Here is a 111285-nt window from a genome sequence, read left to right on the forward strand (position 1 = left end):
GCCCTTGTCGTTGGTGACGGAGACCTTGCCTTCGCCAAGAACCTTGCCGGTGCCCTGGAACGCATCGATCTTGTTCTTCTTGAACAGGAAGGCGACGCCGTCGACGTTCGACTTTACCGTCGCATCCTTGTGGGCGAGCATCTTCTCAAGGTTCAGCTTCGGAGCCGGCACCTCGACGCCGAGCGCATCGATGCCATGAGCGGTCTGGTGGAAGACTTCCGAGGCATGCAGCAGGGCCTTCGAGGGAATGCAGCCGACGTTCAAGCAGGTGCCGCCATAGGTGGCGCGCTTTTCGATGACGCCGACCTTCAGGCCGAGCTGGGCTGCCTTGATGGCGCAGACATAGCCGCCGGGTCCGGTGCCGATAACAATGAGATCATAAGCCATGAATGGTCCTTCCTGAGAGCGGCTATCGTCCGCCGCTGACGTTGAGAATGGCGCCCGTTACATAGGACGACGAAGGGGAAAGCAGGTAGAGAACGGCGTCGGCGACCTCCTGCGCGGTGCCCGGCCGTTTCAAGGGAATGGTTGGCGAAAGCTCGCGGGCGCGGTCCGGAAGACCGCCGGAGGCGTGAAGCTCCGTATCGATGATGCCGGGACGGACCGCGTTGACGCGGATGCCGTCCGAGGCGACCTCGCGCGACAGTCCGATGGTGAAGCTGTCGATCGCACCCTTGGAAGCGGCATAATCGACATACTGTCCGGCCGAGCCGAGCACCGCGGCCATCGAGGAAATATTGACGATGACGCCGCCCTTGCCGCCATGACGGACCGACATGCGTCGCACGGCAGCCGCCGCACAAAGGATCGAGCCGGAAACGTTGACACGCAGCATGCGTTCGAGCCGCTCGGGCGTGATCTCGTCGATCCGGGCCGGCATCCCGACGATGCCGGCATTGTTGACCAGCCCGTCGAGGCGGCCGAAGGCCTTGTCCACCGCGTCGAAAATCGCGGCGATCCCGGCGTCGCTGCCGACATCGCCTTCAATCGCAACTGCTTTGCCACCGGCCGCCTCGATCGCCTTGACGACCGCATCTGCGGCCGGGCGGTTCGAGGCGTAGTTGACGGCAACAGCCCAGCCCTGTTCGGCTGCCGAGAAGCAGATGGCTGCACCGATGCCGCGGCTGCCGCCGGTCACCAGCAGGACGGGTTGATCGCTGATCTTCATTGGGCACATCCCTTCAAAGTCAGAACATCCCAGGGAGCGACAGTCGCCTTGCCCCAGATGGACGAGTTGCGCACGGCGGGGCCGAAATCGGGCAGAAGCAATTGCGCCGCCGCTTGCCTGCCCTCCTCAGGCAGGGAACCAACCTTGCCGTCGGCACCAACGGAATAGATCACGCCTTCCCAGACGGTGCAGGCGGCGATCTCGTCGCCGGTGACGTCGCCCTCCGGGCAATTGTTCATGATCATGCCGTTCGGCCGGACGGGTTCGCCCGACTGCATGACGATGCCATCCAGCACCAGGTCCGTCTTCGCCACCTTGACCTTGAAATGGTTGCTGGTTGCGGCGCTGGCCGAGCCGACGGGCTCGAACCGCAATTCATAGGCGCCGTCCGCATCGCCATAGATCGCCTGCTCCTGCAGGCAATCCGCCGCAGCCACTGGCGTCACAGCCAGCAGGATACAGAGGATCGATGCGGGAGCGGCGAGGCGCATGCTCAGGCTGCCTTTTCCGTAGCGAGCTTCAGGCCAAGCGCGATGAAGACGAGGCCGCTGACGCGATCGATCCACTGGCTGGCGCGCGAGAAGGCGGCGCGCATCTTCGGCGTCGTCATGAACAGGCTGACGCCGACGAACCAGAGGATCAGGCTGCTTGCCATGACCAGGCCATAGCCGAACTTCACCGCGATCGGCGTATGGGCGCCAACCACCGTCGAGAAGATCGACAGGAAGAAGAAGACCGGCTTCGGGTTCAGCGCATTGGCCGCAAAACCAAGACCGAAGGCTTTCAATGCCGACTGCCGTTTTTCGCTCGCATCCGCGCTATCGGCCTGGACCGTGATATCCGTCCTGCCGGCACGAAGAGACTTGATGCCGATGTACAGCAGGTAAGCGACACCGCACCATTTGACGATGTTGAACAGGTAGATCGACTGCGAGATGATCAGCCCGAGCCCGAGGATCGTGTAGGTCACATGGAACATCAGCGCGGTGCCGATGCCGAAGGAGGTGACGATCGCCGAGCGGCGGCCGTGAACCAGCGACTGGCGCATGACCATGGCAAGATCGGCGCCGGGAGAGACGATGGCAAAGGAGAAGATCGCCATCAGCGATGCGAGTTCGAAGAGATAGGGATGCACGGCACGTCTCCGGTTATCGCTGTCAGGCGTCCGCTTTCCTGTCAGAAAACGAGCGCCGATACCATGATGAGGAGCCCGGCAAGCGAGCCAAGCCAGATGAGCGAGCGGACATAGGAAACGCCCGCCAGATAAAGCGGAATATAGGCAATCCTGAAAACGAACCAAGCCCAGGCGCCGATGAGGCCCCAGCCTGTCGGATCACCGGTAATGGCAAGGGCGAGCGCCAGCCCGACGAAGGCTGGATAGGTTTCCTGAAAATTGACGGAGGCCCGTGCGGACCGCCCGGCGAGTTTGCCGGACGGCTTCTTCTCCTCATCCCGCGGACCGGCATTCCAGGCCGATCCGAGTTCCAATGTCCCCATCATGCCCTGCAGGCTGACATGGAAGACGAGCAGCACAACGCTCCAGGCGAGGAGCGAAAGGAAGGGCGATTCCGCCAGCGCTGCCGCGTCCATTTTTCAGTGCCTCTCAGAGATCGAGAACCAGGCGTTCCGGATCTTCCAGGCTTTCCTTGACGCGGACCAGGAAGGTCACGGCTTCCTTGCCATCGACCATCCGGTGATCGTAGGAGAGCGCCAGGTACATCATCGGACGGATGACGATCTGGCCGCCGACGACGACTGGACGTTCCTGGATCTTGTGCATGCCGAGAATGCCCGACTGCGGCGCGTTCAGGATCGGCGAGGACATCAGCGAGCCGTAGACGCCGCCATTGGTGATCGTGAAGGTGCCGCCTTGCATGTCAGCCATGGAGAGCGAGCCGTCACGGGCAGCCTTGGCAAGACGGCCGAGATCCTTTTCGATTTCGGCGATCGACATCTGGTCGGCATCGCGGATGACGGGAACGACCAGACCCTTGTCGGTGCCGACGGCCATGCCGATGTGGCAGAAGTTCTTGTAGATGATGTCGGTGCCGTCGATCTCGGCGTTGACGGCCGGGATTTCCTTCAGCGCATGCGTCACGGCCTTGGTGAAGAAGCCCATGAAACCGAGCTTGACGCCGTGCTTCTTCTCGAAGAGGTCCTTGTAGCGGTTGCGCAGGTCCATGACCGCCGACATGTCCACCTCGTTATAGGTGGTGAGCATGGCCGCCGTGTTCTGGGCGTCCTTCAGGCGCTTGGCGATGGTCTGGCGCAGGCGGGTCATCTTGACGCGCTCTTCGCGCGGCGCGTCCTCCGTCGACGACGGACCACGGGTCACGATCTTGACCGGCTCGGAAGCCGCCGGCGTCGAAAGGCCCTTGGCGACAGCAGCGATGACATCGCCCTTTAGCACCTGGCCGCGCTTGCCGGAGCCATCGACCTGATCGGCGGTGAGGTTGTTTTCGGCGAGCATCTTGGCGGCGGCCGGAGCAGCCGGCATGGCAGAGGCGACCTGCGGAGCAGCAGCGGCGACAGCCGGTTGAGCGGCGGCCGGAGCAGCGACCTTCTTTTCAGCTGCAGGCGCGGCAGAAACGGCGCCGGCCGCACCGTTGGCGATCTGGCCAAGCAGCGCGCCGAGACCGACCGTTTCACCGGCGGCGGCGACGATTTCGGAAAGCGTGCCTGCGGCTGGTGCCGGAACTTCGATGGTCACCTTGTCTGTTTCGAGTTCGAGCAGCGGCTCATCGGCCTTGACGGTGTCGCCCACCTTCTTGAACCATGTCCCGACGGTCGCTTCGCTGACGGATTCTCCCAGGGTAGGAACGCGGATTTCTGTGGTCATTTTCAGATCCTGACTTTGATCGTTATCGGTTATGCGGCAGGTGCGGCGACATGCCGGAGAATGAGTGAGGGTATGGCGGCAATTTCGAACTGGAAGCCCAGGCGGGCGGCAATGACCGGATCGCCGTCGGCAAGCGCCTGGGCGGCATTCCCGTCGGGAACCTCCACAAGCGCCATGCCCCAGGCACCGTCCTTGGCGAAGACGGGACCGACCGCAATGGCGCGTCCCGCATCGGCTTGCGCTCGCCAATAGGCAGAATGTCGCTCCATCGCCGCCATTTCCTCAGGCGTTGCGTCATGAGGAAATGTGCTGCGGGGTGGCACTAGTTTCAGATGAAAATAGGCCATGGAGCGCTGCCTCTCAACCGCCCAGCGCGTCTTCGAGGAAGGCGGCGAGCTGGGCGAGGTGCTTGGACATCAGGCCCGTCGCCGGAGAGGCGGCGGCCGGACGGCCGGTGTAGCGGACGCGCTGGTACTTCGCATCGATATGGGCAAGCACCCATTCCAGATACGGGTCGATGAACGACCAGGCGCCCATGTTCTTCGGCTCTTCCTGGCACCAGACCATTTCCGCATTGCGGAAGCGCGAGAGCTCATTGATAAGCGCCTTGGCCGGGAACGGATAGAGCTGCTCGACGCGCAGCAGATAGACATCGTCGATGCCGCGCTTTTCACGCTCTTCCAGGAGATCGTAGTAGACCTTGCCGGTGCACAGAACGACGCGACGGATCTTGGCGTCCTTCTGCAGCTTGATCGGGCCGTCCTTGATGACCTCGGCGTCGTCCCAAAGCAGGCGGTGGAAGGAGCTTTCACCGGCCATTTCCGACAGCGAAGAGACGGCACGCTTGTGGCGCAGCAGCGACTTCGGCGTCATCATGATCAGCGGCTTGCGGAAGTCGCGCTTCACCTGACGGCGCAGGATGTGGAAGTAGTTCGCCGGCGTGGTGACGTTGGCGACCTGCATGTTGTCTTCCGCACACATCTGCAGCCAGCGCTCGAGGCGGGCGGAGGAATGTTCCGGACCCTGGCCTTCGTAGCCATGCGGCAAGAGGCAAACGAGGCCGGACATGCGCAGCCACTTGCGTTCGCCGGACGAGATGAACTGATCGAAGACGACCTGCGCACCGTTGGCGAAGTCACCGAACTGGGCTTCCCAGAGCGTCAGCGCATTCGGACGGGCCAGCGAGTAGCCGTATTCGAAACCGAGCACCGCCTCTTCCGAGAGCATCGAGTTGATGACCTCGTAGCGAGCCTGGGTCGGCGACAGGTTGGCAAGCGCGATATAGCGTTCTTCGGTCTCCTGATCGTAGAGGACCGAGTGGCGCTGCGAGAAGGTGCCACGTTCGCAATCCTGGCCGGACAGGCGAATCTTCGTGCCTTCGATCGCGAGCGTGCCGAAAGCAAGCGCCTCCGCCATCGCCCAGTCGATACCCTCGCCGGTCTGGATCATGTTGGCGCGACCGTCCATGAAGCGCTGGATGGTCTTGTGGACGTTGAAGCCCGCCGGGACTTCCGACAGCTTGCGGCCGACGTCCTTCAGCGTCTTCATCGGCACCGAGGTCTTGCCACGACGCTGTTCGTCCTGATTGTCGGCAGCGCGCAGGCCCGACCACACACCGTCCAGCCAGTCGGCCTTGTTCGGCTTGTAGGCCTGTCCCGCCTCGAATTCCTGTTCCAGATGGGCACGCCAATCGGCGCGCATCTTCTCCAGTTCGCCTTCGGAAATCAGGCCCTCGGCGATCAGGCGTTCGCCATAGAGCTGGACGACCGTCTTGTGGGCGCGAATGACCTTGTACATCTTCGGCTGCGTGAACGACGGCTCGTCGCCTTCGTTATGGCCGAAGCGGCGATAGCAGAACATGTCGATGACGACGGGCTTGTGGAATTTCATCCGGAATTCGGTAGCGATCTTGGCCGCGTAAGTCACCGCTTCCGGATCGTCGCCGTTGACGTGGAAAATCGGCGCTTCGATCATCTTGGCCACATCCGATGGATACGGCGACGAGCGCGAGAAGGCCGGATTGGTGGTGAAGCCGATCTGGTTGTTGATGATGAAATGCACGGTGCCGGCAACGCGGTGACCGCGCAGGCCCGACAGCCCGAGGATTTCAGCGGTCACGCCCTGGCCGGCGAAGGCGGCATCGCCGTGCAGCAAGAGCGGCATGACCTGGGCCCGCTCGGACAAGGGAATGATGTCGCCCTCGAAGATCTTCGCCATCTGGTCCTGCTTGGCGCGCGCCTTGCCCATGACGACCGGGTTGACGATTTCAAGATGCGACGGGTTCGCCGTCAGCGACAGGTGGACCTTGTTGCCGTCGAACTCGCGGTCCGAGGAGGCACCCAGATGGTACTTGACGTCGCCCGAACCTTCGACATCGTCAGGTGCGGCGGAACCGCCCTTGAACTCGTGGAACACGGCGCGGTGCGGCTTGCCCATGACGTTGGTCAAGACGTTCAGGCGGCCGCGATGGGCCATGCCGAGGATGATTTCCTTGAGGCCGACCTGGCCGCCGCGCTTGATGATCTGCTCCAGCGCCGGGATCAGCGATTCGCCGCCGTCGAGGCCGAAACGCTTGGTGCCCTTGTACCGGACGTCGATGAACTGCTCGAAGCCTTCCGCCTCGATCAGCTTCTGCAGGATCGCCTTCTTGCCTTCCGCGGTGAACTCGACGCCCTTGTCGGGGCCTTCGATGCGCTCCTGGACCCAGCCCTTGATTTCCGGATCGGAGATATGCATGAACTCGACGCCGAGCGTCGAACAATAGGTGCGCTCGAGGATTTCGAGCATTTCGCGAATGGTTGCGGATTCGAGGCCGAGCACGTTGTCGAGGAAGATCGGGCGATCGTAGTCGCCTTCCTCGAAGCCGTAGGACTTCGGCGACAGCTCGTTATAGTCTTCGACAGGGGCTGCAATGCCGAGCGGGTCGAGCTTGGCGTGCAGGTGACCGCGCATGCGGTAGGCGCGGATCATCATGATGGCGCGAACCGAATCGCGGGTCTGCTGGTGGACATCGGCCGCACTCGGCGCGACGCCCGTGACGGCTGCCTGCTCCTCGGCCTTGGCCTTCACCTTCTTTTCGATGACCTTCTCGACCGTGCCCCAGTCGCCATCGAGCGCGGAGACGAGTTCGCCATTGGCGACGATCGGCCAGTTCGGCTTCTTCCAGGAGGCGCCCTTGGCCGCCTTGATCACGTCGTCCGGCTGGTCCTGCAGCGCCTTGAAGAACGACTGCCATTCGCCGGAGACCGACGAGGGATCGCTTTCGTAGCGCGCATAAAGCTGCTCGATATAGCTGGCATTCGCTCCGTCGAGGAACGAGGTCAGCAGAAATTGCTCGTTGGCTTCTTGCCTTGCCATGGTGCTTCGCGGACCTGTCCGTCCGCCTCCTGACTTGTTAACTCTTGCCGGCTTTCAGTCCCGGTCGACCTGGCTGGCATCGGCGCCGGAGCGCCGTTGCCTTCTTCCGTTGAGAGTAACCGGGCCGGCACCAACCGCCTGCCCGATCACATCGCGCTGTCTCAGCCCTTGAGGACCTCGACCAGCGTCTTGCCGAGGCGCGCCGGCGACGGCGACACGCGGATGCCTGCCTGCTCCATCGCTGCGATCTTGGATTCCGCATCGCCCTTGCCGCCGGAAACCACGGCACCGGCGTGACCCATCGTGCGGCCCTTGGGCGCCGTACGGCCGGCAATGAAGCCAGCCATCGGCTTCTTGCGGCCCTTCCTGGCCTCGTCGATCAGGAACTGCGCTGCGTCTTCCTCGGCCGAGCCGCCGATTTCGCCGATCATGATGATCGACTTGGTCTCGTCGTCGGCGAGGAACATCTCGAGCACGTCGATGAACTCGGTGCCCTTGACCGGATCGCCGCCGATGCCGACGGCCGTGGTCTGGCCGAGGCCTTCGTTGGAGGTCTGGAACACGGCTTCATAGGTGAGCGTGCCCGAACGGGAAACGATACCGACCGACCCCTTGCGGAAGATCGAGCCCGGCATGATGCCGATCTTGCATTCTTCCGGCGTCAGGATACCTGGGCAGTTCGGGCCGAGCAGACGGGACTTGGAGCGGTCGAGGCGGGCCTTCACGCGCACCATGTCCATCACCGGGATACCTTCGGTGATGCAGGTGATGAAGGGAATCTCGGCCTCGATCGCCTCGATGATCGCGTCCGCAGCACCTGCCGGCGGAACGTAGATCACGGTCGCGTCGGCACCGGTCCGCTCCTTGGCTTCCGCGACGGTCGCGAAGATCGGCAGGCTTTCGCCCTTCGATCCGGTCCAGGTTTCGCCACCCTTCTTCGGATGGATACCGCCGACCATCTGCGTACCATAGTAAGCAAGCGCCTGTTCGGTGTGGAACGTGCCGGTCTTGCCGGTCAAGCCCTGTACAAGGACCTTGGTGTCTTTATTGACGAGAATGGACATTATTTCCGGTCCTTCAAATTAGCCGTTGATCGCCGCGACGATCTTCTTCGCCGCGTCGTCCAAGTCGTCAGCCGCGGTAATCGCCAGACCGGACTCGTTCAGGATCTTCTTGCCGAGTTCGACGTTGGTACCTTCGAGACGCACGACAAGCGGAACCTTCAGGCCGACTTCCTGAACCGCTGCGACAACGCCCTCGGCGATGACATCGCACTTCATGATGCCACCGAAGATATTGACGAGGATGCCCTCGACCTTGGGGTCTGCCGTGATGATCTTGAAGGCCGCGGCCACCTTGTCCTTGCCAGCGCCACCGCCGACGTCGCAGAAATTGGCCGGTTCCTTGCCGTAGAGCTTGATGATGTCCATCGTCGCCATGGCAAGGCCTGCGCCATTGACCATGCAGCCGATGTTGCCGTCGAGAGCCACATAGGCGAGGTCCCACTTGGATGCCTCGATTTCCTTGGCATCTTCCTCGGTCTCGTCGCGCAGCGCCTTGACGTCGTCGTGACGGAAGATCGCATTGCCGTCGAAGGACATCTTGGCGTCGAGAACGCGCAGGTGATCGTTTTTCATGACAATCAGCGGGTTGACCTCGAGCAGAGCCATGTCCTTCTCGTTGAAGGCCTTGTAGAGCACCGGGAAGAGCGCCTTGGCGTCTTCGGCAGCAGTGCCCGAAAGCTCGAGAGCCTTGGAGATCGCGGCAACGTCGGCAGCCGTCACACCGGCTTCCGGATCGATGGCGATGGTGTGGATCTTCTCAGGCGTGTCGTGGGCAACGGCCTCGATGTCCATGCCGCCCTCGGTCGAAACGACGAAGGCAACGCGACCGACCGACCGGTCGACCAAGAGCGAGCAATAGAGTTCGCGAGCAATGTCCGCGCCGTCCTCGATATAGAGGCGGTTGACCTGCTTGCCGGCTTCGCCGGTTTGCGCGGTCACCAGCGTGTTGCCGAACATCTCCTTGGCGTGGGCCTTGGCTTCGTCAATGGAGAATGCCAGGCGAACGCCGCCCTTGGCATCCGGGGCGAGTTCCTTGAACTTGCCCTTGCCGCGGCCGCCCGCGTGGATCTGGCTCTTGACGACATAGAGCGGACCGGGAAGCGACTTTGCAGCGGCTTCGGCTTCATCGGCGGAGAAGATGGCGACACCTTCCGCGACCGGTGCGCCAAAGGTCTTCAACAGAGCCTTGGCCTGATATTCATGAATGTTCATGGGAAATTTCCTGTTTAAGGCCGAACGGCAATTACTTCAGGCTGGGAGCAATCGTGATGCAGGCTTCGCAGAGACCGGCAACCGATGCGACCGACTTGTCGAAGGCTTCCTGCTCGGCCTTGTTGAACTCGACTTCGATGATGCGCTCGACGCCGCCGGCACCGATGATCGTCGGAACGCCGACATACATGTCCTTGACGCCGTACTGGCCGGTGAGATGGGCAGCGCAGGGCAGAACGCGCTTCTTGTCCTTCAGGAAGGATTCGGCCATTTCGATCGCGGATGCAGCCGGGGCGTAATAGGCAGAGCCGGTCTTCAAGAGACCGACGATTTCGGCGCCGCCGTCGCGGGTGCGCTGGATGATTTCTTCGAGGCGCTCCTTGGTCACCCAGCCCATCTTGACCAGATCGGTCAGCGGAATGCCGCCGACGGTCGAGTAACGGGCGAGCGGCACCATCGTGTCGCCATGGCCGCCGAGAACGAAGGCGGTGACGTCCTGGACGGAAACGTTGAATTCCTGGGAGAGGAAGAGGCGGAAACGCGAGCTATCGAGCACGCCAGCCATGCCGACGACCATGTTCTTCGGCAGGCCGGAGAACTTCTGCAGCGCCCAGACCATCGCATCGAGCGGGTTGGTGATGCAGATGACGAAGGCGTTCGGGGCATATTTCTTGATGCCGGCGCCGACCTGTTCCATGACCTTGAGGTTGATGCCGAGCAGGTCATCGCGGCTCATGCCGGGCTTGCGGGCAACACCGGCGGTGACGATGCAGACATCGGCGCCTTCGATGGCCGAATAGTCGCTGGCGCCGGTCAGATTGGCGTTGAAGCCTTCGACGGGGGAGGACTGGGCGATGTCAAGGCCCTTGCCCTGCGGGATGCCGTCAGCGATGTCGAACAGGACGATATCGCCGAGTTCCTTCAGGCCGGCGAGATGCGCCAGCGTGCCACCAATCATTCCAGAACCAATAAGTGCGATCTTGTTGCGCGCCATGAAAGTGCTTCCTTTGCGATCCAAATCTGACAAGGCCTGACGTGGCGCCTGAGACGCGAGCAGGGCAAACCTTTCGGCGCAAGGAATTAACCTTCAAAATCTAAAATATCAACCGATACTTTTGAGTGGAACAATTTCAATCGGTTAGATCAATAAATTCTTACGTAAACGTAAGAATTTTCGTCTCGAAATTGTCACGAAGCCACTGTTTCCGCACGATGATTTCGCGCGTATTCCTCGCTCTGCATCTCGATCAGGCGCGAGACTGTGCGGTCGAATTCGAAGCCTTCCGTGCCCTTTTTTGCCGTCAGAAGATCGATCGGCACGGAGGCTGCCGTGGCGAAAAGACGGGCGCCGTGATCGTAAATCGTATCGACCAGCATGATGAAGCGCTTGGTCTCGTTGCGGCGCTCCGGACCAAGATGCGGGATATGATCGATGAAAATCGTCCGGTAATGCGAGAGGATGGCGAGATAGTCGGCTGCACCCAGCGGCCGCTCGCAGAGGTCCGAAAAGGAAAACCGGGCGCAACCGTTGGCCGCGGCCGGAACCTTGATTTTCCTGCCTTTATGCGCGACCTCGCCGGCCGCGACCGAAAGCCCGGCGGTGGCATGGATCCAGGCCCGATCGAGCGCGGCGTCGGCCTGCGGCCCCATCGGCGACAGCCAGACCGGCAGGCCCTCCATCTTTGCCAGACGATAATCCATTCCGGCATCCAGCGGCACGATCTCGGTATAGGTCTTCAACAGATCGATGAACGGCAGGAACAACCCGCGGTTCAGGCCGTCCATGTAGAGATTGACCGGCTCGACGTTGGACGTGGCGACGAGCACGCAGCCCTTGGCGAACAGCTCGCCGAACAGCCGCGACAGGATCATCGCGTCGGCAATATCGGTGACGGAGAATTCGTCGAAGCAGAGCAGCCGCGCCTCGGCGAAAATCTCCGACGCGACCGGCGGCATCGGGTCGGCCTGGCGCGTCTCGCCGTTCTTCAGTTTCTGCCGGTGCTTGAAGATGCGCTCGTGCACGTCGGCCATGAACTCATGGAAATGCGCCCGGCGCTTGCGTTGGATCGGCACCGTTTCGAAGAAAAGGTCCATCAGCATGGTCTTGCCGCGGCCGACGCCGCCGTAGAGATAAAGCCCCTTGAGCGGCGGATGCTCGTGTTTGCGCGAGGCAAACAGCCAGCCGAGCGCATTCGACTTGCGCTGCGCCCGGTTCCCTGCAAGCTCCATCAAAAGATGATCGAAGCGCCTGGCGATGCCAAGCTGCGCCGGATCATGACGGACGGTTCCAGCGGCGATCATCGCCTCGAGTTTTCGCGAAATGCTGTCTTCGGGATTTGGCACGCGCTGGACCGATTTGAGCATTTCCAGGAAAAGTGTGAAACGGTTTTCCGTCCGGAAATGCGTAAAACAAAGAGATAGAGCGTTTTCGTGACTCGGAGAAAAGCGGAAACGCTCTGGAGGCTGGCGACACGAAAAAGCCCGGCGGCTGCCGGGCTCTATTGATTAACGGCTGAGGCTGACCGGCTGGCCGCTATTGGTCGAGCCGTCGAAACGCGCATCCGCGGTCTTGAACAGACGGGCCAGCGGATTGCCGTTGCGATCCTTCAGCACGACCTGCTTGCCGGCCACTTCCCAGGATCCCATGGCGGTCAGTTCGCCGGCGCAACCGCGCGTGCCGCCGCGCGAGCCGCTGCCGAGATTGGTCAGCGTCAGGAACATGTCGCAGGAACTGCCGGCATTCGAGACGCGCCAGTTGCCGACCATCGATTCCTTGGTGACATCGAGCGCATTGGTGGCCGCCGCCACATCGGTTCCCCCTGGTTGCTGAACACCGCCGACTGTTGCCGTGCCGCTGACCGGCGCTGCCGGGAACTGCGAGGTATCGGTCGTCGCCGGAGCGTCGAGCTGGCCGGAAGACACGGTCGGCACAGGCTGCGCCTGCAACGGGGCTGGCGACATGCTGTTGCCGCCGAAATCGCTCATGGACGTTCTCTGACATCCAGCCAGCGCCAGCACCACGGCCAGTCCTGCCACCGCATGTATTGTCCGCATATTCCTGCTCCCGATCATCTCTGCCACCGCGTTATCGACTGACATATAGGCCGAATTAACTTAAAACCATCTTTCAATTCAAGAGAACGGCAATTCTTTGACGCCTGTGGCATGATTGAAACGGTTGCGCCCGCTGCGTCGAGAGGTTGTCCAGACGACTCGTCAGCACGTCTGACGCCGCTCATTCCGGCGAAACCCATGCTGCAGCGCAAGAATTTCAATTCGAACTCTCGAACTTCCGGCACGTGGCGGACAAGAAAAACGCGGCGTGACGACCCGGCGTCAGACTGATGATAAACCGCCCAATCTTCCCTCATGCCCGCCCTTGTGGCGGGTATCCAGTGCGCCCAAGTCCTTGGGCGCAAAAGACTCTTTCGCGCGATAGACATCGCGCGGCTGAATTACCGCCACAAGGGCGGTAATGAGGGAGATGCCAAACTTTGTCAGCAGCCTGACGCCGGTCGCCTGCGCGATCAGACGCGCCGCTCGACCATCATCTTCTTGATCTCGCCGATCGCCTTGGCCGGGTTCAAGCCCTTGGGACAGGTCTGGGCGCAGTTCATGATTGTGTGGCAGCGATAGAGACGGAACGGGTCTTCCAGATTGTCCAGACGTTCGCCCTTGGCCTCGTCACGGCTGTCGATCAACCAGCGATAGGCCTGCAGCAGCACGGCAGGACCGAGATAGCGGTCGCCGTTCCACCAATAGCTCGGGCAGGAGGCGGAACAGCAGGCGCAGAGGATGCATTCGTAGAGGCCGTCGAGTTTTTGGCGGTCCTCGTGGCTCTGTTTCCATTCCTTGGCCGGCGTCGGCGAAACCGTTTTCAGCCAGGGCTCGATCGAACGGTGCTGGGCGTAGAAATTGGTGAGGTCCGGCACCAAGTCCTTGACGACCGGCATATGCGGCAGCGGATAGACTTTTACCGTCCCCTTCACCTCGTCCATGCCCTTGGTGCAGGCCAGCGTATTGGTGCCGTCGATGTTCATGGCACAGGAACCGCAGATGCCCTCGCGGCAGGAGCGGCGCAGCGTCAGCGTCGGGTCGATCTTGTTCTTGATGTAGAGCAGCGCGTCGAGAACCATCGGGCCGCAATCGTCGACATCGATGTAGAAGGTGTCGATCGACGGGTTCTTGCCGTCATCCGGGCTCCAGCGATAGACGCGCAATTCGCGGGTGTTCCTGGCCCCGGCCGGCTTCGGCCAGACCTTGCCTTCGGTCATCTGCGAATTCTTGGGGAGAGCGAGTTCAACCATGCGACCTGTCCGTTCTTTCCTTGCGCCGATCCTTGCGAATGACCAGCTTCAGCCCCGACCATATAGTGTCGACTGCGGCTACCTTGACATCCACCAGATCGAGATCGAGGGCCGCTGCGCGCACGACATCCTCGGTCACGTCCGTCTTAACCTTCGAAGCTTTCTTCGGCCATGAGACCCAGATCATGCCGTCCGGCGTGATCCGGTCCTGCAGGCCGGAAAGTTCGTTTTCGATCTCCGCCCTCATGATCGTGAAGGCATGGATCGCATCATAAGCCTTGCCCGCTCCCCGCATCGCCTCCCATGAGGGAAATCGGTCGCAGGCAGCAAAATCAACCGAGGCGACAAGCTCGACCAGACTGTCTGGCAGCGCGATGAACGCCACCGTCATTCCGGACTTGAAGCCCAGCTTCTTCGGAAGCGGCGTGCCGGAATATCCCGCCTCCGCCGCTGCCATAGTCAGTAAACGCGCGCTTTCGGCTCGATCTTGTGCGGATCGATGCCCTCGGCCAGAAGTTCGGTATGAACCGGGCGGTAGTCGAGCTTCACTTCGCCGGCCTCGTTCACCCAGGACAGCGTGTGCTTGCGCCAGTTGACATCGTCGCGGCCGCCGAAAGGCCCGCCGGTATAGTCTTCGCGGGCGTGGCTGCCACGGCTTTCCTTGCGGGCTTCGGCGCCGACGACCGTGGTGATGGCGTTGGCCATCAGGTTTTCCAATTCCAGCGTCTCCACCAGATCGGAGTTCCAGATCATCGAGCGGTCGGTGACCTTGATATCCGGCAGTTCCTTCCAGATCGCGCTCATGCGCTTGCAACCGGATTCCAGCGATTCCTGGGTGCGGAACACGGCAGCGTCTTCCTGCATGGTGCGCTGCATCTTTTCACGCAGCACCGCAGTCGGCGTTCCGCCGTTGGCATGGCGCAGCCGGTCGAAGCGCGTCATGATCTTTTCGGAAGCCTTCTCGTTGATCGCCGGGATCGAAGAGGCGCGGTCGATGACTTCGCCGGCGCGGATGGCCGCGGCACGCCCGAAGACCACAAGGTCGATCAGCGAGTTGGAACCCAGGCGGTTGGCGCCATGCACCGAGGCGCAGCCGGCTTCGCCGACGGCCATCAGGCCGGGGATGATCCGCTCCGGATTGGCGCTGTCAGCGTTCAGCACTTCGCCCCAGTAGTTGGTCGGGATGCCGCCCATATTGTAGTGGACGGTCGGCAGGACCGGGATCGGCTCGCGGGTCACGTCGACGCCGGCAAAGATCTTGGCGCTCTCGGAAATACCCGGCAGCCGCTCGTGCAGCACGGCCGGATCGAGATGGTCGAGATGCAGGTAGATATGATCCTTGTTCTTGCCGACGCCGCGTCCCTCGCGGATTTCGAGCGTCATGCAGCGCGAGACGACGTCGCGCGAGGCAAGGTCCTTGGCCGACGGGGCATAACGCTCCATGAAGCGCTCGCCTTCGGAATTGACGAGATAACCGCCCTCACCGCGCGCACCTTCGGTGATCAGACAGCCGGCGCCGTAGATGCCGGTCGGGTGGAACTGCACGAATTCCATGTCCTGCAGCGGCAGGCCGGCGCGGGCGATCATGCCGCCGCCGTCGCCCGTGCAGGTATGGGCGGAGGTCGCCGAGAAATAGGCCCGGCCGTAACCGCCGGTCGCCAACACCACCATCTTGGCGGCGAAGCGATGGATCGTGCCGTCGTCGAGGTTCCAGGCAACGACGCCGGTGCAGCGGCTGCCGTCGTCGGACATGATCAGGTCGAGGGCGAAATATTCGATGAAGAATTCGGCGTTGTGCTTCAGCGACTGGCCATAGAGCGTGTGCAGGATGGCGTGGCCGGTGCGGTCGGCGGCGGCGCAGGTGCGCTGCACCGGCGGGCCTTCGCCGTAGTTCTGCATATGGCCGCCGAACGGACGCTGGTAGATCTTGCCTTCGGCATTGCGCGAGAAGGGCACACCGTAATGCTCGAGCTCATAGACCGCCTTCGGCGCTTCCATGGCGAGATACTGCATGGCATCGACGTCGCCCAGCCAGTCGGAGCCCTTGACGGTGTCGTAGAGGTGCCACTGCCAGCTATCCGGCGTCATGTTCTGCAACGAGGCTGCGATGCCGCCCTGCGCTGCAACCGTGTGGGAGCGCGTCGGGAAGACCTTGGTGATGCAGGCGGTCTTGAAGCCCTGCTCGGCCATGCCGAGCGTGGCGCGCAGCCCGGCGCCGCCGGCGCCGACGACGATCACGTCATAGGCATGGTCGACATAGTCATAGGCGCGGCCATTGATCAGCGGCGATGTATTGGGTGCCATTTTGAATTACCCTGCAAAAGCGATCTTCAGGATGGCGAAAAGACAGAGCCCGCCAACTGCGATCGCAAAAAACGTATTGAGCATGACGAAGACGATCTTGGCGCCCTCTCCGTGCACATAATCCTCGATGATGACCTGCATGCCGAGCTTCATATGAATGAGGCCGGAGATGACCACCAGCCCCATGACCACGGCCACGAAGGGGTTCGACAATGCGGCGACAACCTCGGCGTGGGGCGCGCCGCCATACTTGATCAGGAAGATGATGAAGAAGACGATCAGCGGCACGTTGGCGACCGCCGTCAGCCGCTGGCGCCAGAAATGATCGGTGCCTTCCTTGGCCGAACCGAGGCCGCGTACCTTACCGAGGGGCGTGCGCATGTCCATGGAAATTCTCCTCTCAGCGAACCGCGTAACCGACGATCCAGATCAGCAGCGTGACTGCAACCGAACCAATCAGGTTGGCGATGGCAAGCTTGGTCGCAAAATGCTTCTCGTAACCGTAGCCGAGGTCCCAGATGAAATGGCGCAAGCCGCCGAACAGGTGATGCACCAGCGCCCAGGTATAGCCGAACAGGACAAGCTGGCCGATGATCGTGCCGAAGGCCCACATGACCCAGTCGTAATAGGCGGGGCTGGTCGCGGCGGCAATCAGCCACCAGGCGACGAGAATGGTTCCGAAATAGAGCGCACCGCCGGTGATGCGGTGCACAATCGACATGACCATGGTCGGAATTGGCTTGTAGATTTGCAAGTGCGGCGAAAGCGGCCGGCTTTTGGTGACATTCGTCATCTGAACCCCACGGAAGAACCGGACGGACGTCCAAAAACTGGACTATTTCCATCCGGTATTGCACATGATTGTGCACAATTCAGTCAGCCGACGTTTAATCACCATATTGATTAACGACAAGTGTGTTTGCAGTGCAAAATCATTTTAATCGATTAGACGAAAATGAGGCACCGAGGTCGAATCGAAAGGACGCCCGCGTTAACGATAGAACGTGAAAATTCAACGCATTCCGTGACTTTTGCCGGTAACTGCCGCACATTGGCCGTTAAGGATTTATTAAGCGTTGCGCGGAGGGCTCACCGAAATGCGTCCAATCACCCTATCGAATGCGACGAAAGTCTTGGTCGCCGTCCTTGCCCTGATCCTGTCCTTCGCCGATTTCGCCGAAGCGCGCGACCGCTTTGACGGCGAGCGGCATTTCATCCGCCGCCATCATCACGAGCGCCGCGACCGGGAGGTGCTGTCCGGTATCAATGTCGATAGCCGTCTCCACCACTTCAACCGTCGCGACCGCAATGTGCGTCTTTCCGGCATCAACGCCGACCGCCGCTATTTCGAGCGCCGATACGGCTACTATCGCCGTCCCGACCGCCGGATCGTCGTGCGCGAATATGGTGGGTCTGATCGGAACTATTGGGAATCGGCTTATGGCGGCGACGCTTTTCCATCCGCTACAAGCGGCGGCACCTATTTCGGCGGACTGTCGGCCTGGACCGAACCGGGCAACGGCATGTATTTCTACTCCCAACGCGGCGGTTACGGCTATTACAGCGGCGCTGCCGACGGAGATTATCGCGCTCCCCGCGCCAAGATCATCCACGTGACCCCATCGACTGCCGGCGGTGCCTGCTCCTGGGAGGCCGGTGTCTGCGTCATCCGCCGCTGACGCCCGGTCCACTACAGCGCCGAGCGTCAAAAATGACGCGCAAAGGACGCTGTAGAACCTTGAAACTGCTGCATAATCCCATAATTCGATTCCGATTTAAGGAATTATGCAGTGAAACGCCAGACCGTGGTCTTCTTGACCTCGCTGTCCTCCAGCGCCCGGGTCACCGGAACCTGATAGGTCGACAGCATCTGCATGCGGTCGCGCGGGCAATAGGCACGGCCGGGATCGCCGACGAGCACCGCGGCGCCCTTCTCTGCAAGCGCGGTGAACCACGGAACCAGCCGGTCGGCAAAGGCCTTGTCGTAGAAGACATCGCCGGCAAGATAGACGTCTGCGCTGCGCTCATTGCCGATGATATCGGATGAGGCGAAGGAGATCGCGACGCCGTTCAGCGCCGCATTCAGCCGAATGGCGGTTTGCGTCCAGGGGTCGATATCGACGGCCAGAACCGAAGCCGCGCCGGCTTTCATCGCCGCAATCGCCACAAGTCCTGACCCGGAGGCGAAATCGATTACCTGCTTGCCTTCGACCAGCGCCTGATGATCGAGAATATGCCGCGCAAGCCCCTGCCCGCCCGCCCAGGCAAAAGCCCAGAACGGCGGCGGCAGGCCGATTTCTTCCAGCTCCTCCTCCGTCTTCAGCCAGAGGTCATGCGCCTCGCTGGCCAGATAGAGCCGGATTTCCGGCACATGCGGCGGCGTCATGATATCCGTATTGGCGCGGATGAAGGTTTCGGGATCGGTTTTCACGAAGGATATGGTTTCCGGTTGGTCGCCTCGATTGACGTAGCGTGTTTGCAAGGCTCGCCCTCTCCTCCCGTCATCCTCGCCCTCGTCGCGTGGCTGGATCCCTGTGACAAGTACAGGGATGACGGAGATCGTGGATGCCGCACTCCGATCGTTCCGAGTTGAAAAAAAATCACCTCGGCGGATTATCGAGACCGCCGAGACGGCAGATTTCCAGATATTCCTCCTCCGTCACCGGCTGCACGGAAAGCCGCATCGAGGTGACGAGCGCCATTTTCTCGAATTTCGGGTTCGCCTTGATGTCCTTCAGCGACACCGGCTTCGGCAGATCGCAGACCGCGCGGATATCGACGCAGTCCCAGCGGGCATCGCCCTCGGCGGTCGAATCCGGGTGCGACAGCGCACAGACTTCGGTGATGCCGACGATCTCGAGCCCGTCATTGGAGTGGTAGAAGAAGCCCTTGTCGCCGATCTGCATTGCCCGCATGTTGTTGCGCGCCAGATAGTTGCGCACGCCGGTCCATTCGGTGCCCTTGCCGCCGGCATCCTTCTGCATCTGCCAGGACCACTTGAACGGCTCGGATTTGTAAAGCCAGTATGCCACGCTCAAGCCTCCGGCTTGTTGAAGACCCAGTTCCAGGGCCTGATGTCGACCTGGGCAAAGAGGCCCGCCTTGGCATAGGGGTCGGCGGCGGCGATCGCGCGCGCGTCCTCGATCGTCTCCGCCTTGATCACCACCAGGCTGCCATTCGGCTTGCCGGCCTCGTCGAGGAACGGCCCGGCGAAGGCAAGCCCGCCCTTGGCATTGAGATCGTCGAGAAAGACGATGTGTTCCGGACGGGTATCCATCCGCACTTGCAGGGCGTTCGGCTTGTCCGTGCACAAAACGGCAAACAGCATGGTGTTCTCCTTGATTGACTATTCCTGCGTGATCGGGCGGGACATCAGTTGCTCCAGCGCCGTCTTCACATCCGTCTTTCCGTCGATGATGGCAGCGACCGCCTCGGTGAGCGGCATATCGACGCCCAATTGCCGGGCGACATCGGCCGCAACGGAGGCCGCGAACGCGCCCTCCACAAGCTCTCCCGTCTGCGTCTGCCCCCTGGCGCTGCCGCTCGCGCCGAGCGCAATGCCGTAGCGAAGATTGCGCGATTGGTGGCTGGTCGCCGTCAGCACGAGGTCGCCGAGACCCGAGAGCCCGCGCACCGTATCGGCCTCGCCGCCACGCGCCGCCACGAAGCGCGACATCTCCGCGAGGCCGCGGGAAATCAGTGCCGCACGGGCGGAATCGCCAAGCCCCGCGCCTTCGACGATGCCGCAGGCGATCGCCAGCACGTTTTTCAATGCCCCGCCAAGCTGCACGCCGATCCTGTCGGCGGAGGGATAGAGGCGGAATGTTGCGCCGGACAGCGCTTCGGCGAGAAAAGACGCGCGCTCGACGCTATTAGCCGCGATCACCATCGCCGTCGGCAGGCCCTTGGCGATGTCGGTGGCGAAGCCCGGCCCCGAGAGCACCGCCACATTTTGCAGATGCAGCTCTTCCTCAACGATATCCGTTAGCAAGCGTCCGCTGGAACGCTCCATGCCCTTGGCGCAGATGACCACATCCGCACCCTTGCCGATGAACCCGTGCAGCGAACGCGCCGCCTCGCGCTGCGCCTGCGACGGCATGGCAAAGAGCACGATACCCGCCCCCTCCAGAACCGTCGGATCGTCGGAAACGGTGAGTGTTTCGGGCAGATCGATACCCGGCAGTGCGGAATCGTTGCGGCCAGTTTCCTTGAAATCCTCGACAATGCTCTCGCGGCGGGTGAGCAGCGTCACCGGCCCCTTGCCCGATGCGGCGGCAACGGCGGCGAGCGCCGTGCCGAAGGCGCCGGAACCGACGACGACGATGCGATCTGTCTGCACAACGGCCTCAGTCATTACGCCTTTGCTCCTCGTTTGCCGAAACCGATCAGGGTTTTCGCGTCGGCATCGAGTGGCCAGCGCGAGCGCGGTGAGACATCGAGATCGTCGGCTGGCAACCCCGCGCCCATCCGCTCGGCCCCCGCCCAGGCGATCATTGCCGCGTTATCGGTGCACAGCTGCATCGGCGGCGCCACGAAGCGGAAGCCGTTCTTGTCGCACAGCTCCTGCAGCGTCGCCCGCAGCGTCTGGTTGGCAGCGACACCGCCCGCCACGACCAGTGCCGGATGATCGACGGTCGCGGCAAACTCGCCCTTGAACCGCGCCAGGCCCCGGCCGATACGATCCTTCAGTGTCCGCGAAATCGCCGTCTGGAAGGAGGCGCAGATATCGGCAATGTCCTGCCCGGTCACCGGCTCGATCGACTGCGCCGCCTGGCGCACGGCCGTTTTCAGGCCGGAGAAGGAGAAATCGAGGCGCGCCTCGCCGACCAGCGGGCGCGGGAAGGAGAAACGTTCCGGATTGCCGCTCTTTGCCGCACGCTCGACGGCCGGCCCGCCCGGATAGGGGAGCCCCAGCAGTTTCGCCGTCTTGTCGAAGGCTTCGCCCAGCGCATCGTCGATCGTCGTGCCCCAGCGCTCGTAGACGCCGACGTTCTTGACCAGAATGAGCTGCGTGTGGCCGCCGGACACCAGCAGCATCAGATAGGGAAAGGACAGCCCGTCCGTCAGCCGCGCCGTCAGCGCATGGCCTTCCAGATGATTGACCGCATAGAGCGGCTTGCCCGACGCCCGCGCGATCGCCTTGCCCGTCATCAGGCCGACGAGCAGGCCACCGATCAGGCCCGGCCCGCTGGTGGCAGCAATCGCGTCGATATCGGCAAGCGTCACGCCGGCGCGCAACAGCGCCTCCTCGACCAGCGTATCCAGCGCCTCGACATGGGCGCGCGCGGCGATTTCCGGCACGACGCCGCCATAGACGCTGTGTTCTTCCAGCTGGCTCAGCACCACGTCACTGACGATCTTGCCATGGCCGTTCTCATCGCGCAGCACCACGGAAGCTGCAGTTTCATCGCAGCTTGTTTCGATACCGAGGATGCGCAGGGGCGGAGACATGGGCCATTTTACTCGAATATTGCGGTCGCAGGGAAAGGCGGATACACGGAACTCCGGTAACAACGGATCGCAGCGGATGCAAACAAAACCTTTCCGGATCGGCACGCGGGGCAGCCCGCTGGCGCTGGCACAGGCCCATGAAACGCGGGATCGCCTGATGGCCGCGCACGGCCTGCCGTCCGAAATGTTCGAGATCGTCGTTCTGTCGACCATGGGCGACCGCATCACCGACCGCTCGCTTGCAGCAATCGGCGGCAAGGGGCTTTTCACCCAGGAACTGGAGGACATGCTTCTCTCCGGCGGGCTCGATTTCGCCGTGCATTCCTCCAAGGACATGCCGACGAAACTGCCCGACGGGCTGTTCCTCTCCGCCTATCTGCCGCGCGAAGATGCCCGCGACGCTTTCATCGGACGGACGGCGGCGAAACTGCTGGACCTGCCGCAGGGCGCCACCATCGGCTCGTCGTCGCTCCGCCGCCAGGCGCTGATCAAACGGCTGCGGCCTGATATCAATGTCATCACCTATCGCGGCCTCGTCGATACCCGCTTGAGGAAACTGGCGGAAGGCCAGGTCGATGCGACGCTGCTCGCTTTCGCCGGCCTGAAGCGGCTAGGCAAGGATGATGTACCGACGGAAATCCTCGACCCCGAGATCTTCCCGCCGGCACCCGCGCAGGGCGCGATCTGCATCGAAAGCCGCGTTAGTGACGACCGTGTCAACGGCCTTCTCGAAGCGATCAACGACGTGAGGACACATCAAGCGGTCACTTGCGAGCGGGCATTCCTCTCGACGCTGGACGGCTCCTGCCGCACGCCGATCGCCGGTTATGCCGTGTCGGACGGTGAAACCATCCGCTTTTCCGGCATGATCCTGACGCCGGACGGCAGCCAGCATTTCCGGGTAACGACCGAAGGCAAGGCCGCAGAAGCCGAGCAGTTGGGTGCGAGGGCCGGCGAGGATATCCGGCTTGAGGCCGGACCGGACTTCTTCTCGAGCTGGACCTGAGCCATGCGTGTCCTTGTCACCCGACCGCAACCTTCAGCGGCGGCAACGGCGGCAAGGCTCGAAGCGCTGGGCCATGAAGCGATCGTTCTGCCGATGATGGAAGCGGGGTATCAGCCGCAGGCGGCGCTGGATGTCCTCCCCCTTCCCCACAGCGCCATTGCCGTCACAAGCGCGGAGGCGTTCCGTGCTCTGTCTGCCATCAGCGATCGATTGGCGCCACATCTGCAAACGCCGGTTTTCTGCGTCGGGGCAGCGACGGCGGACGCGGCACGGCAGTTGGGATTCCAATCAATTATCGCCGGCCCAGGCACAGGCGCCGGACTTGCGCAACTTATCGCCGACACGGCGAGAAGCCTTGAGGACGGCCTTGTCTATCTGGCGGGCCTGCCGCGATCGCCCGGCTTCGAAACGGCTCTGCGGGAGGCTGGAATCCGTTGCCACGTCGCGGACGTCTATCGCATGTCTCCCATCGCCCACGCGCCGGAAACCGTCGAAAACCTGCTTGCATCGCGCAAACCGGAGGCCGTTCTGTTTTACTCCCACGAGACCGCCCGGCATTTCTTCGCTCTGAATGCCCTGGCGCCGAAAACCGCATTTCACGACATGCGCCTGCTCTGCCTGAGCGAACATGTCGCCGACGCCGTACCGCGGGGTATCGGGCATATCGCCATCGCGGCTGAGCCCAACGAAAAAAGCCTTTTCGCCCTGCTCTGATCGGCCCGTTTGCACCCCGAGTGCCCGTCATCGGCACCCGGTCAAGGAATTGTCGCATGGGGGCTTTCCCTATCCGTGCTCCGTGTCTAGGTTTAAGACAGTGCCTTAAGTTCATGCGATAACGGGAAGAGATCATCATGGGACCGGAAAACCCTCCGCGCCGCTCGAAGTCCGATCAGGAGCCGGTGACGATCGACCTGGAAGCCAATGCGGCGCCGGAAAAAGATGCGGAAACCGCCGATGCAACCGCCGAACGCGAAGCGGTCGACGACGACGCGGCGGAAATCCGGGCGGGTGAAGCGGACGAAACCGTCCGCGCCGACATTCCCGAGCCGACAGACATTCCCGAATCGAACACCGCCGGCAGTTCCGAATCGGATGAAGAAGATGCGCGCGCGGAAGCGGCTGCAGCCGTCTTTGCCGAGGAGCCGACCTCGGCCGCCACGGCGGCGGAACAGCCAGCCGGGCCAATCCATGCCGAACCGCGCCGCACCTCCAACTCGGGCGCCCTTGCGGCCGGCATTCTCGGCGGCCTGATCACGCTTCTCGGCGCCGGCGGCCTGCAATATGCAGGCTTCCTGCCGGCGCTCGGTCCCGGCGGGGGCGAGACGGCGGTCGAACAGAGCCTTGCCAGCGATGTCGAAGCGATCAAGGCGCAGCTCGCTGCAGCCCCCTCATCCTCGGCAACCGTCGATCTCGGCCCGCTGGAAGCCCGCATCTCCGAACTGGAGAAGAAGGCCGGCGAGGCCGGCAACGGCGAGGCTGTCGATGTCTCCGGCCTCAATGCCCAGCTCACCAACCTGACCAGCGAGATTGCGACGCTGAAATCGGCCCTTGCCGATGCCCAACAATCGACGGAAGCGGCGAAATCCGAGCTTTCGACCCGCATCGAGGCGGCCGAGAAGAAGATCGACGAGCCGGCAAGCGACGTGCAGCTCGCCCGCGCCGTGGCCGTCACCGCTTTGAAGACGGCAATCGATCGTGGCGGGCCGTTCCTCGCCGAACTCGACGCCCTGAAGAGCATCGCCGCCACCGACCCGGCCGTTACCGGGCTTGCCGGCGACGCAGCACTCGGCGTCGCCCCGCGCGCCGATCTCGTGCGCGAATTCCCGAGCGTGGCCGATGCCATGCTGGAAGCCACCCAGCACAGCGACCCGAACCAGGGCATTTTCGCCCGGCTGATGGATAGCGCGTCTTCCGCCATCCGCATTCGCCCCGTCGGCAGCGTCGAGGGAGACGGCCCCGAAGCGGTCATCGCCCGCATCGAGGACAAGCTGACCAACGGCGACCTGAAGGGCGCGAGCCTCGAATGGCAGGCTCTGCCCGACCCAGCGAAAACCGCCGGTGCCGCGTTCAAGACCAGGCTCGACCAGCGCATCCGCGTCGAAGGTTTGATCGACGCGGCCGTTGCAGGCGCCATGACGGCCAACCAGGGCTAAGGAAGAGTTCATGATCCGTATTCTGTTCTACGTTCTCATCGTCCTTGCCCTCGGCGCCGGCTTTGCCTGGCTGGCCGACCGCCCCGGCGAATTGTCGCTGATCTGGCAGGGGAGCCGCGTCGAAATGAGCCTGATGGTGGCGGCAACACTGCTGGCCTCGCTGATATCAGCCGTCCTCATCGCCATCTGGCTGATCCGCGTCGTCTGGCTTTCCCCCCATTCGATCTCCCGCTATTTTCGCGCCCGCAAGCGCGACCGCGGTTATCAGGCACTGTCCACCGGGCTGATTGCCGCCGGCGCCGGCGATTCCGCCCTTGCCCGCAAGATGACGGTGCGCACGCGCGGCCTGTTGAGTTCCGACCAGGAACCGCTGATCCACCTCTTGGAAGCGCAGACGGCGCTGATCGAAGGCAAATACGACGACGCCCGCAAGAAATTCGAGCTGATGGCCGACGACCCGGAGACGCGCGAACTCGGCCTGCGCGGCCTCTATCTCGAAGCCAAGCGGCTGGGCGCCAACGAGGCGGCGCGGCAATATGCCGAGCGGGCCGCCGACAAGGCGCCGCATCTTCCCTGGGCGACGCTGGCAGCGCTCGACTATCGCAGCCAGACCGGCCAGTGGGACGAAGCCATCCGGCTTCTCGACCAGAGCCGCGCCAGCCACGTCATCGACCGCAAGGAAGCCGACCGCAAGAAGGCCGTGCTTCTGACCGCCCGCGCCACTGAGAAGCTCGAAGCCGATCCGAAGGGCGCGCGCGACGATGCGCTGGCCGCCCTGAAGCTCGCCGAGGATCTGGTGCCGGCCGGCCTCATCGCCGCCAAGGCGCTGTTTCGCGAGGACAACCTGCGCAAGGCGGCCTCGATCCTCGAAAAGCTCTGGAAACAGGAGCCGCACCCGGAAGTCGCCAAACTCTATGTCCGCGCCCGCAGTGGCGATTCGGCCATCGACAGGCTGAAGCGGGCAAACAAGCTCGAGGCGCTCAGGCCGAACAATGCGGTGGCCTTGGCCACGGTTGCCGAAAGCGCGCTGGAAGCGCGCGAACTGTCCCTGGCACGGTCCAAGGCGGAGGCCGCCGCCCGCATCCAGCCGAATGAGGGCGTCTTCCTGCTGCTTGCCGATATCGAGGAAGCCGACACAGGCGACGACGGCCGCATCCGCCACTGGATGAACCAGGCGCTGAAAAGCCCGCGCGATCCGGCCTGGACGGCGGATGGCGTGACATCGCCCGAGTGGCTGCCGGTCTCGCCGGTCAGCGGCCGTCTCGACGCCTTCGAATGGAAGCAGCCGGTCGGGCAGATTGCCGGACCGGTCGAAGAGGGCACGCTGGAAGTGGCCGATGCGGCGATCCGCAGCCTACCGCCGGTCGCCATCGCCCATCAGCGCACCGAGCCGGAGCCTGAGCAGGCCGAGACGCCAGCAAAGCCGAAGCACGTGATCGAACCCCCGGAGAAAACCGAGGAGATCGTCGTCAAGACCATCGCCGTGCCGGCACCGAGCGAATCGGTGATCGTGCCGCAGCCCGTGAAGGTCGAAAAGAAACCTGCGCCGGCCAAGACCGAAGAGACCGTCGTCGAACCCTTCTTCGGACGCCCGCCGGATGACCCGGGCGTGCGCGACGACAGCAACAAGCCGATGGCAAAGACCAGTTTTCGCCTGTTTTGAGAAGAAACCCGATTTTGACGGAAAAGCATGTTTGACCGATTTCGCACTTTCCTCGACAGCCTGACCGGGAGCGGGCCGTCCGCCATCCAGCCCGGCGATCCGCGCATCGCCATCGTGGCGCTCTGCTTTCAGGTGATGGAGGCCGATGGCCACATCCACGAGAAGGAGCGCAAGAAGGCGCGCGCCATGATCAAGGATCACTACAAGCTGGACGATGCGGCTCTGAATGCGTTGATCTCCGCCGGCGAGACGGCCGAAAGCGAGGCCATCGACTATTTCCGCTTCACATCCGATATCAAACGGCATTTTTCCGAGGAACAGCGGATCGACCTGATCGGCATGTTATGGGAGATTGTCTATGCCGATGGCAAACGCAGTGAAATGGAGGATCATGTCATCTGGCGCGTCGCCGATCTCCTCGGCGTTTCGGGCAGGGACAGGATCATCAAGCGGCAGGAGGTGGCCGCTAAATTCAAAGTCGCGGAGGAGACAACCGCGCAACAGGAAAAGTGAGATGCTTTTCGACGACCGCACGTTCTACACGCGCACCACCGGAAAACCGGTCCTGATCATCCTGCATCAGGAACACTCCAGCCCCGGACGGGTTGGTCATTTGCTGTTGGAAAAAGGTTTCAGCCTCGACATCCGCCGCCCGGCACTCGGCGATACGCTGCCCGCAACGCTCGACGACCATGCCGGCGCCGTCGTCTTCGGCGGACCGATGAGCGCCAATGGCGACGAGGATTTCATCCGTCGCGAGATCGACTGGCTCTCCGTGCCTCTGTCGGAAAGCAAGCCGTTCCTCGGCATTTGCCTCGGCGCCCAGATGCTGGTCCGCCATCTCGGCGGCGCGGTTGGCCCCCATCACGAAGGCATGGCGGAAATCGGCTGGTATCCGCTCGAAGCGACCGAAAGGGGCCGCGCGCTGATGGAATGGCCATCCATGGTCTACCAGTTCCACCGGGAAGGCTTCGATCTGCCGGCCGGTGCCGAACTGCTCGCTTCGGGCAGCACCTATCCCAACCAGGCCTTCCGATATGGCGAGAATGCCTGGGGCATCCAGTTCCATGGCGAACTGACGCGGGCGATGATGCACCGCTGGGTCGTGCACGGCGCGCACCGGTTCGAGCTGCCCGGCGCGCAAGTAGGCCGCGCGCATCTTGAAGGCCGGATGGACTATGACGGCCCGCTGCGGGACTGGATGGACCGGTTCCTCTCCCATATCTTCCAGCGGCAGGGCGAGAGAGTTACCGCCTGATCAGATTTCACCCTGAATCCGGTTGATTGGCTCGCAGTTCTCTCTATTCCCTCATTACCGGCCTTGTGCCGGTAATCAGCGACGCGACGTCCGTCGCGTGAAAAGTGCCCCCTTGCACCGCGCACGCGGTGCCGCTGGATACCCGCCACAAGGGCGGGCATGAGGGAGGAAAGCGATCCTCTCAGATTAAAACTGAATCGCTATCAACCGGGAACGTTTCAGGCTTTCAGCTTCGGAGCATTCAGGGAATCGATCTTGCGCAATTGCGGAAAGCCGAGCGCCCAGATGATGGCGACGGCAAGCGTGCCGATACCGCCGACCACGACTGCCGGAACCGCGCCGATGATATGCGCCATGGTACCTGCCCGGAACTCGCCAAGCTCGTTCGAGGCGCCGACGAACACCATGTTGACTGCGTTCACGCGGCCACGCACGGCGTCCGGCGTCCAGAGCGCAATCAGCGTCTCGCGCACATAGACCGAGATCATGTCCGCCCCGCCCATCAGCATCAGGGATGCGATCGACAGCCAGGCGACTTCGGACAGACCGAAGATCACCGTGCCGATGCCGAACAGCGCGACGCCGGCAAACATCAGCACACCGGCATTGTGGCGAATGGGATAGGCGGCGAGCGTCACCGCGACGAGAATGGCGCCGATGCCCGGCGCTGCCCGGAGCAGCCCGAGACCGAGCGGACCGAGCACCAGGATTTCGCTGGCAAAAACCGGCATCAGCGCGACGGCGCCGCCCAGAAGCACGGCAAAGAGATCGAGCGAAATCGCACCCAGCACGACCTTTTCCGTGCGGATGAATTTGAAACCGGCAAGAACGGACGTCCAGTCGCGCGGCTCGCTGAGGCTGTGCTGCGCCGGTTTTTCGATCATGAAGACAAGAATGGCCGCGAGCACGAGGAAAGCAAGCGCGACGGAATAGGCAACGATGGCGCCGACGCCGTATAGCAGACCGCCGGCGACCGGGCCGAGAATGGCAGCGGTCTGCCAGGAGGACGAGTTCCAGGCGATCGCGTTCGACAGGTCTTCAGCCGGCACGAGGTTTGGCGCAAGCGATTGCACCGCCGGCGCCATGAAGGCGCGCTCGATGCCGAAAACGACGAGGATGGCGAAGACCGGCCAGGGCGAGAACGCATCGGCGATCGTCAGCCCCAGCAGCGCTGCCGCGCAAAGGGCGCTGATGATCATGCAGATCGAGACGATCGCCCGCCGGCTGTGGCGATCCGCCACCGATCCGGTCACCAGGATAAGGAGCAGGGACGGCAGGAACTGGAAGAGGCCGATCAGGCCGAGATAGAGCGTGTTCTGCGTCTGCGCGTACATCTGCCAGCCGACCGAGACACTGACGATCTGGATGGCGAAGGATGCGAGGAAGCGGGCGAAGAAGAAGCGGGCGTAGGAGACATGCCGGAACGCGGCGAACCGGTCTGCACCGTTTATGGCGGACATGCGGCGATCTTTCCGATGACGGCCGGATAAATAGCCCCGCCGTATTAAACATGTTTAGTCCCGCACGAAGCACGGACTTGCCGGTTTAGTCGTCAATGTCTACATGTCTGTCAACAACGAATTGGAGACCGGCATGCTTGCTGTCATTGCTACCCTGAATTTCATCATCAATATTGCGTGGTTCCTGGTCATCGCCTCGGCCATCTTTTCCTGGCTCTACGCGTTCAACGTGATCAATGTGAACAACAACGCCATCAACATGATCGGCCGCTCGCTCTACCAGCTGACCGAGCCGCTCTATCGCCCGATCCGCCGTGTCCTGCCGGATATGGGCGGTGTCGATCTGTCGCCCCTGGTGGTTTTGGTGATCCTCTATTTCATCTGGTATTTCCTGAACACGACCGTCGCTGCCGCCCTGCTCAGCTGAACCGGCCTTCTCGCAGGCAACAAAAAACCTCCGGATCGGCGCGATCCGGAGGTTTTTATTTGCAATACGTGCGCTGTTCAGCTGTCGCTTACTTCGCCGCCTTGGCGCGCTCGATGGCTTCGACGATCAACTGCTTGGCGACGGACGCGTCCTTCCAGCCGTAGATCTTCACCCACTTGCCGGGCTCCAGGTCCTTGTAGTGCTCGAAGAAATGCTCGATCTGCTGCAGGGTGATTTCCGGCAGGTCGGTATAGTCCTTCACCTTGTCGTAGCGCTTGGTGAGGTGATAGTTCGGCACGGCAATGACCTTTTCGTCCTTGCCGGAATTGTCTTCCATCATCATCACGCCGATCGGGCGGACATTAATCACACAGCCCGGAACCAGCGGACGGGTGCTGGCGATCAGAACGTCGATCGGGTCGCCGTCATCCGACAGCGTATGCGGAACGAAGCCGTAATTGCCCGGATAGGTCATCGGCGTATAGAGGAAACGGTCGACCACCAGCGTGCCGGCTTCCTTGTCCATCTCGTACTTGATCGGATGGCCGCCAACCGGAACCTCGACGATCACGTTGATATCTTCAGGCGGATTCTTGCCGATGGAAATTGCATCAATACGCATGTTTTCTCCCAGGGGTCTGAGTTTGGCTGGCGAGTCCGATAACGGTAAACATGCCGCGGCGCAACATTACTTTCGTCATGAGCGGAAAAATGCGAGGTTTGGACGAACAATCGCGGGTGCCGGGACGTCCCCGGTATGAGGAGCGCTCATGATATCGCACGCAGGCACAATTCCGCTGATCCTTCTGCTCGCAGCAGCCCCGTCCGCCGCCCGGGCCAATGACAGCACCTATACCGATTTGGACACCGATCACTGCAAGACGCTGTCGCCGGAAGACGCCGAAGGCGGCGGCATTTCGCTGCAGTGCAAGGGACTAAAGGACTACGCGGTCTACTTCAAGGAAGGCGACCTGCGGCAGAGCATCCTCTACGGCCCCGCCGGCGAAGCCTATATCGACGGCGTCTTCGAAAGCTTTGAGCCGTTCAATCACACCGCGCGAAAGATCGAATGGCGGCTCGGCCCGGACGGCAAGCCGACGGCGACCATTATCCGGTGGTTCGTCGAGAATATCGATCCAGCCACCGGCGAACCGTCGCCGAAGGTCGAAGGCCAGGTGCTCGTCGTCTCGAAAGTGGCAGGAGAAGACGGGATGGGCTGCGTCGTCGGTTATGTCGATGCGCTTGCCAATCCGGAGCCCAACGTGCTGGCCCGGCAGATCGCCGACACGAAGGCCGACGGTTTCCTCTGTGGCACGGACAAGGCCGATTTTACCGGGGTCCGCGGGCCGAAGGCGGCCGATCACACGCACTCGTTCCCGCAATAGCGCGGTTCAGTCCCAGATATAGCCGATCTTCTTGAGGCTCTTGCCGCCGAAATCTTCCATGCCCTCGCAGATATCGTGGCCGCCGGCCATGCGGAAGAAACGGTCGGCGTGATGGCTGTCTTCCAGGCACCAGACGACGAGGCCCTGGCAGCCGAGGGATTTCAACAGGCTCTTCGCCTCGCCGAACAGGATCCGGCCAAGCCCGATGCCCTGATATTCGGGGCGCAGGTAGATCTCGTAGACCTCGCCCTCCTGCGGCAGGGCGCGGGCGCGATTGAGACCGAGCGTCGCATAACCGGCAATCACGCCGGCCACCTCGATGACGAGGAGGGTGGACGGACCCCGCGTCGCCTTGCGCCACCACGTATGATCGCGCCGGTCGACCATCTGGTTCAGCGGCTTGTGCGGAATGAGCCCGCCATAGGCCTGAAGCCAGGAGACGCGGTGCACGTCCGAGATGGACATTGCGTCCCTCGGCTCACCCGGCCGCACCTCGATGGATAGTGTTTTCATAACGCAACTCTAGACCGGTGCCATGCAAACAGGAATCCCGCCAAAGCCCTGTCTTTAACTAACTCACAGGCAACTTATGGGGACGACCATCAAAAGTTAACGCTTTTTTAACTTTTCCGGCAAGCGGCAAAAATTGCGGCGCACAATAAATCACGCCTCCCCGCGCGGCGGCGCCATTGCCGGGGGATGCACGAGACAACCTGGACCGGCGCGGCATCCTGTTCGAATTTATGGGAGGTTCACGCGCAGAAAAACGCCCGCGGCCGCAAAATACGGCAGTGCAGCATGGAACTTATTCGTTCCCCGCGCGTTGAGGCACGTTCAGTCCGGGCCTGCGCATGGTGTTGCGGGTCGGGACTGCCACCGCGGCCCTCTCTTCCGGCCTCGGCTTCTAGGCAGGGAAGTAGGGCGGTTCGAATGCTGGTCAAGCTCAGGCAGCGGAAATCCCGAAACACGATCGACTTATCGTTCAGCGGCACACCCCGTGTGCCCGTCATGGAGTAGCCGATGAAAAACCTCTCAGCAGACAGGCGCATGATTAAGATCGCCATGGCGGCTCCCTATCTCGAGAGAGATGAGGAACAGGCGCTGGCGCTGGCGTGGAAGGACCACCATGACCAGGAGGCCCGCAACAAGATCGCCATGGCCCATATGCGGCTGGTCATCTCGATGGCATCGAAATTCCGCAATTTCGGCCTGCCGATGAGCGATCTGGTGCAGGAGGGACATATCGGCCTCTTGGAAGCCGCTGCCCGCTTCGAGCCGAGCCGCGAGGTCCGGTTCTCGACCTATGCCAGCTGGTGGATCCGCGCCTCGATGCAGGACTACGTTCTGCGCAACTGGTCGATCGTGCGCGGCGGCACGTCTTCGGCGCAAAAGGCTTTGTTCTTCAATCTGCGCCGCCTGCGCGCCAAGCTCGCCCAGGGCGACCGGCAACTGACGGCCCGCGCCGTGCACGAGGAAATCGCCTCGGCACTCGGCGTCAGCCTTGCCGACGTGCAGACGATGGATGCCCGCCTGTCCAGCAATGATGCCTCGCTGCAGGCGCCGATCTCGCAAGGCGATGCCGACAGCGGCGAACGCCTCGATCTTCTCGCCTGCGACGCGCCACTGCCGGACGAGCAGGTCTCCGAGATAATCGATCAGGAGCGGCGGCGCGTCTGGCTCAGCCACGCGCTTTGCAAGCTGAACGAGCGGGAAATGAAGATCATCCGCGCCCGCCGCCTTTCGGAAGACAGCGCCACGCTCGAAGAGCTTGGCGCCGATCTCGGCATCTCGAAGGAACGCGTCCGCCAGATCGAAACCCGGGCACTGGAAAAGCTGCGGATCGCGCTTGTCGCGGAAGCCCCGGTGCTGGCGGCGCTGCCGCATTGAGCGGTTTCCCAGCGCGTCCAGCGCCAGCCACCGACCGAAGTGCGGCATAGTCGTGTCGAAGGCGCGGGAAAGCCTGCGACGTCTATTATAACCGTGGGCGCGCGGTGCTGCCCCGGATGACCAGCGTCACGCCGAGCGTTTCCGGCGCGTTAGGCAATGCGTCATCAAGGATGGCGCTTGCCGCCCTGCGCGCAATCTCTTCAAGCGGTTGTGCAATGGTCGTCAGCCCCGGCTGGGCCGTTGCGGCTTCAGGGACGCCGTCGAACCCGACGACGGAGACGTCGCCCGGCACCGCGAAGCCATGTTCGGCAAGCCATTGCATGGCAAAGAGAGCAATGCGGTCGGACATCGCCAGGATCGCCGTTGGTGGCTCCGGCGTTGCAAACAGGGTATCGAGCGCCGCATCGACGCTCGATTTGTCGTTGCGCGTTCCGTGCACCGGCACGCTTTCGCGCTCGATGCCGAATTCCGCCAATGCCTGCCAGTAGCCGCGTGCACGATCGCGCGAAGTCGATTTCAAGGACCGAATTGCCTGCTCGGGCGTTACCGCCCCGACATGATCATTGGAATGCCCTATGGCCAGTATGGCAAACCGCCGGTGCCCGAGCTCCGCCAGGTGGCGCGCTGCCGCGGCGGCGCCCGCGGTATTGTCAATTCCGATCGTTGGGATCGAAGCGTCTCCGTCATCGAAGGCCAGGGCGATGAACGGCAGCTGCCGCCGTCTTGTCAGCTCGACGAGCTTTTCGCCGCCTTCCACGCATAGCAGGATAAAACCATCGACAAGCGCGCTATTGATGTTCCAGGCCAGTTTTTGCTGATTCTGCGCCGACACCAACGCGATGCCGGTGCCGGTCGCGTCGCACACCGCCGCAATGTTCGTCATCACCGCCCGCGCCCACGGATCTTCAAAGAAATACGCCAGCGGCTCGATTGCGGCGACGCCGATGGCGTTGACCCGCCCGGCCCGCAGCAAGCGCCCTTTCATGTCCGGTCCGTTGTAGCCGAGCTCTCTTGCCACCTCGAGGACACGCTCGCGCACCTCTTCGCGCACCACCTCTGGCCGGCTGAAGACATTCGACGCCGTCCCCTGCGATACACCGGCCGCCTTGGCGACATCAGCCAGTCTTACATGCCCTTTTGTCAAAATAGCTCCTGCGTCACACGAACCAGCCTCAATCTATCAGAAGCTTGTATCGATTCAAATCCCTTGACATTTTCCTGTGAAGAGGTAGATTTTGAATCGGTTCAAAACTTCGCTGCGTAGATATTGAATCGATTCAATATGGAGAACACCCATGATCCCGATAGCTTGCCTGTTCAAGGACATCTACAATGACCGCTGGGGCGACCCGCGTTATCCGACCCCTGGGGATCCGCCTGCCTGCCCGGGGCCCTTGCTTCGCGTTCGCCGGCCGAGCGCCTGGTCCCTCACCATCCCGATTGATCGGCGCCTTCGGTAAATGGATCAGACGTCCAGCGCAGCTCGTTCTGGTCTTATTCCGAGATGATCTTGACCCTGTCGCCCGGTTTCACGGTCGATGTCACCTGCATCGCGTTGATGAGGCGGAAGAGGTCGAGCTTGCGGTCCGTGCCCATCATCCGGGCCGAGAGCGTCGCCAGCGTATCGCCGGGCTTGGCCGTCACGACGCGAATGCGCAGCGGCTTCAGCGCGGCCGCTTCCTGCGGTGTCATGCGGCGGAAGGAGGCCCGCAGGATTTCGGCCGTCGGCTCGAGGCTCGGCGCGCCCTTCGGCACCGCCGTCAGGAAGCGGTAGATCTGGCTGTCGATGCGGATGACCGTCACGTCGAAGTCCCAGCGTTCGGCGGAGGCGCGCGCCGTGGCCGCCTCGAGGCCGTTGATCGTGATCTGCCGAATGGTGTCGGGCTGCAGGCCCGTGACCCAGCCGCTGGCGATATAGTCGGTCAGGCTGCGGCGCTGCGTATCGGCGACGCCATCGAAGCGGATGGCAGTCTCGCCTGGCCCGGTCGCCAGCACCGCTTCCGCCTTGTTGTCGATCTGGAAGCCGGCTGGCACGTCGAAACGAATGCCAAGCTTGCCATGCAGGAACGTCTGGCCGCGGACGTAGCCTTCCTGTGGGCTGTCACCGTAGAGCAGCCCGTCGATGCCGGCCAGATAATAGTCGCGGCCGCGATCGCCGACGGTTCCTTCAGCACCAAAGGCGCGGGCATGGCGGCGGGCAAGATCGACGCGCTGCGGCGCGCTCGGGTGGCTCGACAGGAAGTCGAGGCTCTGGTCGGAATCGGGATCAACCGAGGAAAAGCGGCTATAGGCTGCCATCGCATCGAGGAAACGGGCGGCGGCATAGGGATCGTATCCCGCTTCGCCGAGCATGCGCACGCCGATGACGTCGGCCTGCAGTTCCTGGTTTCGCGAGAACGCCGCCAGCCGCAACTTGCCACGCGCGAGCGCCTGCTTGCCGGCGAGATCGCTGGAGAGCACTTCGGAGACAACGCGGCTGGCGATAACCTCCGCCTCCTCGCGCTGCTGCCGCTCGATACCGTGGTTGGCCGTCACGTGCGCCATCTCGTGGGACAGCACCGCTGCCACTTCCGACGCATCATCGGCCAGGGCCAAAAGGCCGCGCGTGACGTAGAGATAGCCGCCGGGCAGCGCAAACGCGTTGATCGCAGGCGAATTCAGGATGGTAATGCGGTAGGACTGGTTCGGATTTTCCGACACCGCCGTCAACGCGCCGGTGATCCGGGCAACGAGACGCTCGGTCCTTTCGTCCTTGTATTCCCCACCATAGCTTGCGACGATGCGCGGATGCTCGCGGGCACCGACCTGGGCGCGCGGATCGTTCTTCTGCACCTCCTCGACGATCTGCGGTGTCGAGGACGGGGCGACCTTCGGCTCATAGGTCTGTTCGATCACCGACTGACAGCTGGAGAGAAGCAGGATACCGGCAAGCGCGCTTGCGGCACGCAAGGACACGCCGAAGCTTTTCTCCGGAGACTGCGGATCCGTGCCTGTCGTTCTGTTCATGCCTCAGCTCGTTTCCAGTCTTTCGGGCCAGACCCGCAAATATTTCCGTGGTCCGCCCCCACGGAAATTCGGTATTCTTTACAGCCGTATACATAGGTCGGGCGGCTGTTGCAGCAATGGGACTGCTGTAACCCATTCACGCCACGCGTGCCTAGCATATGCACATAGAAATAGTTGCCCCGTGATATCCCTGCAACGGACACGCGAAGATGGCGTCGCTGAGATTTTGAGCTTGGCCGTCGCATAGGCCAACGTTCAAATTGTGGCAAGCATCGCAGGCGATGCTCATTTTCCGAGAAAACGCGCAACGGCCGGAATATCGGTATGGTCGAGGAATTGCGCCTTGGATTCGTGCAGCAGAATGCGGCCCTCGTCGAGGAAGATCACGCTGTCGGCCAGTGCCCGCACGTCGTCCGGATGGTGCGTGACAATCAACATCGTATTGCCCTCCTGCCTGTGCAGATCGAGCAGCAGGCTCGTCATGCCGGAGCGTAAGCCCGGATCGAGCGCCGCGAAGGGCTCATCGAGAAGAAGAATGGGCCTGCGGCGGACCAAGGCGCGCGCCAGCGCCACCCGCTGACGCTCGCCGCCCGACAGCGTCGGCGGCAGCCGCTTGCCGAAGCCGTCGAGCCCGACGCGCATGAGCGCTGCGGCAAGCTTTCCACGGTCCTTCACGCCGAGTCTCAGGGCCGGATCGATGCCGAGCCCGATATTGGTGGCGACATCGAGGTGCGAAAACAAATTGTATTCCTGGAAGATCACCGAGACCGGCCGCTCTGCCGGATCTCGGCGGGCAACATTTTCTCCAAGAATTTCGACAGTACCCACGTCCGGCATCTCGAAACCGGCGACAATATTGAGGAGGGTCGATTTGCCGGAGCCGGAGGCGCCGGTGATCGCAACGATCTCACCCTCGTTAATGGCGCAATCGAAGCGCAGTTCCGTCTTGCCGAACCGCACGCGCACGTCACCGAGACGAATGGCAGTCTCCGTTTCACGCGGCGGCATCTTTGCTCCCCTGGTCATTCTTCACTGTGGATGGCGTGCCGGCGATGGTCAGCACGAGGCAGACGAGGCCGAGAAACAGCGCAAGCCCCGCCGCGTCGGTGGAGCGGTAGCTGCCCATGCGGCTATAGAGCAGCCAGGGCAGCGTGACCATATTCTGCGAGCCGAACAGGGCAACCGCGCCGAGATCGCCAAGCGACAGCGCAGAGGCAAAGGACAGAGCCATCATGAGCGGCTTGCGCAGGACCGGCCAGTCGACGAATCGCAGCCGATGCCATCCGCCGAGCCCGAGGCTCGCCGCAAGCCTGCCGGTGCGGGCCGAATGCGTGACCATGGCCGGCTCCAGCACGCGATAGACAAAGGGCAGCGCCATCAGCATGTTGATCAGGATGACCAGCAGCGGCGCAAAGGCGGCGACATCGCCGAGCGGCCGCAGCAGCAGGAACCATCCTGCGCCCAGGACCACCGGCGGCACAAGCAGCACCAGGGACGCGCTCATGGAAATAAAGCCGGAAAATCCGCGATGGAGCCTCAGTGGGTGCCGCGGCGCAAGGGCGATCTGCCGCGAACGGATCATAAGCGCCGTCGCCGCAACGCAGAGCGTGCCTGAAACAAGCGCAATGACAAGGCTGGTGAAAAGGGCCTGCTGCGCCATCGGATCGCCCACGAGCTTCCGGAGATCGGACCGCAGACCGGAGGCGATGACGGAGCCGAGCGGCAGTGCAAGAAACAGCACGGCGAGCGCGATGGCTAGGCCGTCGCCCACCCTGCCCGAGTGATTTCGCCCATCGAAGCGCCTGACGTCGCGCCCGCCGCCCTGACCTTCCTCGGCCCTCGGCGTTAAAAGGCGCATCGCGACCAGCAAGGCCGCCGTCAGGGTGATCTGCAGCAACGACAGGGCGATCGCACGCGGCGGATCGAAATCGAAGCGCAGCGCCTGATAGATCGCCACCTCGATGGTACTCGCCGCCGGCCCGCCGCCGAGCGTCAGCACCAGGGTGAAACTGGTGACGCAGAGCATGAAGATGAGGCCGGCGATGCCCGGAAGCAGACCACGAATGGCCGGCCACTCGATGAAGCGGAAGATCGAAAGCGGCCGCATGCCGAGATTGGCGCCGACCAGCCAATATTCGCCGGGGATGCGATCCAGTCCGCCGAGCATCAGCCGCGCGGCCAGCGGCAGGTTGAAAAAGACATGCGCGAGCAGGATGCCGGAAAGTCCGTAGATGCTGATCGGCTGATCCAGGCCCAGCCAGGCGAAGCCAGTGTTGAGCATCCCCTGCCGCCCCCAGATGCCGATCAGACCCAGCGCCGCGACCAGCGCCGGCAGGCCGAGCGGCAACGCCAGCAACCGGATGACCCAGACACGCCCGGGAAAGGACGGTTGCCGGGCCAGAGCGCGGGCAACGGGAATGGCGAGTACAATCGAAAGGAAAGTGGAGAGCGAGGCCTGCAGCAGCGTGAACCGCATCACGCGCCAGACATAGGCGTCGAAAAGCCCCGATTGCCGCGCTGCACCCGGCTCATCGAAGGCAAGCAAGGCGAAGGCGGCGAGGCAAACGAACAGAACGATGCCGCCGAGGCAGAGCGCCCCGGCGGCCAAGGTCAGACGCTTTTCAAGACCGCCGGGCAAGCGATGCTCAGTTCTTGCTCATGGCGGCGAGCCATTCGTCGATCCAGGCCTTGCGGTTGGCGGCAACCTCGTCGGAAGACATCAGAAAAGTCTTTTCCGGATTGACCAGCTTGCCGAAGGCATCCGGCAGCGGCTCCTTGGTGGCGGCCACCGGCATCATCCAGTTGGTCGTCGGGATGATCGACTGGAACTCCGGTCCGGTGACGAAGGAAAGGAAGTCCTTGGCGAGCGCCGGGTCCTTGGCATTCTTTGTCATGCCGGCCACTTCGATCTGGATGTAGTGACCTTCCGAAAAGGCCGCCGCCTGATAGCGGTCGGTGCTCTCCGCGACCATGTGATAGGCGGGCGAGGTCGTGTAGGACAGCACCATCGGCGCCTCCCCCTTGGTGAACAGGCCATAGGCTTCCGACCAGCCGGGCGTTACCGTCAGGACGCGATCCTTGAGCTTCGCCCAGGCGGCACCGGCCCGGTCGCCATAGACCGACTTGACCCACAGCAAGAGGCCGAGGCCTGGCGTCGAGGTCCGCGGGTCCTCGATGACGATCTTCTGGCTCGGATCGCCCTCCACCAGTTCCTTCAGGCTTTTCGGCGGTTCCTTCAGCGTCTCGGTGTCGTAGATCACGGCGAAATGGCCGTAGTCGTAGGGAACGAAGGTATCGTCGGTGAAGCCGCCGGGAACCTTGACGGCGGAGAGATCGAGGCCATGTGGCGCAAAGAAGCCGGTCGCCTTGGCTTCGGAGACGAGATTGGTGTCGAGGCCGAGCACGACATCGGCTTTGGAGGCAGCCCCTTCGAGCTTCAGCCGGGTCAAAAGCTCGACGCCGTCGGCGACGCTCACATAGTCGACCTTGCAATGGCAGGTCTTTTCGAAGGCTTCGGCGACCTTGGCAGCCGGTCCCCATTCGCTGGTGAAGCTTTCATAGGTGTAGACCGTCAGCGTCTTGTCATGCGCGAAGGCCGCAACCGGCGGCGTCAAGACAGCAAGGGCTGAAACCAGGGAAATCAATAGCTTGCGCATCGGCGCCTCCTTTAAATCCAAGTGTTGGGAATAGGGCGCTGACATGTGCCGTCTAATCCCTCCGCCGGTGCAAACCGGATCAGGTTCCGCGGGTTGGCGTGTGACAGCCTCTCAGCCGAACGTCCATATAGACAACCGGCACCCCGTTAGAGCAGAAGGAGATTTAGACTTGAGCGAAATGCTTGGCAAGGGGCCGCGAGCGACCTCCGGACAATCGCTCCGACACGCCAGGAGGCTTCACCCTCTGCACCTCGTGACATCTTCCCTCGATGATGGGCCGGAGGCGACCACTTGCGCGGTCAAGCCCCTCCCCCTTGTGGGGAGGGGTTGGGGAGGGACTTTCTTTTCAGCGCAAAAGAACCCCTCCCCTCCCCACAAGGGGGAGGGTAGACCAGTCAAACCACCGGCTTCTGCGGCAACCGTACCGCCTTCAGGCTGATGGCCGAGACAAGCGTGACCAGCGTGATGCCGACGGCCGTCAGAAACAACGGCTGGAAGGCGGCCGTATAGCTTTCGGCGACCAGCCGGCGGGTTGCCTCCGGCAGTGCCGACAGCATCAGCGGCGTCAGCTTTTCGATGTCCTCGACGCCCGGGATCGAGACTGCGCCGCGTGCCAGTCCGGCGGCGATCGTCGCGCCGTAGATCGAGATTGCGATCGAGGCGCCGGCCATGCGCGACAGGGTCACGGCACCCGTGGCAGCGCCGACATCGCCGCGCGACGCCACGTTCTGCACGCCAACGACAGGCACCTGCTGGCCGAAACCGATGCCGATGCCGTGCAGCGCCATGATGGCGCCGATGACGAAGAGCGGTGTCCCGGGATGGACCTGCGTGAACATCAGCAAGGCCAGGGCCGTCAGGCTGGCGCTGGTGATCGCAAACGGCTTGTAGCGGCCGGAGAGCGATATCAGCCGCCCGGCCGTCAACGCGCCTGCGACGATGCCACCCGTCAGCAGGACGAAGAGCACCCCGGCCGCCGACGGCGTCAGGCCCGTCGTCGTCTGCAGGAACAGCGCGAAATAGTTGACCATGCCGATGCCGACGGCGCCGCTCATCAGCGAAATTACCAGCATCAGGCTGAAGGTCGGATTGCGGAATAGCGTCAGCGGCACGATCGGCTCCGGCGCGCGCCGTTCGACCAGCACCCAGGCGACCGCACAAAGCACGCCTATGGCTGTGACCGCAAGGCTTCCGAGCGAAAACAGCGAGCCGAACAGTTCCGCGCCGTCGCCCAAAAGCACCACACTGGTCACTGCGCCGGCGAGCAGAAGCGCGCCGGCATAGTCGATCGTCGGCAGGCGCGTCGGCCGCCGATAGGGCAGGAAAAAGAACAGGCCGGAGAGCACGATCACCCCGATCGGGATATTGACGAGGAAGATCGATCGCCAGCCGAACAGGTCGCTCATCGTGCCGCCGAGCACCGGGCCGATGGCGCCCGACGCCATCAGCACGAGGCTCGAATAGCTCTGGTAGCGGGCGCGCTCGCGCGGCTCGAACAGGTCGGCGGTGATGGAGAAGATCGACACCATGATGCCGCCGCCGCCGAGCCCCTGCAGCACGCGCGCCGCGATCAGCGTGTTCATCGACACGGCGAGACCGCAGGCGACGGAGCCCAGCGTGAAGATCGCCACCGCCGCAAGCATCACATATTTGCGACCGAACAGGTCGCCGAGCTTGCCGTAGAGCGGCATGACCGCGCAGGTGGCGAGCAGATAAGCCGAGCCGATCCAGCCGAACCGCTCCATCTCGCCGAACTCGGCGACGATGGTCGGCAGCGCCGTCGCGACGATCTGGTTGTCCAGCGTCGCCATGAACAGCGCGGTCATCAGGAAGAGGAAAAGCGTCAGGCGAAGCGCGTGGCTCGAAACGAGCGGTGGCGGTGCGGCGTGCATGTCCATGGGAGGGTTCCAGTTGCGGTCGGCAATTTATGTGCTGTTAGCATATAATTGTCAACGGCATATTTATGCGAACCGCATATTCCGGCTTTATGACGGTGCTGTGCTTTGCTATGGTCCGGTCATGGAACACGACACACTGGAACAGACGACAGACAGCAGCGATGCCGAGGCGCACCGCGCCTTGATCGGCCGTTCGATGGGACGCTGGCGACTTCTGGTCGGGCGGCGGGTGCTTGCTCGCTTGGCAATCGACAATGTCGCGCCAGGCCTTGAAATCTCCCATCTCGACGTCCTTGATGCGGTCCGCCGGGCCGAGCCGGAGGGCGAGGTGACGGTCGGCACGATCGCCGACTTCATGCGCATCGACCCCTCGCGCGCCAGCCGCATCGTCTCCGACATGGTGGCGCGCGGCGCCCTGCGGCGGGAAGCCTCGCAGGCCGATGCCCGGCGCATCATCGTCGTCATGACCGAGCTCGGGAAAAAGCTGATGCTCGAGGTGCAGGCGGTCAAGCGCGGCGTGATCGAAACCATCCTCGCCGACTGGCCGGAAGACGACGTCGCTGCCTTTGCCGTCCTGTTCGACAAGTTCGTCGCCGGCATGGAGCGCATCCATCAGAACCGCGAAAACGCCGGACACGGCGAGAGGTAACCGCCATCGGGGTTGCGTGAGCGCGGTTCGCAGGATGGGACAGGACCCGTCTCATGATCGCCCCCTCATCCGCCCTACCGGGCACCTTCTCCCCGCCAGCGGGGAGAAGGAACAAGCGGCACCCGCCGCTTTCCTCTTCCCCATTAGCGCGAAAGGTCAAGCGGCCCTCTCGATCATCCCTTCTCCCCGCCTGCGGGGAGAGGGCTGGGGTGAGGGCAAGGTCGAGCAACCGGGCCGGGGCACGCGCAGCGTCGACGGCGTTGTCTCGTCGGGGCGCGCCGAACAAAACCCCGCCCGCCTCTTCCCCTTCGGCCCCTGTTTAAGCTATGGCCTTGCGCCATGAACAAACAGGCTTTCGTGATATTGATGGGTGGCGCACTGACGCCGACGGATCGTCTGGCCGGCCATCTCAAAGGCGCGCGCGTCATCGCCGCCGATGGCGGCATGCGGCATGCGAAGGCGCTCGGCCTGACGCCGGAGCTCTGGGTCGGCGATTTCGATTCCACGACGCAGGCGCTGATTGACGAATGGCCGGATGTCGTGCGCGAGCCCTACCCCGCCGCCAAGAACGAGACGGACGGCGAGATTGCCACGGCGGAAGCCCTGGCGCGGGGGGCGAAACGCCTGGTCTTTGCCGGCGCGCTCGGCGGCGAGCGCAGCGACCATGCCTTCATGCACCTGCTCTACGCCGTCAAGCTGGCCGAGGACGGCCTCGACGTGCTTCTCACCTCCGGCGAGGAAGAGGCCTATCCGCTGCTGCCAGGCACGCGCGACATCGACCTGCCGAAGGGCAGCCTGTTTTCGGTTCTCGGCCTCGAAACGCTCGCCGGCCTCTCGATCGAGGGCGCCCGCTATCCGCTCAAGGATTTCCATCTGCCGTTCGGTTCCTCGCGCACGATTTCCAATGTCGCCGAAGGCACCGTCCGCTTCACCCTTTCCTCCGGCCGGGCGATCGTCCTTGCCCGTCCTCATGACCTTTCGGGAGCCTGACCGTGGCACCGCCCATTCTGAAACTCGACGATATCTTCCTCTCCTTCGGCGGCACGCCGCTGCTTGCCGGCGCCAACCTGCAGGTCGAGCCCGGCGATCGCATCTGCCTCGTCGGCCGCAATGGTTCCGGCAAATCGACGCTGATGAAGATCGCCGCCGGCCTTGCCGAGCCGCAGACCGGCGAGGTTTTCCGCCATCCGTCCGTGACCGTCCGTTACCTGCATCAGGCACCGGATTTCGAGGGCTTCGACACCGTTCGCGCCTATGCCGAGGCAGGTCTCGGGCCGAGCGACGATCCCTACCGCGTCGCCTATCTGCTGGAACATCTGGGCCTCACCGGCGACGAGGACCCGACGCAGCTCTCGGGCGGTGAAGCCCGTCGCGCCGCCCTTGCCCGCGTCATGGCGCCGGAGCCGGATATTCTTTTGCTCGACGAACCGACCAACCATCTCGACCTGCCGACCATCGAATGGCTCGAAGGCGAACTGCAGAAAAGCCGCTCGGCCCTCATCCTGATCTCGCATGACCGGCGCTTCCTCGAAAAGGTCTCGACCGCCACTGTCTGGCTTGACCGCGGCCAATCGCGCCGCCTCAACCAGGGCTTTGCCTTTTTCGAGGCCTGGCGCGACAAGGTGCTGGAAGAGGAAGAGATCGAGCAACACAAGCTCGGCAAGGAAATCGAGCGCGAGGAGCATTGGCTTCGCTACGGCGTCACCGCAAGGCGCAAGCGCAACATGCGCCGCCTCGGCGCCCTGCAGGACCTGCGCGCCAGGCATCGCGGCCATTCCGGCCCGCAGGGCACGGTGCAGGCGACCGTCTCGGAAGCCCGCGATTCCGGCAAGCTGGTCATCGAAGCCGAGAAGATCACCAAGGCCTATGGCGACCGAACCATCGTCGCGCCCTTCTCTATGCGGGTGCATCGCGGCGACTGCATCGGCCTCGTCGGCCCGAACGGCGCCGGCAAGACGACGCTTTTGAAGATGCTGACCGGCCAGATCGAACCGGACAGCGGCGTAGTCAAGCTCGGCACCAACCTCGAAATCGCCACGCTTGACCAGCGCCGCGAGGACCTGAACCTCGAGGATACGCTGGCGCATTACCTGACTGACGGGCGCGGCGAAAACCTCATTGTCAACGGCGAGCAGCGCCACGTCACCGGCTACATGAAGGAATTCCTGTTCCAGCCGGAGCAGGCCCGCACGCCGATCAAGAACCTCTCGGGCGGCGAGCGTGCAAGGCTGATGCTCGCCCGCATCCTGTCGCGCCCGACCAACCTCCTGATCCTCGACGAGCCGACCAACGACCTTGACATCGAGACGCTCGACCTTTTGCAGGAAATCGTCGCCGGCTTCTCCGGCACCGTCATCCTCGTTTCCCACGACCGCGACTTCCTCGACCGCACCGTCACCTCGACCATCGCGCCTGCCAACCCGGACGCGCCCGACGGCCGCTGGATCGAATATGCCGGCGGCTATTCCGACATGATGGCGCAGCGCAAGGGCGCACAGGAGGAAAAGAAGCGCACTGACAAGGCCGAAAAAGCCAGGTCCGCCGACAATGGCAGCTCCGCCGCCGCGCCGAAGACCACCAAGGGCAAGCTCTCCTTCAAGCAGAAATTCGCGCTCGAAAACCTCCCGAAGGACATGGAGAACGCCGAGGCCGAGATCGCCAAACGCGAAAAGGAAATGGCCGATCCCACCCTGTTTTCCAAGAACCCCACCCGCTTCTCCACCCTCGCCGCCGAGCTTGAGAAGCTGCGTGCCTCCATCACGAAGATGGAAGAGGAATGGCTGGAACTGGAGATGCTGCGGGAGGAGTTGGAGGGGTAGGGTTAAATTAGCGATCGAATGTGGGCTTCGCGCCAAAAAGCCGTCCTACCGAGATCGCATTCGCGATGGCATGGATGCTTCAATCGATCCTCGCCGCCGCTGACGACGCCAGGCCTCGTCTTGCGATTTCGTCTGCGGGCGAAACCTACCGATCCCGTCATCCGACGATCCAGTCCAGCGCCATGGCTGCACGGCAACCGCTGCGTGCCTCGAGGTGAAGCTGCAGTCTTGCCGCTGCCCCGGGTCGGCGTCCGCGGTGGCGTTGTCAGCGGCCGGCCCAAGTAAAAGGGCAGCATATATTCGCATTTGCTAATGGAACTTTTGGCATCGGCTCCGCTTCTATAATTATTCACGGAAGGAGCGAATTAATGGGCCGACCCAAGAATGCAGCAATGCATCGACGAGTGCCTCAGCTGCAAATCCGTCTGTCCCTCGACCCGATGCACAGCGGACTGCAAGCGCGTGGCCGACATGAGCGTTTGTGTCGAGGCTTGCCGCAGATGCACGGAAGGCTGTCGCCAGCGTTGGACGGATGGGTATCGATATAAGTACGGCTGTCAGAGGCCTGCGATGGCTGGCGATCACGATGGTCTGCTGCAGCTGTGCTGCCTGTACGACCACGCAAGCGCCGAACAGCAAAGGATATATTTCCGAAAAGGTATACGGCGTGAAGGCGGGTCCGCGGGTCGCCTACGGCAAGAAAATTCCCAAGGGCCGTGGCCGCTATATGGTCGGCAAGCCCTATGTGGTGAAAGGCAAGCGCTATTATCCGAAGGAAGAGCCGAACTACGACAAGAAGGGCGTCGCTTCCTGGTACGGCTCGGCGTTTCGCGGGCGCCTGACCGCAAACGGCGAAATTTACGACCCGGATCACCTTTCTGCCGCGCATCCGACCCTTCCCCTGCCCAGCTATGTGCGGGTGACCAATCTTGAAAACGGTTCGTCGCTCATCGTGCGCGTCAACGATCGCGGTCCCTTTCATCACGGTCGCATCATCGACGTTTCCAGCAAGGCAGCCGACATGCTGGACCTGAAGCACCGCGGCACGGGCGCCGTTCGGGTGCAGTATGTGGACCACGCCCGCTTGGCCGGACACGATATGCCCTATCTCATGGCCTCCTACGTCAAGAAGAGTGATCGCTTCCCGGTCGTCAATCCGGAGCCTCAGATCGCAACCGGCGTGATGGTGGCCTATCAGTCGCTGGGCGACCATTTGCGGAGCGACGGTCAGTCTCTTTGGTCGACGCAGACGAACTTTGCCGGCAATACGCCAAGCGCCTCCTACCAGACAGGGACCAGCGCCGCGGTCGCGTTCCAGACATTCGAGCAATTCGTGATGTTGCCTGAGATCGGCCACATAACCTTTGAGCGGCCGTCCGAATACGCCTTGGCCAACGGCCTGGGCGGCGATGCAGATGTCAAATATTGCTTGGACGAGCATATCGATGACGGTGTGCGCGGCATGTGCGAGGTTCAAGTTCTCCCTCTACCGGGTGTCAATCGTAATAAGCGTCTGACCGGCGTGATCTCCATAAGGCGGCGCCGGTCTTGCCGAAGGGGCCACCGCTGGCGCGGGACACAATCATTCTTCCCGAAGGCGAAATCTCCGGACTGCGTGAAAGGCGGTTCTCCTCCGGTCCGAAAATGAACCGGGCGTGCCGGGCATGCCGCGCCACCGGCGGTCACTCCACTTGACTCTACCATTGCGATTTAATCGGATGCGATCTATATAACGACAAAGGCCCTATAAAGGATCATGCCCGTGACCGCAGCACAAACAAAGACAAGCTCCGATCCGTCCTCGCAGACCGGCAGCAAAAAACTTTCGAATTTTCTCTGCTTTGCGGTCTACTCGGCGAATCTGGCCTTCGGCCGCGCCTACAAGCCGATCATGGATGCGCTCGGCCTGACCTACACCCAGTATATCGCCATGGTGGCGCTGTCCGAAGAGGACGACCAGACCGTAGGCGCGCTCGGCGAAAAGCTCTTCCTGGAATCCAACACGCTGACGCCGATCCTCAAGAAGCTGGAGCAGATCGGCTATCTCCAGCGTCAGCGCGATCCCGCCGACGAACGGCAGGTGCGGGTGAGCCTGACGCCAGCCGGACGCAGTCTTCTTGAAACGGACCCCGCCGCATCGCTGGTCGACGCCACCGGGCTCGGCGACGATTTCTTTGTGGTGCAGCAGGCCGTGGCAAGGCTGCGCGACAATCTCCTGCGGGCCACGCAGCGGGACAAGGCATGATCGGCAGGACGTTGCCCTCTCTCCTGGAATTTTGCGCAGCGGCTTCCAGGCGCCGCGACGCCGCGCACCGCATGGGAGATCGATTGGACGTGTGTCCGAACAAGCGCGATGGCGCCTCGATCGTTGTTCATTCCGTCTAGAAAATGCAAATGCGGCCGAATCGGCCGCGGCAAGGTCAGCGTCTCATGCGAAGAGCGTCGGGTCTGCCGCCGGCAGGCAGACCCGACCGATCCGGTTTAGATAAGGTTGGTCGCAACGTCGACGTTGCCGCGCGTCGCCTTGGAATAGGGGCAGATCTCATGGGCTGCGTGGATCAGTTCATGGGCGACGTCGCGGTCGATGCCCGGCAGGCTGACGTTGAGGCGCGCCCGCAGGAAGTAGGAGCCGTCGTCGACGTTCAGATCGATCTCGGCATGGACCTCGACACCTTCCGGAAGCTTGATGTTTCTCTGGGCGGCGGCGACCTCGATCGCGCCCATGTAACAGGCCGACCAGGCGGCACCGAAGAGGTTTTCGGCGGCCGGGTGCGGCTGCGTCAGCTTGAGGTCCAGCTTGCCGTCGCTGCTGCGGGCAAAGCCGTCGCGGCCGCCCTTGTTGTGGGTCTTTCCGGTGAAAAGAAGCTTCTCGGTCATGGCGATATCCTTTGTGTTCGCTTTTGCTCGTATCCGATCTAATCGGATGCGAGTTAACTACGCTTCGTGCGGACCCTTGTCAACACTATTCCGATTTAATCGGATACGATTTATATTCGGCAGCGCGCTGGGGTGAGATCGATTGCGAAACCGGCGCCTCCACCATCCCCGTCCATCCCCGCCTTTTGCGCCCGTGCCATACTCCTCTCGTCTCGCCATCGGATACACCGGAAAGCGTTGCCGACGAGGCGGGGCCGGTGCCTACGGTCGGTGTTTGAAACGCAGGCGCGGCCGCGGGGGCCTGCAGAAAATGGTTTCCCTCTCGTCTGAAACAGGACGGGGCGTGCCTGTGAGGCACACATGAGGAGCGGCGACTGGTGTGTCGAAAGACAGGCCCTTCGTGGCGCGGCAGCGAGAGCTGCGAGCACCACCCTGTACCGGAAAAAGGTGCCGCCATCCCCGCAGAGAAACCGCAGTTGCAGGTAAAAACCACCGCGACGGGACACATCGCGTGTCACTTTTATCTACTCAACCAGGCACACGATGTGCCCCGGCCGATCCCGCCTGGCCCTTGAGGCCGGCGAACCGAAAATGACTTGAAGCACGGGCGAAAAACCGCCGCGTGATTGCAGGTGCGTGCACAGACCATGAGCCCCTCGCCACCCGGTTCGAAAAGCTGCGCGCGTCCATCGCGAAGATGGAAGAGGAAAGGCTGGAACTGGAAATGTTGCGGGAAGAGATCGAGGGGTGGTTGGGGCCGAGGGGTTGGGTGGGCTGCGGACGCAGCGTCGGCTTTGCGCACATTTTCAGCCATTCGTGGCGCCTCTCCCCAGCCGACCTGCGCACATTCGCCGAAGCATTGGCGCGAGGAACTCGCTGAGCCTAGGAACTCGGAAGCCCGGCTCTCGACAGCATTTCGAGGAACCGCGAGTGATGATGATCCTCTACATAGCGCGGCACAAAACCGGGCGAGACATTGCTCAGATTGAGATGTGGGAGTTGTGACAGGCAATGATGGATGGCCCGGGACGCTTCTTCGCTATTTCCCGTAGCGGCCGCCGCCGCCGCCCAATAAAGGGCGCCGCGAACGAAGCCCGGCTTTGTGCTGACCACTCTGCGAGCAACTTCGAGAGCCCGTTGATCGTTGCCGCCGGCGAACTGGGCCACGACCATGCTGTGGTGACGCCAGAAATCGATGACATCATGCGCTCCAAGCCGGATCGCCTCGTTGGCCTCATGCAGCGCCTCGCTTATTTGCCCGCGCAAGCCGTAGAGTTCCGCAAGATCCCCATGGGCACTGGGATAGCTTGGGTTTAGGCTGACCGCGTGCCGGCACTCGACAATTGCCTCGTCAATTCGGCCCGCACATTCATAAGCGAATGACAGGATGCATCGGGCAATTTCATCGTCAGGCACCGCCCGCACGGCAGCTTCCGCAAGCCGTAGCGAACGCTCGACATGCTCCTGTTTCCATGGAAGTGCACCAAAGGCCAGGGCCATGGACGTCGCGACAGACAGCGTCCGCTTTGCCCGCGCATTGTCGGGCGCTATCGCAACGGCCTTCTCGGCGAGTTCCATCGCAATCAGCAGCGAGTCCCGCGTCATTTCAAAATACTTTGTGTAAGCCTCGTTCACCAGCCTGCGCACTTCAGAGGCGCCAGGCGGGCTTTTGTCGCGAACTTTCCAGTTCGTCAGTTGAAGTGCGAGGCTCACGGCCAATACGACGGATTGCGCGATCCGGTCCTGGAAATCGAGTGCGTTCTCGGAATGGCCATCGAACTTCTGTGCCCAGACATTGTGAGCGCTGGTAGCGTCGACAAGCTGGACGTTTACCCTCATTTCATCGCGGAACCTCTGGATGCTGCCGCTCAGGACATAACGCGCCCGCAATGTTCGTGGAATTTTGGATTCATCGCATGCGTCATGCTTCTGCAGGGGCGAGAAGCCCGCGAGGACGACATAGTCGGTCTGCTGGGAGAGAGACGTGATGATGTCCTGCACGAGCCCCCTGGCAAAATAGGTGTCGCCACGCTCACCTGTCAGATTGACGAAGTTGGCGACACTGATAGATGGGCGCCCGAAGCGCCGGCCTGCCGGGCCATCTCTCGCTGGCTGCAAATGAACGGAATTCGAGGCGGTATTGGCGGCCGGCAGCATGGATTGCCAGAGCGCTCGCGTCTCAGGGCTGACTTCGACGCCGAATTCCTGCTTCAACATGCTTCTGCACGTCTCGAATGTCCGCATCGCCCGGTCGTGTTGGCCGCAGGCGATAAGCAATTCCATCTTGAGCCGATGGGATGCTTCCCGCGTCGGTTCCATTGCGAGGAGACGATCGGCCAGGGCCAGCCCCGTTTCCACGTCGACGAGACGGCCAAGCTTTTCAAAGGAGTCAAGCGCGAGGTTCAGCAGCCTGTCGCGCTCCAAGGCCACCCAATCATCGAACGCGCTTCTTCCCAGGTAGAAGCCGTCGAGAAACGGGCCGCCATAGGACGCCAGAGCCATTTCGAGCTCTTGCGGCGAGCGGGCAGTAAGCGCTGCTTCAAAATCCTCGACATCGACCCCGACAGTGTCCGGCTTAAGGCCAATGATATCCTTCCGGGATTGGATGATATCGGCGCCGGCTCGCATGAGGTTGCGGCGCAGAACGCTGATAGTCTGCCGCAGGCTGTTGCGCGCGTGCTCGCCATCGCTGTCGCCCCAAAGCAAGTCGGCCAGTTTGTCCCGTGGCGCCGCCATCCCAGGACACCGGGCGAGATATGCGATGATGGCCGAACCTCTCTTGCCCGTCAGCCAGACCTGGCCGTCTTGCTCCTTCTCGATTCGGAATCCGCCGAAAAGAAAAATTCTCAGTCTGGCAATGCGGTCGCAAGTCGGCATTTGCGCTTTAAAGCAGTTCATGACGAAATCCTAATACAAAACTAACACCACGCCCAGCCTTCAAACGCCGTTGTGACGCCAGCTCAATTAAACCTTCGAACAGAGCAACCAGGACGCAACTGGCCGGGGGCTGGCAATGGGGACCAATTCATTCTTGACACTGGCGGGGAGCCTCGCGGCTTCGATTTTTTGGGGACTGCAGGCACATACCGCCGACGTTGACGCTGCCATCGTATTCGCGGTCGATTTCTCATCCTCGATCGACCCAGATACTGCCGACCTGCAGCGAAAGGGACATGCCGCTGCCCTTACTTCGCCGGAGATCGTTGCGGCCATTGCCGGCAATCATCTTGGCTGCATTAGCGTTGCTTATTTTGAATGGGCGAGTCCGGGGCGCGTCAGGAAAGTGCTGCCCTGGACGAATATCTGCGGGCTAGAAGATGCCGAAGCGGCCGCCCTGATGATCCGCGAGAGGGGCGACACAGGCTTTGGCCGCAGGGGGCGAGGCGGCACGTCCGTTTCCTCAGCCATCGACGTCGCAAGTCTGTTACTCGATCAGTTTCCAGGAAGGGCCAACAAAAAAATAATCGACATCTCCGCCAATGGCGAGAATAACGACGGGCGTCCTGTTGAGCCGAGCAGGGTGAAGGCAATTGCCAAGGGATACACGATCAATGCGATTGCCATTCCAGCCCAGGACGAGAACCCTGGCCGTCAGCTGGCATCCTATTTTGCCGACTATGTCATTGGTGGTCCCGAGGCTTTCGTCATGACGCCGACCGATCCAGGCGACTACGCCACGGCTCTCCGCCGCAAATTGGCGACCGAAATAAGTATGAACGTTGATCCACAATTCCCGCCAGAGGCGGATGTCGGCTTTCGAAGAGGCAATCTGAGTCGGGAATGGGGCGATGAGCAGACCGGGGACATTGCCTCCTCTGTGCCAAAAAGCGAATTTTCAAACCAGTAATTCCGTGGCCTCAGCCACCCCGCATGTAACCCTTGACGCTCAGGAAAGCGCCCAGCGTACCGATGATCAATGCCGCCACGACGGTAGAGGCGCGGCCGCTATAGATAGTCGAACCCGTCGCAATTGCGACCTGCGGCAAGACGATGCGGATGATGCCACCGATTGTCATGAGCCAGCCCAGCGCTGTGATGATCACGCGCCAGTCCATCTGCCATCTATTGTGCAGGTTGACGATTGCGAGACCAGCGAGCAGCGACAGAAGACCGGACAGATAGAACAGGATGCCAAAGTGCAGCGCCTCCGCGATCATGGTCTCATACATGCCAAGATTGATCAGCATGCCGAGCGCGACCGCGGCGAATGTCGGCCCCAGGAGTCTGGCGAGAAATAACGATCGATCCAAGAGGCACCTCCGCTCCGCGCCGACCAATGAATATGTAGGCGTAGAAGCCAGCGCGTCAAACGTGGTGAGCGCAGAACCACCGTAGTCCAACGCACTGGCGAGCGAGACCACCAACGTCGGCTCGTCGGTCAGCAGCCGAAACTTCGCTCGACGCTCCTTAACGTCCACAAAAACGTCCACAAACCGAGTGTTCCCGTCGTTCGGGTTCCAGCAGATTGACCCTCTTCGTCTCACCACAGCCACCTCCGGACGCGGGCCTTGTAGGCGAGATAGACGTCACCGAACTTCCGCTCGAGATAGGCCTCCTCGCGGGCGACCACGCCGTAGCGGATGACGAGATAGAACAGCACCAATAGGACGATGAGCCACAGGCTGTCGAAGGCGACGGCGAGGCCGATAAGGCCGAGGAACATGGCGATATAGATCGGGTTGCGCGTGAAGCGGTAGGGGCCCTCCTCGACGATCGTCGACGTCGGCTGGGTGGTCTGGATCTGCGTCCCTGCGCGGTGGAAGGTCGCCGCCGCCCAGATCAGCAGCGCCAGGCCGGCGAGGAACACGATGCCGCCCAGCCAGCCGGCCGGTGCGGCCGCCGGCAGGAACGGCAGCGGATAGAGCCAGTCGAGCGCGAGCCCGGCGATCGCCGCAAGCGCCCAGGGGATCGGCGGCCGTACCGCCGCGCCTGAACTGTCGCGCAAATTCCCGGTCGCGTCGTTCATGCCGCTACCCGTCCGATCCACTCCCTGGCACCCGGAATTTCGGCCCCTCCACCGATAGGAGTTTACGTCGCTTCGAAAGAGATTTGAAGGCAGAACGGAAGCACTTTGGCTGATCGACACACCCACCCTGTCACGTCGCCCTTACAGGCCCTTGGGGCGGGGATCCAGTGACCTACCGTCGGTCGGGCGTTTCGCGCCGCGTGATTGCGGGCGCATGTGCGATCCCGATACACGTCTTCGTGGATTTCAATAGTTAGTAATTCACTTAACTATCCATTGCATCAAAATCCGCATTGTGATACTTAGGTATATGCTTAACTATTCGAACCAGCTCGATCTCATGTTTCAGGCGCTCGCCGATCCGGCACGCCGCACAATGGTGGAACGGCTCTGCCGCGGACCGGCTTCGGTCAGCGAACTGGCGGGACCGCTCACCATGTCGCTGCCCTCGGTGATGCAGCACCTGCAGGTGCTGGAACTGAGCGGCCTGGTCCAGTCGACGAAGATCGGGCGGGTCAGGACCTGCACGATCGACCGCCAGGTCCTGAGCCTGGCAGAGCAATGGATCTCCGACCGCCGCGCATTGTGGGAACGCCGCCTCGATGCACTGGGGGAGTATCTCGCCGAAGACAGTAGAGAAACCGAAGGGAGCAAGACATGACCGAACGCAGCGTTACCCACGCCACATTCATCATCGAGCGCGTCTATGACGCCGCGCCCGCCCGCGTCTTCAAGGCCTTTTCCGACCCGGCCGCCCGCGACCGCTGGTTCGTCAAAGCCGATGGCTGGCCGATCGCCGAATATTCGTTCGATTTCCGCGTCGGCGGCCGCGAATCCGGCCGCTTCAGCCCGGACGGCGGTACGATGATCTATAACGACACCGTCTATCACGACATCGTGCCCGACAACCGGATGATCTTCGCCTATACGATGACGATCGGCGAAAACCGCATTTCCGCGTCGCTCGCCACTGTGGAACTGAAGCCCGAAGGCAAGCGGACACGGCTCGTTTTCACCGAGCAGGGCGCCTTCCTCGACGGGCTGGACCAGGTGGTAGATCGCGAACAAGGCTGGCGGGGAATCCTTGGCCATCTCGCCCGCGAACTCGAACGCGACGCGGCAGCCGCCTGAGCGGAGAGGAGGAAACTGTCATGACCGAACGCTCGGTAACCCATGCCACCTTGACCATCACACGCCATTACGACGCGTCACCGGCCCGCGTCTTCGCCGCCTTTGCGGAAAAGGACCGCAAGGCCCGCTGGTTCGGCAGTCACGAGGGCTGGAAATCGCAGAGCTATATCTTCGATTTCCGCACCGGCGGCCGCGAGCACCTGAGCATCACTGCTGCCGACGGCGTCGTGCACACGTTCGACGCGCGCTATCAGGACATCGTGCCCGACCAGCGCATCGTCTACAGCTACGACATGCACCTCAATGAGATGCGTATCTCGGTGTCGCTCGCGACCGTTGAACTCAAGCCGGACAGCAAGGGAACGAGGCTCGTCTTCACCGAGCAGGGCGCCTTCCTCGACGGCCACGACAATGTCGGCCAGCGCGAGACCGGGACCCAGTCGCTGCTCGACAACCTCGCAGCCTCGCTCGCCGCCGACGAACCGGCGAAGCGTTCAGCTTGAACAGAGGACATGCGATCGGCGCCCGTTTTGCAGAGCCGGGCGTCCCATATTGATTCCAACGCGGACTGGCGCTATTTAAGCGTCTCGTGGTGATTTGGCCGGCCGGCTTGCAGCCACGTTAAACAAGTCGCTAAAGGGCCGTGCATGCGCAAGCAAAGCGGGCCGGTAGCGATCTTGTCGTTGCCGGTTTTTTTGTTCCGCTTGCCCTGACCCGAGTGTTGCCCATGCCCATCAAGATTCCCGATACGCTGCCCGCTTTTGAAACCCTCGTGAAAGAGGGCGTGCGGGTGATGACCGAAACCGCGGCGATCCGTCAGGATATCCGCCCGCTGCAGATCGGGCTCTTGAACCTCATGCCGAACAAGATCAAGACCGAGGTGCAGATGGCGCGCCTTGTCGGCGCCACGCCGCTGCAGGTCGAGTTTTCGCTGATCCGGCTCGGCGGCCACAAGGCCAAGAACACGCCGGAAGACCATCTGCTCGCCTTCTACGACACCTGGGACGAGGTGAAGGACCGCACGTTCGACGGCCTGATCATCACCGGTGCGCCGGTCGAGACGCTGGACTACGAGGACGTCACCTACTGGGGCGAGATGCAGCAGATCTTCGACTGGACGCACACCCATGTCCATTCGACGCTCAACATCTGCTGGGGTGCCATGGCGGCGATCTACCATTTCCACCGCGTGCCGAAACACACGCTGAAGGAAAAGGCCTTCGGCGTCTACCGCCACCACAATCTCAACCCGTCGTCTGTCTATCTGAACGGCTTCTCCGACGATTTCCAGATCCCGGTGTCGCGCTGGACCGAAGTCCGCCGCGCCGACATCGAGAAGGTGCCAGAGCTCGAGATCCTGATGGAATCCGACGAGATGGGCGTCTGCTTCGTGCACGAGAAGGCCGGTAACCGCCTCTACGTCTTCAACCATGTCGAATATGATTCGACCTCGCTGTCGGACGAGTATTTCCGCGACGTCGATGCCGGCGTGCCGATCAAGATGCCGCACAACCACTTTCCGCACAACGACCCGGAACTGCCGCCACAGAACCGCTGGCGCAGCCACGCGCATCTGTTGTTCGGTAACTGGATCAACGACATCTACCAGACGACACCCTATGATCCGGCCGATATCGGGAAGGATCGAAAATGACGACAAATCTGGTGATCCAGCCGCTTCAAAAGATGCTTTTAGACAATCCGGGCGGCGGCTTCGCCCAGCACCGCGTTTGACCTGCGATCAACCCCGGTGAATTGTATGACTTTTCGGTTGCCGCTTCGCCCGAAATGACGCAGTTTGCCGCCCAGGCAGTGGAGGAAGAACAGCCGTGCAGACAGAAACTGAAATATTTGGCCATCTCCCCTCCGGTGAACCTGTTCACCGCGTCACCATCCGGGGCGGCGGCCTGACCGCGCATATCCTTACCTGGGGATCGGTCATCCAGGACCTGCGCCTCGACGGCCACGCTGCACCGCTGGTCCTCGGCTTCGAGAATTTTCAGGATTATCTCGATCACTCCCCCTATTTCGGCGCGACGCCGGGGCGCAACGCCAACCGCATCGGCGGCGGGCGCTTCTCGATCGATGGCACGCCCTACCAGCTCGAATGCAACGAAAAGGGCGTCACGCATCTGCACGGCGGCAGCGACGGCATCGCCAAGCGTCTCTGGACGATCGCCGAACAGGCCGAAGACCGTGTCGTGCTGACGATCGTCGATCCCGACGGCCGCGCCGGCTATCCCGGCAATTGCACCGTCACCTGCTCCTATACGTTAAGCGATGGCGGCGTCCTCAATGTCGTCTACGAGAGCACAACCGATCGCGCGACGATCTGCAATGTCTGCCAGCACAGCTATTTCAATCTTGACGGTACCGCCGATGCGTTCGGCCACGACGTGATGATCGCCGCCGACCAGTATCTGCCGACGGACGAGCGGCAGGTGCCGACCGGCGAAATCCGCGCCGTGGACGGCAACGTCTTCGACCTGCGCGCCATGACGCCGATGCGCCGCCAGATGGAGGGCGACAGGATCGGTTACGACCATAATTTCTGTCTCGCCGACGCACGCGGCCCCAAGCAGTCCGTCGCCCTGGTGCGCAGCATCAATTCGGGCGTTTCGCTGGAGGTCCGCACCACAGAGCCCGGCGTGCAGTTCTACACCGGTTTCAAGATGAACGTCCCGGTCCCCGGCCTTGAAGGCCGCCGCTACGGCCCCTTCGCCGGATTCTGCCTGGAAACGCAGATTTGGCCGGACGCCGTCAACCACGCGAATTTCCCGCAAGCCGTCCTGCGGCCCGGCGAGACATTGCGGCAGGAAACAGACTACGTCTTTACCAGGAGCTGACATCCTGCTCAGATACGGCTCAAGGGAAGTCTCGCGGCGCGCTCGTCTTTGACGCGACTGCGGGTGACCCGAGCCGGGAGGAGTGGAGACGATGTCGGGAACGGGAAGAGGAAAGATCGCACTGGTGACCGGCGGCGGCACCGGCATCGGCCGCGCAATTGCCGAAGCTCTGGTGGAACACGGCTTCACCGTCGTCATCTCCGGCCGGCGAATTGACGTTCTCCAGGCCACGGCAAGAGACATGGCCGCGCATACCACCGGCACCGTGCGGGCATTCGCCGCCGACGTCGGCGATCCGCAATCGGTCGCCACCCTCTTTCAGACCATCGCCCATGATTTCGGCCGTCTCGACCTGCTCGTCAACAATGCCGGCATGGGACTGCCCGCCGTGCCGATGGAAGACATCACCTTCGAACAGTGGAACGCCATCGTCGCCGCCAACCTGACCGGCGCCTTCCTCTGCACCCAGCAGGCGATGAAACTGATGAAGGCGCAGACGCCGCGCGGCGGCCGGATCATCAACAACGGCTCGATTTCCGCCTCGACGCCGCGTCCTTTTTCGGCGCCCTATACCGCGACGAAGCACGCCATCACCGGCCTCACCAAATCGACAGCCCTTGACGGCCGCCCCTTCGACATCGCCTGCGGCCAGATCGACATCGGCAACGCCTCGACCGAAATGACCGCCAGCATGAGCGGCGGCGTGCTGCAGGCCAATGGCGAGATTGCCAGCGAACCGACCATCCCCGCCAAACTCGTTGCCGACGCCATCGTCTACATGGCAGGCCTGCCGCTCGACGCGAACGTGCTGACGATGACGGTGATGGCGACAAAGATGCCGTTTGTGGGACGAGGCTGAGGGAGATACCACGGCAGCAATCGCGGCCAGCACCCGGCGCAGAACCGCACTTTCTCGGGGCCGCCGCGGAGTGATGTTTCGGCAAAATTCGGCTGCCGGCTAAAGAAAATGGGGAACCGCCGGGAGGTCTCCTGCGTTCACTGCCAGGAAGGAGAACCGACATGGCAAAGAACAGGATTCCGAAGAAGGTCGCGGGCTATAGAGTGCCGAAAGCCATCCGCAAATCGTCCGTCATCCGGTCGCTGCTCGCCAGCGATATCGGCCGCAACGTGCTCGCCAGTGCCCTGACCGCAGGTGCCGCCGCCGCCGCCGCCGTTCTCGTCGAAGAACGGGAAGACATTGCCGACGCGACCAGGAAGGGCGCGCGCAAGGGTGCGAAAGCCATGGGCCTTGCCGGTGACGCCATTCGCAGCGCTGCCCACGCCGCAACGGAAGTGGTGCGTGATGCGGCGGAGTCGGCCCTGCCAAAAAAAATGCGCAAGCAAGCGAAAGTGCACAGGGACGCAAACAAGGGCCCTCGCCGGGGCGCAGCCGTTCATTGAGGCCGGCGCCGCGTCGTGAGCCCGTGATAAAGCAAAGACGGCTGGAGCGCTTCCTTGAAAGGCGCTTCGGCGCCTCCGTCGCCGACCGCGCCGCCGCCGCAGCCGTCGCCCACATCATCCTGCGGCTCGTGCGCAAACACCCATGGATTGCCGCCGATCTCGTCATTGCCGGTTTGGGACGGGCCGGAAAGGTGGGCTTGCGCGAGATTGCGAGAGATTTGCGCGCAAAAATGCACGAGCGCCGGGCAACCGAAACCAAGCCGCTGCTGCTGGAGGCACGGGAACAGCGCTCGACCGACGCGTGACCAGCCACGCACGAGCGCACCTTGCAATCACTGACATTGAAGAGAAAATGGAGCGGGTGAGGCGATTCGAACGCCCGACCCCAACCTTGGCAAGGTTGTGCTCTACCCCTGAGCTACACCCGCTCATTGTCGACGGCCTGGGGTAGTCGGTGGCCGAAGGTCGCTGCGTTGCGGCGACGGGCGCTATATGGCCCAGCCGTTTTCCAAATGCAACAGGGAAATGACGAAGAAACCAAGAAATTTTTGCACACATGTCGCAAGCCCCTGAAAACAAGGCGTTTTGCAGCCTGCAAACGGAGAATCATTGCGCTTGTCTGCCCTTCGCCGTAAATGATGACCGCCATTTTCAAGCCGAAGGAACCCGCCATGAGTGAAGTGCAGCCGAAGACGCAGGATGAATTGTTCCGGTTTCTGGACAGCCTCGGCATCGAGCACACGACCAAGCGTCACGAGCCCGTCTTTACCGTCGCCGAATCGGTGGCGCTGCGCGACGAGATCCCCGGCGGACACACAAAAAACCTGTTCGTGAAGGACAAGAAGGACAATTATTTCCTGCTCACCGTCGAAGAGAACGCGACCGTCGACCTGAAGACCGTGCACACGATCATCGGCGGTGCGAGCAAGGTCTCCTTCGGCAGGCCGGAGAAGCTGATGGAATATCTGGGCGTCATTCCCGGCGCCGTCACCGCCTTCGGCGTGATCAACGACGCCGGGAAAAACGTGAAGATCATCGTCGACGAGGAACTGATGAAGGACGAGATCGTCAACTGCCATCCGCTCGTCAACGATGCGACGACGTCGATCGCCGCCAGGGACCTCCTGCGCTTTATCGAGGCGACGGGACACGAACCGCTTGTCTTGAAAGTGACGTCCTGACATACGATCTTTGACGGGAAAACCAAGCAGTAAGACGCAGACGGACGAGGATGTCCGCGAGGAGAGACGATGAGCGGCAGCGACAATCCCTATGCGGGTTCCTACGGCAACCAGATGACGGCGACGGCGAGCTATGGCGGTGTACCGGCTCAGGCTCCCGCTGCAGCCCCTGCCGCCGACCTGATCAAGGAGACGACGACCGCCAACTTTGCCCGCGACGTGCTGGAGGCGTCGCGCCACCAGCCGGTGCTCGTCGATTTCTGGGCACCCTGGTGCGGTCCCTGCAAGCAGCTGACGCCGGTGATCGAGAAGGTGGTCACCGAGGCTCAGGGCCGCGTCAAGCTCGTCAAGATGAACATCGACGATCATCCGTCGATCGCCGGCCAGCTCGGCATCCAGTCGATCCCCGCCGTCATCGCCTTTTCCGCTGGCCGTCCGGTCGACGGCTTCATGGGTGCGGTGCCTGAAAGCCAGATCCGCCAGTTCATCGACAAGATCGCCGGTCCCGTCGTCGACGACCAGGCGGCCGAGATCGAAGCGGCACTTGCCGAGGCAAAGACGCTGCACGATCAGGGCGACCTTGAGAACGCCGCCGGCCTTTTCGGCGCGGTGCTGCAGGCGGATCCGGAAAATGCCGCCGCCCTCGCCGGCCTTGCCAATTGTATGATCGCCGCCGGCGATCCGCAGCAGGCCCGCGACGTGCTGTCCAATCTCTCCGAGGCGCTGGCCAAGGATGCCGCCATCATTGCCGTGCTCAAAAAGCTCGATCAGATCGAGGAAGCCCGCAAGCTCGGTGACCCCAACGTGCTGGAGCAACTGCTCGCGGCCGATCCCGACGATCACGCCGCGCGCATCAAGCTTGCCAAGATCCGCAATGTCGAGGGCGACCGCGTGGCGGCGGCCGATCACCTCCTCAAGGTGATGAAGCGCGACCGGGCCTTTGACGACGACGGCGCGCGGCGCGAACTGCTGCAGTTCTTCGACGTCTGGGGTCCGATGGACCCGGCGACGCTCTCGGCACGGCGCAAACTGTCGTCGATCCTGTTCTCGTGACGCCTTTGTGACGCGCTCTCTTGAGATTTCAGGCGGGCGCACCATTTCTTGTCCATAGCGGCGGCCCATGAGCGGCGGCGGCGCCGCAATTACCAAGAAAGCGCCCGACAGCGACGGGGTATGGTCAGAAATGCAAGTTGGAAATGCGCGTTATCTGAGGCCACAGGACCTGCCGGATATGCTTCCGGTGTTTCCGCTGACGGGCGTGCTCCTGCTTCCCGGCTCGCAATTGCCGCTGAACATTTTCGAGCCGCGCTACCTTGCCATGTTCGACGATGCGCTGGCTGGAAACCGCCTGATCGGCATGGTCCAGCCCTTCTTCGGCGAGGCCCGCGAGGAAGCCGGCCAGGCGCACATGCAGGCGCTCTGCCAGGTCGGCTGCATCGGCCGGATCACCTCCTTCGCCGAGATGGAGGACGGTCGCTACCTGACCTCCCTGACCGGCATCTGCCGTTTCCGCCTCTTCGACGAACAACATCCGACGAAGGGTTATCGCAATTTCCGCATCGCGCCCTTCGCCGCCGATCTTGCCGGGCCACAGGACGAAGCCCAGGTTGACCGGGAAGCCCTGCTGGCCGCCTTCCGGGCGTATCTCGACGCCAACAAGCTGGAGGCGGACTGGGAAAGCGTCGAGCGGGCGAGCAATGCCACGCTGGTCAATTCCATGGCGATGATGTCGCCCTACGGCCCGGCCGAGAAGCAGGCGCTTCTGGAAGCCCCGGACCTCAAGACCCGCGCCGAAACGCTGATCGCCATCACCGAAATCGTGCTTGCCCGCAGTTTCGGCGATATCGAAAACATTCTGCAGTAAGGCTAGCGCCATGGAAGACAGGACCAGCCGCGTGGACCCGAAACTGCTTGAACTTCTCGTCTGCCCGCTGACCAAGGGCCGCCTCAGCTACAACGCCGCCGACAATGAACTGATCTCGGAAAAGGCAAAGCTCGCCTATCCGATCCGCGACGGCATCCCGATCATGCTGATTTCCGAGGCGCGCAAGATCGAGGATTGATCAATCAGATCGGCTGGCCGCCCAGCAACTTCGGCTCGCCCTGCCCGCCAAGCCCCGACGCCTGCCGGATGAAGAACGACTTCAGCGACGGCATGCGATCGACGATCCCCAATCCGAAATCACGCAGCGCCCGGACCGGCGTGATGTCGTTGGAAAACAGCCGGTTCAGCACGTCCGTCGTCACCCCCATGCGGAACGTGTCGAAGCGCCGCCAGCTCTGGTAGCGCTCGAGCACCGCGAGCGAGCCGATATCGAGACCGAGGCGATCGGCGTCGACGATGGTTTCGGCCAGCGCCGCCACATCCTTGAAGCCGAGATTGAGGCCCTGGCCGGAAATCGGATGGATGCCGTGTGCAGCATCGCCCGCGAGTGCGAAGCGCGGAGCGATGAAATCCCGCGCCAGCGTCAGGCCGAGCGGAAAGGCCTGCCGTCCGCCGACGACCTTCAGCGTGCCGAGCTTGTGGCCGAAGCGCCGCTCCAGCTCTTCTTCGAAAACGAGGTCGTCGCTGGCGATCAGGCGTTCCGCGTCGTGTGTCCACTCCGTCCAGACCAGGGAGGAACAATTGTTCTTCAAGGGCAGCGTCGCAAACGGACCGGCCGGCAGGAAATGCTCCTCCGCCGTGCCGTCATGCGGGCGCTCGTGCTCGACGGTGGTCACGATGCCCGACTGGCCATAGTCGAAATCGACGGTCTTGATGCCGGCGGCATAGCGCAGCTTCGAGCGCACACCGTCACAGGCGATGAGCAAACGCGCATCGAGCACGTCGCCGCTCGAAAGCGTGACAGCAACCGCATGATCGCCGCTCTTGAAATCCTTTGCCGTTGTCGACTGGCGGACATCGACGCCAAGGGCGCCCGCTGCCTTTCGCAACGCGCCGACCAGCGCCACGTTCGGCACCATATGGGCAAACGGCCGCCCATCGACGCCACCGTCTTCAAACGTCAGGAACACCGGGCGGACCGGATCGGCGGTTTTCGAATCGGTGATCACCATGCGCTTGATCGGCTCGGCTTCCGGCTCGATTTCGCTCCAGATGCCGAGCACGTCGAGCATCTGCGAGGCTGCGGCGATGATCGCCGAGGCGCGCTCGTCCTTCTTCCAGGCATCCGCTGGCGCGCCGTCGATCAGGGTCACAGCGAGATGCGGCGCGGACTTTTTGATGGATACGGCCAGCGACAGGCCGACATAACCGCCGCCCGCAATCAGCACATCGATCATCTCTCATTCTCCCGTCGCTCTTGAGCATTGCTTGTTGCCTATATAGATCATTGCTGCGCCCCTTCCTACCACCGGCGCCATTCTAGCGCTGGAGATTGCCGAAATGTCGCGCCCCAACCCCGCCCCGATGGATGTCCTCCTGCAGACGCTGGACCTGGAGAAGCTCGAGGAGAACCTGTTTCGCGGCCGCTCGCCGCAGGTCGGCTGGCAGCGCGTCTTCGGCGGACAGGTCATCGGCCAGGCACTGGTGGCGGCGCAACGCACCGTCAGCGAAGGCCGCTATGTGCATTCGCTGCACGCTTATTTCATGCGGCCCGGCGATCCGGCGGTGCCGATCATCTATGATGTCGACCGTATCCGTGACGGATCGAGCTTCGCCACCCGCCGCGTCGTCGCCATCCAGCACGGCAAGGCGATCTTTGCCCTGTCGGCCTCCTTCCAGTTCGACGAGGACGGCTTCGACCACCAGATCACCATGCCGGACGTGGCGCCGCCGGAAAGCCTGATGGGCGAGCAGGACATCAAGGAGAAATTCCTGGTGAATGCGCCCGAGGCCATCCGCCGCTACTGGGAGCGCCCGCGGCCGATCGAGATCCGCCCCGTCTCGCTCAAGCATTATTTCTCGCGCGACAAGCTGGAGCCCGTACAGGACGTCTGGGTAAAGGCGGTCGGCACAGTCCCGAACGAGCGCCATATCCAGGCGGCCGTGCTTGCCTATATCTCCGATATGACCCTGCTCGACACGGCGCTTTACGCGCACGGCACCTCGGTCTTCGACCGCGACCTGCAGGTGGCGAGCCTCGATCACGCCATGTGGTTCCACAGGCCCTGCCGCATGGATGACTGGTTGCTCTATACCCAGGATAGCCCGAGTGCGTTTGGTGCGCGCGGCATGACCCGCGGCAGCCTTTTTGATCGTTCCGGCGTGTTGATTGCCTCCGTTGCCCAGGAAGGCTTGATCCGGAAAAAGGCATCTGAATAAAAAAGCGTCATTTTTTAATTTTTGCCTATTTTTTCATCGTTTAAGTTGACGATTTTTTAACATTCCGCCGTCCGCATCCGGTAAAATGTGGCATTTCCATGTCTTTTCATGGGGTTAACAGCCCCGCCCGAAACTGGCACGCGCCTTGAATAGCAATGCGCGGTCGTTGGGGATTTTGTGCTCGGCGGCAAGGAGAGACGGCCCCGAGCCGAACATGAACAAGGATGGGAAACCAGATGAAAATTGTGATGGCCATTATCAAGCCGTTCAAGCTCGATGAGGTTCGCGAAGCCCTCACCGCTGTTGGCATCCAAGGCCTGACTGTGACTGAAGTGAAGGGTTACGGGCGCCAGAAGGGGCACACAGAAATCTATCGCGGCACCGAATATGCCGTCAGCTTCCTGCCGAAGCTGAAAATCGAAATCGCCGTCGCCTCCGAGATCGTCGACAAGGCCGTCGAGGCGATCGCATCCGCGGCCAAGACCGGTCAGATCGGCGACGGCAAGATCTTCGTCTATTCGATTGACCATGCGGTGCGCATTCGTACCGGCGAAACCGATTCAGAAGCGCTGTAAGTCACGGCCGTTCAGGGAGCTATATTGCAAATGTCCTCATTCAAACTTTCCACCTCTCTCGGACGCGTGAGCGCTGCCGCCGCAGCCTTCCTCGCCCCAGCCATTGCCTTTGCGCAGGAAACAGCGCCAGCCGCCGCTGAAGTCGTGGCCGCAGCGCCGGTTCCGGACAAGGGCGACACCACCTGGATGCTCGTGTCCTCGGCGCTCGTGCTCCTGATGACGGTTCCTGGCCTTGCCCTCTTTTACGGCGGCCTCGTGCGCACGAAGAACATGCTGTCCGTGCTCATGCAGGTGCTGATGATCGCCTCCGTCGCGATGGTCGTCTGGGTGATCTATGGATATTCCATGGCCTTCACGGCCGGCGGCAGCCTGAACGCCTTCGTCGGCGGCTTCTCCAAGCTGTTCCTTGCCGGTGTCGACACGACGACCGTCGTTGAAACCTTCTCCAAGGGCGTCGTCATTCCGGAACTGGCATTCGTCATCTTCCAGATGACCTTTGCCGCGATCACCCCCGGCCTCATCGTCGGTGCCTTCGCCGAACGCGTGAAGTTCTCCGCCGTGATCCTGTTCACGATCCTGTGGCTGACCTTCATCTACTTCCCGATCGCTCACATGGTCTGGTTCTGGGGCGGCCCGAGCCTCTATGCCGATCCGTCCGGCCTGATCTTCGGCTTCGGCGCGATCGACTTCGCAGGCGGCACCGTCGTTCACATCAATGCCGGTATCGCAGGTCTCGTCGGCTGCATCATGGTCGGCAAGCGTACCGGCTTCGGCAAGGACATGATGGCTCCGCACTCGATGACGCTCACCATGGTCGGCGCCTCCCTTCTGTGGGTTGGCTGGTTCGGCTTCAACGCCGGCTCCAACCTTGAAGCCAATGGCTATGCCGCGCTCGCCATGATCAACACCTTCGTTGCCGCCGCCGCCGCAGTGATCTCCTGGTCGGTCGTCGAAACCTTCACCCGCGGCAAGGCTTCGATCCTCGGCGCGGTATCGGGTGCCGTCGCCGGCCTCGTCGTCATCACGCCTGCTGCCGGCTTCGTCGGCCCGATGGGTGCCATCGTCATGGGTCTCGTCGTTTCGCCGATCTGCTACTTCTTCGTCTCCACCGTGAAGAACAAGTTCGGTTACGACGATACGGCTGACGTTTTCGGCGTTCACTGCATCGGCGGTATCCTCGGCGCACTGCTGACCGGCGTCTTCGTCAATCCGGCCCTCGGCGGCGCAGGCATCGTCGATTACTCGACCGCCGATTTCGCAGCCGGTTATGCCGGAACGGCAGCTCAGGTCTGGTCGCAGTTCAAGGGTGTGATCGTCACGCTGCTGTGGTCGGGCATCGGCTCGGCGATCCTCTACAAGATCGTCGACGTGATCGTCGGCCTGCGTGTCCCGGTCGAAGCCGAACGCGAAGGTCTCGACCTGTCGTCGCACGGCGAAGCCGCCTACCATTCCTAAGAAATTGCGGAGCCGGGAAAACCGGCTCCGTATCCAGTCCCGTCGCGGTTTCGGATCAAACGAAACCGCATTTCGCCCGGATCTCGTATCCGGGCTTTTTTTGTGTCCGGCTTGCCCTGGCAGTGGAAAACCAGCCCGGCGGCAGCGTTTCCCGTAAACGAAGCATCAAGGTTAATAGGGCTTTAACCCTCCTCTGCTTACGGTGGAAGCATGTGCGCATTGCGCTTTGCAGACGAACGGGCAGCAGGTCACCATGAGCAGAAGCAATCAGGCGGTATTCGACAACCGTTCCAACCGGTTTGTGCTTTCCACATTTGTCTGGCGGCAGGTGGCCGCGCTGGCGGGCATTTCAGTGTTCGTCGCGCTCGGCTTCGCGGTTGCAGCGTTATCGACCTGGAATGTCTCCGATCCGAGCTTCTCCTATGCGACCGCGGATGCCCCGACCAACATTCTCGGTTATACGGGTGCGGCCTTCGCCGATATCTTCATGCAGTTCTTCGGCATTGCCAGTGTCGTCGCGCTGCTTCCCGTCGTTGCCTGGGCGCTGGTCCTGATCTCCAGCAAACCCTTCGACCGCATCCTCAAGCGCGCGGCCGCCTGGTTCGGCGGCTCGGTGCTCGCCTCCGCCGCTCTCGGCTGCATTCCGGCGCCGGTCACCTGGCCGCTGCCGAGCGGCCTCGGCGGTGTTTTCGGGGACATGATCCTGAGGTTCCCGGCGCTCTTTACCGGTGCCTTTCCGTCCGGAACGTTCGGCCTGGTGCTGGGTGTCCTGCTCGCCCTGCCCGCCACCTATTTCCTGGTCTACAGCGCAGGCGTGATCGGGGTCGCCGATCAGGAAGACGATTTGCCGGTACCCGCTCCAGCGCCAAGCAAGGCGCGCACGGTCAGCGACGAACTGGAGGACGACGAATCCGGGGGCATCGTCATGGTCATTGCCGGCGCGTTCACCCATATGCGCTTCACCGCGCAGGCGCGCTTGCGCCGCCTGTTCGGCCTCAGCGGCCGCCGCAAGCCGGCCTCGCGCCACTATGACGAGCCCTACGACTTCAACACCGACGAATTCGGCACGCTGAACGAACCGGTGCGCCCGAAGACCACTGCCCGTTCGGAGCGGGTCGAGCCCTCGCTCGACCGCAGCGAGCGCCGCGTTGTCGCAGCACCGCCCATGTCGATCGACGACGATGACGACGATGATTTCCTCGACGCCGGCCGGCCGGCCGGCATCATGCCGGAAGACGATGAGGACGGCGACATCGATGCCGCCGCCGATTGGGCGCCGGTGCCCGCACCACGCAAGCAGCCGCCGGCTCAGCTCAACGCACGCGTCGTTCCCGCCGCCCCGCGTCCGAAGACAGGCCAGCGCGTCGAGCGCGAAGCGCAAAGCTCCTTCGTCGCGGACGACGACGATTTCATCCTGCCGCCGCTGCATTTCCTCGCCGAGCCGAAAAACGTCGTGCGCGACGCGACCCTGTCGGCCGATGCGCTGGAACAGAATGCCCGCATGCTGGAAGGTGTGCTGGAAGATTTCGGCGTCAAGGGCGAGATCATCCATGTCCGCCCCGGCCCCGTCGTCACGCTCTACGAACTGGAGCCCGCCCCCGGCATCAAGTCCTCCCGCGTCATCGGCCTTGCCGACGATATTGCCCGCTCTATGTCGGCGATCGCCGCCCGCGTCGCCGTCGTCCCCGGCCGCAATGCCATCGGCATCGAACTGCCGAACCATCGCCGCGAGACGGTCTACCTGCGCGAACTGATCGGCTCCCGCGATTTCGAGACCAGCAAGACCAAGCTTGCCATGGCGCTCGGCAAGACGATCGGTGGCGAACCGGTGATCGTCGACATTGCCAAGATGCCGCATCTGCTGGTCGCCGGCACCACCGGCTCGGGCAAGTCGGTCGCCATCAACACGATGATCCTGTCGATCCTCTACCGCCTGAAGCCGGAACAGTGCCGCCTGATCATGATCGACCCGAAGATGCTAGAACTCTCCGTCTATGACGGCATTCCGCATCTGCTCTCCCCCGTCGTCACCGATCCGAAGAAGGCTGTCGTCGCGCTGAAGTGGACCGTGCGCGAGATGGAAGAGCGCTACAAGAAGATGTCGAAGATCGGCGTGCGCAATATCGACGGCTTCAACAGCCGCGTTGAGCAGGCGCTGGCCAAGGGCGAGCAGATCAGCCGTACGGTCCAGACCGGCTTCGACCGCCAGACCGGCGAGGCGATCTACGAGACGGAAGAATTCGACCTGGCCCCGATGCCCTATATCGTCGTCATCATCGACGAAATGGCCGACCTGATGATGGTCGCCGGCAAGGACATCGAAGGCGCCGTCCAGCGCCTGGCCCAGATGGCGCGCGCCGCCGGCATCCACGTCATCATGGCGACGCAGCGCCCCTCCGTCGACGTCATCACCGGCACGATCAAGGCCAACTTCCCCACCCGAATCTCCTTCCAGGTGACCTCGAAGATCGACAGCCGCACCATCCTCGGCGAACAGGGCGCCGAACAGCTGCTCGGTATGGGCGACATGCTCTACATGGCCGGCGGCGGCCGCATCCAGCGCGTCCACGGTCCCTTCGTGTCTGACACCGAGGTCGAGGACGTGGTCGCCTACCTCAAGACGCAAGGGGCGCCGCAATATCTCGACGCCATCACCGAGGATGACGACGAGGACGGCGAAGGCGGCGGCCCTGCCGGCACCTCCAACCTCGCCGAATCCGACGACCCTTACGACCAGGCCGTCGCCATCGTGCTGCGCGACGGCAAGGCCTCGACATCCTACGTCCAGCGCCGCCTCGGCATCGGCTACAACCGCGCCGCCTCGCTGATCGAGCGGATGGAACAGGAAGGCATCATCGGCCCGGCCAACCATGCCGGCAAGCGCGAGATTCTCGTGCCCACCGAAAGCGAAATCACCGGCCGCTAAAACCGCACATGACCCTCGTCGAGCCGGGCCGGACGAACGGCCTGGGCGACCTCACGGCGAATTGAAGACGGGCGCAGGCAACGCCTTGAAGGTGCCGCACTTGCGCTCCACATGAGACTGGAAATGAAGGAGATTGCCATGACAGACACCGAAACCGGCCGCAGGAAACAGGAAAGCAAATTTTCGCCCCTGTCCCGCCGATTCTTCGCCGGTGGTCTTGCCGTCTTCGCCGCTTTGACCTTCATCGCCCTTCCCATCGAGCCCGCCCGGGCGCAGGCGAGCGTCGCCCAGAAAATCGCCGATCATTTCGCCTCCGTGAAGACGATGAGCGGCGAGTTCGTGCAGTTCGGCCCGCGCGGCGAGCAGACCGGTGGCAAGTTCTATATCAGCCGCCCCGGCAAGATCCGCTTCAACTACGAAGCCCCCTCGCCGATGCGGGTGATCGCCGACGGCAAGTCTGTCGTCATCGGCAACCAGAAAATGAAGACCTGGGATATCTATCCGCTGTCGAAGACACCGCTGAAGCTGCTCCTCTCCGACGATATCGACCTGACCGGCAAGATGGTGCGCGACGTCAAGGAAGAGGCCGATCTGATCACCATCGTGCTGGGTGACAAAAGCGTCTTCGGCGATGCGACGATCACGCTGATGTTTGACCCGAAGACCTATGACCTGCGCCAATGGACGATCACCGACGCGCAGAAGAAGGATACGTCCGTCATGATCTTCAACGTCAAGAACGGCGTGCCGATGGATGACAAGGTCTTCCAGATTCCTTACGACGACGTGCGCAACAAGTCGAAATGACCCGCACCTTATAGGCCAATGGCCGCACTGACCGGAACTCAGACCGCCTCGCGGTCGATACGCCGCGTCATCAGGATCTCGTCGATCTCCCGTCCCTCGTGGATCGTGCCGCCGGCTATGCGGCCCGCCTCGACAAAGCCCTCGCGCCGGTAGAACCGGATGGCCGCCGGGTTTTCGGCGCTGACGGCAAGCTCCAATTGCCGGATACCGGCTTCGCGGGCATGGCAAGCAATCGCTTCGAGAAGCGCTTTCGCGTGACCGCCGCCGCGCCGGTCGCGACGCACATAAACCATGACGACGGTAGCCCGGTGCGCCATCTTGCTGGCGCCCTGCCGAATAAGCCCCATGATGGCAACCGGCTCTTCGTCGAGAAAATCGACGAAGACCGCATTGACGGTCAGGCGGTGGCGCCACTCGTCATCCGGCAGCTTTTCCCAATCCGCGGCGCTGCTGGCAAAGACGGCCGGCTCGGCGCGCAGGGCTTCGAGCCGGATGCGGCGAAAGATGTCGAAATCCTCGGGGCCGAGATGCCGGATCATGCGGGACCTTTCCGGAAAAGCCGGGCCGTATCCAGCGCGGCAAATGAAACCTGAGCGGCAATAGATATCACCGTGCGCAACTGTCAATATCGGCTGCAAATCCAATGGCCAAGCGCGATAAAAGCCCTTAAGACGAGACGCGCCGGTGGACGGCGCCCGCCTCAACGAAGCACACCCAAGGAAAGACCTCCCGCATGGCATTGTCGATCGCGACCTGGAACATCAACTCGGTGCGCCTGCGCATGCCGCTGGTCGAACATCTGCTGAAGACCTGGTCGCCGGACATCCTCTGCCTGCAGGAAACCAAATGCCCGAACGATCTGTTCCCCTTTTCGCCACTGAAGGCGCTCGGCTACGAGCACATCGCCATTCACGGCCAGAAGGGTTACCACGGCGTCGCCACCATTTCCCGCCTGCCGCTGCACGAGCTGACCGACCGGCGCGACTATTGCGGCGTCGGCGATGCCCGCCATCTCTCCGTGGTGTTTGAAAAATCGGCCAAGAAGATCCGGCTGCACAATTTCTATGTGCCGGCCGGCGGCGACGAGCCGGACCGGGCAATCAATCCGAAATTCGGCCACAAGCTCGATTTCATCGACGAGATGAAGCTGCTGCATGCCGAAAGCGAAGCCGGCATCTCGTCCATTCTGGTTGGCGACCTCAATATCGCGCCGCTGGAAGACGACGTCTGGTCGCACAAGCAGCTTTTGAAGATCGTCAGCCACACGCCGATCGAGACGCAGGGCCTGACGTCAGTCCTCAATGGCGGTGCCTGGGTCGACCTGATGCGCCAGCACACGCCATCTCCGGAAAAGCTCTACACCTGGTGGAGCTACCGCGCCAAGGATTGGGAAGCCGCCGACCGCGGCCGCCGCCTCGACCACGTCTGGTCCTCCGCCGACCTTTCTCCGCATTTGACCCGCGTCGACATCCTGAAAGAGGCCCGCGGCTGGGAACGTCCGTCGGACCACGTACCCGTCATTGCGCATTTCGATCTTTGAGAAATTTTCACCGCCAGCCGAGCGCCGGTGCGACATACTTCAGGATCGCCTCGATGACATGGGCGTTATATTCGACGCCAAGCTGGTTCGGGACCGTCAACAAAAGCGTATCCGCTTCGCCAATCGCCTCGTCCTCGGCCAGCTGCCTGACCAGAATGTCAGGCTCAGCGGCATAGGACCGGCCGAAGATCGCCCTGGTATTGTCGTCGATATAACCGACCGTATCCTGTTCCTTGCTGCCAGCGCCGAAATAGGCGCGGTCGCGGTCATCGACCAGTGCGAAGATGCTGCGGCTGACGGACACCCGCGGCGTGCGCGTATGGCCAGCTTCCTTCCATGCCTCCCTGTAAGCACGGATCTGCGCCGCCTGCTGGACGTGGAAGGGTTCGCCGGTTTCGTCGTTCTTCAGCGTTGAGCTCTGCAGGTTCATGCCGAGCTTCGCCGCCCATATGGCCGTGGCGTTCGAGCTTGCGCCCCACCAGATCCGGTCACGCAAGCCCTCCGAATGCGGCTCGACGCGCAAGAGGCCGGGCGGGTTGGGAAACATCGGCCGCGGGTTCGGCTGGGCAAAACCTTGGCCTTTCAGGACTTCGAGCAAGACTTCGGTATGTCTGCGGCCCATATCCGCATCCGTCGAGCCTTCCTGCGGCTCAAATCCGAAATAGCGCCAGCCATCGATCACCTGTTCGGGAGAGCCGCGGCTGATGCCGAGCTGGAGGCGCCCGTTCGCGATCAGGTCGGCGCTCCCGGCATCCTCGGCCATGTAGAGCGGGTTCTCATAGCGCATGTCGATAACCGCCGTGCCGATCTCGATCTTTTTGGTCCTGGCACCGGCGGCAGCCAGAAGAGGAAACGGCGAGGCGAGCTGCCGGGCAAAATGATGGACGCGGAAATAGGCACCGTCAGCGCCGAGCTCTTCGGCGGCAACAGCCAGATCGATCGACTGCAGAAGCGCATCGCCGGCCGAGCGGGTCTGTGATTGGGGTGAAGGGTTCCAGTGCCCGAAAGAAAGGAAACCGATTTTCTTCATGATGATTCTACCTGACGGTGGCTGAATGTTTTTGGCTGTCATCGCCTAGATGGGAAGCGACAACCGCGAAGAGAAGGGCAAAGCGCAGCGTTTCAGGCAGGAGAACGGATATGGTCGCGACGCACAAGCACCGCTGGAAACGGCGCCGCCGTCTATCCGAACCGCGGCGCCAGCTTTTGCATGTCACGGATCATCGTCTGCAGATTGTCTTTGATCCGTGCTTCGACGACGACGGCCACTTCCGGATATTCCTCCAGCATGCGGCGAAACAGCGGACGGTTGATGCGGATGACTTCGCTGTCTTCCTCGGCAGTTGCGGTGAACTTGCGCTCGACGAAGGAAATCATCGCCAGTTCAGAGAGAAGCGTTCCGCGCCCAACCGTATCGACGACCTCGACGCCGCCGTCGACCAGGCTGCGCGTCAGACTGAACGAGCCGCTGGCAATGGCAAAGGCGCAATCGGCGGGTGCGCCTTCGCGAAAGAGCTGCTGGCCCCTGTTGAGGCGTCGGCGCTCAGCCCCGAAGGCGATCAGCCGCAGCTTGTCGTCATCGATATCCGCAAACAGCGGCACGAGGGACAGAAGGGCGATGTCGTCATTCAGCGACAAGGGAATACCTCGGAAAGAGCATAAGGCCGGGTGTCGTCACGTCCCGTGTCTTCAGGGAACGATCTTGTACCCGCCATTCTCTGTCACCAAAATCTCCGCATTGGAAGGGTCGCGTTCGATTTTCTGGCGCAGGCGATAGACATGGGTTTCGAGCGTGTGGGTCGTCACGCCGGAATTGTACCCCCAGACCTCTTCGAGCAGCACGTCGCGCGTCACCACTTTCTGGTCGGCACGATAGAGATAGCGGATGATCGCCGCTTCCTTTTCGGTGAGCCGGATCTTCTGGCCGTTTTCCAGCGTCAGCAGCTTCTGCCCCGGCTTGAACGTATAGGGACCGACGGTGAAGGTCGCGTCCTCGCTCTGCTCATGTTGGCGCAGCTGCGCCCGGATGCGGGCAAGCAGAACGGCGAAGCGGAACGGCTTGGTCACATAATCGTTGGCACCCGCTTCCAGTCCAAGAATGGTATCGGAATCGGTGTCATGGCCGGTCAGCATGATGATCGGCGCCTTGAAGCCACCCTTGCGCAGGAGCTTCACCGCCTCGCGCCCGTCCATGTCCGGCAGGCCGACATCCATCACCAGAAGAGCGATCTGCTGGTTGCGAGCCGCATGGATGCCCTTGGCCGCCGTCGGCTCCTGAAGAATGGTGAATTCCTCATAGAGGGAAAGCTGCTCCGTCAGCGTTTCGCGCAGGTCGTTGTCATCATCGACGAGAAGAATGGTGCGGGCCGACATGCTGAGATCCCTCCTTGCTTCCGGATTGAAACTGGCTCAATGGAAGCTTCACCCGTTTGTTACATATTGTGTAGTGCTATGGTGTGGTTTCAGATCACGGACAACGCAAAAAACTGTGTGTAAAATGCGACGAAAACCCCGCAAGGCCGCAAATCACGCCCGCACCATCGTCGTCAGAAGAAAACCGGGAAATCGAAGCCGCGCGCTCGTCACTTTCGCAGGCCGCACCGAGGAGGCCGCGATCGGTCGCAGCGGCGTCAGCTCACGCAAGCGCGAAGGCGATGGCGCTACCCCGATCGCCGCCATGCGCCTCGTCGGCGGCTACGTCCGCCGCGACCGCGTCACCCTGCCGCCGACCGCTTTGCCGCTCCGCTTCACACCGCAGAACCTGCTCTGGTGCGACGAACCGCGCGATGCGAACTACAACCGTCCCGTCACCACGCCGTTCAAGCCCAGCCACGAAAAGATGCGCCGCGACGACGGCCTCTATGACATCTGCCTGGTGATGGACTGGAACCTGCGCAGCCGCAAACGCCATGGCGGCTCGGCCATCTTCTTCCATCTCGCCAAGCCCGGCTATACCCCGACGGAAGGTTGTGTCGCCGTCAACCGTCCGGCGATGAAGCGGCTGCTGCGGTTCATGCGGCGGGGGACGGTGGTGAGGGTGGTGAGATGACGGGCAAGTTCGGCAATCACAAGGCATCCGTGAACACGCCCCTCTACATCGCCGTGGGGAAATTCGGTCCATCGCAAGGACCGCGATGGAGCGAATACATTGCCTGGTCGGGCCTGACGCAACTTGATGAGGTCGTGACGCTCGACGGGATGATTTGCCCGGTCATTCTTGAGGAAACGAAGGCCAGCTATTGGGATCACATCGTCAACGAAGACGGCATGCTGAACTTCTTCACGGACCTTGATTTTTTCAGGCAGGAACTCGGCTCGCCCGCGAACGTCAACATCCTCGCGGTTCTGCGCAATCCAACAGAAGAGGCAGTCCAGGAAGGCTTGGGCGATCGCTTTCAATTTGTTGGGTACGACCTTTTGGATCAGGGCCACAGCGTCAGTGCGCTGTGCAACTGTGGAGGTTTTCCGGATGTCTTCGCCAACGCAGAGCTTTCAACACACGGTTTGCTTGAAAACTATGGCAGGGCAAGGGAAGTTCAGCGTCGCCTGCGGGAACTTTACCCGCACGAGCGTCACGCCGATTGCAACATCTGGGCTATTTTTCGGATGGACGCGGCATGACGTGCGCTTGCGGTGACGATGCTGTGCCGCGTCCAATGTGCAGTCTGCGTAGGTAACATTGGTCGTCGCCGCTCACCCAACCGAGCGCGGCGCCACGAACCGCTCCAGATAACCCGTGCCCTTGGCAACCTCATCCCAGCCGTCGACATCGAAGTCGATGACAGCGAGGCCAGCCGTCGGGAACTTCTCCTTCATGCGGCCCATGGCATCCGCGTCGCCATCCGCAACCAGCAGCGACGCGGCATCCTCCATGCCCGGATTATGGCCGACGACCAGCAAGGTGCGGATGCCGGGCTCGACTGTCCGGATCACATCGAGAATGCGCTCGGCCGACACCTCGTAGACGCCCGGCGCCTCGCGCTCGGCGACCTTCTTCGACAGGGCATCGCGCACCAGCGCCCACGTTTCCTGCGCGCGGCGGGCGGGCGAGACGAGAGCGAGATCGGGGATCAGCTTTTCGCGGGCCATATAGGCGCCGATGACGGGTGCTGCCTTGCGCCCGCGCTCCGCCAGTGGCCGCTCACGATCGGCAACACCGTCGGGCCATGCGGATTTGGCGTGGCGCAGAAGGATAAGGCGGCGTTTCGGCTTCAACGATTTCTTGGTCATCTTCCTCCTCCCACCTCCCCTTTGAGGGGGAGGCCGCAGCGAAGCTGCGGGTGGGGGGTGATCGTGAGGTGGCCACCAAGGTCACCCCACCCCGGCACGGCATGCCGACCCTCCCTCAAGGGGAGGGTAGAGTGCTTACTTCCAGTCGCGGATGTCGACGAAGTGGCCGGAGACGGCGGCTGCCGCTGCCATGGCGGGCGACACCAGATGGGTGCGGCCCTTGAAGCCCTGGCGGCCTTCGAAGTTGCGGTTGGAGGTCGAGGCGCAGCGCTCGCCCGGCTTCAGGCGGTCGTCGTTCATGGCAAGGCACATGGAGCAGCCCGGCTCGCGCCAGTCGAAACCGGCTGCCTTGAAGATCTTGTCGAGGCCTTCGGCTTCCGCCTGTTCCTTGACGAGGCCCGAGCCCGGCACGATCATCGCCGAAACGGTCGGGGCAACGGTGCGGCCTTCAACGACCTTGGCGACTTCGCGCAGGTCCTCGATGCGGCCGTTGGTGCAGGAGCCGATGAAGACGCGGTCGATGTTGATGTCGGTGATCTTCGTACCCGGCTTCAGGCCCATATAGTCGAGCGCACGCCACTTCGAGGTGCGCTTGTTCTCGTCCTGGATTTCGTCCGGGTTCGGAACGATGCCCTGAACGGAGATGACGTCTTCCGGCGAGGAACCCCAGGAGACGATCGGCGGCAGGGCGGCGGCATCGAGAACGACGACCCGGTCGAAATGGGCGCCTTCGTCGGTGTGCAGCGTCTTCCAGTAGGCGATCGCCTGCTCCAGTTCTTCGCCCTTCGGCGCGCGCGGCTTGCCCTTGATATATTCGAAGGTCTTTTCGTCCGGCGCGATCAGGCCGGCGCGGGCGCCGCCTTCGATCGTCATGTTGCAGATGGTCATGCGGCCTTCCATCGACAGCGCGCGGATGGCTTCGCCGGCGAACTCGATGACGTGGCCGGTGCCGCCGGCCGTGCCGATCTCGCCGATGATGGCAAGGATGATATCCTTGGCGGTGACGCCTTCCGGCAGTTGGCCGTCGACACGCACCAGCATGTTCTTGGCCTTCTTCTGGATCAGCGTCTGGGTGGCGAGCACATGCTCGACCTCGGACGTGCCGATGCCATGTGCCAGCGCCCCGAAGGCGCCATGCGTCGAGGTATGGCTGTCGCCGCAGACGATCGTCATGCCCGGCAGGGTGAAGCCCTGTTCCGGACCGACGATGTGGACGATGCCCTGGCGCTTGTCGCTGGCCGAATAATATTCGACGCCGAAATCGGCGGCGTTCTGGGCCAGTGCCTCGACCTGGATGCGGCTTTCCTCGTTCTTGATGCCGAGATGGCGATCCGGCGACGTCGGCACGTTGTGGTCGACGACGGCAAGCGTCTTTTGCGGCGCACGCACCTTGCGGTTCGTCATGCGCAGCCCCTCGAACGCCTGCGGGCTCGTCACTTCGTGAACGAGATGGCGGTCGATGTAGAGAAGACAGGTTCCATCGTCCTGCTGATCGACCAGATGGTCGTCCCAGATTTTATCGTAGAGAGTACGCGGTGCGCTCATGGCTTTTCATCCATAGTAAAGAAGAAGGTCAGGAAAATGGCCGGCAAAAGGGCGCCGGAAACCCAGCCGGGGTCAGGCCCCGAAGATCAACGAAGTCGGCTGTTGAACGCGCCCGAAACGCACGCAAAAAACCGTGCCGGCAGACGCTTGCGGTCCTGCAGCACGACGATTTTCTGCGCAAAACATCCGAATTTGGATTCCATGGGCGCGGATATATCAATTTTTTGACGGTTCGGCAATTGGCGAGATCGAGCGGTGATGGGCGCGCCGCGTACTCCCACTTCTCCCCGGTGGGGAGAAGTGCCGAGCGCATGCGAGGCGATGAGGGGGCCTTGCCGCAAACTCGAGTTCGTGTCGCCCCCTCATCCGGCGCTACGCGCCACCTTCTTCCCGCTGGGGAGAAGAGGCTACCAGCGTTCAGTTCGCCTCTCTGTGCCCCCGCCTTAACCTCTTCTCCAACTGCCGCAACCCCAGCGACAGCCCAATCGTCAGGATCAGATAGATATAGGCGACGATCGAATAGGTCTCGAAGAAGCGGAAGGAGCCAGACGCATAGATCTTTCCCATCTGGGTGATATCGGCGACGCCGAGCACGGAAACCAGCGAACTATCCTTCACCATCGCCACGAAATCATTGCCGAGCGGCGGCAGGATGACGCGAACCGCCTGCGGGAAGACCACCAGCCGGAAGCGTTGATAGCGCGACAGCCCGAGCGCCTTGGCCGCCTCGATCTGGCCCTTGTCGACCGACTGGATGCCGGCGCGGAAGACCTCGGCGATGAAGGCGGAGTAGCCGATGGTGAGCGCCATGATTGCCCGCCACATCAAGGAGACGTCGCGCACCAGAAGCGGCTTGGCATAGCCAGCCTCCACCAGCGGGCCAAGGACCGCGTTGACCAGCGTCACCAGCGCCGGCGCGCCGACAAAGGCGATGTAGAACAGAAGCACGAGGATCGGGATGCCGCGGATGACCTCTGTGTAGAACCGGGCGATCTGGCGCAGGGCTGCGCGCTCCGACAGCGCCATCAGCGCGATGCCGAGCCCCAGCAGCGTGGCGAAGAAAAACCCCAGCAGCGTCACCAGGATGGTGATGCCGACGCCGGCAGAAACGATGGTGAAGACTTGGGCGTAGATATCGTTGGAAACGATCACCACGGCGAGTGCTGCGGCGATAACGGCAAGGGCGACCAGCCACCAGGGATAGTCGCCCTTTTGAGATGTGTGTTGCGGCTGCGCAGGCGTCATCGGATGGTGATCATTCGCCCATCTTGTAGTCGACGAACCACTTCTGGTTCAGCTTGTCGAACGTGCCGTCGGCCTTCAGTGCGGCGATCGCGGCATTGACGGGTGCTACGAGATCCGAGCCCTTCTTGAAGATGAAGCCGAAATCCTCCGTGCCGAGCGGCCCGCCGATCACTTTCAGCGCACCGTTCGCAGAATCGACGTAGCCCTTGGCCGCGACGCTGTCCGTCAGCACCGTATCGACATCGCCGGCCTTCAAGGCCTGCACCGTCGCGCCAAACGTCTCGAACAGTTTTATGCGCGCATTCTGCTCGTTGCCGTCGAGTATCTCATAGACGGCCGTATAGAAAGGCGAGGTGCCCGGCTGAGCCCCGACAAGCCCGTCGGCAAACGCGCCAAAAGTCTTGGCATCGGTGAAGCGGCTCTCGTCGCCGCGCACCAGCATGAACTGCTGCGAACGCATATACGGATCGGAGAAATCCACCTGCGTCTTGCGCTCGTCCTTGATGGTGATGCCGGTCATGCCGATGTCGTACTGGCCGTCCGAGACCGCCTGGATCATCGCGTCCCAGCTTGTGTTCTGGATTTCCAGCTTGAAATTCAGCCGCTTGGCGATCTCCTCCATCGCGTCATATTCCCAGCCGATCGCCTTGCCGCTCTTCGGTTCGACGAACTGCAGCGGCGGATAGGCATTCTCGGTCACGACCACCACCGTCCGCCCGCCCAGATCCGGCAGCTCGGCGGCAAGAGCGCTCAAGGGCGCGAGAACAAGGGCGGTCAGGCCGGCGAGAACGGTGCGGCGGGAAAACATGGATAGCTCCTGAATTGTGGCGGGCAAGACTGTCACGAAACCTCCGGCCAAAGCAAGGAGGGATCGTCCCTTACAGCGGTGTTTCGACGGCGGGCGCTGGCACTATTGCCGATGAAGCGGTGACGTGCAGGGTACCTGGTTCTCTTTTCAACACCATGGGCGGAAAAACTGCCGTCTTTTCTTGCCGCACCGCAGCCTCTAGCGTCCTTTCAAACGGCGGCGCAAGTCTGCTTGCCGCTTATCGTCACGCTTTGTGCCGGAGCAAAAGGAAAGACAATGAAAGCAGCTATAACATCCGCCGTTCTTGCCCTGTCGCTGGTTGCCGCAGCACTTTCGGCCCTTCCCGTGCGGGCGCAGGAGGCGGTGGTGGCGGCCGCAGACGCCGAAGCGCTCTTCACGAGCCCTGAGCCGAAGCTCCACGCCAACAAGCAGGTGGTCTACGGCATCATCCGCGATCTGCTCGAAGCCAATCACTGGGACAAGGCCGGTGACTATCTGACGGAGCGCTACATCCAGCACAATCCCAACGCCGCGTCCGGTCGCGCCGGCGTCGTCGCCTATTTCACGGAAGTCCTGAAGCTTCAGCCTTCGCCGATCCCTGCGAAGATCAAGACCCCGGTCGCCTTCGTGACGGCCGAAGGGGACCTCGTCACCGTCGGCTACGTTCGCGAAATCAAGGATGAGAAGGACCCGGCCAAGACCTACACCACCACCTGGTTTGACACGTGGCGGATCAAGGACGGCAAAGCCGACGAGCATTGGGACCCTGCTACTCGGCCCTGATGGTCCAGACGGCCTTCCTCGCCCCGATCGAAAACGACAGCGGCATGCGCGGCAGTTCCGGCCCGAGCTCGAACTGGTCCTCGCCAGTCTCGACCATGCCGGGATAATGCCGCCAGGTGAGCACCTCGTGCTCGTTGAAAAAATCCAGCGCCAGTCCGGCCTTCAGCAGCGCGTTGACGATATCGCTCAGGGGATGGAACCATTCATACATGCGCTTGTGCGTCAGCGGCCGCGTGTCGCCGGTATAGGTGTGGGTTTCCTCGAACAATAGCGGCGCATCGTGCGGCGTGCGCCAGCGGTGAGCCAGCGAAAGCCTGCCGTCCATGGCCTCATGCTGGAACATCTGCGGATGCCCATCGAGCAGGTAGAGCTTTCCACCGGGCCGCAGCAGGCTTGAAACGACCTTGGCCCAATGGAAGATATCCGGCAGCCAGTGGATCGCACCCCAGGTAACGAAAACCATGTCATAGGTCCGGTGCCCGAGAGCTGCCGCCGCGTCATAGACGGATGCCTCGACGAATGTCGCATCCGTTCCGGCCGTCGCAGCAAATTCGCGTCCTGCGGCAATGGCGACCGGCGAAAAATCGAGCCCGGTCACGCTTGCCGCGCCGAGATGCTTCAGGCTCAGCGTGTCGAGCCCGATATGGCATTGCAGGTGGACGATGTCCTTGGCCGTGACATCGCCGATCTCGCTCTCCTCCAGCGCATGCAGCGACGAGCCGCCGGCCAGCACCTTGGCGATCTGGTAGCGCCCCGTCGTATCCGTCGCATGCAGCTCCGCCCGGTCGTCCCAGTTCAGCCGGTTGGTTTCGATATAATTGTTCATTGCCCCATCCCCCACAGAAAGGCGCACCAAAGAAAAAGGCGGCCCGAAGACCGCCTTGTCCAACAATCCCGATGGATTGAAACTTATTCAGCAGCAGTTTCCGCTGCAGCGGCGGCGGCTTCGGCCGCAGCCTTTGCTTCAGCGGCTTCGGCTGCTGCCTTTTCGGCGGCCAGAGCCTGCGCTGCTGCAACCTTTTCAGCTTCCAGACGCGCCTTTTCGTCGGCAACGGCCTGGCGCTCGGCGTCGTTCAGCTTGCGAGCGCGAACGCCGGTGTCTTCAACGATACGGGCCGACTTGCCGCGACGATCGCGCAGGTAGTAGAGCTTGGCGCGACGGACCTTACCGCGGCGAACGATCTCGACGCTCTCGACGAGCGGAGAATAGACCGGGAATACGCGCTCGACGCCTTCGCCGTAGGAAATCTTGCGGACCGTGAAGCTTTCGTTGATGCCGCCGCCGGAGCGGGCGATGCAAACGCCTTCATAGGCCTGGATACGGGTACGGGTACCTTCCGTCACGCGGACGTTGACGCGAACAGTGTCGCCTGCGGAAAATTCAGGCAGGGTGCGCTTGGCGTCGATCTTGGCGGCCTGTTCGGCTTCCAGCTGCTGGATGATGTTCATTGGTCTAACCTTCTCAAGTTCTTCTGAAACAGCCAGAGCGCTCAATCATGCCTCTTGGACCAAGCCTCGGATGAGGGCCTCAAGGATTTGTTTCTCGGCAAGAGAAACAGGAGCGAATTCACCATTCTTTGTTTTCGAGCTGCGGGATTTTCCCGAACCGGTCGGGCGAATACACCAAAGACCGGCATTTGTCATCCCCGAATGACAAAAATTCTCCGTGCCGCAAGCCTGCGAATGACAATTTCCGCGACTTGCCGCCGGTTGACCCTCGGGCTATGTGCGTTTGTACCGCTGGAGGAGCGTCATGTCCATCACCACTGCCTGTCTTCTGTTTGTCGCCGGCTTTCTGTCTGGCGCCGTCAACGCCGTCGCCGGCGGTGGCACGTTCCTGACCTTCGGTGCGATGACGCTGGCCGGCCTGCCGCCGATCGTCGCCAATGCCACCTCCTCGATCGTGCAGTTTCCGGGCTACGTGACCTCGGCGCTGGCCTATCACAGCGAAATCCGCAAGGATTTTCGCGAAGCGACCATCCTCGGCATCATCTCGCTCATCGGCGGGCTGGCCGGAGCGCTGATCCTGCTCTCGCTGTCCAACCCGTCCTTCCGGGCGATGGTTCCCTGGCTGCTGATCGCCGCCACCGCGATCTTCGCGCTCGGTCCGCTCCTGCGCCCGAACCCGAAGGAAGGCGGCACGCCCGTCGGGCCGCTCGGCCTCGTCGGCCAGTTCGTCACCGCCATCTATGGCGGCTTCTTCGGTGCCGGCATGGGCATCATGATGCTCGCCGTGCTCGGTCTTTCGACCGGCGGCGACTATCACCGCGTCAATGCCTTGAAGAATTTTCTCGCCATGGTGATCGCCGCCGTCGCCATCGTCGTCTTTGCCGGCGGCAATGTCGTCGGCTGGCTGCATGCCGCCTTCATGATCCCCGGCGGCGCCCTCGGCGGCTACGCCGGCGTCTGGCTCGCCCGCCGCGTGCCGCAGGTTTTCATCCGCGCCATCGTGATCGCCGTTGGGCTGCTGCTGGCGGTTTATTATTTCGTCACGGGGTGATGCACCCGGCGGTCAAGAAGCCCGATTGGGTGCAACTGCCAAGCAATGGGGCGCTTCAGGCCCGAAGCGTCAGCGCACCCACTATGCCTGATCGCCCGCGCGAACCAGGCCATCCCTCAGCGATTGAACCTTGTCGTTCAAATCGATCATCTGCGGAACGGTAAATCCGGAACGGCGCAGCAGCGCATCGGTGAGGCATGCGGTCTGGGGCTGAAGGTCGGTGCCCTTCTCCGTCAGGAATACCTCGACCAGGCGTTCGTCCGCCGTGCTTCGCCGCCGCGACAGGAAACCGGCGGCCTCGAGCCGCTTCACCGCCGGCGTAATGGTGCTCGACTCGAGGCCGAGTCGGTCGGCAATGGCGGATATGCTCAGACCATCCCGTTCCCATAGCGCGCTGAGTGCGAGATACTGGGTATAGGTCACGCCGAGTTCATCGAGCATGGGCTTGTACGCCCGGTTGATCGCAATCGCGGCGGAATAGATCGAGAAGCACAATTGGCTGTCGAGCGGCAGGGTTGGGGCGTCGGTCATATCTGGTCTCCGAAATTTAATTTGAACGTTTTCAGCACATTATCACAAAAATCATTATTGCGATAATAAAAATGTGGACAAATAAAAGTCGATGGCATACACGATGATTATCGCGATAACATTTATCGCGCAACAAACAAAGGAGTTACGCAAATGCTCAAGAATGCTCTGCTTGCCGCCGCCTCCATCGTTCTGGCCGCCACCGGCACTTCCACCGCATCGGCACAAGACAACGCTGCCGTAAAGAACATCGTCCTCGTCCACGGCGGTTTCGTCGACGGCGCCGGCTGGAAGGGCGTCTACGACATCCTGAAGAAAGATGGCTACACCGTCAGCATCGTCCAGAATCCGACCACCTCGCTTGCCGATGACGTTGCCGTCACCAAGCGCGCCATCGACCAGCTTGACGGCTCGGTCGTGCTCGTCGGCCATTCCTACGGCGGCGTTGTCGTCAGCGAAGCCGGCACCGACGAGAAGGTCAAGTCGGTCGTCTATATCGCCGCTTTTGCGCCCGACAAGGGCGAGTCTGTCTCGTCACTGATCGCCAATCCGCCGAAAGGCGCCGCGGTACCGCCGATCCTGCCCCCGGTCGACGGCTTCCTGTTCCTCGACAAGACGAAATTCGCCGCATCGTTTGCAGCTGACGTCGAACCCGAAATCGCTGCCTTCATGGCCGATTCCCAGGTTCCGTGGGGCGTTGCAGCCCTCACCGGTGCAGTGACCGAACCGGCCTGGAAGAGCAAGCCGAGCCACTATCTGGTCGCGGCTGATGACCGCATGATCCCGCCGGCCGCCCAGCGCCTGATGGCAAAGCGGGCCGGTTCCACAGTCGTCGAAGTTCCTGGTAGCCATGCGGTGTATGTTTCGAATCCGAAAGCCGTTGCGGACCTTATCGAAAAGGCAGCTGCGGCAGCGAACTGAACGAAATAAACAGATCGCGCCTTGCTATGCCAATGGCCGGGGGATGGTCCATCCCCCGGCCAAAATACATGCGACGTTGAAGACACGGTTTTGGAATGCCGCCTAGGAACGCAGCAGATCCGGCCTGCGTTCAGCCGTCAGCTTGCGCGCCTCGGCCTCGCGCCATTTCTCGATCTCGCCATGATGGCCCGACGTCAGAACCGCGGGGATTTCCATGCCCTCGAAAACCTGCGGCCGCGTGTAGTGCGGATGCTCCAGCAGCCCGCCCTCGAAACTCTCGTGAACACCCGAGAGATCATTGCCCATGACGCCGGGCAGGATGCGCACGACCGCGTCGAGTAGCACCAGCGCCGCCGGTTCGCCGCCGGAAAGGATATAGTCGCCGATCGAAACCTCCTCGAGCCCGCGGCTGTCGATCACCCGCTGGTCGACGCCCTCGAAGCGGCCGCAGACGATGATCGCGCCCGGACCGACTGCCAGCTCGCGCACGCGCTCCTGCGTCAGCGGCAGCCCGCGCGGGCTCATCAAAAGCCGCGGGCGGTCGTCTCCATCAGAGGCATGGTCTATCGCCTTGGCGAGGATATCCGCCCTCAGCACCATGCCGGCGCCGCCGCCGGCCGGCGTGTCATCGACCGTGCGGTGCTTGTCTTCGGCAAAATCGCGGATCTGCACCGTATCCAGCGACCACTGGCCGCGCTCGAGCGCCTTGCCGGACAGCGAATGGCCAAGATGCCCCGGAAACATGTCCGGATAAAGCGTCAGAATGGTCGCGCGGAAGCTCATGGCTTGGCCGCTCACTTCTTCTTAGGCTTGAAGGGCGCGTTCGGATCGTCTTGCCTGTCGTCGACAAGCCCGGCCGCCAGTGGATCGACCAGCATGGTTCCGGCTTCGAGATCGATTTCCAGCACCGACCATTCGGAGAACGGGATCAGCACCGGCCGCTTTCCAGGCCCTTTCAGCTCCAGAAGGTCGCCCGCGCCGAAATCGAAGACGCCGGTGACGGTGCCGTAGCTCTTGCCTTCGCCATCGAGCGCTTCCAGCCCTTCGAGATCGGCATAGAAGAATTCATCGTCGTCGAGATCATCGTCCGGCAGGTTGTCGCGTTCGACGTAAAGATCGAGCCCGTTCAGCGCCTCGGCGGCATTGCGGTCGTTGATGCCGCGGAAGCGCACGATGACAACGTTCTTCGCCTCGCGCACTTCAAGCACTTCGAAAGAGCGGCCGTCCTCGGCGTGGAGATGCCCATAGTCGCCGATCGCCGTCGGCTCGGAGGCGAAGGATTTGACGCGCACTTCACCGCGCAGGCCCTGCGCCGCGCCGATCGTTCCCATCAGGACAGGATTCTTCAGTTTGCTCATCGCCGGGTCGTCTCCAGAGTGTGCCCTTCGAATAAACGAAAACGGGCGGCATGAAAACGCCGCCCGCCTTCAAAACATGCGCTGTCGCGTGGCTTATTCAGCGGCAGCAGCAGCGGCGTCTTCAGCCTTCTGCTTGGCTTCGGCAGCGCGTTCCTGGGCCTTCTTGCCCGGTACCGCCTTTTCCGGGTTGTTGCGGACTTCGCGCTTGGCGATGCCGGCTTCGTTGAGGAAGCGCAGGACGCGGTCGGTCGGCAGGGCGCCGTTCGACAGCCAATGCTGGATGCGCTCGTTGTTCAGCTCAACGCGCTTGGCGTCGTCCTTCTTCAGCATCGGGTTCCACGAACCGACCTTTTCCAGGAAGCGGCCATCGCGCGGCGAACGCACGTCGGCAACGACGATCTGGTAGAACGGACGCTTCTTGGAACCACCGCGGGCGAGACGAATTTTCAGTGCCATGTCATGTACTCCTTGAGATATTCAACCGCCTCTGGCGGCCTTTTTGTGTATTTGTTAGAGCTGATTTCCCTGGGATTGATCTGGTCCGAAAACCGGTAGCCACTTTTCGGGATCAATCCTTGAGATCGGCAGCGATTGCTTCATGATGCCGGATCACCTCGTGGATGATGAAGTTCAGGAACTTCTCCGCGAAATCCGGGTCCAGATTGGCATCCTTCGCCAGGCGGCGAAGGCGTTCGATCTGGTATTCCTCGCGCGCCGGGTCCGCCGGCGGCAAATTGTACTTGGCTTTCAGCACGCCCACCGCCTTGGTGCAGCGAAACCGTTCGGCCAGCATGTGGACGAGCGCCGCGTCGATATTGTCGATCGACTGACGGTAGCTCGACAGTTCTGTTTTGACGGCAGGATCAACCATTCCGCTTCCCGTCCTCGCTCACTTCTTCTTCGGCAGGCCGGGAAGCCCCGGGAAACCGCCGCCGAGACCAGGCAGCTTCATGCCGCCACCCAAACCCGGCAATCCGCCACCACCGGGCAGACCCTTGCCGAGACCCGCGGCCTCGGCCTGCTTCTGCAGGGCTTCGAGCTGCTTGGGGTCCATCTTGGACAGGTCCGGCATGCCGCCCATTCCGCCGCCCATGCCACCGAGGCCCATCTTGCCGGCGAGGCCGCCCATCATCTGCTTCATCATGCCGCCGCCCTTCTTGCCGCCCATCATTTTCATCATGTCGGCCATCTGGCGGTGCATTTTCAAAAGCTTGTTGATTTCGCTGGCATCCGTGCCGGAGCCGGCCGCGATGCGCTTCTTGCGCGAATGCTTGAGAATATCGGGATTGGCGCGCTCGGCCTTGGTCATCGACGAGATGATGGCGAGCTGGCGGCCGAACATCCTGTCATCGAGGCCGGCGGCGGCCATCTTGTCCTTCATGCCGGACATGCCGGGCATCATGCCCATGATGCCGCCCATGCCACCCATCTTCTGCATCTGCTTGAGCTGGTCGGCGAGATCGTTGAGGTCAAACTTGCCGGTCTTCATCTTGGCGGCCATGGCCGCCGCCTTCTCGGCATCGATGTTTTCGGCGGCCTTCTCGACCAGCGAGACGATGTCGCCCATGCCGAGGATGCGATCGGCGACGCGGCGGGGATGGAATTCTTCCAGCTCCGCCATCTTTTCGCCGACGCCGATCAGCTTGATCGGCTTGCCGGTGACGGCACGCATCGAAAGGGCCGCACCGCCGCGGCCGTCGCCGTCCATGCGGGTCAAGACGAGGCCGGTGATGCCGACGCGCTCGTCGAAATTGCGGGCAAGATTGACGGCATCCTGACCGGTCAGCGCATCGGCGACCAGCAGGATTTCATGCGGGTTCGAGCGGCGCTTGATTTCGGCCATCTCGATCATCAGCGGCTCGTCGATATGCGTGCGGCCGGCGGTATCGAGAATGACGATGTCATGGCCGCCGAGCTTGGCCGCCTGCACGGCGCGCGCGGCGATATCGGTCGGCGACTGGCCGGCGATGATCGGCAGTGTATCGACGCCGGTCTGGGCCCCGAGCTGGCGAAGCTGCTCCTGCGCTGCCGGACGGCGCGTGTCGAGGGACGCCATCAGGACCTTCTTCTTGTCCCGCGTCGTCATGCGAAGGGCGATCTTGCCCGTCGTCGTCGTCTTGCCCGAGCCCTGCAGACCGACCATCATGATGACGACCGGCGCCGGAGCATTGAGATCGATCGGCACGCCTTCGGACCCGAGCATGGCGATCAGCTCGTCATGGACGATCTTGACGACCATCTGGCCGGGCTTGATCGACTTCAGGATTTCCGCGCCGACAGCCTTTTCGCGTACCTTGTCGGTGAACGAGCGCACGACCTCGAGCGCGACGTCGGCTTCCAGGAGCGCACGGCGAACCTCGCGCAGGGCCGCCGACACATCGGCTTCCGACAGCGCGCCACGGCCGGTCAATCCATTCAGGATGGATCCAAGGCGGTCCTGGAGACTTTCAAACATCAGCTCGTCCTTCTCGTTTTCGGCTTGACTGGATTTGCCCCGAAAACGTGGTACCTGCAATCTCGAAAACAAGACGCAAAGCCAAAAAGCACCCGAGGGCGCAACGCGCTGTCGGGTGTTGACCTCCGGGATCTCTTTATACCCTCTTGGGGTCCCGGTCGGCGGCTTCAAGTCTCGTTACTTGTCGCAGATTGCGGCGGATAAACAGGAAAGCGGCGGGAAAGTCAAGGATGGAGGCCAAAAATGCTGGAATACTATCCAAAAGCTGAAGCAACCGCGTTCGTTGACAACGCCCCCTACAACTTGAGGGAAAGATCCAGACAGGCAAGGCGCAATCTGTCATTTCTAACTGTCCATGCCTGAAAACGAACTTCTCCTGCTCTTTCGTCACATCTTCCGGACGATAGCAGCCCTTGGCCAACTGGTAGTCAATGGTCGTGGCATTGTATGCGTTGGAGTTCAAAATTTCGGGAGAGACGCTCCACTGCATCAGGTATTTCGAGAAGAGAAAAGCCCGCTTGCATCCGAAACGGACACAATTGAACCGCAACCCAGAGGGAGAAAAGTTGCAGGTGAAATTCTTCGACTGAAGATCTTCGATGAATCCCAATCTATCCTTCCCATGCTTTTCCTGCGGAAATAAGAGAATGGGCGGAGAGGGAGAGGATAAATATTGCCAGTGCCTTAAAGACTGGCGACGAAAAAGGTGGCTTCGTCTCAAGGAAGTTCGACATAGGTCTTCCAACAGGTTTTGCCAAACACGCGACTGCGAAAGCCAGTCCGCTAATGGAAATTTGCGATAAGAAGATATTGGTTGCCAGCAAAATCAAGTCGGACTCATGTGCGAATAATTTTCTTTGGATTCTTTCATCAAGCGCGGCAACTTACCAGTTTCAGCTCATGATCGCACAAGGCCAACGTCACGGAGATCGAAAGACCGCATGAACACGAAAGGCGGGCGCAACCGCAATCCTTACTACCAAGGCCCCGTCTCCGATCATTTCGACGGCACGCATTTCTTCAATCCTGAAGGCGAAGCCCCGCTCGGCTTTCGCGAGTTGATGCGCTGGCAGTTCGGGGGCGGCAGGAGCGCCTGGCCAAAACAGGCACCCAGCCCCTTTCCACCCGCGAAACCGGCTGATCGCATCGGAGGGCAGGACCTGCGCGTGACCATGATCGGCCATGCCACGCTGCTGATCCAGGTCGCAGGCCTCAATATCCTCACCGACCCCGTCTGGTCGAACCGTACCAGCCCGTTTTCCTTTGCCGGCCCGAAGCGCGTCGTCGAGCCCGGCATCCGCTTCGACGACCTGCCGCCGATCGATATCGTGCTCGTCACCCACAATCACTACGACCATCTCGACCTCGCAACGTTGAAACGGCTGCACAAGGCGGACGGTCCGCATATCGTGACGCCGCTCGGCAACGACACGATCATCCGCCGCGCCATCCCCGTGTGCAAGATTTCCGCCGTCGACTGGGGCGACCAGCTCTCGTTCCGGGACGGCGTCACTATCGATAGCGAACCCTGTCACCACTGGTCAGCCCGCGGCACCCGCGACCGCCGCATGGCGCTCTGGGCCGCCTTCGTCATTTCGACGCCCGCCGGAAAGATCTATCACATCGGCGACACCGGCTTTCACGGCGGCATCAACTACCGCGCGGCCTGCGAAAAACACGGCCTCTTCCGTCTCGCCAACCTGCCGATCGGCGCCTATGAGCCGCGCTGGTTCATGAAGGCGCAGCACCAGAACCCGGCGGAAGCGGTCAAAGGCATGCAGCTCTGCAACGCGACCTATGTCGCCGGCCATCATTTCGCGACGATCCAGCTGACGAATGAGGGGATCAAGGAGCCGGTCGCCGCGTTGGAAAAGGCATTGAGAGAGCAAGGCGTTGCGCCGGAGCGTTTCCGGGCGCTGCGGGCGGGTGAGGTTTTCGATGTTCCCGCGATCTGAGTGGGCTTTCTCGCCGCAAGCCCTCCTCCTCCGTCATTCCCGTGCCTGTCACAGGAATCCAGCCACGGCGCGTCCGCGCCGTGAGAGGACTCCCAACCTCATGCGACCAGTCCTTTCGCCGCGCCGACGCGCGGCGGCTGGATCCCCGCCACAAGGGCGAGGATGACGGAGCCTTGGGCTACCATCGTGCGAAACAAGCGCGCCCTCAATCCTCCGGAAACTCGCGATACTGCGGCAGATCATCCGTGATCTCGTACCACGGCGCCTTCGATCCCACGAAAATATGCCCCGACGGGCGGATCGTCGGCGCATCCACCAGCGTGCCCATGGCAACGTGGACATAGGCCCCCTCGCGCACGACGGAATAGAGAAGCGAGCCGCAGGTCCGACAGTGGACATCATGCGCGTCGTCTCCGTTGCCAAAGATCAGCAGCGCGTCCTCGCCCTTCACAAGCCGCAGCTTGCCCCGCTCGATCCCGGCGAAAGGCTTGAAGGCCGAACCGGTGGTGCGCCGGCAGTTCGAGCAATGGCAGTTCATGGCATAGCCGAATGCATCCTCGACCGTGTATTCGACGGCACCGCACATGCATTTGCCGGTCAGCACGGGGATGGCGTCGGACATCTATTCCCTCCATAAGAGTCAATCATGTGCCGGCAAGATTACCCGCGATTGACAGGATCGCAACGGATTGAAGCCGGGCAGCGGCATCCGTCGATCCGGCCTAACCGCCGATTTTTTCCCCGCTCATCCCCGCTGCAAGAATCTCCGTCATACTCTCCCTGCTTCCGCCACCGGAGTGCCTTGCGAGACGGTCGCGGGGCAGGCGGGAGCCGGTGCCCTGTTCCGACGCTGTAACGTGCGGCCGAAGACAGGGTGATGTGCGCCGGGCGGTGCCGCGAATGGTCCGTCACAATGTCTCCCCCGGGTCCCAAGCCCGGCTTGGTTCAGCCATGCAAGCCGCTCAAAGCGGTGCAGCGAGACAGGGCAAGCATTTCAAGGGGCCGGAAGCCCCGAAGAACACCGAAGGCCACGCAAATGCGGAGCCGCTTCTTAAAAGATACAATCGAGGTTCCGCATTTGCGTGCGTCCTCCACCACGGCAGTATCCTGCGCGTGGCTGAAGGCGTTTGCGGCACGCTCCTCTTCTCCCCAGCGGGGAGAAGAGGCCGGCAGGGCCGGCTGAGGGGGGCCACTTGCTCCGCAGTCTGCCGCGCCACCCCCATCGCCTCGCCGGGGAGAAGAGGGAGATCCACCTCCCCCCTCAAGGGGAGGGTGATTTGCACCACTGGTAATTTTCCCGCATTTCCGCCATATACACGCCGAGAAACGGTGGCCAGGAAACGCTGGAATGGACGTCATGAGCACAACGGTCGAATTCGCAAGGATGAACGGGCTTGGCAACAAGATCCTGGTCGTCGACATGCGCGGCCGCAAGGACAAGGTGACGCCTGACGCGGCGATCGCGCTCAATGCCGATCCTGAGACCCAGTTCGACCAGATCATGGCGATCCACGATCCGAAGGCTGAGGGAACCGATGCCTTCATCGACATCCTCAATTCCGACGGTTCGAAGGCGCAGGCCTGCGGCAACGGTACGCGCTGCGTCGTCCAGGCGCTGGCCGCCGAAACCGGCAAAAAGGCCTTCACCTTCCAGACCGTCGCCGGCATCCTCAATGCCGAAGAGCATGCCGACGGCACGATCTCCGTCGATATGGGCACACCCGTTTTCGAGTGGGACCGCATCCCGCTTTCGGAAGAATTCCACGACACCAGCCGCATCGAGCTGCAGATCGGCCCGATCGACGCCCCGATCCTGCATTCGCCCTCCGTCATGTCGATGGGCAATCCGCATGCGGTCTTCTGGGTCGATCGGGACGTCATGTCGTTCGATCTCGAACGTTTCGGCCCGCTGCTCGAAAATCATCCGATGTTTCCCGAGCGCGCCAATATCACGCTGGCTCAGGTCACCTCGCCCTCGTCGCTCACAACCCGGACCTGGGAGCGTGGCGCCGGCCTGACGCTCGCCTGCGGCTCCGCCGCCTGTTCGGCCGCGGTTTCGGCCGCCCGCACCGGCCGCACCGGCCGCAATGTGGCAATCACCGTCGCCAGCGCCACCCCGCCCGGCATCCTGTCGATCGAATGGCGCGAGCACGACGACCATGTCATAATGACGGGACCTGCCGAATGGGAATGGTCCGGGACGGTCGACCCCACGACCGGGCTGTGGTCGCGCGACGAAGTCGCGGCCACGGAAAGCCGGGCGCTTTGAGCGGCGTCGACGTCATAACCTTCGGCTGTCGTCTCAACACCTACGAATCCGAAGTGATGCGGGCTGAAGCCGAAAAGGCGGGGCTGAACAACGCCATCCTCGTCAACACCTGCGCCGTCACCGGCGAGGCCGTGCGCCAGGCTCGCCAGGCGATTCGCCGCGCCCGCCGCGAAAACCCGCATGCCCGCATCATCGTCACCGGCTGTGCCGCCCAGACCGAACAGCAGACCTTTGCCGAGATGCCGGAAGTCGATGCCGTGCTCGGCAACGAGGAGAAGCTGAAAAGCGTCTCCTACCGGTCGCTTCCCGATTTCGGCGTCTCGGCGGAAGAAAAGCTGCGCGTCAACGATATCATGAGCGTGCGCGAAACCGCGCCGCAGATGGTCAAGCTGATCGAAGGCCATGTGCGCGCCTTCATCCAGGTGCAGAACGGCTGCGATCACCGCTGCACCTTCTGCATCATCCCCTATGGCCGCGGCAATTCCCGCTCGGTGCCGATGGGCGCCGTCGTCGATCAGGCGCGCAAGCTCGCCGACAGCGGCTATCGTGAGATCGTGCTGACCGGCGTCGATGCCACGAGCTACGGCGCCGACCTGCCCGGCACCCCGACGCTCGGCCTGCTCGCCAAGACGCTGCTGAAGCAGGTTCCCGAAATCCGGCGCCTGCGCCTCTCCTCGATCGACAGCATCGAGGCGGACGACCATCTGATGGACCTGATCGCGGATGAGCCGCGCTTCATGCCGCATCTGCACCTGTCGCTGCAGCATGGCGACGACATGATCCTGAAGCGCATGAAACGCCGCCACAGTCGCGCCGATGCCCTGCGTTTCATCGAAGACGTGCGCCGTCTGCGGCCGCAGGTGAGCTTCGGCGCCGACATGATCGCCGGTTTCCCGACCGAAACGGAAGAGATGTTCGAGAGTGCCGTGAGCCTCGCCGAAGAGGCGGGCATCGCCCATCTGCACGTCTTTCCCTACAGCCCGCGACAGGGAACGCCCGCCGCGCGCATGCCGCAGCTCGATCGCGCCCTGGTCAAGGAACGCGCCGCCCGGCTGCACGCCACTGGACTTCAGCTTCATCAGTCCCATCTTGACAGCATGGTCGGAACGCAGCAATGGCTGCTCGTCGAGAACAACGGCCTGGCGCATACGGAAAATTTCACGCTCGCCGCAGTCCCCGGCTTGACGCCACGCACATTCGTGCAGGCGACGATCACCGGCCACAACGGCAAGCATCTCATGCATGTCGCCTAGAAGCGCACCGCGGTTTTGGGACAACGACATGCATAAAAACAAAGACCTGAAGCGCGGCGCGCTTTGGACATGCAACTGACGGCCGCCGACGCGGCCTGAGTTTACGGAATTCAAATGGCGCTCAGCTTTCTCAAAAAGGTCTTCACCTTCGGCAAGGACAAGCCGATCGAAGCCGAGCCCGCCGCCGTGCCTGCGGTCGACGAGGTCATGGATCTCGCCGAATCGGCCTTCACGCCTGAAGAAACCCGGGCGATCGAATCGGAGCTCGAGCCGCACTCGCGCACCGAGGACCTGCCCGTCGCCACCGATCCGGTGCTGCCGGCAGAAATGGATACCGGCGGCGGCCCCTCTGCGGATACCGCCGATGCGCCCGCGTTCGAAACCGAGGCCGCGGAAGAAGAGGGACACGCCCTTCTCCCCCCGACCGACCAGATCGGCGATCTTGGCCTGATCCCGCTCTCGCTGCTGGAGGCGGAAGCAGAAGCGTCCGAGATCGAGGAACGCGCGACACCCCCCTCCGTCCCTTCAGGACATCTCCCCCTCAAGGGGGGAGATCAGACGGAGCAAGACCCGACGTCCGCAAGCACTGAGGTTTTGACAACACAGGAGAATGCCGCAGGTGCAATCTCCTCCCTTGAGGGGGAGATGTCGGCGGAGCCGACCGAGGGGGGTGACCCCGCCACAATGCGGAACGCCGGTGCGCCAAGCGAAAGCGCGCCACATGCGATCTCCCCCCTTGAGGGGGAGATGCCCGACAGGGCACAGGGGGCTGACGATCTCCCCGCAAACGCAGAGCCCGAAACGACCGCCGAAATCGCCCTCCCCAAAGGCTTTGCCACCGGTCGTGCCGAGCCCGCGCCGGAACCCGAGGCACCGAAACAGAAACTCAGCTGGTTCCAGCGCCTGCGCCAGGGCCTTGCCCGCACCTCCTCGCAGCTCACCGGCCAGATCACCGCGCTGTTCACCAAGCGCAAGCTCGACGACGAGACGCTGCAGGACCTCGAAGACCTGCTGATCCAGGCCGATCTCGGCGTCGAAACGGCACTGCGCGTCACCGACACGCTGGCCTCCGAGCGCTACGGCAAGGACGTGACCGGCGAGGACGTCACCCGTATCATGGCGGCCGAGATCACCAAGGTGCTGGCCCCCGTCGCCAAGCCGCTGCAGCTCGATCTTTCCCACAAGCCGCATGTCATCCTCGTCGTCGGCGTCAACGGCACCGGCAAGACGACGACCATCGGCAAGCTTGCGGCCAAGCTTTCGGGCGCGGGCCTGAAGGTGATGCTCGCTGCCGGCGACACATTCAGAGCGGCAGCGATCGAGCAGCTGAAGATCTGGGCGGAACGCACCAAGTCCGACATCGTCTCCTCGAAACTCGGGGCGGATGCTGCGGGCCTTGCCTATGAGGCTTTCGAGCAAGCAAAACTGAAGAAGAGCGATGTCCTGATCATCGACACCGCCGGCCGGCTGCAGAACCGCGCCGAACTGATGGCGGAACTCGAAAAGATCGTCCGCGTGCTCGGCAAGCTTGATCCCGATGCGCCGCACACCGTGCTGCAGACACTCGACGCGACCACCGGCCAGAATGCGCTGAACCAGGTCGAGATCTTCCGCAACGTCGCCGGCGTCAACGGGCTGATCATGACCAAGCTTGACGGCACGGCGCGCGGCGGCATCCTTGTTGCCATCTCCGCCAAGCACAAGCTGCCGGTCTATTTCATCGGCGTCGGCGAAGGCGTCGATGATCTCGAACCCTTCGAGGCCAGCGATTTTGCCCATGCCATTGCCGGGATTGCCCATTGATGCCACAGATATGCCGTGGGAGACGTCCATGGCGAGGCGAAACGAACCAGGTTTGACCGATCCGATGAAATTCGAAAGCGATATCACGCCCACCGCCGCCGACCGGCACCACCCGATGCTCAAGCTGGCGTTGGAGCTCGGGCCGCTGCTCGTGTTCTTCTTCGCCAACCTACGCGGCGAATGGCTGGCCGCGAATTTTCCGGTTCTGTCCGTGCTCGGCGGGCCGCTGTTCATCGCCAGCGGTCTGTTCATGGCGGCGACGGTGATTTCGCTCGTCGTTTCCAAGGTCGTGCTTGGCCACCTGCCGCTGATGCCTTTCATATCGGGCATCGTCGTGATCGTCTTCGGCGGTCTTGGCATCTACCTGCAGGACGAACTCTTCTTCAAGATGAAGCCGACCATCATCAACACGCTGTTCGGCGTGGTGCTGCTTGGCGGCCTTGCCTTCGGCAAATCGCTGCTCGGTTATGTCTTCAATGCCGCCTTCCAACTCGATGAGGAAGGCTGGCGCAAGCTGACCCTGCGCTGGGGCGTGTTCTTCCTGTTCCTCGCCGTCTTGAACGAGATCGCCTGGCGCGGCGCCAATGCCTACTACCTGCCCGACGCCAAGGCCGCCGATGATTTCTGGGTCGCGTTCAAGGTCTGGGGCACCATGCCCATCACGCTCGCCTTCACCATGTTCCAGATGCCGCTGATCATGAAGCACTCGCTGAACCCGCCGGAAGAGGCCGGCAAGTGAGCGCGATCGACGCCCCGCGCAACGCGCAACGGCAGACCCTCTGGCTTGCGGTCTGCGCCGCCATCGTCGTCCTGCAGCCCGTCATCATGTACTGGATGGGCCGTATCCCGATCTGCGAATGCGGCTATGTAAAGCTGTTCGAGCCGGTCGCCAACGGCCCCGGCAATTCGCAGCACCTGGCGGACTGGTACACCCCCTCGCACATCATCCACGGCTTCCTGTTCTACGGCCTTGCCCATCTCCTGCTGCGCCGCAAGCCGATCGCCGCCAAGCTGCTTCTGGCACTGGTGATCGAGGTCGGCTGGGAACTACTGGAAAACTCGCCCATCATCATCGACCGTTACCGCACCGCGACGATCTCGCTCGATTATTACGGCGACAGCATCCTGAATTCGGTGATGGACACCGCCTTCATGGCGCTCGGCTTCCTGTTTGCCTGGCGCGCGCCGGTTGCAGCCACGGTTGCCATCGCCATCTTCTTCGAGATTTTCACCGGCTGGCTGATCCGCGATAACCTGACCTTGAACGTGCTGATGCTGGTTTATCCGCTGGAGGCAGTGAAGGCTTGGCAAGGCGGCGCGCAGAGCGTGCTCGCAGTCCCGGTTCTTTGAAAGCGTGATCGAACGCAAGCCTGGCAGAGCTACCGGCCGGCAAAACCCGACTGTGCTACCCAGAGGACGCCCCATTCTCCCCTCATCCTCGCCCTTGTGGCCGGGATCCGGCGCGCCCAAGTCCTTGGGCAAAGGCTCTTTCACGCGATGGACATCGCGTGGCTGGATTACCGGGACAAGCCCGGTAATGAGGGAAAAAGGAATGCCTGACGTCCTTAGCGGCATGGCTGCTACTTCGCAGCCGCGGCCTTCTCGATCGCCGGATAAAGCCCTTCCTTCAGGCTGCGCTCGTCAAACGGTCCTACCCGCTTGTAGACGATGGTCCCCGACGCATCGACCAGATAGGATTCCGGGATTCCATAAACGCCCCAGTCGATCGCCGCCTTGCCGCGCGGATCGACGCCGATCGCCGAAAACGGATTGCCGAGTTCGCCGAGGAACCTGAGCGCGTTTTCGGTCTGGTCCTTGTAGTTGATCCCGACCACCGTCAGCCGGGGATCCTTGGCCAGCTCGAGGATGATCGGGTTTTCCTCGCGACAGGGCACGCACCAGGACGCCCAGACATTGACCAGCGTCAGTTTACCCTTGACCGCCGCATCGGTCAGCGCCGGCATGGCAGCACCCTTGAAGGCAGCGCCTTCAAGCGGCGGCAGGTCCAGCGACGGTGCCTTGGTGCCAATCAACGCGGACGGAATTTCGCTGATATCCCGTCCGGAATCGAGCTGGCTCCAGAAAATCGCCGCCAACCCGGCAAAGATCAAAAGCGGGAGAGCCGCAAAGACGATGCGCATCTTCCCCGGCCGGGCATTTTCCGTCTCGACGCTCATTGCGCCTCTCCCGGCTGCGCCGAACGACGACGGATGCCGGCATCATCCAGCGCCCGTAATTCGCGGCGGCGGGCGCGCCCGTCGGCCCATACCCAAAGGATAAGGACCGCCACCGTAACGGCGGCGACGCCATAGCTGGCGGCGACGTAGGCCGTATGGGTCATCATGATCAGACCTCCCGGCCGGCGCTGCGGGCCGCCTGCCGGCGCATCGAGGTCACCCGGCGGCGCCAGATTTCGTTGCGCATCGCGGCGATGTGTAGGGTGAAGAACAGCAGCGTGAAGGCAACCGCCATCACCAGCAGCGGCGCTAAAAACTCCGGATCAATGGCCGAGCCGCCGAGCCTGAGAACACTCGCCGGCTGATGCAGGGTGTTCCACCATTCGACCGAGAACTTGATGATCGGGATATTGACGAAACCGACGAGGATCAAGACGGCCGACACCTTGGCCGCCTTGCCCGGATCGTCCATCGCCCGGTTGAGCGCGATCAGCCCGAGATACATCAGGAACAGCACGAAAACAGAGGTCAGCCGCGCGTCCCAGACCCACCACGTCCCCCACATCGGCTTGCCCCAGAGCGAACCTGTGACGAGCGCGAGAAACGTGAAGCAGGCGCCGATGGGCGCTGCGGCGCGGGCAGAAACATCGGCCAGCGGATGCCGCCAGACCAGCGTCCCGAGCGCCGAGACCGCCATCACCGTGTAGCACATCATCGACAGCCAGGCGGCAGGCACATGCACATACATGATGCGTACCGTCTCGCCCTGCTGGTAATCGCCCTCGGTGGTGAAGGAGAGGTAGAGGCCAACCGCGAAAAATGCCGCAGTCAGCGCGGCCAGCCACGGCAGCACGCGCGCCGCCAGGCCAAGAAACCGGGTGGGATTGGCAAGGTCGCTGAATTTGCGGATGGCCAGACTGTTTTCGCTCATGATGCTTCTTTAACGCCGAAGGCCTCTCTCTTCAATGAAGACGTTTCGATCACATTTGCGTCAGTCCGACGCGGATCGCAGCGCCAATGCCGCCGAAAGCGGTCCGATCACGGCGAAGAACAGCGTAATTGCGATCAATATCAGCAAAGGCGGCAAGAACGGCGCGGGATCCTCGACGGCCGCATAGGCAGCGCTGACCCCGAAGATCAGGACGGGGATGGCAAGCGGCAGGACCAGGATCGACACCAGCAGACCGCCGCGCGGCAGCGTCACCGCAACGGCAGCACCGGCAGCCCCGATGAGGGTGATGGCAGGCGTGCCGGCAAGCAGCGTCAGCATGGTCGCGCCGATCGCAAGCTCGTTCATGTTCATGAACAGCCCCAGCAGTGGCGAGGCGATCACCAGCGGCAGGCCGGTCGCCGTCCAGTGCGCCAGGCACTTCACCAGCACGGTCAGCACCAGCGGCGTTTCCTGCATCAGCATCAGGTCCAGCGAGCCATCCTCGCGCTCCGCCTGGAACAACCGGTCGAGCCCGAGCAGCGAGGCAAGCAGAGCGCCAATCCACAGGATCGCCGGCCCGATCCGCGACAAAAGATTGAGATCGGGGCCGACGGCAAACGGAACGACGGCGACGACCGTCATGAAGAACAACACGCCGATCAACGCCCCGCCGCCGGCGCGCATGGCGAGTTTGAGGTCGCGGAGGAAGAGAGAGGTCATGCATTGAACTCCGAACCAAGATGCAAAGCCCCCCTCATCCGGCCCTTGGGGCCACCTTCTCCCCGCTGGGGAGAAGAGGGAGTTTGCCGCGGCTCCTTCGAACCCAATGTTTCGTTGATACGAGACGTGGGGATTTCTCCGTGGGCTTGCCGCAGCCACCCTCTTCTCCCCAACGAGGAGAAGAGGGTGGCCCAAAAGGCCGGATGAGGGGTGATGGCACGGGAGAGCGCCAGCCGATCTCCCCCCTTGAGGGGGAGATGCCCGACAGGGCAGAAGGGGGTGATTGCGGCAAACTCGATATTCAAACCAATCCCCCCGCAACACCCGCAAACCCCGTCATCCGCAACTCCCTCGCCTCCACCCCCAATGGCTGGTGCGTTGCCGCAACGACGATGCCGCCCGCGACGAGATGGCGCGACACCAGAGCGGCAAACAACCGGTCGGCACTCGCATCCAGCGCCGCCGTCGGTTCGTCCAAAAGCCAGATCGGGCGATAGGCGACGAGCAGCTTGGCCATCGCCATGCGCCGCTGCTGACCTGCCGAGAGATAGCCGAACGGCAGGTGCGAGATGCCGCCGAGACCCAGCGCCTCGGTGGCTTCCTCAACGCCCGTCCCGGACCCGCCGGTCGAATCACCCATGAAGGATTTCCAGAAGGACAGATTCTCCTCGACGGTCAGCTCACGCTTCATTGCATTGCGATGGCCGAGATAGTGGCAGAGCTCGCGCGGATGGCCGATTTCCGACGCGATTCCGTCCAGTCGCACCGTGCCAGATTCCGACGCCAGAAGGCCTGCCAGAACGCGCAGCAGCGTCGACTTGCCCGACCCGTTCGCGCCCGTCACGATAAGGGCTTGTCCGGCCTTAAGAATGAACGAAATGTCGTGAAAAATCAGGTCCTCGCCGCGCTTCGCACTGAGGCCTTCGACGACGAGACTGATCGGCATTCACATTCCTTTTACGACGTTCGTCGCAACGCAAAAAAATTGTCTCAAATTGGTCGCCCTTGGTCTGGCACGTTCCGGAGAAATTATCTATAACCGCCCCAACACGCCAGCGGTCGGCGTGAATTTCATCCTTGCGCCGAACATGGAATGATTTCCACGTACGGACAGCGGAAATGGCCGTACCCGCATCCCATACTGCGCATAAAATGCGCTCGGGCGTTCGTACGTCACTTTGGCGATCAAACGGAACGGGGTATCCAGTGTCCAAATCCCTTGACAGTTTCAATTGTCGGTCGACGCTTTCGGTCAACGGCACAGATTATGTCTATTTCAGCCTGCCGAAAGCCGAAGCGAACGGCCTTGCCGGCGTTTCCAAGCTCCCCTATTCGATGAAGGTTCTGCTCGAGAACCTGCTGCGCTTCGAAGACGGCCGCTCGGTCACCAAGGAAAACATCCTTGCCGTCGCCGAATGGCTTGATAACAAGGGCCTTGAAGAAAACGAAATCGCCTATCGCCCGGCCCGCGTGCTGATGCAGGACTTCACCGGCGTTCCGGCCGTCGTCGATCTCGCAGCGATGCGCGACGCAATGGTCTCGCTCGGCGGTGATCCCGAAAAGATCAACCCGCTCGTTCCCGTCGACCTCGTCATCGACCACTCCGTCATCGTCGACGAATTCGGCACGCCGACGGCCTTTGCCAAGAACGTCGAGCTCGAATACGCGCGCAACGGCGAGCGCTACCGCTTCCTGAAGTGGGGCCAGCAGGCATTCAAGAATTTCCGCGTCGTTCCTCCCGGCACCGGCATCTGTCACCAGGTGAACCTCGAATATCTCGGCCAGACTGTCTGGACCAAGGAAGAAGACGGCGAAATCATCGCCTATCCGGACACCTGCGTTGGCACGGACAGCCACACGACCATGATCAACGGTCTCGGCGTCCTCGGTTGGGGCGTCGGCGGTATCGAAGCCGAAGCCGCCATGCTCGGCCAGCCGGTCTCCATGCTGCTGCCCGAGGTCATCGGCTTCAAGCTGACCGGCAAGCTCAAGGAAGGCGTGACCGCCACCGATCTCGTGCTGATGGTCGTGCAGATGCTGCGCAAGAAGGGCGTGGTTTCGAAGTTCGTCGAATTCTTCGGCCCCGGCCTCGACAACATGACGCTCGCCGACCGCGCGACGATCGGCAACATGGGTCCGGAATACGGCGCCACCTGCGGCTTCTTCCCGGTCGATTCCGAAACCATCAACTACCTGACCATGTCCGGCCGCGAAGAACAGCGCATCGCGCTGGTCGAAGCCTATTCGAAGGCGCAAGGCATGTGGCGCGACGGTGATGGCGCCGAGCTCGTCTTCACCGACACGCTCGAACTCGACCTCGGCGACGTCGTTCCGGCCATGGCCGGCCCGAAGCGTCCGGAAGGCCGCATCCCGCTCGAAAACATCGCATCCGGTTTCGCTGGCTCGCTTGAGAGCGACTACAAGAAGCCGGGTCAGCTGGACATGCGCTACGCCGTCGAAGGCACGGACTACGACATCGGCCATGGCGATGTGGCGATTGCCGCCATCACGTCGTGCACCAACACCTCGAACCCGTCGGTGCTGATCGCCGCCGGCCTTCTTGCCCGCAACGCAGTCGCCAAGGGTCTGAAGTCCGCACCTTGGGTCAAGACCTCGCTGGCACCGGGATCGCAGGTTGTCGGTGAATATCTCGCCAAGTCCGGCCTGCAGGATTCGCTTGATGCGCTCGGCTTCAATCTTGTCGGCTTCGGCTGCACGACCTGCATCGGCAATTCCGGCCCGCTGCCGGGTCCCATCTCCAAGACGATCAACGAGAAGGGCCTGATCATGTCGGGCGTTCTCTCGGGCAACCGCAACTTCGAAGGCCGCATCTCGCCAGACGTCCAGGCGAACTACCTCGCCTCGCCGCCGTTGGTCGTCGCCTACGCGCTCGCCGGCACCGTCCAGAAGGACCTGACGACCGAGCCGCTCGGAACGGGCAGTGACGGTCAGCCGGTCTACCTCAAGGACATCTGGCCGACCTCGCAGGAAATCCAGGAATTCATCCTGAAATACGTGACCCGCGCACTCTACGCATCGAAATATGCCGACGTGTTCAAGGGCGACGAGAACTGGCAGGCGGTTCAGGTTCCGGCGGGCCAGACCTATGCATGGGACGACAACTCGACCTATGTGCAGAACCCGCCCTACTTCGTCGGCATGGGCAAGACCGGCTCGGGCATCTCCGATATCAACGGCGCCCGCGTGCTCGGCCTGTTCGGCGACAAGATCACCACCGACCACATCTCGCCGGCCGGCTCCATCAAGGCGGCTTCGCCGGCTGGTGCGTACCTCATCGATCATGGCGTCGGCGTTGCCGACTTCAACCAGTACGGCACGCGCCGCGGCAACCATGAAGTGATGATGCGCGGCACGTTCGCCAATATCCGCATCCGCAACCACATGATGGGCCCGAACGGCAAGGAAGGCGGCTACACGATCCACTATCCTTCGAAGGAAGAGATGTCGATCTACGACGCGGCCATGCAGTACAAGGCCGAGGGTGTTCCGCTCGTCATCTTCGCCGGTGTCGAATATGGCAACGGCTCCTCGCGCGACTGGGCGGCCAAGGGCACCAACTTGCTCGGCGTCAAGGCCGTGATCGCCCAGTCCTTCGAGCGTATCCACCGCTCCAACCTCGTCGGCATGGGCATCGTGCCGTTCGTTTTCGAGGCAGGCACGACCTGGGAATCGCTCGGTCTCAAGGGCGACGAGCTTGTCACCATCGACAACCTCACCAATGTCCAGCCGCGCGAAAAGCGGGTGGCGAAGATCGCCTACAGCGACGGCACGGTGAAGGAGGTCCCGCTCATCTGCCGCATCGATACGCTCGATGAGGTGACCTACATGAACAATGGCGGCATCCTGCAGACCGTTCTGCGCGATCTCGCCGCCTGATCGGACTGTTTTGAAAGAAAAGGCAGGGGCCGCAAGGTCCCGGCCTTTTTGCGTCTCACGCGCGGGAGGCTCGTGATGCCGCGCGCCTCACTCCAACGTGACTTTCTGTTGAAAGACGAGCGGCGTATGTAGAGATTCCGATTGCTTCGCAGCTCTCCGCATCCTTGAAATGGAACTCCCGATGCCTGGATCCCTTAACCTTCGCCGCATCATGCTCGCCTGTGGCCTTGGCCTTATGGCGCTGCCTGCCGTTGCCGGCGAACCGGCAGGTGTCGTCGAACTGTTCACCAGCCAGGGCTGTTCCTCCTGCCCGCCGGCGGATGCAGCCCTGAAAAAACTGATTGACGACGGCAAGGTGGTCGCACTTTCCTATCACGTCGACTACTGGAACTATCTCGGCTGGGCCGACACACTCGCCACCAAGGACAACACTGCCCGGCAATATGCCTATGCCAGGATGCTCGGCCGCAGCGGCGTCTATACGCCCCAGGCCATCCTCAATGGGCGTGACCACATCAATGGCGCTGATCTCGATGGCATTAACCGGCGGCTGGCGGAAATGAGCGTCAAGGGCAAGGGCCTGACGGTTCCGGTCAACGCGACCGTGCGCAAGGACGAGGTCGATATCAATGTCGGCTCCGGCAATGGCAAGGCCAATGTCGTCGTCGTCTATTTCAACCGCGAGCAGAGCGTGGACGTCAAGAAGGGCGAAAACAGCGGCAAGAAGATCTCCTACTGGCACGCGGTGCGGGACGTTCAGACGATCGGCATGTGGGACGGCAAACCGGCCAATTTCGTGCTGCCGGCCTCGGTCCTCGACGACGGAGGAAATAGCGGCTGCGCCGTGCTCTTGCAGAAGATGAAGGACAATGAAACGCCCGGTGCGATCCTCGGCGCGACGACCGTCATGGTGGACAAGGCCGCGAACTGACGGCTTCAAATTTTGGTTCGGCCCGGCAGCATCGAGGGGCTGGGGCTGAGGGTTCGAAGATACCGGACCGAACCTGCCACGTTTCTTGGCAACGGGCGTTTCCAGGAAACATGGCGTTTGGAGTGGCCGCGCCCGATGGGCGCTTGATGGCCAACCACTCCAAGACTGCTTCCGCTCGAAAAACGCATCCCTCGAGCGGACAAGCAGACCGGACACTTTGGAGGACTCCCCTCATGTCGGCGAGCGCGAGTGTCGTTTCGAATTGGGGCACGGTTTTGGCTGAAATGCGGCACACTGAAGAAAGTCTCTGGTAATCGTGGGCGGCTTGCGGCTTGCATTTCAGCGAAGGTCAGGCAAACTGTAACCGTCCTGTCACAATTAAAGCCGGGGTACAGATGACCGATCAGCCGGATTTGCCGCAAGGCGAGACCCGTTCCGAAAGGCAGCCAACCTCCAATGTGGTTGTCCACCTGCACGAATACCGCAGCAGCAGCCAGGATCCGCCCCCCATCACCTTCCATCGCCGGGAACTCGACCTGATCCTCAGGGTCTACGGCCGCATGGTCGGCGAGGGCGAGTGGCGCGACTACGCGATGGATCACCTGCGCGACAGGGCGGTCTTCTCCGTGTTCAAGCGGTCGGGAGAAATGCCGCTGTTCCGGATCGAGAAAAACCCGAAACTGGCGGCAAGACAGGGCGCCTACAGCGTCGTCAACACCCAGGGGATGATCCTGAAACGCGGTCATGACCTGCAGCAGGTCCTGAAAGTCTTCGACAAGATGTTGAAGCTGATCGAAACCTGATTCAGCCGCGATAGAGCGTATCCGGATAGACGCCGGACTCCGGATCGGTCGTCAGGCCCTCGCCGAGCGGCAGTTGCATGATGATCGTATCGAGCCAGTGGCCGTGCTTGAAGCCGGTCGCCTTCATCAATCCACCATGTTCGAAACCGGCCGCGCGGTGCACCGCCACCGACGCCGGATGCGCACCGCCGATGACGGCGACCATCTGCCGAAAACCGAGTTCCGTGCAGCGCCGGATGAGTTCGGCAAGCAGCGCCTTGCCCACGCCCTGCCCCCTCGCCTCCGGCGCCAGATAGATCGAATCCTCGACCAGGAAACGATAGGCCGGCCGTGTCCGGAATGCCGAGGCATAGGCATAGCCAAGCAGGAGGCCATCCGCATCGACCGCGGCGATATAGGGGTAACCATTGCTGACGATCGCCGAGAACCGCGACACCATTTCCGCTTCGGCCGGAGGCGTCATCTCATAGGAGGCAACGCCGTTGAGCACCGACTCCTGGTAAATATTGGTGATGGCCGGAATGTCGGACAGGGTGGCGTCGCGGAGAATAAAGGACATGGGAAGGCCTGATTGGATGGAGGTGGCTTGTTCTCTCATACCGGGATGGGGCGATCAAGCAAGCGCCAAACGTTGGAAATCGGGCAACAAAAAAGGCGGCCGAAGCCGCCTTTTCGATTGTTTGCAGGTTCCGGTTATTCGCGGTTTCCAAGGAAACGCAGCAGGAACAGGAACAGGTTGATGAAGTCGAGGTAGAGCGTCAGCGCGCCCATGATGGCCTTGCGGCCGGCGACTTCGGCACCGTCTGCTTCGAAGTACATTTCCTTGATCTTCTGGGTATCCCAGGCGGTCAGACCAGCGAAGATCAGGACGCCGATGACGGAGATCGCAAAATCAAGCGCGGACGAGCCGAGGAAGATGTTGACAATCGAGGCGATGATCAGGCCGAACAGACCCATAATCAGGAACGAGCCCATGCCGGACAAGTCGCGCTTGGTGGTGTAGCCGTAGAGCGACAGACCGCCGAACGAAGCCGCCGTGACGAAGAACGTCTGGACGATGCTCTGGCCGGTATAGATCAGGAAGATCGACGACAGCGAAAGACCCATCAGGCCCGCATAGACCCAGAAGGTGGTCTGCGCGGCGGACACGCTCATGGAGTTGATGCGGAAGCTCATGTAGAACACCAGAGCCAACGGCGCGAGCATGACAACCCACTTCAGCGGGCTCACATAGATCGCCTGACCGAAGGCGGTCAGCTGTCCGTCCGCAAATGCGAATTGGAACGCGGCGAAGGCGGCGATACCGGTGATCGCCAGACCAAGGGCCATCAGGTTGTACACCTTGAGCATATAGGTGCGCAGACCTTCATCGATTACGGCCCCCGCCTGCGCACCAGTCTGCGCCGTCCGGGTTTGGTAGTTTCTAAGATCAGCCATTGTTTCCTCTTATAAGCCCCGGTTAAGTTTACGGTGTCAGGCCACAAGGGCGCATCTTTTCAAGATGCCAGCCACCCGGCCCAGGCGCCGCTGCGGGGCTCCAGCATGCCTCAGTAGAATATGATGTCGAAATATGACTTGCACAAGACCGGCAGGGCCGCGAATCGATCGAAAAGCCGCTCCAAACGCCTTTTGCGCCATGGCGTTAACGGTTAACTGGTCGATCAGAGTTCCCGCAGCACCGGTGCAGCCTTCTGACCGAGCACCCGCCAGGTGCCGGCAAGGCCGAAACCGACCGTGACGACCAGCGCCACGGCCATCGTCGCCAGGGCGACATCAGGCAGGAAGGACGACGGCAAGGTCATGATCTGGCTCACCACGTACCAGGCCGCCACGCCGCCGGCGAACAGGGCGAAGACGGCCGTCGACAGGCCGAGCATCGCGTATTCGTAGCAGAAGGCACGGATCAGGGTCGAACGTGTGGCCCCGAGCGTCTTCAGGACGACGGCATCGTGGGTGCGGGCCCGGTTGCCAGCGGCGAGAGCGCCGGCCAGCACCAGAACCGAGGCCACGAGCGCGACGGCGGCGGCAGCGCGGATCGCCGTCGCAAGCTGCCCCAGCAGTTGGTTGATGATATCGAGCGCATCCTTGACGCGAACGCTGGTGATCGTCGGATAGGCATTCGTGACGGCCTTCAGCGCTGCGGCCTCGTCCTCCGCCGTGGCGTTGGGATCGATGACCGTGGCGAGCCAGGCATGCGGGGCGCCGGCAAAGGTGTTCGGCGAAAACACCATGACGAAATTGATCGACAGGGATTCCCACTCCACCGTGCGGAAATTGGCAATCCGGGCCGTGATATTGCGGCCAAGCACATTGACAGTGACGGTGTCACCGAGCTTCAGGCCCAGTTCGCCGGCTTCCTCCGCCGAAAAGGAAACGAGCGGCTCGCCGGAATAGTCCGGCGCCCACCAACTCCCCTCCGTCAGAGACGAATTTTCCGGCCGTTTCTCGGCATAGGTGATGCCCCGGTCACCACGCAGAACCCACTGTCCGCCCGGCGGCACGTTCATCTTGGTCACGTCTTCACCATTGAACGCGAGGATACGGCCGCGCAGCATCGGCACTTCGACGATCTTGCCTTCGGGCAGGCTTTTCTGCAGCAGCGAGCGGAAACCCTCGACCTCAGTGCCCTGAATATCGACGAAGAAGAAGTTCGGCGCCCGCTCCGGCAGGTTGCCGGTGAGCTCGCGGCGCAGATTGCCGTCGATCAGCGCCAGCGTGACGAGAAGCGCCAGCCCGAGACCGAGCGACAGGACCACCGACGACGTCAGCGCGCCGGGACGATGGATATTGCCGATGGCGAGCCGGAATGCCGGCGAACTGACGCGCGGCGCCCGGCGGGCCAGCATGGCGACGAGAACCGCCACGCCGCGCAGTACGATGAAGGCGAAGGCAATGGCGCCAAGGAAGGTGAGCGAGATCCTGCGGTCATAGGCCGTCAGGATGGCAAGGCCGGCAAGTGCTGCAAGGCAGAGAGCGGCGGCAAGCAGATAGGGCCAGGACGGCAGGCGCGACCGTTCGAAGCTCTGTTCGCGGAAGAGCGCGGTCGCCGGCACCTCGCGGGCGTGGCCGAGCGGAAGGATGGCAAAGGCGAGCGCTGTCAGAAGGCCGAACAGGGCGGCAAGGCCGAGCGCTTCTGGGTAGAGCTGGAACGCGGTCGACACCGGCAACATGTTCGCCAGGAATTGCGCGGCGACGAAGGGGATAGGCGCGCCGAGCACAAGGCCAATAACGATGCCGATCAGCGCGATCATCAGGATCTGGATGAGATAGATGGCGGTGACCATCGAGGCTGGCGCGCCGACGCATTTGAACGTCGCGATGACGCCACGCTTGGAATCGAGATAGGAGCGCACCGCATTGGCAACGCCGACGCCGCCGACGATGAGCGCCGTCAGGCCGACGAGCGTCAGGAACTGCGAGAAGCGGGTGATGTTCGCGGTCAGCGCCGGTGCTGCGTTCTGGCTGGTGCGGATCGACCACCCGGCCTGCGGAAATTTCTCCTCGGCCTGTCGGCGCAAGGCGGGAACGCTGGAGGAATCGTCGACCTTCACCTTGTAGACATGTTCGACGAGACTTCCCGTCTGCACCAGTCCGGAGGCTGCGAGCGCATCTGCCGACAAGAGCAGGCGCGGCGCAAAGCCGAACCCGTCCGACAGGGCGTCCGGCTCGCGCACGATCAGGCCGGAAATGCGGATGCGGGCCGTGCCGAGCAGGATTTCGTCGCCGGTCTTGATGCCGAGCCGCTCCAGAAGCAACGGCGCCGCCAGCACATCATAGACACCCCCATGATTGGCCAGCAGGTCGGCGATCGGTGCCGCCGGCTCGCTTTCGAGCTTGCCGTAGAGCGGATAGGCGCCATCGACCGCCTTCAGCTCGACCAGTGCCTGGTTGGAACCATCGGGAAGCCTTGCCATGGAGCGCAGGCCGGCGGACACCGCGACCGCGCCCATGTCATCGATGAAGGCCTTTTCCTCAGGCGTCGCGACGCGGTTGTTGAGTTCGAAGCGGATATCGCGGCCAGCAGTTCGCGGCCCTGGCTGGCGATCGAGCTGGTGATCGACTGCGACAGCGAATTGACGCCGGCAATGGCCGCCGTGCCGAGCGCAACGCAGGCGAGGAAAATGTAGAAGCCCTTCAGGCCACCGCGCATTTCCCGCAGCGCCAGACGAAAGGCGAGCCCAGGACGAAAACCGCTGGCAGCACGGGCCGTCATGCGGAAACGGCCTTCGACAGCGACGCGGCAAGAGCTGGGTCATGGCCCGAGCCGGAAACGATCTCACCAGAACGGACCCGCACCTGTCGCGAGCAGCGGGCGGCAAGCGAGGCATCATGCGTGACGAGGACCAGCGTCATGTCGCGTTCGGCCTGCTTGGAGAAAATGAGATCGGCCACTTGGCGGCCGGTTTCGGCATCGAGATTGCCAGTGGGTTCATCGGCAATGAGGAGCTTCGGCGCTGGCGCCAAGGCGCGAGCGATCGCCACGCGCTGCTGCTCGCCGCCGGACAGCTGGCCAGGATAATGCGACAGGCGCTCGCCGAGGCCGACAGAGGCGAGCTCTTGGCGGGCGATCTCGAAGGCGTTGCGGACATTGGCAAGCTCGAGCGGCACTGCGACATTTTCGAGCGCCGTCATATTCGGAATGAGATGGAAAGATTGGAAGACAATGCCGATGTTGCGGCCACGGAACTCGGCCACCCGATCTTCGCTCAACCCATGCAACGGCGTGCCATCAATGGTGATTTCGCCGCTGTCGAGGCGCTCCAGACCGGCAAGAACCATCAGCAGCGTCGACTTGCCGGAGCCCGAGGGACCGACGATGCCGACCGATTCACCAGCGTCGATCGCCAGGTCCATGCCCTTCAGCACATGAACGGACGCGGCGGCCTGGCCGAGTGTCAGATCCGCATTTTTCAGTTCGATCATGGTTGCCAAAGGAAACTGCCCTATATGTGTAGAATATGGAGATTGCCGGAGCGGCTGACGTTTACCGATTTAAGGGCGCATTGATGCGAATAAAAGGTTTCATGACGTTTTTGTTGGCGATCACGGCAATTGTGATCACCTCCGTCCCGGCCCGTTCCGCCACCCTCAATCTCGTCGGTTTCGGCGACAGCCTGATGGCGGGCTACCAATTACCGCCGGGAGACGCATTTCCTGCCCGTCTGGAAAAGGCCCTGCGCGAAAAGGGCCATGACGTGACGATCGCCAATGCCGGCGTTTCCGGCGATACGACCTCGGGCGGACTGGCGCGAATCGACTGGTCGGTACCCGACGGCACCAAGGGCGTGATCCTCGAACTTGGAGCCAACGATGCGCTGCGCGGCATTGCGCCGGAAGAAAGCCGCAAGAACCTTGTGGCCATGATCGAGAAGCTGAAGTCGCGCGGTATCGCCGTTCTTCTCGTCGGCATGATGGCGCCACCGAACATGGGCGGCGACTACGCCGGGCGGTTCAATCCGATCTATCCGGAACTTGCCAAGACCTATGGCACGGAACTCTATCCATTTTTTCTTGACGGCGTGGTGGAAGATGCGAAGCTCAAGATCGAGGATGGCATGCATCCGAACGGCGATGGCATCGGCATCATGGTCGAGCGCTTCCTGCCGGTCGCCGAACGCTTCGTACAATCGCTTTCAACGGGAGGCTGAGGGAACCGGGAAAAAAATAAACTCTTGTTCAACGACTGTTAATCGCGTTGGATAAATATTGCAGGTGCGAAATTATAGTTGCGCGCAGATGTCAGGCGTGATTCGCTGACGATATCTGCTAGAGATTCGGGGAGCTCGTCATGCCGAGACTTTTCACCGCCCTCGAGATTCCGCGTAATGCCGCAATGAGCCTTTCATTGTTACGTGGTGGTCTTCCCGGTGCCCGTTGGATCGATGTGGAGAATTACCACATCACACTCCGCTTCATCGGCGACGTCGACAACCGGACCGCAGACGAGATCGTCGACCGGCTCGACCGCATCGAACGTCCGGAATTCCAGTTGCAACTGACCGGTACCGGCGCCTTCGGGTCCAAGAAGCCGCACTCCGTCTGGGCCGGCGTCACCAACCCGCCGGAACTCTATGCCCTCCAGGCCGAAATCGAGCGTATCTGCCAGCGGCTTGGCCTGCCGGCTGATCCGCGCAAGTTCACGCCGCATGTGACGCTCGCCCGGCTGCGCGCGTCGCGGGTCGAGGATGTCGTCGGCTACCTCTCGGGGCGTGGTGGCTTCTACACCAACCCCTTCACCGTCTCGCGCTTCGTGCTCCTGTCGTCACGCGATTCGATCGGTGGCGGCCCCTACATCACCGAGGAGGTCTTCCCACTCTACGAGCCGCTGTCTTCCAGCCTGCCGATGAGCGACGAGCATCCTTCGGAAAGCATGCTGTAGACGGCCTCGAAGCCTTCCGGGCCTCCATAATAGGGGTCGGGCACGTCACGCTCGACGCCCAGGGTGTAGTCGAGAAACAGATGCAGCTTGTGCCGCGCTGCCGGCGGCGCCAGCGCACGCAACGTGGCGAGATTGTTCCGGTCCATCGCAAAGATCAGATCGAAGACCTCGAAGTCGCCGGCTTCGATCTTGCGCCCGCGCTGGCCGGTAATATCGATGCCGTGGCGTCGTGCCACGCCAATCGAGCGTTGGTCCGGCAGGTCACCGATATGCCAGCCGCCGGTTCCGGCGGAATCGACATCGACGGGGCGCCCCTGTGACAGATGCCGCAGAATGCCTTCGGCCAGCGGCGAACGGCAGATATTGCCGAGACAGACAAAGAGAATTCTGACAGGTTTCATGCTATCCAACGGGGCAGGAGAAAGTTTGAACCTATCCAAGGCTGCTGCGTTGTGAAACCACAATGTTGCCGTCACAAAAAGGGGGATTGTCATGAAACAGGAAAAGCTCAGCCCGGAGACCGTTGCCGAGAACCTGCACAAGATGGAGGGCTGGGTGCTGGCTGACGACGGCCTTTCGATCTGGAAGACCTTCCGGTTCAAGAGTTTCGTCGAGGCGTTCGGCTTCATGAGCGAATGCGCGCTGGCGGCGGAGAAGTTCGGCCATCATCCCGAATGGTTCAATGTCTACAACAAGGTGGACGTGACGCTGACCACGCATGATTCCAGCGGCCTGACCGAACTGGACTTCAAGCTCGCCGCGAGAATGGACCGCGCCGCGGCCGGGCGTATGCCCGACCACATGAAGGAGCCCCATTTGAAATAGCCGCCGCGCTCACCATATGATTTTGCAT

The 111285-nt window shown here is 62.3% G+C and carries 115 protein-coding genes, 1 tRNA gene, 1 pseudogene and 2 riboswitches (1 of these 119 cut by a window edge); of the genes and pseudogenes, 51 read left to right on the forward strand and 66 right to left on the reverse strand.

All coding sequences use genetic code 11. The features are described from left to right. The 18 genes from lpdA to sdhC all read right to left on the reverse strand — a co-directional run. Positions 1-387, reverse strand: the start of a protein-coding gene (gene lpdA, locus WI754_RS03070) for a dihydrolipoyl dehydrogenase (RefSeq protein ID WP_349436167.1). The gene continues 1020 nt to the left of window position 1, outside the view; only the first 387 of its 1407 coding nucleotides appear in the window; its start codon is at positions 385-387; its stop codon lies off the left edge, out of view. A gap of 22 nt (positions 388-409) precedes the next feature. Continuing rightward, on the reverse strand, positions 410-1162 hold the full coding sequence (locus WI754_RS03075; protein WP_349437710.1) for an SDR family oxidoreductase: 753 nt from the start codon (positions 1160-1162) through the stop codon (positions 410-412). Between the two features lie 2 nt (positions 1163-1164). Further along, positions 1165-1659: a hypothetical protein gene (locus WI754_RS03080; RefSeq protein WP_349436168.1), complete on the reverse strand. Its 495-nt coding sequence runs from the start codon at positions 1657-1659 to the stop codon at positions 1165-1167. Positions 1660-1661: 2 nt separating this feature from the next. Beyond that, positions 1662-2303 carry a LysE family translocator gene (locus WI754_RS03085; protein WP_349436169.1) on the reverse strand — a complete coding sequence of 214 codons (642 nt, stop codon included), beginning with the start codon at positions 2301-2303 and terminating at the stop codon, positions 1662-1664. 41 nt (positions 2304-2344) lie between these two features. Further along, entirely contained in the window at positions 2345-2758 is a 414-nt protein-coding gene (locus tag WI754_RS03090) for an MAPEG family protein (protein WP_349436170.1), read from the reverse strand. A 13-nt stretch (positions 2759-2771) separates the two neighbouring features. Further along, positions 2772-4007, reverse strand: a complete 1236-nt coding sequence (gene odhB / locus WI754_RS03095) for a 2-oxoglutarate dehydrogenase complex dihydrolipoyllysine-residue succinyltransferase (RefSeq protein WP_349436171.1) — start codon at positions 4005-4007, stop codon at positions 2772-2774. A gap of 29 nt (positions 4008-4036) precedes the next feature. After that, positions 4037-4354: a YciI family protein gene (locus WI754_RS03100; protein ID WP_349436172.1), complete on the reverse strand. Its 318-nt coding sequence runs from the start codon at positions 4352-4354 to the stop codon at positions 4037-4039. Between the two features lie 13 nt (positions 4355-4367). Continuing rightward, the gene (locus WI754_RS03105) at positions 4368-7364 is read right to left on the reverse strand and encodes a 2-oxoglutarate dehydrogenase E1 component (protein ID WP_349436173.1); all 2997 of its coding nucleotides are present in this window, start codon (positions 7362-7364) and stop codon (positions 4368-4370) included. Positions 7365-7525: 161 nt separating this feature from the next. Next, the gene (gene sucD / locus WI754_RS03110) at positions 7526-8428 is read right to left on the reverse strand and encodes a succinate--CoA ligase subunit alpha (RefSeq protein WP_349436174.1); all 903 of its coding nucleotides are present in this window, start codon (positions 8426-8428) and stop codon (positions 7526-7528) included. Between the two features lie 18 nt (positions 8429-8446). Continuing rightward, entirely contained in the window at positions 8447-9640 is a 1194-nt protein-coding gene (gene sucC / locus WI754_RS03115) for an ADP-forming succinate--CoA ligase subunit beta (RefSeq protein ID WP_349436175.1), read from the reverse strand. Between the two features lie 31 nt (positions 9641-9671). Beyond that, positions 9672-10634 carry a malate dehydrogenase gene (mdh, locus tag WI754_RS03120; RefSeq protein ID WP_037128250.1) on the reverse strand — a complete coding sequence of 321 codons (963 nt, stop codon included), beginning with the start codon at positions 10632-10634 and terminating at the stop codon, positions 9672-9674. 194 nt (positions 10635-10828) lie between these two features. Beyond that, the gene (zapE, locus tag WI754_RS03125) at positions 10829-11983 is read right to left on the reverse strand and encodes a cell division protein ZapE (protein ID WP_349436177.1); all 1155 of its coding nucleotides are present in this window, start codon (positions 11981-11983) and stop codon (positions 10829-10831) included. A gap of 162 nt (positions 11984-12145) precedes the next feature. Further along, on the reverse strand, positions 12146-12694 hold the full coding sequence (locus WI754_RS03130; RefSeq protein WP_349436178.1) for a protease inhibitor Inh/omp19 family protein: 549 nt from the start codon (positions 12692-12694) through the stop codon (positions 12146-12148). 473 nt (positions 12695-13167) lie between these two features. Next, entirely contained in the window at positions 13168-13947 is a 780-nt protein-coding gene (locus WI754_RS03135) for a succinate dehydrogenase iron-sulfur subunit (RefSeq protein WP_349436179.1), read from the reverse strand. Next, positions 13940-14404 carry a DUF3052 domain-containing protein gene (locus WI754_RS03140; RefSeq protein WP_349436180.1) on the reverse strand — a complete coding sequence of 155 codons (465 nt, stop codon included), beginning with the start codon at positions 14402-14404 and terminating at the stop codon, positions 13940-13942. Before WI754_RS03140 ends, WI754_RS03135 begins: the two co-directional genes overlap by 8 nt. A 2-nt stretch (positions 14405-14406) precedes the next feature. After that, entirely contained in the window at positions 14407-16251 is a 1845-nt protein-coding gene (gene sdhA / locus WI754_RS03145; protein ID WP_349436181.1) for a succinate dehydrogenase flavoprotein subunit, read from the reverse strand. Positions 16252-16257: 6 nt separating this feature from the next. Next, a complete protein-coding gene (gene sdhD / locus WI754_RS03150) occupies positions 16258-16638 on the reverse strand; it encodes a succinate dehydrogenase, hydrophobic membrane anchor protein (protein ID WP_349436183.1) in 381 nt (126 codons plus the stop codon). Positions 16639-16651: 13 nt separating this feature from the next. Next, positions 16652-17044, reverse strand: coding sequence for a succinate dehydrogenase, cytochrome b556 subunit (gene sdhC / locus WI754_RS03155; protein WP_349436184.1), 393 nt, complete (start codon positions 17042-17044; stop codon positions 16652-16654). Positions 17045-17348: 304 nt separating this feature from the next. Between sdhC and WI754_RS03160 the strand changes: the two genes are divergently transcribed. Next, a complete protein-coding gene (locus WI754_RS03160) occupies positions 17349-17930 on the forward strand; it encodes a hypothetical protein (RefSeq protein ID WP_349436185.1) in 582 nt (193 codons plus the stop codon). A 104-nt stretch (positions 17931-18034) separates the two neighbouring features. Here WI754_RS03160 and WI754_RS03165 read toward each other — a convergent pair whose 3' ends face one another. From WI754_RS03165 to tsaD, 5 genes are all read right to left on the reverse strand, one after another. Further along, positions 18035-18682: a methyltransferase gene (locus tag WI754_RS03165; RefSeq protein ID WP_349437711.1), complete on the reverse strand. Its 648-nt coding sequence runs from the start codon at positions 18680-18682 to the stop codon at positions 18035-18037. A gap of 169 nt (positions 18683-18851) precedes the next feature. Beyond that, positions 18852-19283: an EVE domain-containing protein gene (locus tag WI754_RS03170; protein ID WP_349436186.1), complete on the reverse strand. Its 432-nt coding sequence runs from the start codon at positions 19281-19283 to the stop codon at positions 18852-18854. Between the two features lie 2 nt (positions 19284-19285). Continuing rightward, on the reverse strand, positions 19286-19579 hold the full coding sequence (locus WI754_RS03175) for a YciI-like protein (RefSeq protein ID WP_349436187.1): 294 nt from the start codon (positions 19577-19579) through the stop codon (positions 19286-19288). 18 nt (positions 19580-19597) lie between these two features. Further along, positions 19598-20605 carry an NAD(P)H-dependent glycerol-3-phosphate dehydrogenase gene (locus tag WI754_RS03180; protein ID WP_349436188.1) on the reverse strand — a complete coding sequence of 336 codons (1008 nt, stop codon included), beginning with the start codon at positions 20603-20605 and terminating at the stop codon, positions 19598-19600. Then, positions 20605-21702, reverse strand: coding sequence for a tRNA (adenosine(37)-N6)-threonylcarbamoyltransferase complex transferase subunit TsaD (gene tsaD, locus WI754_RS03185; RefSeq protein WP_349436189.1), 1098 nt, complete (start codon positions 21700-21702; stop codon positions 20605-20607). The genes WI754_RS03180 and tsaD overlap by 1 nt, the downstream gene beginning before the upstream one ends. A gap of 76 nt (positions 21703-21778) precedes the next feature. On the opposite strand from tsaD, the gene hemC reads away from it, so the two are divergent. The 6 genes from hemC (at position 21779) to WI754_RS03215 (ending at position 27782) form a co-directional block, all read left to right on the forward strand. Beyond that, on the forward strand, positions 21779-22708 hold the full coding sequence (gene hemC, locus WI754_RS03190) for a hydroxymethylbilane synthase (protein WP_349436190.1): 930 nt from the start codon (positions 21779-21781) through the stop codon (positions 22706-22708). Positions 22709-22711: 3 nt separating this feature from the next. After that, on the forward strand, positions 22712-23422 hold the full coding sequence (locus tag WI754_RS03195; protein ID WP_349436191.1) for a uroporphyrinogen-III synthase: 711 nt from the start codon (positions 22712-22714) through the stop codon (positions 23420-23422). A 137-nt stretch (positions 23423-23559) separates the two neighbouring features. Next, on the forward strand, positions 23560-24861 hold the full coding sequence (locus tag WI754_RS03200) for a hypothetical protein (protein WP_349436193.1): 1302 nt from the start codon (positions 23560-23562) through the stop codon (positions 24859-24861). A gap of 10 nt (positions 24862-24871) precedes the next feature. Beyond that, complete coding sequence (locus WI754_RS03205; RefSeq protein ID WP_349436194.1) at positions 24872-26524, forward strand: heme biosynthesis protein HemY; 1653 nt, start codon at positions 24872-24874, stop codon at positions 26522-26524. A gap of 27 nt (positions 26525-26551) precedes the next feature. Next, on the forward strand, positions 26552-27037 hold the full coding sequence (locus tag WI754_RS03210) for a TerB family tellurite resistance protein (RefSeq protein ID WP_349436195.1): 486 nt from the start codon (positions 26552-26554) through the stop codon (positions 27035-27037). A 1-nt stretch (position 27038) separates the two neighbouring features. After that, a complete protein-coding gene (locus WI754_RS03215; RefSeq protein ID WP_349436197.1) occupies positions 27039-27782 on the forward strand; it encodes a glutamine amidotransferase in 744 nt (247 codons plus the stop codon). Positions 27783-28000: 218 nt separating this feature from the next. On the opposite strand, the gene WI754_RS03220 is transcribed toward WI754_RS03215, so the two are convergent. Beyond that, entirely contained in the window at positions 28001-29242 is a 1242-nt protein-coding gene (locus tag WI754_RS03220) for an MFS transporter (RefSeq protein ID WP_349436198.1), read from the reverse strand. 133 nt (positions 29243-29375) lie between these two features. Here WI754_RS03220 and WI754_RS03225 point away from each other — a divergent pair, with 133 nt between their 5' ends. Further along, positions 29376-29669 (forward strand): YggT family protein, encoded by a 294-nt coding sequence (locus WI754_RS03225; protein WP_026203838.1) that lies wholly within the window; start codon positions 29376-29378, stop codon positions 29667-29669. 88 nt (positions 29670-29757) lie between these two features. On the opposite strand, the gene ppa is transcribed toward WI754_RS03225, so the two are convergent. Then, positions 29758-30291: an inorganic diphosphatase gene (ppa, locus tag WI754_RS03230; protein ID WP_349436199.1), complete on the reverse strand. Its 534-nt coding sequence runs from the start codon at positions 30289-30291 to the stop codon at positions 29758-29760. 148 nt (positions 30292-30439) lie between these two features. Between ppa and WI754_RS03235 the strand changes: the two genes are divergently transcribed. Then, positions 30440-31054 (forward strand): hypothetical protein, encoded by a 615-nt coding sequence (locus WI754_RS03235; RefSeq protein WP_349436200.1) that lies wholly within the window; start codon positions 30440-30442, stop codon positions 31052-31054. A gap of 6 nt (positions 31055-31060) precedes the next feature. Here the strand turns inward: WI754_RS03235 and WI754_RS03240 are convergent, their stop codons facing one another. Continuing rightward, positions 31061-31567 (reverse strand): GNAT family N-acetyltransferase, encoded by a 507-nt coding sequence (locus WI754_RS03240; RefSeq protein WP_349436201.1) that lies wholly within the window; start codon positions 31565-31567, stop codon positions 31061-31063. A 507-nt stretch (positions 31568-32074) separates the two neighbouring features. Here WI754_RS03240 and WI754_RS03245 point away from each other — a divergent pair. After that, a complete protein-coding gene (locus WI754_RS03245) occupies positions 32075-32941 on the forward strand; it encodes an RNA polymerase factor sigma-32 (protein ID WP_349436203.1) in 867 nt (288 codons plus the stop codon). 85 nt (positions 32942-33026) lie between these two features. On the opposite strand, the gene WI754_RS03250 is transcribed toward WI754_RS03245, so the two are convergent. From WI754_RS03250 to WI754_RS03275, 6 genes are all read right to left on the reverse strand, one after another. Beyond that, complete coding sequence (locus tag WI754_RS03250) at positions 33027-34085, reverse strand: LacI family DNA-binding transcriptional regulator (protein ID WP_349436204.1); 1059 nt, start codon at positions 34083-34085, stop codon at positions 33027-33029. A 350-nt stretch (positions 34086-34435) separates the two neighbouring features. Then, on the reverse strand, positions 34436-35947 hold the full coding sequence (locus tag WI754_RS03255; protein WP_349436205.1) for a M48 family metalloprotease: 1512 nt from the start codon (positions 35945-35947) through the stop codon (positions 34436-34438). Positions 35948-36232: 285 nt separating this feature from the next. Beyond that, entirely contained in the window at positions 36233-36955 is a 723-nt protein-coding gene (locus WI754_RS03260; protein ID WP_349436206.1) for an ATP-binding cassette domain-containing protein, read from the reverse strand. Beyond that, entirely contained in the window at positions 36942-38561 is a 1620-nt protein-coding gene (gene thiP, locus WI754_RS03265; RefSeq protein WP_349437712.1) for a thiamine/thiamine pyrophosphate ABC transporter permease ThiP, read from the reverse strand. The genes WI754_RS03260 and thiP overlap by 14 nt, the downstream gene beginning before the upstream one ends. Before the next feature lie 31 nt (positions 38562-38592). Beyond that, positions 38593-39603, reverse strand: a complete 1011-nt coding sequence (gene thiB / locus WI754_RS03270) for a thiamine ABC transporter substrate binding subunit (RefSeq protein WP_349436207.1) — start codon at positions 39601-39603, stop codon at positions 38593-38595. Positions 39604-39642: 39 nt separating this feature from the next. Next, a riboswitch (TPP riboswitch) is annotated at positions 39643-39759 on the reverse strand. Positions 39760-39998: 239 nt separating this feature from the next. Then, positions 39999-41501 carry an MDR family MFS transporter gene (locus WI754_RS03275; protein ID WP_349436208.1) on the reverse strand — a complete coding sequence of 501 codons (1503 nt, stop codon included), beginning with the start codon at positions 41499-41501 and terminating at the stop codon, positions 39999-40001. A gap of 121 nt (positions 41502-41622) precedes the next feature. Between WI754_RS03275 and WI754_RS03280 the strand changes: the two genes are divergently transcribed. From WI754_RS03280 to WI754_RS03300, 5 genes are all read left to right on the forward strand, one after another. Next, positions 41623-42150: a MarR family winged helix-turn-helix transcriptional regulator gene (locus tag WI754_RS03280; RefSeq protein WP_349436209.1), complete on the forward strand. Its 528-nt coding sequence runs from the start codon at positions 41623-41625 to the stop codon at positions 42148-42150. Positions 42151-42489: 339 nt separating this feature from the next. After that, positions 42490-43140: a thiamine diphosphokinase gene (locus tag WI754_RS03285; protein ID WP_349436210.1), complete on the forward strand. Its 651-nt coding sequence runs from the start codon at positions 42490-42492 to the stop codon at positions 43138-43140. A 2-nt stretch (positions 43141-43142) separates the two neighbouring features. Beyond that, a complete protein-coding gene (locus WI754_RS03290) occupies positions 43143-44969 on the forward strand; it encodes an ABC-F family ATP-binding cassette domain-containing protein (protein ID WP_349436211.1) in 1827 nt (608 codons plus the stop codon). Between the two features lie 532 nt (positions 44970-45501). After that, positions 45502-46617, forward strand: a complete 1116-nt coding sequence (locus WI754_RS03295; RefSeq protein WP_349436212.1) for a septal ring lytic transglycosylase RlpA family protein — start codon at positions 45502-45504, stop codon at positions 46615-46617. Positions 46618-46725: 108 nt separating this feature from the next. Continuing rightward, a complete protein-coding gene (locus WI754_RS03300; RefSeq protein ID WP_349436213.1) occupies positions 46726-47214 on the forward strand; it encodes a MarR family transcriptional regulator in 489 nt (162 codons plus the stop codon). Between the two features lie 236 nt (positions 47215-47450). On the opposite strand, the gene WI754_RS03305 is transcribed toward WI754_RS03300, so the two are convergent. Further along, positions 47451-47846: an Ohr family peroxiredoxin gene (locus WI754_RS03305; protein ID WP_349436214.1), complete on the reverse strand. Its 396-nt coding sequence runs from the start codon at positions 47844-47846 to the stop codon at positions 47451-47453. 882 nt (positions 47847-48728) lie between these two features. Then, positions 48729-50582, reverse strand: a complete 1854-nt coding sequence (locus WI754_RS03310) for a BTAD domain-containing putative transcriptional regulator (RefSeq protein ID WP_349436215.1) — start codon at positions 50580-50582, stop codon at positions 48729-48731. 277 nt (positions 50583-50859) lie between these two features. On the opposite strand from WI754_RS03310, the gene WI754_RS03315 reads away from it, so the two are divergent. Then, positions 50860-51693 carry a DUF1194 domain-containing protein gene (locus WI754_RS03315; RefSeq protein ID WP_349436216.1) on the forward strand — a complete coding sequence of 278 codons (834 nt, stop codon included), beginning with the start codon at positions 50860-50862 and terminating at the stop codon, positions 51691-51693. Between the two features lie 10 nt (positions 51694-51703). On the opposite strand, the gene WI754_RS03320 is transcribed toward WI754_RS03315, so the two are convergent. Further along, positions 51704-52096: a hypothetical protein gene (locus WI754_RS03320; protein ID WP_349436217.1), complete on the reverse strand. Its 393-nt coding sequence runs from the start codon at positions 52094-52096 to the stop codon at positions 51704-51706. Positions 52097-52326: 230 nt separating this feature from the next. Beyond that, positions 52327-52833, reverse strand: coding sequence for an isoprenylcysteine carboxylmethyltransferase family protein (locus tag WI754_RS03325; protein ID WP_349436218.1), 507 nt, complete (start codon positions 52831-52833; stop codon positions 52327-52329). 289 nt (positions 52834-53122) lie between these two features. On the opposite strand from WI754_RS03325, the gene WI754_RS03330 reads away from it, so the two are divergent. The 8 genes from WI754_RS03330 (at position 53123) to WI754_RS03365 (ending at position 58495) form a co-directional block, all read left to right on the forward strand. Then, positions 53123-53473, forward strand: a complete 351-nt coding sequence (locus WI754_RS03330; protein ID WP_349436219.1) for a metalloregulator ArsR/SmtB family transcription factor — start codon at positions 53123-53125, stop codon at positions 53471-53473. Next, on the forward strand, positions 53470-53943 hold the full coding sequence (locus WI754_RS03335; protein ID WP_349436220.1) for an SRPBCC family protein: 474 nt from the start codon (positions 53470-53472) through the stop codon (positions 53941-53943). The genes WI754_RS03330 and WI754_RS03335 overlap by 4 nt, the downstream gene beginning before the upstream one ends. Positions 53944-53963: 20 nt before the next feature. Continuing rightward, positions 53964-54446 (forward strand): SRPBCC family protein, encoded by a 483-nt coding sequence (locus tag WI754_RS03340; protein ID WP_349436221.1) that lies wholly within the window; start codon positions 53964-53966, stop codon positions 54444-54446. A gap of 76 nt (positions 54447-54522) precedes the next feature. Next, a riboswitch (SAM riboswitch) is annotated at positions 54523-54600 on the forward strand. Between the two features lie 70 nt (positions 54601-54670). After that, positions 54671-55597 carry a homoserine O-succinyltransferase gene (metA, locus tag WI754_RS03345; RefSeq protein ID WP_349436222.1) on the forward strand — a complete coding sequence of 309 codons (927 nt, stop codon included), beginning with the start codon at positions 54671-54673 and terminating at the stop codon, positions 55595-55597. Positions 55598-55772: 175 nt separating this feature from the next. Continuing rightward, positions 55773-56789 carry an aldose epimerase family protein gene (locus WI754_RS03350; RefSeq protein ID WP_349436223.1) on the forward strand — a complete coding sequence of 339 codons (1017 nt, stop codon included), beginning with the start codon at positions 55773-55775 and terminating at the stop codon, positions 56787-56789. An 82-nt stretch (positions 56790-56871) separates the two neighbouring features. Beyond that, a complete protein-coding gene (locus tag WI754_RS03355; protein ID WP_349436225.1) occupies positions 56872-57648 on the forward strand; it encodes an SDR family oxidoreductase in 777 nt (258 codons plus the stop codon). Positions 57649-57809: 161 nt separating this feature from the next. Then, positions 57810-58190 carry a hypothetical protein gene (locus WI754_RS03360; RefSeq protein ID WP_349436226.1) on the forward strand — a complete coding sequence of 127 codons (381 nt, stop codon included), beginning with the start codon at positions 57810-57812 and terminating at the stop codon, positions 58188-58190. Positions 58191-58213: 23 nt separating this feature from the next. Beyond that, entirely contained in the window at positions 58214-58495 is a 282-nt protein-coding gene (locus tag WI754_RS03365) for a hypothetical protein (RefSeq protein ID WP_349436227.1), read from the forward strand. A gap of 48 nt (positions 58496-58543) precedes the next feature. Here the strand turns inward: WI754_RS03365 and WI754_RS03370 are convergent. Next, a tRNA-Gly gene (locus WI754_RS03370) sits at positions 58544-58618 on the reverse strand. 243 nt (positions 58619-58861) lie between these two features. Here WI754_RS03370 and WI754_RS03375 point away from each other — a divergent pair. From WI754_RS03375 to WI754_RS03390, 4 genes are all read left to right on the forward strand, one after another. Further along, positions 58862-59371, forward strand: coding sequence for a prolyl-tRNA synthetase associated domain-containing protein (locus tag WI754_RS03375; protein ID WP_349436228.1), 510 nt, complete (start codon positions 58862-58864; stop codon positions 59369-59371). A gap of 69 nt (positions 59372-59440) precedes the next feature. Next, on the forward strand, positions 59441-60424 hold the full coding sequence (trxA, locus tag WI754_RS03380; RefSeq protein WP_349436229.1) for a thioredoxin: 984 nt from the start codon (positions 59441-59443) through the stop codon (positions 60422-60424). A 130-nt stretch (positions 60425-60554) separates the two neighbouring features. After that, positions 60555-61235, forward strand: a complete 681-nt coding sequence (locus WI754_RS03385; protein WP_349436230.1) for an LON peptidase substrate-binding domain-containing protein — start codon at positions 60555-60557, stop codon at positions 61233-61235. 10 nt (positions 61236-61245) lie between these two features. After that, positions 61246-61434 carry a Trm112 family protein gene (locus WI754_RS03390; RefSeq protein WP_018328586.1) on the forward strand — a complete coding sequence of 63 codons (189 nt, stop codon included), beginning with the start codon at positions 61246-61248 and terminating at the stop codon, positions 61432-61434. A gap of 4 nt (positions 61435-61438) precedes the next feature. Here the strand turns inward: WI754_RS03390 and WI754_RS03395 are convergent, their stop codons facing one another. Continuing rightward, on the reverse strand, positions 61439-62653 hold the full coding sequence (locus WI754_RS03395; protein WP_349436231.1) for a ubiquinone biosynthesis hydroxylase: 1215 nt from the start codon (positions 62651-62653) through the stop codon (positions 61439-61441). A gap of 103 nt (positions 62654-62756) precedes the next feature. Here WI754_RS03395 and tesB point away from each other — a divergent pair, with 103 nt between their 5' ends. The 5 genes from tesB to WI754_RS03420 all read left to right on the forward strand — a co-directional run bounded on the left by tesB (position 62757) and on the right by WI754_RS03420 (position 69398). Then, on the forward strand, positions 62757-63635 hold the full coding sequence (gene tesB, locus WI754_RS03400; protein ID WP_349436232.1) for an acyl-CoA thioesterase II: 879 nt from the start codon (positions 62757-62759) through the stop codon (positions 63633-63635). Between the two features lie 224 nt (positions 63636-63859). Next, complete coding sequence (locus WI754_RS03405) at positions 63860-64210, forward strand: P-II family nitrogen regulator (RefSeq protein WP_037128337.1); 351 nt, start codon at positions 63860-63862, stop codon at positions 64208-64210. Positions 64211-64240: 30 nt separating this feature from the next. After that, positions 64241-65665, forward strand: a complete 1425-nt coding sequence (locus WI754_RS03410; protein ID WP_349436233.1) for an ammonium transporter — start codon at positions 64241-64243, stop codon at positions 65663-65665. A gap of 253 nt (positions 65666-65918) precedes the next feature. Next, the gene (locus WI754_RS03415) at positions 65919-68591 is read left to right on the forward strand and encodes a DNA translocase FtsK (RefSeq protein ID WP_349436234.1); all 2673 of its coding nucleotides are present in this window, start codon (positions 65919-65921) and stop codon (positions 68589-68591) included. A gap of 123 nt (positions 68592-68714) precedes the next feature. After that, positions 68715-69398 (forward strand): outer membrane lipoprotein carrier protein LolA, encoded by a 684-nt coding sequence (locus tag WI754_RS03420; RefSeq protein WP_349436235.1) that lies wholly within the window; start codon positions 68715-68717, stop codon positions 69396-69398. A 38-nt stretch (positions 69399-69436) separates the two neighbouring features. Here WI754_RS03420 and WI754_RS03425 read toward each other — a convergent pair whose 3' ends face one another. Beyond that, positions 69437-69937 carry a GNAT family N-acetyltransferase gene (locus tag WI754_RS03425; protein WP_349436236.1) on the reverse strand — a complete coding sequence of 167 codons (501 nt, stop codon included), beginning with the start codon at positions 69935-69937 and terminating at the stop codon, positions 69437-69439. A 194-nt stretch (positions 69938-70131) separates the two neighbouring features. Here WI754_RS03425 and WI754_RS03430 point away from each other — a divergent pair, with 194 nt between their 5' ends. Continuing rightward, positions 70132-70938 carry an exodeoxyribonuclease III gene (locus tag WI754_RS03430; protein WP_349436237.1) on the forward strand — a complete coding sequence of 269 codons (807 nt, stop codon included), beginning with the start codon at positions 70132-70134 and terminating at the stop codon, positions 70936-70938. 7 nt (positions 70939-70945) lie between these two features. On the opposite strand, the gene WI754_RS03435 is transcribed toward WI754_RS03430, so the two are convergent. The 3 genes from WI754_RS03435 to WI754_RS03445 form a co-directional block, all read right to left on the reverse strand. Beyond that, positions 70946-71968 carry an LLM class flavin-dependent oxidoreductase gene (locus WI754_RS03435; RefSeq protein WP_349436239.1) on the reverse strand — a complete coding sequence of 341 codons (1023 nt, stop codon included), beginning with the start codon at positions 71966-71968 and terminating at the stop codon, positions 70946-70948. A gap of 152 nt (positions 71969-72120) precedes the next feature. Further along, entirely contained in the window at positions 72121-72576 is a 456-nt protein-coding gene (locus tag WI754_RS03440) for a cyclic nucleotide-binding domain-containing protein (protein WP_349436240.1), read from the reverse strand. Between the two features lie 51 nt (positions 72577-72627). Continuing rightward, complete coding sequence (locus WI754_RS03445; RefSeq protein WP_349436241.1) at positions 72628-73311, reverse strand: response regulator transcription factor; 684 nt, start codon at positions 73309-73311, stop codon at positions 72628-72630. Between the two features lie 124 nt (positions 73312-73435). Between WI754_RS03445 and WI754_RS03450 the strand changes: the two genes are divergently transcribed. Together WI754_RS03450 and WI754_RS03455 are read left to right on the forward strand one after the other, a co-directional pair. Beyond that, a complete protein-coding gene (locus WI754_RS03450; RefSeq protein ID WP_349436242.1) occupies positions 73436-73987 on the forward strand; it encodes a L,D-transpeptidase family protein in 552 nt (183 codons plus the stop codon). After that, the gene (locus WI754_RS03455) at positions 73984-74559 is read left to right on the forward strand and encodes a hypothetical protein (protein ID WP_349436243.1); all 576 of its coding nucleotides are present in this window, start codon (positions 73984-73986) and stop codon (positions 74557-74559) included. The genes WI754_RS03450 and WI754_RS03455 overlap by 4 nt, the downstream gene beginning before the upstream one ends. A 72-nt stretch (positions 74560-74631) precedes the next feature. On the opposite strand, the gene WI754_RS03460 is transcribed toward WI754_RS03455, so the two are convergent. The 4 genes from WI754_RS03460 to WI754_RS03475 all read right to left on the reverse strand — a co-directional run bounded on the left by WI754_RS03460 (position 74632) and on the right by WI754_RS03475 (position 78766). Beyond that, positions 74632-75168, reverse strand: coding sequence for a histidine phosphatase family protein (locus tag WI754_RS03460; RefSeq protein WP_349436245.1), 537 nt, complete (start codon positions 75166-75168; stop codon positions 74632-74634). A 135-nt stretch (positions 75169-75303) separates the two neighbouring features. Beyond that, positions 75304-76713 (reverse strand): 3-isopropylmalate dehydratase large subunit, encoded by a 1410-nt coding sequence (leuC, locus tag WI754_RS03465; protein ID WP_349436246.1) that lies wholly within the window; start codon positions 76711-76713, stop codon positions 75304-75306. Between the two features lie 417 nt (positions 76714-77130). Further along, the gene (locus WI754_RS03470; RefSeq protein WP_349436247.1) at positions 77131-77958 is read right to left on the reverse strand and encodes an amino acid ABC transporter permease; all 828 of its coding nucleotides are present in this window, start codon (positions 77956-77958) and stop codon (positions 77131-77133) included. Positions 77959-77968: 10 nt separating this feature from the next. Then, a complete protein-coding gene (locus WI754_RS03475) occupies positions 77969-78766 on the reverse strand; it encodes a basic amino acid ABC transporter substrate-binding protein (RefSeq protein WP_349436248.1) in 798 nt (265 codons plus the stop codon). A gap of 276 nt (positions 78767-79042) precedes the next feature. Between WI754_RS03475 and WI754_RS03480 the strand changes: the two genes are divergently transcribed. Then, entirely contained in the window at positions 79043-79549 is a 507-nt protein-coding gene (locus WI754_RS03480) for a nuclear transport factor 2 family protein (RefSeq protein WP_349436250.1), read from the forward strand. Here WI754_RS03480 and WI754_RS03485 read toward each other — a convergent pair. Together WI754_RS03485 and rplS are read right to left on the reverse strand one after the other, a co-directional pair. Next, positions 79536-80375 (reverse strand): class I SAM-dependent methyltransferase, encoded by an 840-nt coding sequence (locus WI754_RS03485; RefSeq protein ID WP_349436251.1) that lies wholly within the window; start codon positions 80373-80375, stop codon positions 79536-79538. The two genes, WI754_RS03480 and WI754_RS03485, sit on opposite strands and share 14 nt — an antisense overlap. Positions 80376-80458: 83 nt before the next feature. After that, on the reverse strand, positions 80459-80998 hold the full coding sequence (gene rplS, locus WI754_RS03490) for a 50S ribosomal protein L19 (protein ID WP_349436253.1): 540 nt from the start codon (positions 80996-80998) through the stop codon (positions 80459-80461). Positions 80999-81302: 304 nt separating this feature from the next. Here rplS and WI754_RS03495 point away from each other — a divergent pair, with 304 nt between their 5' ends. Then, positions 81303-82049: a sulfite exporter TauE/SafE family protein gene (locus tag WI754_RS03495; RefSeq protein ID WP_349436254.1), complete on the forward strand. Its 747-nt coding sequence runs from the start codon at positions 81303-81305 to the stop codon at positions 82047-82049. Between the two features lie 81 nt (positions 82050-82130). Here WI754_RS03495 and WI754_RS03500 read toward each other — a convergent pair whose 3' ends face one another. Further along, complete coding sequence (locus tag WI754_RS03500; protein WP_349436255.1) at positions 82131-82580, reverse strand: MarR family transcriptional regulator; 450 nt, start codon at positions 82578-82580, stop codon at positions 82131-82133. Between the two features lie 153 nt (positions 82581-82733). Between WI754_RS03500 and WI754_RS03505 the strand changes: the two genes are divergently transcribed. Further along, complete coding sequence (locus tag WI754_RS03505; RefSeq protein ID WP_349436256.1) at positions 82734-83501, forward strand: alpha/beta hydrolase; 768 nt, start codon at positions 82734-82736, stop codon at positions 83499-83501. A gap of 102 nt (positions 83502-83603) precedes the next feature. On the opposite strand, the gene trmD is transcribed toward WI754_RS03505, so the two are convergent. From trmD to WI754_RS03535, 6 genes are all read right to left on the reverse strand, one after another. Further along, positions 83604-84284, reverse strand: coding sequence for a tRNA (guanosine(37)-N1)-methyltransferase TrmD (trmD, locus tag WI754_RS03510; protein ID WP_349436257.1), 681 nt, complete (start codon positions 84282-84284; stop codon positions 83604-83606). An 11-nt stretch (positions 84285-84295) separates the two neighbouring features. Continuing rightward, entirely contained in the window at positions 84296-84859 is a 564-nt protein-coding gene (gene rimM, locus WI754_RS03515) for a ribosome maturation factor RimM (protein WP_349436259.1), read from the reverse strand. Positions 84860-84952: 93 nt separating this feature from the next. After that, positions 84953-85315 (reverse strand): 30S ribosomal protein S16, encoded by a 363-nt coding sequence (gene rpsP / locus WI754_RS03520; protein WP_018328561.1) that lies wholly within the window; start codon positions 85313-85315, stop codon positions 84953-84955. A 112-nt stretch (positions 85316-85427) separates the two neighbouring features. Then, the gene (locus WI754_RS03525; RefSeq protein WP_349436260.1) at positions 85428-85730 is read right to left on the reverse strand and encodes a chorismate mutase; all 303 of its coding nucleotides are present in this window, start codon (positions 85728-85730) and stop codon (positions 85428-85430) included. 18 nt (positions 85731-85748) lie between these two features. Beyond that, positions 85749-87314, reverse strand: coding sequence for a signal recognition particle protein (gene ffh / locus WI754_RS03530; RefSeq protein WP_349436261.1), 1566 nt, complete (start codon positions 87312-87314; stop codon positions 85749-85751). Positions 87315-87450: 136 nt separating this feature from the next. Further along, positions 87451-87924 carry a hypothetical protein gene (locus tag WI754_RS03535; RefSeq protein ID WP_349436262.1) on the reverse strand — a complete coding sequence of 158 codons (474 nt, stop codon included), beginning with the start codon at positions 87922-87924 and terminating at the stop codon, positions 87451-87453. Between the two features lie 331 nt (positions 87925-88255). On the opposite strand from WI754_RS03535, the gene WI754_RS03540 reads away from it, so the two are divergent. Then, a complete protein-coding gene (locus WI754_RS03540; RefSeq protein WP_349436263.1) occupies positions 88256-89269 on the forward strand; it encodes an MBL fold metallo-hydrolase in 1014 nt (337 codons plus the stop codon). Between the two features lie 205 nt (positions 89270-89474). Here WI754_RS03540 and WI754_RS03545 read toward each other — a convergent pair whose 3' ends face one another. After that, a complete protein-coding gene (locus WI754_RS03545) occupies positions 89475-89891 on the reverse strand; it encodes a GFA family protein (RefSeq protein WP_349436264.1) in 417 nt (138 codons plus the stop codon). 735 nt (positions 89892-90626) lie between these two features. On the opposite strand from WI754_RS03545, the gene dapF reads away from it, so the two are divergent. The 5 genes from dapF (at position 90627) to WI754_RS03570 (ending at position 95944) form a co-directional block, all read left to right on the forward strand. Beyond that, a complete protein-coding gene (gene dapF / locus WI754_RS03550) occupies positions 90627-91538 on the forward strand; it encodes a diaminopimelate epimerase (RefSeq protein WP_349436265.1) in 912 nt (303 codons plus the stop codon). Then, entirely contained in the window at positions 91535-92791 is a 1257-nt protein-coding gene (mtaB, locus tag WI754_RS03555) for a tRNA (N(6)-L-threonylcarbamoyladenosine(37)-C(2))-methylthiotransferase MtaB (RefSeq protein WP_349436266.1), read from the forward strand. The genes dapF and mtaB overlap by 4 nt, the downstream gene beginning before the upstream one ends. Positions 92792-92905: 114 nt before the next feature. Continuing rightward, a complete protein-coding gene (gene ftsY / locus WI754_RS03560) occupies positions 92906-94594 on the forward strand; it encodes a signal recognition particle-docking protein FtsY (RefSeq protein ID WP_349436267.1) in 1689 nt (562 codons plus the stop codon). A gap of 64 nt (positions 94595-94658) precedes the next feature. Then, positions 94659-95333: a septation protein A gene (locus WI754_RS03565; protein WP_349437713.1), complete on the forward strand. Its 675-nt coding sequence runs from the start codon at positions 94659-94661 to the stop codon at positions 95331-95333. Beyond that, positions 95330-95944 (forward strand): DUF2585 domain-containing protein, encoded by a 615-nt coding sequence (locus WI754_RS03570; protein WP_349436268.1) that lies wholly within the window; start codon positions 95330-95332, stop codon positions 95942-95944. The genes WI754_RS03565 and WI754_RS03570 overlap by 4 nt, the downstream gene beginning before the upstream one ends. A gap of 230 nt (positions 95945-96174) precedes the next feature. Here WI754_RS03570 and WI754_RS03575 read toward each other — a convergent pair whose 3' ends face one another. The 5 genes from WI754_RS03575 to ccmA all read right to left on the reverse strand — a co-directional run bounded on the left by WI754_RS03575 (position 96175) and on the right by ccmA (position 99362). Further along, entirely contained in the window at positions 96175-96771 is a 597-nt protein-coding gene (locus tag WI754_RS03575) for a DsbE family thiol:disulfide interchange protein (RefSeq protein ID WP_349436269.1), read from the reverse strand. Beyond that, positions 96768-96938, reverse strand: a complete 171-nt coding sequence (gene ccmD, locus WI754_RS03580) for a heme exporter protein CcmD (protein WP_349436270.1) — start codon at positions 96936-96938, stop codon at positions 96768-96770. Before ccmD ends, WI754_RS03575 begins: the two co-directional genes overlap by 4 nt. 2 nt (positions 96939-96940) lie before the next feature. Next, positions 96941-97702: a heme ABC transporter permease gene (locus WI754_RS03585; protein WP_349436271.1), complete on the reverse strand. Its 762-nt coding sequence runs from the start codon at positions 97700-97702 to the stop codon at positions 96941-96943. 60 nt (positions 97703-97762) lie between these two features. Then, positions 97763-98422, reverse strand: coding sequence for a heme exporter protein CcmB (gene ccmB, locus WI754_RS03590; protein ID WP_349436272.1), 660 nt, complete (start codon positions 98420-98422; stop codon positions 97763-97765). Between the two features lie 301 nt (positions 98423-98723). Continuing rightward, positions 98724-99362 (reverse strand): heme ABC exporter ATP-binding protein CcmA, encoded by a 639-nt coding sequence (ccmA, locus tag WI754_RS03595; RefSeq protein WP_349437714.1) that lies wholly within the window; start codon positions 99360-99362, stop codon positions 98724-98726. Between the two features lie 266 nt (positions 99363-99628). Here ccmA and acnA point away from each other — a divergent pair, with 266 nt between their 5' ends. The 3 genes from acnA (at position 99629) to WI754_RS03610 (ending at position 104053) form a co-directional block, all read left to right on the forward strand. Then, positions 99629-102319: an aconitate hydratase AcnA gene (gene acnA / locus WI754_RS03600; protein ID WP_349436273.1), complete on the forward strand. Its 2691-nt coding sequence runs from the start codon at positions 99629-99631 to the stop codon at positions 102317-102319. A gap of 211 nt (positions 102320-102530) precedes the next feature. Beyond that, entirely contained in the window at positions 102531-103250 is a 720-nt protein-coding gene (locus WI754_RS03605; RefSeq protein ID WP_349437715.1) for a thioredoxin family protein, read from the forward strand. 395 nt (positions 103251-103645) lie between these two features. Beyond that, complete coding sequence (locus WI754_RS03610; protein ID WP_349436274.1) at positions 103646-104053, forward strand: DUF2794 domain-containing protein; 408 nt, start codon at positions 103646-103648, stop codon at positions 104051-104053. 1 nt (position 104054) lies between these two features. Here WI754_RS03610 and WI754_RS03615 read toward each other — a convergent pair whose 3' ends face one another. The 4 genes and pseudogenes from WI754_RS03615 to WI754_RS03630 form a co-directional block, all read right to left on the reverse strand. Further along, entirely contained in the window at positions 104055-104612 is a 558-nt protein-coding gene (locus tag WI754_RS03615; RefSeq protein ID WP_349436275.1) for an N-acetyltransferase family protein, read from the reverse strand. Between the two features lie 134 nt (positions 104613-104746). After that, a complete protein-coding gene (locus tag WI754_RS03620; RefSeq protein WP_220373609.1) occupies positions 104747-105490 on the reverse strand; it encodes a Bax inhibitor-1/YccA family protein in 744 nt (247 codons plus the stop codon). Between the two features lie 224 nt (positions 105491-105714). Next, positions 105715-108266, reverse strand: a pseudogene (locus WI754_RS03625) (ABC transporter permease). Continuing rightward, a complete protein-coding gene (locus tag WI754_RS03630; protein ID WP_349436276.1) occupies positions 108263-108976 on the reverse strand; it encodes an ABC transporter ATP-binding protein in 714 nt (237 codons plus the stop codon). The pseudogene WI754_RS03625 and the gene WI754_RS03630 overlap by 4 nt, the downstream one beginning before the upstream one ends. Positions 108977-109059: 83 nt before the next feature. Between WI754_RS03630 and WI754_RS03635 the strand changes: the two genes are divergently transcribed. After that, positions 109060-109701 (forward strand): arylesterase, encoded by a 642-nt coding sequence (locus WI754_RS03635; protein WP_349436277.1) that lies wholly within the window; start codon positions 109060-109062, stop codon positions 109699-109701. Between the two features lie 140 nt (positions 109702-109841). Beyond that, a complete protein-coding gene (thpR, locus tag WI754_RS03640; protein ID WP_349436278.1) occupies positions 109842-110432 on the forward strand; it encodes an RNA 2',3'-cyclic phosphodiesterase in 591 nt (196 codons plus the stop codon). Here the strand turns inward: thpR and WI754_RS03645 are convergent. Further along, positions 110369-110833: a low molecular weight protein-tyrosine-phosphatase gene (locus tag WI754_RS03645; RefSeq protein WP_349436279.1), complete on the reverse strand. Its 465-nt coding sequence runs from the start codon at positions 110831-110833 to the stop codon at positions 110369-110371. The genes thpR and WI754_RS03645 overlap by 64 nt on opposite strands. 91 nt (positions 110834-110924) lie before the next feature. Between WI754_RS03645 and WI754_RS03650 the strand changes: the two genes are divergently transcribed. After that, entirely contained in the window at positions 110925-111257 is a 333-nt protein-coding gene (locus WI754_RS03650) for a 4a-hydroxytetrahydrobiopterin dehydratase (protein ID WP_349436280.1), read from the forward strand. Positions 111258-111285: the final 28 nt, after the last annotated feature.

This window comes from Pararhizobium sp. A13, assembly GCF_040126305.1.
In the GTDB taxonomy this organism is placed as follows: Bacteria; Pseudomonadota; Alphaproteobacteria; order Rhizobiales; family Rhizobiaceae; genus Pararhizobium.

What these genes read in the sequence shown, in the direction of transcription:
- trmD (WP_349436257.1), bottom strand. Translation starts at nt 84,284, where the DNA reads ATGAGCTTCCGCGCGACCATTCTGACGCTTTATCCGGACATGTTTCCG.
- WI754_RS03375 (WP_349436228.1), top strand. Translation starts at nt 58,862, where the DNA reads ATGAGTGAAGTGCAGCCGAAGACGCAGGATGAATTGTTCCGGTTTCTG.
- dapF (WP_349436265.1), top strand. Translation starts at nt 90,627, where the DNA reads ATGAGCACAACGGTCGAATTCGCAAGGATGAACGGGCTTGGCAACAAG.
- WI754_RS03105 (WP_349436173.1), bottom strand. Translation starts at nt 7,364, where the DNA reads ATGGCAAGGCAAGAAGCCAACGAGCAATTTCTGCTGACCTCGTTCCTC.
- WI754_RS03140 (WP_349436180.1), bottom strand. Translation starts at nt 14,404, where the DNA reads ATGGCAGCGGCGGAGGCGGGATATTCCGGCACGCCGCTTCCGAAGAAG.
- sdhA (WP_349436181.1), bottom strand. Translation starts at nt 16,251, where the DNA reads ATGGCACCCAATACATCGCCGCTGATCAATGGCCGCGCCTATGACTAT.
- WI754_RS03470 (WP_349436247.1), bottom strand. Translation starts at nt 77,958, where the DNA reads ATGACGCCTGCGCAGCCGCAACACACATCTCAAAAGGGCGACTATCCC.
- WI754_RS03415 (WP_349436234.1), top strand. Translation starts at nt 65,919, where the DNA reads ATGAGCAGAAGCAATCAGGCGGTATTCGACAACCGTTCCAACCGGTTT.
- WI754_RS03195 (WP_349436191.1), top strand. Translation starts at nt 22,712, where the DNA reads ATGCGTGTCCTTGTCACCCGACCGCAACCTTCAGCGGCGGCAACGGCG.
- WI754_RS03505 (WP_349436256.1), top strand. Translation starts at nt 82,734, where the DNA reads ATGCTCAAGAATGCTCTGCTTGCCGCCGCCTCCATCGTTCTGGCCGCC.
- WI754_RS03080 (WP_349436168.1), bottom strand. Translation starts at nt 1,659, where the DNA reads ATGCGCCTCGCCGCTCCCGCATCGATCCTCTGTATCCTGCTGGCTGTG.
- WI754_RS03205 (WP_349436194.1), top strand. Translation starts at nt 24,872, where the DNA reads ATGATCCGTATTCTGTTCTACGTTCTCATCGTCCTTGCCCTCGGCGCC.
- WI754_RS03650 (WP_349436280.1), top strand. Translation starts at nt 110,925, where the DNA reads ATGAAACAGGAAAAGCTCAGCCCGGAGACCGTTGCCGAGAACCTGCAC.
- WI754_RS03225 (WP_026203838.1), top strand. Translation starts at nt 29,376, where the DNA reads ATGCTTGCTGTCATTGCTACCCTGAATTTCATCATCAATATTGCGTGG.
- WI754_RS03630 (WP_349436276.1), bottom strand. Translation starts at nt 108,976, where the DNA reads ATGATCGAACTGAAAAATGCGGATCTGACACTCGGCCAGGCCGCCGCG.
- WI754_RS03215 (WP_349436197.1), top strand. Translation starts at nt 27,039, where the DNA reads ATGCTTTTCGACGACCGCACGTTCTACACGCGCACCACCGGAAAACCG.
- WI754_RS03180 (WP_349436188.1), bottom strand. Translation starts at nt 20,605, where the DNA reads ATGACTGAGGCCGTTGTGCAGACAGATCGCATCGTCGTCGTCGGTTCC.
- WI754_RS03460 (WP_349436245.1), bottom strand. Translation starts at nt 75,168, where the DNA reads ATGACCAAGAAATCGTTGAAGCCGAAACGCCGCCTTATCCTTCTGCGC.
- sucC (WP_349436175.1), bottom strand. Translation starts at nt 9,640, where the DNA reads ATGAACATTCATGAATATCAGGCCAAGGCTCTGTTGAAGACCTTTGGC.
- WI754_RS03285 (WP_349436210.1), top strand. Translation starts at nt 42,490, where the DNA reads ATGAACAAACAGGCTTTCGTGATATTGATGGGTGGCGCACTGACGCCG.
- WI754_RS03635 (WP_349436277.1), top strand. Translation starts at nt 109,060, where the DNA reads ATGCGAATAAAAGGTTTCATGACGTTTTTGTTGGCGATCACGGCAATT.
- WI754_RS03480 (WP_349436250.1), top strand. Translation starts at nt 79,043, where the DNA reads ATGAAAGCAGCTATAACATCCGCCGTTCTTGCCCTGTCGCTGGTTGCC.
- WI754_RS03390 (WP_018328586.1), top strand. Translation starts at nt 61,246, where the DNA reads ATGGAAGACAGGACCAGCCGCGTGGACCCGAAACTGCTTGAACTTCTC.
- WI754_RS03130 (WP_349436178.1), bottom strand. Translation starts at nt 12,694, where the DNA reads ATGCGGACAATACATGCGGTGGCAGGACTGGCCGTGGTGCTGGCGCTG.
- WI754_RS03200 (WP_349436193.1), top strand. Translation starts at nt 23,560, where the DNA reads ATGGGACCGGAAAACCCTCCGCGCCGCTCGAAGTCCGATCAGGAGCCG.
- ppa (WP_349436199.1), bottom strand. Translation starts at nt 30,291, where the DNA reads ATGCGTATTGATGCAATTTCCATCGGCAAGAATCCGCCTGAAGATATC.
- WI754_RS03175 (WP_349436187.1), bottom strand. Translation starts at nt 19,579, where the DNA reads ATGCTGTTTGCCGTTTTGTGCACGGACAAGCCGAACGCCCTGCAAGTG.
- WI754_RS03275 (WP_349436208.1), bottom strand. Translation starts at nt 41,501, where the DNA reads ATGGACATGCACGCCGCACCGCCACCGCTCGTTTCGAGCCACGCGCTT.
- WI754_RS03430 (WP_349436237.1), top strand. Translation starts at nt 70,132, where the DNA reads ATGGCATTGTCGATCGCGACCTGGAACATCAACTCGGTGCGCCTGCGC.
- WI754_RS03410 (WP_349436233.1), top strand. Translation starts at nt 64,241, where the DNA reads ATGTCCTCATTCAAACTTTCCACCTCTCTCGGACGCGTGAGCGCTGCC.
- WI754_RS03645 (WP_349436279.1), bottom strand. Translation starts at nt 110,833, where the DNA reads ATGAAACCTGTCAGAATTCTCTTTGTCTGTCTCGGCAATATCTGCCGT.
- trxA (WP_349436229.1), top strand. Translation starts at nt 59,441, where the DNA reads ATGAGCGGCAGCGACAATCCCTATGCGGGTTCCTACGGCAACCAGATG.
- WI754_RS03300 (WP_349436213.1), top strand. Translation starts at nt 46,726, where the DNA reads ATGCCCGTGACCGCAGCACAAACAAAGACAAGCTCCGATCCGTCCTCG.
- WI754_RS03500 (WP_349436255.1), bottom strand. Translation starts at nt 82,580, where the DNA reads ATGACCGACGCCCCAACCCTGCCGCTCGACAGCCAATTGTGCTTCTCG.
- metA (WP_349436222.1), top strand. Translation starts at nt 54,671, where the DNA reads ATGCCCATCAAGATTCCCGATACGCTGCCCGCTTTTGAAACCCTCGTG.
- WI754_RS03090 (WP_349436170.1), bottom strand. Translation starts at nt 2,758, where the DNA reads ATGGACGCGGCAGCGCTGGCGGAATCGCCCTTCCTTTCGCTCCTCGCC.
- WI754_RS03310 (WP_349436215.1), bottom strand. Translation starts at nt 50,582, where the DNA reads ATGGCGGCGCCACGGGACAAACTGGCCGACTTGCTTTGGGGCGACAGC.
- sdhC (WP_349436184.1), bottom strand. Translation starts at nt 17,044, where the DNA reads ATGACGAATGTCACCAAAAGCCGGCCGCTTTCGCCGCACTTGCAAATC.
- WI754_RS03540 (WP_349436263.1), top strand. Translation starts at nt 88,256, where the DNA reads ATGAACACGAAAGGCGGGCGCAACCGCAATCCTTACTACCAAGGCCCC.
- WI754_RS03435 (WP_349436239.1), bottom strand. Translation starts at nt 71,968, where the DNA reads ATGAAGAAAATCGGTTTCCTTTCTTTCGGGCACTGGAACCCTTCACCC.
- WI754_RS03455 (WP_349436243.1), top strand. Translation starts at nt 73,984, where the DNA reads ATGACGGGCAAGTTCGGCAATCACAAGGCATCCGTGAACACGCCCCTC.
- WI754_RS03160 (WP_349436185.1), top strand. Translation starts at nt 17,349, where the DNA reads ATGCGTCCAATCACCCTATCGAATGCGACGAAAGTCTTGGTCGCCGTC.
- WI754_RS03610 (WP_349436274.1), top strand. Translation starts at nt 103,646, where the DNA reads ATGACCGATCAGCCGGATTTGCCGCAAGGCGAGACCCGTTCCGAAAGG.
- WI754_RS03495 (WP_349436254.1), top strand. Translation starts at nt 81,303, where the DNA reads ATGTCCATCACCACTGCCTGTCTTCTGTTTGTCGCCGGCTTTCTGTCT.
- ftsY (WP_349436267.1), top strand. Translation starts at nt 92,906, where the DNA reads ATGGCGCTCAGCTTTCTCAAAAAGGTCTTCACCTTCGGCAAGGACAAG.
- WI754_RS03450 (WP_349436242.1), top strand. Translation starts at nt 73,436, where the DNA reads ATGCGACGAAAACCCCGCAAGGCCGCAAATCACGCCCGCACCATCGTC.
- WI754_RS03280 (WP_349436209.1), top strand. Translation starts at nt 41,623, where the DNA reads ATGGAACACGACACACTGGAACAGACGACAGACAGCAGCGATGCCGAG.
- WI754_RS03100 (WP_349436172.1), bottom strand. Translation starts at nt 4,354, where the DNA reads ATGGCCTATTTTCATCTGAAACTAGTGCCACCCCGCAGCACATTTCCT.
- WI754_RS03240 (WP_349436201.1), bottom strand. Translation starts at nt 31,567, where the DNA reads ATGAAAACACTATCCATCGAGGTGCGGCCGGGTGAGCCGAGGGACGCA.
- WI754_RS03620 (WP_220373609.1), bottom strand. Translation starts at nt 105,490, where the DNA reads ATGGCTGATCTTAGAAACTACCAAACCCGGACGGCGCAGACTGGTGCG.
- WI754_RS03405 (WP_037128337.1), top strand. Translation starts at nt 63,860, where the DNA reads ATGGGAAACCAGATGAAAATTGTGATGGCCATTATCAAGCCGTTCAAG.
- odhB (WP_349436171.1), bottom strand. Translation starts at nt 4,007, where the DNA reads ATGACCACAGAAATCCGCGTTCCTACCCTGGGAGAATCCGTCAGCGAA.
- mdh (WP_037128250.1), bottom strand. Translation starts at nt 10,634, where the DNA reads ATGGCGCGCAACAAGATCGCACTTATTGGTTCTGGAATGATTGGTGGC.
- WI754_RS03485 (WP_349436251.1), bottom strand. Translation starts at nt 80,375, where the DNA reads ATGAACAATTATATCGAAACCAACCGGCTGAACTGGGACGACCGGGCG.
- WI754_RS03210 (WP_349436195.1), top strand. Translation starts at nt 26,552, where the DNA reads ATGTTTGACCGATTTCGCACTTTCCTCGACAGCCTGACCGGGAGCGGG.
- thpR (WP_349436278.1), top strand. Translation starts at nt 109,842, where the DNA reads ATGCCGAGACTTTTCACCGCCCTCGAGATTCCGCGTAATGCCGCAATG.
- WI754_RS03260 (WP_349436206.1), bottom strand. Translation starts at nt 36,955, where the DNA reads ATGCCGCCGCGTGAAACGGAGACTGCCATTCGTCTCGGTGACGTGCGC.
- WI754_RS03395 (WP_349436231.1), bottom strand. Translation starts at nt 62,653, where the DNA reads ATGATCGATGTGCTGATTGCGGGCGGCGGTTATGTCGGCCTGTCGCTG.
- ffh (WP_349436261.1), bottom strand. Translation starts at nt 87,314, where the DNA reads ATGTTTGAAAGTCTCCAGGACCGCCTTGGATCCATCCTGAATGGATTG.
- WI754_RS03295 (WP_349436212.1), top strand. Translation starts at nt 45,502, where the DNA reads ATGGGTATCGATATAAGTACGGCTGTCAGAGGCCTGCGATGGCTGGCG.
- WI754_RS03335 (WP_349436220.1), top strand. Translation starts at nt 53,470, where the DNA reads ATGACCGAACGCAGCGTTACCCACGCCACATTCATCATCGAGCGCGTC.
- WI754_RS03330 (WP_349436219.1), top strand. Translation starts at nt 53,123, where the DNA reads ATGCTTAACTATTCGAACCAGCTCGATCTCATGTTTCAGGCGCTCGCC.
- rplS (WP_349436253.1), bottom strand. Translation starts at nt 80,998, where the DNA reads ATGAACATCATCCAGCAGCTGGAAGCCGAACAGGCCGCCAAGATCGAC.
- rimM (WP_349436259.1), bottom strand. Translation starts at nt 84,859, where the DNA reads ATGAGCAAACTGAAGAATCCTGTCCTGATGGGAACGATCGGCGCGGCG.
- thiB (WP_349436207.1), bottom strand. Translation starts at nt 39,603, where the DNA reads ATGCGCAAGCTATTGATTTCCCTGGTTTCAGCCCTTGCTGTCTTGACG.
- WI754_RS03385 (WP_349436230.1), top strand. Translation starts at nt 60,555, where the DNA reads ATGCAAGTTGGAAATGCGCGTTATCTGAGGCCACAGGACCTGCCGGAT.
- WI754_RS03245 (WP_349436203.1), top strand. Translation starts at nt 32,075, where the DNA reads ATGAAAAACCTCTCAGCAGACAGGCGCATGATTAAGATCGCCATGGCG.
- WI754_RS03305 (WP_349436214.1), bottom strand. Translation starts at nt 47,846, where the DNA reads ATGACCGAGAAGCTTCTTTTCACCGGAAAGACCCACAACAAGGGCGGC.
- WI754_RS03360 (WP_349436226.1), top strand. Translation starts at nt 57,810, where the DNA reads ATGGCAAAGAACAGGATTCCGAAGAAGGTCGCGGGCTATAGAGTGCCG.
- WI754_RS03425 (WP_349436236.1), bottom strand. Translation starts at nt 69,937, where the DNA reads ATGATCCGGCATCTCGGCCCCGAGGATTTCGACATCTTTCGCCGCATC.
- WI754_RS03315 (WP_349436216.1), top strand. Translation starts at nt 50,860, where the DNA reads ATGGGGACCAATTCATTCTTGACACTGGCGGGGAGCCTCGCGGCTTCG.
- WI754_RS03545 (WP_349436264.1), bottom strand. Translation starts at nt 89,891, where the DNA reads ATGTCCGACGCCATCCCCGTGCTGACCGGCAAATGCATGTGCGGTGCC.
- WI754_RS03615 (WP_349436275.1), bottom strand. Translation starts at nt 104,612, where the DNA reads ATGTCCTTTATTCTCCGCGACGCCACCCTGTCCGACATTCCGGCCATC.
- WI754_RS03220 (WP_349436198.1), bottom strand. Translation starts at nt 29,242, where the DNA reads ATGTCCGCCATAAACGGTGCAGACCGGTTCGCCGCGTTCCGGCATGTC.
- tesB (WP_349436232.1), top strand. Translation starts at nt 62,757, where the DNA reads ATGTCGCGCCCCAACCCCGCCCCGATGGATGTCCTCCTGCAGACGCTG.
- WI754_RS03235 (WP_349436200.1), top strand. Translation starts at nt 30,440, where the DNA reads ATGATATCGCACGCAGGCACAATTCCGCTGATCCTTCTGCTCGCAGCA.
- ccmD (WP_349436270.1), bottom strand. Translation starts at nt 96,938, where the DNA reads ATGATGACCCATACGGCCTACGTCGCCGCCAGCTATGGCGTCGCCGCC.
- tsaD (WP_349436189.1), bottom strand. Translation starts at nt 21,702, where the DNA reads ATGTCTCCGCCCCTGCGCATCCTCGGTATCGAAACAAGCTGCGATGAA.
- WI754_RS03255 (WP_349436205.1), bottom strand. Translation starts at nt 35,947, where the DNA reads ATGAACAGAACGACAGGCACGGATCCGCAGTCTCCGGAGAAAAGCTTC.
- WI754_RS03585 (WP_349436271.1), bottom strand. Translation starts at nt 97,702, where the DNA reads ATGAGCGAAAACAGTCTGGCCATCCGCAAATTCAGCGACCTTGCCAAT.
- rpsP (WP_018328561.1), bottom strand. Translation starts at nt 85,315, where the DNA reads ATGGCACTGAAAATTCGTCTCGCCCGCGGTGGTTCCAAGAAGCGTCCG.
- WI754_RS03575 (WP_349436269.1), bottom strand. Translation starts at nt 96,771, where the DNA reads ATGAGCGTCGAGACGGAAAATGCCCGGCCGGGGAAGATGCGCATCGTC.
- WI754_RS03420 (WP_349436235.1), top strand. Translation starts at nt 68,715, where the DNA reads ATGAAGGAGATTGCCATGACAGACACCGAAACCGGCCGCAGGAAACAG.
- leuC (WP_349436246.1), bottom strand. Translation starts at nt 76,713, where the DNA reads ATGAGCGCACCGCGTACTCTCTACGATAAAATCTGGGACGACCATCTG.
- WI754_RS03565 (WP_349437713.1), top strand. Translation starts at nt 94,659, where the DNA reads ATGAAATTCGAAAGCGATATCACGCCCACCGCCGCCGACCGGCACCAC.
- sucD (WP_349436174.1), bottom strand. Translation starts at nt 8,428, where the DNA reads ATGTCCATTCTCGTCAATAAAGACACCAAGGTCCTTGTACAGGGCTTG.
- WI754_RS03445 (WP_349436241.1), bottom strand. Translation starts at nt 73,311, where the DNA reads ATGTCGGCCCGCACCATTCTTCTCGTCGATGATGACAACGACCTGCGC.
- sdhD (WP_349436183.1), bottom strand. Translation starts at nt 16,638, where the DNA reads ATGGACATGCGCACGCCCCTCGGTAAGGTACGCGGCCTCGGTTCGGCC.
- hemC (WP_349436190.1), top strand. Translation starts at nt 21,779, where the DNA reads ATGCAAACAAAACCTTTCCGGATCGGCACGCGGGGCAGCCCGCTGGCG.
- WI754_RS03525 (WP_349436260.1), bottom strand. Translation starts at nt 85,730, where the DNA reads ATGGTTGATCCTGCCGTCAAAACAGAACTGTCGAGCTACCGTCAGTCG.
- WI754_RS03605 (WP_349437715.1), top strand. Translation starts at nt 102,531, where the DNA reads ATGCTCGCCTGTGGCCTTGGCCTTATGGCGCTGCCTGCCGTTGCCGGC.
- WI754_RS03340 (WP_349436221.1), top strand. Translation starts at nt 53,964, where the DNA reads ATGACCGAACGCTCGGTAACCCATGCCACCTTGACCATCACACGCCAT.
- WI754_RS03135 (WP_349436179.1), bottom strand. Translation starts at nt 13,947, where the DNA reads ATGGTTGAACTCGCTCTCCCCAAGAATTCGCAGATGACCGAAGGCAAG.
- ccmB (WP_349436272.1), bottom strand. Translation starts at nt 98,422, where the DNA reads ATGACCTCTCTCTTCCTCCGCGACCTCAAACTCGCCATGCGCGCCGGC.
- WI754_RS03475 (WP_349436248.1), bottom strand. Translation starts at nt 78,766, where the DNA reads ATGTTTTCCCGCCGCACCGTTCTCGCCGGCCTGACCGCCCTTGTTCTC.